This window comes from Streptomyces sp. AC550_RSS872 (genome assembly GCF_019049285.1).
Taxonomy (GTDB): domain Bacteria; phylum Actinomycetota; class Actinomycetes; order Streptomycetales; family Streptomycetaceae; genus Streptomyces.
The window spans coordinates 1-115343 of record NZ_JAGMUL010000062.1; the positions used below are offsets into that span (position 1 = coordinate 1).

The 115343-nt window shown below is 71.1% G+C and carries 84 protein-coding genes, 3 pseudogenes and 1 riboswitch (1 of these 88 running past the window's edge); of the genes and pseudogenes, 62 read left to right on the forward strand and 25 right to left on the reverse strand.

Features of this window, described 5'->3' with window-relative positions:
- The 3 genes and pseudogenes from KUM44_RS25140 to KUM44_RS25150 form a co-directional block, all read left to right on the forward strand.
- A pseudogene (locus tag KUM44_RS25140) lies at positions 1–797 on the forward strand (ABC transporter ATP-binding protein); the annotation flags it as partial.
- A gap of 163 nt (positions 798–960) precedes the next feature.
- Positions 961–1848, forward strand: a complete 888-nt coding sequence (locus KUM44_RS25145; protein ID WP_217211352.1) for a FadR/GntR family transcriptional regulator — start codon at positions 961–963, stop codon at positions 1846–1848.
- A 427-nt stretch (positions 1849–2275) separates the two neighbouring features.
- The gene (locus KUM44_RS25150) at positions 2276–3811 is read left to right on the forward strand and encodes an RNA polymerase sigma factor (RefSeq protein WP_217211353.1); all 1536 of its coding nucleotides are present in this window, start codon (positions 2276–2278) and stop codon (positions 3809–3811) included.
- A 41-nt stretch (positions 3812–3852) separates the two neighbouring features.
- Here the strand turns inward: KUM44_RS25150 and KUM44_RS25155 are convergent, their stop codons facing one another.
- Positions 3853–4053: a hypothetical protein gene (locus KUM44_RS25155; RefSeq protein ID WP_217211354.1), complete on the reverse strand. Its 201-nt coding sequence runs from the start codon at positions 4051–4053 to the stop codon at positions 3853–3855.
- On the opposite strand from KUM44_RS25155, the pseudogene KUM44_RS45665 reads away from it, so the two are divergent.
- The 4 genes and pseudogenes from KUM44_RS45665 to KUM44_RS25175 all read left to right on the forward strand — a co-directional run.
- Positions 4048–4333: pseudogene (locus KUM44_RS45665) on the forward strand (SDR family oxidoreductase); the annotation flags it as partial. The gene KUM44_RS25155 and the pseudogene KUM44_RS45665 sit on opposite strands and share 6 nt — an antisense overlap.
- A 148-nt stretch (positions 4334–4481) precedes the next feature.
- Positions 4482–4844 carry a hypothetical protein gene (locus KUM44_RS25165; RefSeq protein WP_217211355.1) on the forward strand — a complete coding sequence of 121 codons (363 nt, stop codon included), beginning with the start codon at positions 4482–4484 and terminating at the stop codon, positions 4842–4844.
- On the forward strand, positions 4841–5038 hold the full coding sequence (locus KUM44_RS25170) for a hypothetical protein (RefSeq protein ID WP_217211356.1): 198 nt from the start codon (positions 4841–4843) through the stop codon (positions 5036–5038). The genes KUM44_RS25165 and KUM44_RS25170 overlap by 4 nt, the downstream gene beginning before the upstream one ends.
- Positions 5039–5200: 162 nt before the next feature.
- Positions 5201–6067, forward strand: a complete 867-nt coding sequence (locus KUM44_RS25175; RefSeq protein WP_217211357.1) for a serine protease — start codon at positions 5201–5203, stop codon at positions 6065–6067.
- Between the two features lie 102 nt (positions 6068–6169).
- Here the strand turns inward: KUM44_RS25175 and KUM44_RS25180 are convergent, their stop codons facing one another.
- The gene (locus KUM44_RS25180; protein WP_217211359.1) at positions 6170–6400 is read right to left on the reverse strand and encodes a hypothetical protein; all 231 of its coding nucleotides are present in this window, start codon (positions 6398–6400) and stop codon (positions 6170–6172) included.
- Between the two features lie 445 nt (positions 6401–6845).
- Between KUM44_RS25180 and KUM44_RS25185 the strand changes: the two genes are divergently transcribed.
- The 3 genes from KUM44_RS25185 to KUM44_RS25195 all read left to right on the forward strand — a co-directional run bounded on the left by KUM44_RS25185 (position 6846) and on the right by KUM44_RS25195 (position 11204).
- Positions 6846–8969, forward strand: a complete 2124-nt coding sequence (locus tag KUM44_RS25185) for a type IIA DNA topoisomerase subunit B (protein WP_217211361.1) — start codon at positions 6846–6848, stop codon at positions 8967–8969.
- Between the two features lie 223 nt (positions 8970–9192).
- Complete coding sequence (locus tag KUM44_RS25190; RefSeq protein ID WP_217211363.1) at positions 9193–9615, forward strand: DUF485 domain-containing protein; 423 nt, start codon at positions 9193–9195, stop codon at positions 9613–9615.
- The gene (locus tag KUM44_RS25195; RefSeq protein WP_217211366.1) at positions 9612–11204 is read left to right on the forward strand and encodes a cation acetate symporter; all 1593 of its coding nucleotides are present in this window, start codon (positions 9612–9614) and stop codon (positions 11202–11204) included. Before KUM44_RS25190 ends, KUM44_RS25195 begins: the two co-directional genes overlap by 4 nt.
- A 157-nt stretch (positions 11205–11361) precedes the next feature.
- On the opposite strand, the gene KUM44_RS25200 is transcribed toward KUM44_RS25195, so the two are convergent.
- The 4 genes from KUM44_RS25200 to KUM44_RS25215 all read right to left on the reverse strand — a co-directional run bounded on the left by KUM44_RS25200 (position 11362) and on the right by KUM44_RS25215 (position 16178).
- Positions 11362–12042 (reverse strand): response regulator, encoded by a 681-nt coding sequence (locus tag KUM44_RS25200; protein ID WP_217211367.1) that lies wholly within the window; start codon positions 12040–12042, stop codon positions 11362–11364.
- Positions 12039–13718 (reverse strand): sensor histidine kinase, encoded by a 1680-nt coding sequence (locus tag KUM44_RS25205; protein ID WP_217211369.1) that lies wholly within the window; start codon positions 13716–13718, stop codon positions 12039–12041. The genes KUM44_RS25200 and KUM44_RS25205 overlap by 4 nt, the downstream gene beginning before the upstream one ends.
- A gap of 175 nt (positions 13719–13893) precedes the next feature.
- Positions 13894–14835: a sucrase ferredoxin gene (locus KUM44_RS25210; protein ID WP_217211371.1), complete on the reverse strand. Its 942-nt coding sequence runs from the start codon at positions 14833–14835 to the stop codon at positions 13894–13896.
- A gap of 86 nt (positions 14836–14921) precedes the next feature.
- Positions 14922–16178 (reverse strand): citrate synthase, encoded by a 1257-nt coding sequence (locus KUM44_RS25215; protein ID WP_217211373.1) that lies wholly within the window; start codon positions 16176–16178, stop codon positions 14922–14924.
- A gap of 121 nt (positions 16179–16299) precedes the next feature.
- Between KUM44_RS25215 and KUM44_RS25220 the strand changes: the two genes are divergently transcribed.
- Positions 16300–17466 (forward strand): citrate synthase/methylcitrate synthase, encoded by a 1167-nt coding sequence (locus tag KUM44_RS25220; RefSeq protein ID WP_217211374.1) that lies wholly within the window; start codon positions 16300–16302, stop codon positions 17464–17466.
- Between the two features lie 184 nt (positions 17467–17650).
- Here the strand turns inward: KUM44_RS25220 and KUM44_RS25225 are convergent, their stop codons facing one another.
- Complete coding sequence (locus tag KUM44_RS25225) at positions 17651–17887, reverse strand: hypothetical protein (protein ID WP_107119957.1); 237 nt, start codon at positions 17885–17887, stop codon at positions 17651–17653.
- A 96-nt stretch (positions 17888–17983) separates the two neighbouring features.
- Positions 17984–18535: a DUF6082 family protein gene (locus KUM44_RS25230; RefSeq protein ID WP_217211375.1), complete on the reverse strand. Its 552-nt coding sequence runs from the start codon at positions 18533–18535 to the stop codon at positions 17984–17986.
- Between the two features lie 322 nt (positions 18536–18857).
- On the opposite strand from KUM44_RS25230, the gene KUM44_RS25235 reads away from it, so the two are divergent.
- Positions 18858–19964: a GTP-binding protein gene (locus KUM44_RS25235; protein ID WP_217211376.1), complete on the forward strand. Its 1107-nt coding sequence runs from the start codon at positions 18858–18860 to the stop codon at positions 19962–19964.
- Here the strand turns inward: KUM44_RS25235 and KUM44_RS25240 are convergent.
- Positions 19961–22417: a DNA topoisomerase (ATP-hydrolyzing) subunit A gene (locus KUM44_RS25240; RefSeq protein ID WP_217211377.1), complete on the reverse strand. Its 2457-nt coding sequence runs from the start codon at positions 22415–22417 to the stop codon at positions 19961–19963. The two genes, KUM44_RS25235 and KUM44_RS25240, sit on opposite strands and share 4 nt — an antisense overlap.
- Positions 22418–22965: 548 nt before the next feature.
- Between KUM44_RS25240 and KUM44_RS25245 the strand changes: the two genes are divergently transcribed.
- The 4 genes from KUM44_RS25245 (at position 22966) to KUM44_RS25260 (ending at position 27813) form a co-directional block, all read left to right on the forward strand.
- Entirely contained in the window at positions 22966–24315 is a 1350-nt protein-coding gene (locus KUM44_RS25245; RefSeq protein WP_217211378.1) for a pitrilysin family protein, read from the forward strand.
- The gene (locus tag KUM44_RS25250; RefSeq protein ID WP_217211379.1) at positions 24312–25700 is read left to right on the forward strand and encodes a pitrilysin family protein; all 1389 of its coding nucleotides are present in this window, start codon (positions 24312–24314) and stop codon (positions 25698–25700) included. Before KUM44_RS25245 ends, KUM44_RS25250 begins: the two co-directional genes overlap by 4 nt.
- A 235-nt stretch (positions 25701–25935) precedes the next feature.
- A riboswitch (cyclic di-AMP (ydaO/yuaA leader) is annotated at positions 25936–26100 on the forward strand.
- A 12-nt stretch (positions 26101–26112) separates the two neighbouring features.
- Positions 26113–26898, forward strand: a complete 786-nt coding sequence (locus tag KUM44_RS25255; RefSeq protein WP_217211380.1) for a M23 family metallopeptidase — start codon at positions 26113–26115, stop codon at positions 26896–26898.
- A 219-nt stretch (positions 26899–27117) separates the two neighbouring features.
- The gene (locus KUM44_RS25260; protein WP_217211381.1) at positions 27118–27813 is read left to right on the forward strand and encodes a GntR family transcriptional regulator; all 696 of its coding nucleotides are present in this window, start codon (positions 27118–27120) and stop codon (positions 27811–27813) included.
- A 212-nt stretch (positions 27814–28025) separates the two neighbouring features.
- On the opposite strand, the gene KUM44_RS25265 is transcribed toward KUM44_RS25260, so the two are convergent.
- Positions 28026–28307, reverse strand: a complete 282-nt coding sequence (locus KUM44_RS25265) for an HPr family phosphocarrier protein (RefSeq protein WP_217211382.1) — start codon at positions 28305–28307, stop codon at positions 28026–28028.
- Between the two features lie 178 nt (positions 28308–28485).
- Between KUM44_RS25265 and KUM44_RS25270 the strand changes: the two genes are divergently transcribed.
- The 4 genes from KUM44_RS25270 to KUM44_RS25285 are packed head-to-tail and all read left to right on the forward strand — an operon-like array spanning position 28486 to position 33857.
- Positions 28486–31332: a bifunctional GNAT family N-acetyltransferase/acetate--CoA ligase family protein gene (locus KUM44_RS25270; RefSeq protein WP_217211383.1), complete on the forward strand. Its 2847-nt coding sequence runs from the start codon at positions 28486–28488 to the stop codon at positions 31330–31332.
- Between the two features lie 52 nt (positions 31333–31384).
- The gene (locus KUM44_RS25275) at positions 31385–31972 is read left to right on the forward strand and encodes a DUF5998 family protein (RefSeq protein WP_217211384.1); all 588 of its coding nucleotides are present in this window, start codon (positions 31385–31387) and stop codon (positions 31970–31972) included.
- The gene (locus tag KUM44_RS25280) at positions 31972–33165 is read left to right on the forward strand and encodes an alkaline phosphatase family protein (RefSeq protein ID WP_217211385.1); all 1194 of its coding nucleotides are present in this window, start codon (positions 31972–31974) and stop codon (positions 33163–33165) included. Before KUM44_RS25275 ends, KUM44_RS25280 begins: the two co-directional genes overlap by 1 nt.
- A gap of 44 nt (positions 33166–33209) precedes the next feature.
- Positions 33210–33857 carry a thymidine kinase gene (locus KUM44_RS25285; RefSeq protein ID WP_217211386.1) on the forward strand — a complete coding sequence of 216 codons (648 nt, stop codon included), beginning with the start codon at positions 33210–33212 and terminating at the stop codon, positions 33855–33857.
- Between the two features lie 508 nt (positions 33858–34365).
- Here the strand turns inward: KUM44_RS25285 and KUM44_RS25290 are convergent.
- Complete coding sequence (locus tag KUM44_RS25290; RefSeq protein WP_308402715.1) at positions 34366–37248, reverse strand: BTAD domain-containing putative transcriptional regulator; 2883 nt, start codon at positions 37246–37248, stop codon at positions 34366–34368.
- A gap of 149 nt (positions 37249–37397) precedes the next feature.
- Between KUM44_RS25290 and KUM44_RS25295 the strand changes: the two genes are divergently transcribed.
- From KUM44_RS25295 to KUM44_RS25310, 4 genes and pseudogenes are all read left to right on the forward strand, one after another.
- Complete coding sequence (locus KUM44_RS25295) at positions 37398–40982, forward strand: protein kinase (protein ID WP_308402716.1); 3585 nt, start codon at positions 37398–37400, stop codon at positions 40980–40982.
- Complete coding sequence (locus tag KUM44_RS25300; RefSeq protein ID WP_217211387.1) at positions 40979–42577, forward strand: hypothetical protein; 1599 nt, start codon at positions 40979–40981, stop codon at positions 42575–42577. The genes KUM44_RS25295 and KUM44_RS25300 overlap by 4 nt, the downstream gene beginning before the upstream one ends.
- 41 nt (positions 42578–42618) lie before the next feature.
- Complete coding sequence (locus KUM44_RS25305; protein ID WP_217211388.1) at positions 42619–43983, forward strand: protein kinase; 1365 nt, start codon at positions 42619–42621, stop codon at positions 43981–43983.
- 75 nt (positions 43984–44058) lie between these two features.
- A pseudogene (locus KUM44_RS25310) lies at positions 44059–44316 on the forward strand (thymidine kinase); the annotation flags it as partial.
- 73 nt (positions 44317–44389) lie between these two features.
- Here the strand turns inward: KUM44_RS25310 and KUM44_RS25315 are convergent.
- On the reverse strand, positions 44390–45193 hold the full coding sequence (locus KUM44_RS25315) for a VOC family protein (RefSeq protein WP_217211389.1): 804 nt from the start codon (positions 45191–45193) through the stop codon (positions 44390–44392).
- 285 nt (positions 45194–45478) lie between these two features.
- On the opposite strand from KUM44_RS25315, the gene KUM44_RS25320 reads away from it, so the two are divergent.
- Positions 45479–46339 (forward strand): sulfurtransferase, encoded by an 861-nt coding sequence (locus KUM44_RS25320; protein WP_374202072.1) that lies wholly within the window; start codon positions 45479–45481, stop codon positions 46337–46339.
- A 92-nt stretch (positions 46340–46431) separates the two neighbouring features.
- Here KUM44_RS25320 and sepH read toward each other — a convergent pair whose 3' ends face one another.
- The 3 genes from sepH to KUM44_RS25335 all read right to left on the reverse strand — a co-directional run bounded on the left by sepH (position 46432) and on the right by KUM44_RS25335 (position 50449).
- The gene (sepH, locus tag KUM44_RS25325; RefSeq protein ID WP_217211391.1) at positions 46432–47469 is read right to left on the reverse strand and encodes a septation protein SepH; all 1038 of its coding nucleotides are present in this window, start codon (positions 47467–47469) and stop codon (positions 46432–46434) included.
- 462 nt (positions 47470–47931) lie between these two features.
- Positions 47932–49251: a D-arabinono-1,4-lactone oxidase gene (locus tag KUM44_RS25330; protein WP_217211392.1), complete on the reverse strand. Its 1320-nt coding sequence runs from the start codon at positions 49249–49251 to the stop codon at positions 47932–47934.
- Entirely contained in the window at positions 49211–50449 is a 1239-nt protein-coding gene (locus KUM44_RS25335) for an MFS transporter (RefSeq protein WP_217211393.1), read from the reverse strand. Before KUM44_RS25335 ends, KUM44_RS25330 begins: the two co-directional genes overlap by 41 nt.
- A 191-nt stretch (positions 50450–50640) precedes the next feature.
- On the opposite strand from KUM44_RS25335, the gene KUM44_RS25340 reads away from it, so the two are divergent.
- Together KUM44_RS25340 and KUM44_RS25345 are read left to right on the forward strand one after the other, a co-directional pair.
- Positions 50641–51768 (forward strand): ferrochelatase, encoded by a 1128-nt coding sequence (locus KUM44_RS25340; RefSeq protein ID WP_217211395.1) that lies wholly within the window; start codon positions 50641–50643, stop codon positions 51766–51768.
- An 8-nt stretch (positions 51769–51776) separates the two neighbouring features.
- Positions 51777–52610, forward strand: coding sequence for an inositol monophosphatase family protein (locus KUM44_RS25345; RefSeq protein WP_217211397.1), 834 nt, complete (start codon positions 51777–51779; stop codon positions 52608–52610).
- A gap of 107 nt (positions 52611–52717) precedes the next feature.
- Here the strand turns inward: KUM44_RS25345 and KUM44_RS25350 are convergent, their stop codons facing one another.
- Positions 52718–52891 carry a hypothetical protein gene (locus KUM44_RS25350; protein WP_217211399.1) on the reverse strand — a complete coding sequence of 58 codons (174 nt, stop codon included), beginning with the start codon at positions 52889–52891 and terminating at the stop codon, positions 52718–52720.
- A 416-nt stretch (positions 52892–53307) separates the two neighbouring features.
- Between KUM44_RS25350 and KUM44_RS25355 the strand changes: the two genes are divergently transcribed.
- The 4 genes from KUM44_RS25355 (at position 53308) to KUM44_RS25370 (ending at position 56842) form a co-directional block, all read left to right on the forward strand.
- The gene (locus KUM44_RS25355) at positions 53308–53961 is read left to right on the forward strand and encodes a response regulator transcription factor (protein WP_007385219.1); all 654 of its coding nucleotides are present in this window, start codon (positions 53308–53310) and stop codon (positions 53959–53961) included.
- Between the two features lie 6 nt (positions 53962–53967).
- A complete protein-coding gene (locus tag KUM44_RS25360) occupies positions 53968–55200 on the forward strand; it encodes a HAMP domain-containing sensor histidine kinase (protein WP_217211401.1) in 1233 nt (410 codons plus the stop codon).
- Positions 55201–55605: 405 nt separating this feature from the next.
- A complete protein-coding gene (locus tag KUM44_RS25365) occupies positions 55606–55902 on the forward strand; it encodes a DUF4193 domain-containing protein (RefSeq protein WP_005481602.1) in 297 nt (98 codons plus the stop codon).
- A 13-nt stretch (positions 55903–55915) separates the two neighbouring features.
- A complete protein-coding gene (locus KUM44_RS25370; protein ID WP_217211403.1) occupies positions 55916–56842 on the forward strand; it encodes an EcsC family protein in 927 nt (308 codons plus the stop codon).
- Positions 56843–56859: 17 nt separating this feature from the next.
- On the opposite strand, the gene KUM44_RS25375 is transcribed toward KUM44_RS25370, so the two are convergent.
- Positions 56860–57321, reverse strand: a complete 462-nt coding sequence (locus KUM44_RS25375) for a DUF3093 domain-containing protein (protein ID WP_217211406.1) — start codon at positions 57319–57321, stop codon at positions 56860–56862.
- 110 nt (positions 57322–57431) lie between these two features.
- Between KUM44_RS25375 and KUM44_RS25380 the strand changes: the two genes are divergently transcribed.
- The 8 genes from KUM44_RS25380 (at position 57432) to KUM44_RS25415 (ending at position 65235) form a co-directional block, all read left to right on the forward strand.
- On the forward strand, positions 57432–58016 hold the full coding sequence (locus tag KUM44_RS25380; RefSeq protein ID WP_217211407.1) for a PaaI family thioesterase: 585 nt from the start codon (positions 57432–57434) through the stop codon (positions 58014–58016).
- Positions 58013–58564, forward strand: a complete 552-nt coding sequence (gene dut / locus KUM44_RS25385) for a dUTP diphosphatase (RefSeq protein WP_217211409.1) — start codon at positions 58013–58015, stop codon at positions 58562–58564. Before KUM44_RS25380 ends, dut begins: the two co-directional genes overlap by 4 nt.
- 1 nt (position 58565) lies before the next feature.
- Positions 58566–59327, forward strand: a complete 762-nt coding sequence (locus KUM44_RS25390; protein ID WP_048580241.1) for a DUF3710 domain-containing protein — start codon at positions 58566–58568, stop codon at positions 59325–59327.
- Positions 59328–59486: 159 nt separating this feature from the next.
- Entirely contained in the window at positions 59487–60659 is a 1173-nt protein-coding gene (locus tag KUM44_RS25395) for an alginate lyase family protein (RefSeq protein WP_217211411.1), read from the forward strand.
- A 135-nt stretch (positions 60660–60794) separates the two neighbouring features.
- Positions 60795–63368 carry a sensor histidine kinase KdpD gene (locus KUM44_RS25400; RefSeq protein WP_217211413.1) on the forward strand — a complete coding sequence of 858 codons (2574 nt, stop codon included), beginning with the start codon at positions 60795–60797 and terminating at the stop codon, positions 63366–63368.
- On the forward strand, positions 63365–64081 hold the full coding sequence (locus KUM44_RS25405) for a response regulator (RefSeq protein WP_254390075.1): 717 nt from the start codon (positions 63365–63367) through the stop codon (positions 64079–64081). Before KUM44_RS25400 ends, KUM44_RS25405 begins: the two co-directional genes overlap by 4 nt.
- 20 nt (positions 64082–64101) lie before the next feature.
- Entirely contained in the window at positions 64102–64500 is a 399-nt protein-coding gene (locus KUM44_RS25410; protein ID WP_217211415.1) for an OB-fold nucleic acid binding domain-containing protein, read from the forward strand.
- A gap of 3 nt (positions 64501–64503) precedes the next feature.
- Entirely contained in the window at positions 64504–65235 is a 732-nt protein-coding gene (locus KUM44_RS25415; protein ID WP_217211417.1) for a DUF3159 domain-containing protein, read from the forward strand.
- A gap of 198 nt (positions 65236–65433) precedes the next feature.
- Here the strand turns inward: KUM44_RS25415 and KUM44_RS25420 are convergent, their stop codons facing one another.
- Both KUM44_RS25420 and KUM44_RS25425 read right to left on the reverse strand, forming a co-directional pair.
- Positions 65434–66111, reverse strand: a complete 678-nt coding sequence (locus KUM44_RS25420) for a TrkA family potassium uptake protein (RefSeq protein ID WP_062719493.1) — start codon at positions 66109–66111, stop codon at positions 65434–65436.
- On the reverse strand, positions 66111–66782 hold the full coding sequence (locus tag KUM44_RS25425) for a TrkA family potassium uptake protein (RefSeq protein ID WP_217211419.1): 672 nt from the start codon (positions 66780–66782) through the stop codon (positions 66111–66113). The genes KUM44_RS25420 and KUM44_RS25425 overlap by 1 nt, the downstream gene beginning before the upstream one ends.
- Positions 66783–67336: 554 nt before the next feature.
- Between KUM44_RS25425 and KUM44_RS25430 the strand changes: the two genes are divergently transcribed.
- The 8 genes from KUM44_RS25430 to KUM44_RS25470 all read left to right on the forward strand — a co-directional run bounded on the left by KUM44_RS25430 (position 67337) and on the right by KUM44_RS25470 (position 77276).
- A complete protein-coding gene (locus KUM44_RS25430; protein WP_217211421.1) occupies positions 67337–69394 on the forward strand; it encodes an APC family permease in 2058 nt (685 codons plus the stop codon).
- A gap of 120 nt (positions 69395–69514) precedes the next feature.
- On the forward strand, positions 69515–70843 hold the full coding sequence (locus tag KUM44_RS25435) for a class I SAM-dependent RNA methyltransferase (RefSeq protein WP_217211423.1): 1329 nt from the start codon (positions 69515–69517) through the stop codon (positions 70841–70843).
- A 492-nt stretch (positions 70844–71335) separates the two neighbouring features.
- On the forward strand, positions 71336–71923 hold the full coding sequence (locus tag KUM44_RS47630; RefSeq protein WP_374202073.1) for a hypothetical protein: 588 nt from the start codon (positions 71336–71338) through the stop codon (positions 71921–71923).
- Positions 71924–72011: 88 nt separating this feature from the next.
- Entirely contained in the window at positions 72012–72278 is a 267-nt protein-coding gene (locus KUM44_RS47635) for a transposase (protein ID WP_217211425.1), read from the forward strand.
- Entirely contained in the window at positions 72275–72583 is a 309-nt protein-coding gene (locus tag KUM44_RS25455) for a hypothetical protein (RefSeq protein ID WP_217211427.1), read from the forward strand. Before KUM44_RS47635 ends, KUM44_RS25455 begins: the two co-directional genes overlap by 4 nt.
- A 355-nt stretch (positions 72584–72938) precedes the next feature.
- Positions 72939–74318: a D-alanyl-D-alanine carboxypeptidase/D-alanyl-D-alanine-endopeptidase gene (gene dacB, locus KUM44_RS25460; RefSeq protein ID WP_217211429.1), complete on the forward strand. Its 1380-nt coding sequence runs from the start codon at positions 72939–72941 to the stop codon at positions 74316–74318.
- Positions 74319–74561: 243 nt separating this feature from the next.
- Positions 74562–76343: a protein-arginine deiminase domain-containing protein gene (locus KUM44_RS25465; protein ID WP_217211431.1), complete on the forward strand. Its 1782-nt coding sequence runs from the start codon at positions 74562–74564 to the stop codon at positions 76341–76343.
- A 54-nt stretch (positions 76344–76397) separates the two neighbouring features.
- Positions 76398–77276, forward strand: coding sequence for an ester cyclase (locus KUM44_RS25470; RefSeq protein WP_254390077.1), 879 nt, complete (start codon positions 76398–76400; stop codon positions 77274–77276).
- A 271-nt stretch (positions 77277–77547) separates the two neighbouring features.
- Here KUM44_RS25470 and KUM44_RS25475 read toward each other — a convergent pair whose 3' ends face one another.
- The 3 genes from KUM44_RS25475 to KUM44_RS25485 all read right to left on the reverse strand — a co-directional run bounded on the left by KUM44_RS25475 (position 77548) and on the right by KUM44_RS25485 (position 91001).
- On the reverse strand, positions 77548–88374 hold the full coding sequence (locus KUM44_RS25475) for a non-ribosomal peptide synthetase/type I polyketide synthase (RefSeq protein WP_217211434.1): 10827 nt from the start codon (positions 88372–88374) through the stop codon (positions 77548–77550).
- Positions 88334–89620, reverse strand: coding sequence for an MFS transporter (locus tag KUM44_RS25480; protein WP_308402717.1), 1287 nt, complete (start codon positions 89618–89620; stop codon positions 88334–88336). Before KUM44_RS25480 ends, KUM44_RS25475 begins: the two co-directional genes overlap by 41 nt.
- 100 nt (positions 89621–89720) lie before the next feature.
- Positions 89721–91001, reverse strand: coding sequence for a valine--pyruvate transaminase (locus KUM44_RS25485; protein WP_217211435.1), 1281 nt, complete (start codon positions 90999–91001; stop codon positions 89721–89723).
- A 939-nt stretch (positions 91002–91940) separates the two neighbouring features.
- Between KUM44_RS25485 and KUM44_RS25490 the strand changes: the two genes are divergently transcribed.
- The 9 genes from KUM44_RS25490 to KUM44_RS25525 all read left to right on the forward strand — a co-directional run bounded on the left by KUM44_RS25490 (position 91941) and on the right by KUM44_RS25525 (position 103285).
- Positions 91941–92195, forward strand: coding sequence for a hypothetical protein (locus KUM44_RS25490; protein WP_217211436.1), 255 nt, complete (start codon positions 91941–91943; stop codon positions 92193–92195).
- A gap of 1 nt (position 92196) precedes the next feature.
- Positions 92197–92331, forward strand: coding sequence for a hypothetical protein (locus KUM44_RS46855; protein WP_302186042.1), 135 nt, complete (start codon positions 92197–92199; stop codon positions 92329–92331).
- 7 nt (positions 92332–92338) lie between these two features.
- Complete coding sequence (locus KUM44_RS25495; RefSeq protein WP_217211437.1) at positions 92339–93796, forward strand: amino acid adenylation domain-containing protein; 1458 nt, start codon at positions 92339–92341, stop codon at positions 93794–93796.
- Positions 93797–93965: 169 nt separating this feature from the next.
- A complete protein-coding gene (locus tag KUM44_RS25500) occupies positions 93966–95294 on the forward strand; it encodes a condensation domain-containing protein (RefSeq protein ID WP_308402720.1) in 1329 nt (442 codons plus the stop codon).
- Positions 95287–96531, forward strand: a complete 1245-nt coding sequence (locus KUM44_RS25505) for a cytochrome P450 (protein ID WP_217211439.1) — start codon at positions 95287–95289, stop codon at positions 96529–96531. The genes KUM44_RS25500 and KUM44_RS25505 overlap by 8 nt, the downstream gene beginning before the upstream one ends.
- On the forward strand, positions 96521–99637 hold the full coding sequence (locus KUM44_RS25510; RefSeq protein WP_217211441.1) for a non-ribosomal peptide synthetase: 3117 nt from the start codon (positions 96521–96523) through the stop codon (positions 99635–99637). The genes KUM44_RS25505 and KUM44_RS25510 overlap by 11 nt, the downstream gene beginning before the upstream one ends.
- Before the next feature lie 32 nt (positions 99638–99669).
- Positions 99670–101436 carry a non-ribosomal peptide synthetase gene (locus KUM44_RS25515; RefSeq protein ID WP_217211443.1) on the forward strand — a complete coding sequence of 589 codons (1767 nt, stop codon included), beginning with the start codon at positions 99670–99672 and terminating at the stop codon, positions 101434–101436.
- A gap of 5 nt (positions 101437–101441) precedes the next feature.
- Entirely contained in the window at positions 101442–102218 is a 777-nt protein-coding gene (locus KUM44_RS25520) for a hypothetical protein (protein ID WP_217211445.1), read from the forward strand.
- The gene (locus KUM44_RS25525; protein ID WP_217211447.1) at positions 102200–103285 is read left to right on the forward strand and encodes a phosphopantetheine-binding protein; all 1086 of its coding nucleotides are present in this window, start codon (positions 102200–102202) and stop codon (positions 103283–103285) included. The genes KUM44_RS25520 and KUM44_RS25525 overlap by 19 nt, the downstream gene beginning before the upstream one ends.
- On the opposite strand, the gene KUM44_RS25530 is transcribed toward KUM44_RS25525, so the two are convergent.
- Positions 103246–104046, reverse strand: coding sequence for a thioesterase II family protein (locus KUM44_RS25530; RefSeq protein ID WP_217211449.1), 801 nt, complete (start codon positions 104044–104046; stop codon positions 103246–103248). The two genes, KUM44_RS25525 and KUM44_RS25530, sit on opposite strands and share 40 nt — an antisense overlap.
- Before the next feature lie 459 nt (positions 104047–104505).
- Here KUM44_RS25530 and KUM44_RS25535 point away from each other — a divergent pair, with 459 nt between their 5' ends.
- From KUM44_RS25535 to KUM44_RS25560, 6 genes are all read left to right on the forward strand, one after another.
- Complete coding sequence (locus KUM44_RS25535) at positions 104506–108588, forward strand: type I polyketide synthase (protein WP_217211452.1); 4083 nt, start codon at positions 104506–104508, stop codon at positions 108586–108588.
- Positions 108585–109934, forward strand: coding sequence for a beta-ketoacyl reductase (locus KUM44_RS25540; protein ID WP_217211454.1), 1350 nt, complete (start codon positions 108585–108587; stop codon positions 109932–109934). The genes KUM44_RS25535 and KUM44_RS25540 overlap by 4 nt, the downstream gene beginning before the upstream one ends.
- A 52-nt stretch (positions 109935–109986) precedes the next feature.
- A complete protein-coding gene (locus KUM44_RS25545) occupies positions 109987–110838 on the forward strand; it encodes a 3-hydroxyacyl-CoA dehydrogenase family protein (protein ID WP_217211455.1) in 852 nt (283 codons plus the stop codon).
- A 29-nt stretch (positions 110839–110867) separates the two neighbouring features.
- Complete coding sequence (locus KUM44_RS25550; RefSeq protein WP_217211456.1) at positions 110868–111116, forward strand: acyl carrier protein; 249 nt, start codon at positions 110868–110870, stop codon at positions 111114–111116.
- 85 nt (positions 111117–111201) lie between these two features.
- Complete coding sequence (locus tag KUM44_RS25555) at positions 111202–113109, forward strand: CocE/NonD family hydrolase (protein ID WP_217211458.1); 1908 nt, start codon at positions 111202–111204, stop codon at positions 113107–113109.
- Complete coding sequence (locus KUM44_RS25560; protein WP_217211460.1) at positions 113106–114359, forward strand: hypothetical protein; 1254 nt, start codon at positions 113106–113108, stop codon at positions 114357–114359. Before KUM44_RS25555 ends, KUM44_RS25560 begins: the two co-directional genes overlap by 4 nt.
- Positions 114360–114451: 92 nt before the next feature.
- Here KUM44_RS25560 and KUM44_RS25565 read toward each other — a convergent pair whose 3' ends face one another.
- Together KUM44_RS25565 and KUM44_RS25570 are read right to left on the reverse strand one after the other, a co-directional pair.
- Entirely contained in the window at positions 114452–115045 is a 594-nt protein-coding gene (locus KUM44_RS25565) for a hypothetical protein (RefSeq protein ID WP_217211461.1), read from the reverse strand.
- Positions 115042–115343, reverse strand: partial view of an aldo/keto reductase gene (locus KUM44_RS25570; RefSeq protein ID WP_254390078.1) — the end only. 670 nt of this gene lie beyond the right edge of the window; 302 of the gene's 972 nt are visible here — the last part of the coding sequence; its start codon lies off the right edge, out of view; it ends in the stop codon at positions 115042–115044. The genes KUM44_RS25565 and KUM44_RS25570 overlap by 4 nt, the downstream gene beginning before the upstream one ends.

Here is a 115343-nt window from a genome sequence, read left to right on the forward strand (position 1 = left end):
TCCCGCCCCCTATCTCCGTCCGCCCCGCCCCCAGCCCCCTCCGCCCCCTCCGCTACGAGCTCCGTCGCGCCGTCGGTGTCGGCACGAGCTTCGCCACCGGTGCCGCCGTGCTCGTGCTGTCCGCCCTCACCGCGGTACTGCTGGCACGCGTCGGGCACACGCCGCAGCACCGGCTGATGGCGGCGTGGCCGCAGCAGCTGCCGCTGCCGCCCGCGGCGATCGGTGCCGGGCTGCTCGGTGCGGTCGCGTTCGGCGACGAGTTCCGCCACCCCGCCCTGGCCGCGGATCGCGGCACCGTCCCTCGACGGCTGGGGCTGCTGGCCGCGAAACTCCTCGTCGCCTCCGCCACCGCGCTGGTGCTGGCCGTCCTCACCGTGGGCTGCGACACCGAAGTGCTCTATCTCGTCTACGGACCGGAGCTCGCGGAAGTTCCCGCCGACTGGCTTGCGATGAGCGCGAGTTGGATCGGGCTCGTGGTCGGCTGTGCCTGGGCCGGCGTGCTCGCCGCGGGGCTGTTCCGGTCCACCGCGGCCGGGCTCGCGGCGGTGGTCGCCGTACCCGTCGTCGTCGTACCACTCGTACAGAAGGCCTTCGAAGGACCGTCTGTGCGAACGGCGGCCGGGTTTCCGCTGCGGCTGCGGGAGCTGTTGCTGTCGCAGTGGCCGTTCGGGGGCGAGCGCTATCTGGAGGCCGCCGCGCGCGTGGTAGCCCAACCCGTCGGCGGCGCCCTGACGTTGTCGCTCACCGCCCTGCTCTGCGCCTTTGTCCTCACGACCCTGCGGAGCCGGGTCAGATGACGGCCGTCCCTGCCGCTCCCGGTCCCGTCGTGCGCACAACTCCCCGGGGAAAGCCCATTTCTTTCCGATAAGGCGTCAATTGCGACGGGGTGAGCGATCACCCTTTCGTGTGCTTTTCACCAAAGACCTCAAGGGAGTTGAGGAGGGCGCCGACAAAGGATCCGTGAGTACCCTTGCGCACACCATGATGACCGCCGCCCGCGCCGCCGACTCCGGTCTCGCCGGCCCGGGCGATCTCGACCGCTACCCCTACGCCGAGGCCACCGTCGCCGACCGCGTCGGAGCCCCTGCCTGGGACGGCGGGGAGCCGGAACTGGGCCGTGTGGGCCGCCGCGCCGCGGGCAGCCGCGGACGCGGGCTGCACGGCCAACTCGTCCAGCAGCTGGGCCAGATGATCGTCTCGGGCGACCTGGGCGCCGACCGCCCGCTCGTCCCCGAGGAGATCGGCCAGCGCTTCGAGGTCTCCCGCACCGTCGTCCGCGAGTCGCTCCGTGTCCTGGAGGCCAAGGGCCTGGTCAGCGCCCGTCCGAACGTCGGCACGCGCGTGCGTCCCGTCAGCGACTGGAACCTCCTCGACCCGGACATCATCGAGTGGCGGGCCTTCGGCCCGCAGCGCGATGACCAGCGCCGGGAGCTGAGTGAGCTGCGCTGGACGATCGAGCCGCTGGCCGCCCGCCTCGCCGCCGGGCACGGGCGCGACGACGTCCAGCAGCGGCTCGGCGACATGGTCGAGATCATGAGCCACGCGATGGGCCAGGGCGACGTTCTCACGTTCTCCCGCGCCGACGCCGAGTTCCACTCGCTGCTCATCCAGGTCGCCGGCAACCGCATGCTGGAGCACCTGTCGGGGATCGTCTCGGCCGCCCTCCAGGTCTCCGGCGGCCCTGTGACCGGCTGTGACCGGCCGAACGACACGTCGCTGGCGCAGCACAGCAGGATCGTCGACGCCCTCGCCGCCGGCGACGGCGCGGCCGCCGAGGCTGCCATGCGTCAACTGCTCACCGTCCATCCTGAGGTCGAGCGCGTGGTGCCCGCCCCCCGCGAGCACTGACCGCGCCTCCGGGGGCGTGGCCGGGACTGCCTCCCCCTCCTGTGGCATCTCCCGGTCTGAGCGCCCTCTCCCGTCGGACCCGCAGGATCCAGCACGGATCCTGCGGGTCCGACGGTGCGACGAGGCGGTGGAAAAGGCCGTACAGTGCTTGGTCCAAGCCGCGGGCGACCTGTTCTGTCCGCGTCTGCCTGCTTTTGATCGGTTACGGGATGTGACTCGGGCCACGCAGATTGGGCGTAACGCTCGGGGAAACAGCGCGATGACCTAAGAGGTGACAGCCGAGGAGGGAATACGGACGCCGCTCAAGGCGCTGTGCATCTTCCCGGCCCCCGCCCGCACCGTCGGCCCGATCCCCCGGCCGGTGGTCGGCTCCTGTCCGCCGTGGACGGGGCCGGAAGCCGTTTTTCAACGTTCCGAGAGGTTGTTCGTGTCGGCCAGCACATCCCGTACGCTCCCGCCGGAGATCGCCGAGTCCGTCTCTGTCATGGCTCTGATTGAGCGGGGAAAGGCTGAGGGGCAGATCGCCGGCGACGATGTGCGTCGGGCCTTCGAAGCTGACCAGATTCCGGCCACTCAGTGGAAGAACGTACTGCGCAGCCTCAACCAGATCCTCGAGGAAGAGGGTGTGACGCTGATGGTCAGTGCCGCGGAGCCCAAGCGCACACGAAAGAGCGTCGCAGCGAAGAGTCCGGCCAAGCGCACCGCCACCAAGACGGTCGCGGCGAAGACGGTGACCACCAAGAAGGCCACCGCCACCGCCACGCCCGCGGCGCCCGTCGCCGACTCCGCCGTCGAGGACGACGCCCCCGCCAAGAAGGCCGCTGCCAAGAAGACGACGACCGCCAAGAAGGCGGCCGCGAAGAAGACCGTCGCCAAGAAGACGGCGGCCAAGAAGACCACCGCCAAGAAGGACGACGCCGAGATCCTCGAGGACGAGGTGATCGAGGACGCTCCCAAGGGCGGCGAGGAGCCCGAGGGCACCGAGAACGCCGGCTTCGTGCTCTCCGACGAGGACGAGGACGACGCCCCCGCGCAGCAGGTCGCGGCGGCCGGCGCCACCGCCGACCCGGTCAAGGACTACCTCAAGCAGATCGGCAAGGTCCCGCTGCTCAACGCCGAGCAGGAGGTCGAGCTCGCCAAGCGCATCGAGGCCGGCCTGTTCGCCGAGGACAAGCTGGCCAACGCCGACAAGCTCGCCCCCAAGCTCAAGCGCGAGCTGGAGATCATCGCCGAGGACGGCCGCCGCGCCAAGAACCACCTGCTGGAGGCCAACCTCCGTCTGGTGGTCTCCCTGGCCAAGCGCTACACCGGCCGCGGCATGCTCTTCCTGGACCTCATCCAGGAGGGCAACCTCGGTCTGATCCGCGCGGTCGAGAAGTTCGACTACACCAAGGGCTACAAGTTCTCCACGTACGCCACCTGGTGGATCCGTCAGGCGATCACCCGCGCGATGGCCGACCAGGCCCGCACCATCCGTATCCCGGTGCACATGGTCGAGGTCATCAACAAGCTCGCGCGCGTCCAGCGCCAGATGCTCCAGGACCTGGGCCGCGAGCCCACCCCGGAGGAGCTGGCCAAGGAACTCGACATGACCCCCGAGAAGGTCATCGAGGTCCAGAAGTACGGCCGCGAGCCCATCTCGCTGCACACCCCGCTGGGCGAGGACGGCGACAGCGAGTTCGGTGACCTCATCGAGGACTCCGAGGCCGTCGTCCCGGCCGACGCGGTCAGCTTCACGCTTTTGCAGGAGCAGCTGCACTCGGTCCTCGACACCCTGTCCGAGCGCGAGGCGGGCGTCGTCTCGATGCGCTTCGGTCTCACCGACGGTCAGCCGAAGACCCTCGACGAGATCGGCAAGGTGTACGGCGTGACGCGCGAGCGCATCCGCCAGATCGAGTCCAAGACCATGTCGAAGCTGCGTCACCCGTCGCGGTCCCAGGTGCTGCGCGACTACCTGGACTGAGCCAGATCCAATCCGGCGCCCCTGACCTGCTGCTTTGCAGGTCAGGGGCGCTTTGGTGTGTCGGTGCTCCGGGATACCGGACGCATGGGCCGGCCGGGACTCGTCTCCAGGTACGGGGAGACGAAGACGATCTCCGGTTCGTGTCCGGTGTCGAAGCCCGTGGACTGGGTCAGCGCGAAGTGGAACCCCTTGACCTCGGGGGCCCGTCGGCACGGATCCACCTGCGCAAATAGGACGCGCACGGCAGGTCCAGCCTGGTGCGGCGCATCGCGCAACGCCTGCCCGAATCGCCCCCGGTGATCGAGCTGGACGTCACCGGCACCGCCCGGCTCGCCACGCTCGCCGACCGGGTGGGGGAGCACGTGGACGGCCTGGAACGGGGCCTTGCACTCGATCGGGTACGCCCTACTGTCCGCCCTCGGCGGCAACTTCCTGTCGACGCCGTGGGAGGACGTAGCGACCGCGGTCCACGTCTCGGCGTACTCGCTCAAGTCCCTCACCACGGCGGTGCTTCCGCTCATGGGCTGCTCACCCCGGAAGCAGCATCCTGAACCGGGTCGGCAGGGCTGGCCGAAAAAACCGGATATCGGACGGGAACCGCCCAGGACAATGACGTTCGAACTTTCGCACAAGGGGGCTTGTCATTCTCTATCTGATTCTCGCTTGTGACGTGCTGTTCTGGGTCTTCCTCGTCGGCGGCCTGGCGGCGCGCTACGCCGCCGGCTGGCGGCTCCTGGGCGGTGCACTGCTGCTCTGCGTCCCGCTGATCGACGTCGTGTTCCTGACCGCCACCGTCCTCAGCGTCCGGGACGGCGCGGAGCCGACTGTCTGGCACGGCCTGTCAGCGGCCTACCTCGGCATCACCGTGGTGTACGGCCACCGCACCGTGCGCTGGGCCGACGCGAAGTTCGCGCACCGCTTCGGCGGCGATGCCCCTGCGCCGCCCCCCAATCTCTACGGCCGCGCGGCCGTGGTGGACGCGTGGAAGTCCTGGTTCAGGTTCCTGCCGCCTACGCGATCAGCGTCGGCATGATCTTCGGCCTGGTGGTGCTGGTCGGTGGCCTGGACGAGGGTGCCCCGCTGCTGGTCTGGCTCAACCCGCTCACCAAGGTCCTCGTGTACAGCCTGATCTGGCCGGTGGTGACCACCCTCTGGCCCGGCAAGGCGCCGGATCCGGTGCCGGACAAGGCCGGCGGGGCCGCTGAGCCGGCCTCGCACCGGCGGTGACGTGCCCCTGAGCGCACTGCCTCGACCAGGTCGCACGCATTCGACACCCAGGGCCCGGTCTCCCGAGTGGGGACCGGGCCTTCGCGCTGTCGCGCGGGTGCGGGGTGCGGCGGGCTGAATCACTCTGGGTGTCCCATGACCACTCCAGAGTGAGGAGCGTGCATGCGTCGTCCTTCTATCCGGGCCCTGGCCCGGCCGCTGGTCCTGGCGGCAGCGGCAACTGCCATACCGTTGGCGTCGGCCGCCCCGGCGGCGGCCGACAGCGTCGTCGTCGGCGGGTTCCCGGTCGATGTGTCCGACAGTCCGTGGACCGTGGCGCTGGCCAGCCGTGACCGGTTCGGGGGTACGCGGGCCGGTCAGTTCTGCGTCGGTGTGGCGATCAGCCGGTCCACGGTGCTCACCGCCGCTCACTGCCTGAGCAAGGAGGTCCTCGGGGCGGCACCGCAACAGGTGCGCGACCTCAGTGTCATCACGGGCCGTACGGATCTGCTGTCCGGCCGGGGCCAGGAGATCCGGGTCCGCGGCAGCTGGGTAAACCCGGCCTATGACGGCGTGACCAACGCGGGGGACTTCGCTGTGCTCTCCCTCGCACAGCAACTTCCCGCGAGCGCGGTCATCGGGATGGCGCGTGCCGGCGATCCCGCCTATCTGCCCGGGACTCCCGCCCTGGTCTATGGCTGGGGGGACGTCACGGGGGCCGGCGACTACCCACGCAGCCTGCGGGCGGCACGCGTGCACGTACTGCCCGACGCCCTGTGCAGGCAGGCGTATCCGGGCAGTGGTGAAGGCAGGTACATGCCGGCCAGCATGGTCTGTGCCGGGGAACAGGAGGGAGGCCGGGACGCCTGTCAGGGGGACAGCGGAGGTCCCCTGGTCGCTCGGGGGCGACTGATCGGGCTCGTGTCCTGGGGCACCGGCTGCGGTCGCGCGGGCAATCCCGGCGTCTACACGCGGGTGTCCGAGGTCCTGCGGACCATGGGGTGGCGGGCCGCGGTGCGCGGCACCGTGCCGACGGCTGACGGAGGCTGAAGGCCGCGCGGGATATGAGCGCGGGCGGCCGCCCCTGCTCTCAGGGGCGGCCGCCCGTCGACCGGCCTGTGCCGGAAGCTGGCTCGTCGTTAATGCGAGGTGTCAGCGCTCTTCTTCGGACGCCGAAACGGGAACGGACGTCAGCCGCTCCGTCTCGTCCTGTATCTCAGCGGCGATCTTCTTGAGTTCCGGCTCGAACTTGCGACCGTGGTGGGCGCAGAAGAGCAGCTCTCCGCCGCTGAGCAGGACGACGCGCACGTACGCCTGGGCGCCGCAACGGTCGCAGCGGTCAGCGGCCGTCAGCGGGCTCGCGGGGGTCAGAACAGTAGTCACGTCGCCTCTTCTCTAGCTCGACGAGCTGTCGTACCAGGGTCAACATCCAACCAGCCCCAAAACGTTCCCGCTCGTGGCTTCACCCAGAGAGAAATTTTTTCGGGGGCGGCCGGCTGCTGCCGGCTTGGCGGCGAATGTGCCGTATTGCGTCGGTGTCTTGCTTACGGTTTCGCGCTGTCGGTCAAGGTCGGTCCTTCCGGCTGGCTTGCCGGTTTGTTCATGAGGACGTGCCCGGAGCCTAAATGGTTCATGCCTGGAAGGGAACGTGATATGTACTTCACCCCATCGAGGGATCGAACATGTATGCGATCCTGGACTACTCTGTGTTTCGCACGAGGGTGGCGTTACAACGGCTCTACCAGGCCTCGGTACCCTCTTGACGGCGACCGAAGCCGCGCCCCTACCCAACAGGGCGCCACCTGAAATTCAGCGAGGAGCGAACCGCGTGACCGCCGAGACGTCCGTGCCGTCCACAGCGCTGCTGGCAGGAGCAGACCGGGACGGTTCCAACTACACCGCGCGGCACCTGCTCGTCCTCGAGGGGCTCGAGGCCGTACGCAAGCGCCCGGGCATGTACATCGGGTCCACCGACAGCCGCGGTCTGATGCACTGCCTGTGGGAGATCATCGACAACTCCGTCGACGAGGCTCTCGGCGGGTACTGCGACCACATCGAGGTGATCCTCCACGACGACGGGTCCGTGGAGGTCCGGGACAACGGCCGGGGCATCCCGGTCGACGTCGAGCCCAAGACCGGTCTGTCCGGCGTCGAGGTCGTCATGACCAAGCTGCACGCCGGCGGCAAGTTCGGCGGCGGTTCGTACGCCGCCTCCGGCGGTCTGCACGGCGTGGGCGCCTCCGTGGTGAACGCCCTGTCCGCGCGGCTGGACGTCGAGGTGGACCGCGGCGGCCACACCCACGCCATCAGCTTCCGGCGGGGCGTGCCCGGAGCCTTCGCCGCCGACGGTGCGAACGCCAAGTTCGAGGCCAAGAGCGGCCTGCGCAAGGGGAAGAAGATCCCCAAGACCCGCAACGGCACGCGCGTGCGGTACTGGGCCGACCGCCAGATCTTCCTCAAGGACGCCAAGCTCTCCCTGGAGAACCTCCACCAGCGCGCCCGCCAGACCGCGTTCCTGGTGCCCGGCCTGACCATCGTCGTCCGCGACGAGTTCGGCCTCGGCGAGGGCGGCAGCAAGGGTGAGGAGTCCTTCCGCTTCGACGGCGGCATCAGCGAGTTCTGCGAGTACCTGGCCACCGACAAGCCGGTCTGCGACGTCCTCCGCTTCGGCGGCCAGGGCACCTTCAAGGAGACCGTCCCGGTCCTGGACGAGCACGGTCAGATGACGCCCACCCAGGTCACCCGTGAACTCGACGTCGATGTCGCGATGCGATGGGGCACGGGGTACGACACGACTCTGAAGTCGTTCGTGAACATCATCGCCACCCCCAAGGGCGGCACCCATGTCGCGGGTTTCGAGACGGCCGTGACCAGCACGATGAACGAGGTGCTGCGCGCCAAGAAGCTGCTGCGCGTCGCCGAGGACGACATCGTCAAGGACGACGCCCTGGAGGGTCTCACCGCGGTCGTCACGGTCCGCCTCGCCGAGCCGCAGTTCGAGGGCCAGACCAAGGAGGTCCTGGGCACCTCGGCGGCCCGTCGCATCGTGAACACCGTGATCTCCCGGGAACTCAAGGCGTTCCTGACGTCCACGAAGAGGGACGCCGCGGCCCAGGCCAGGGTCGTCATGGAGAAGGCCGTCGCGGCCGCCCGTACGCGCATCGCGGCCCGCCAGCACAAGGACGCCCAGCGCCGCAAGACGGCCCTGGAGTCCTCGTCGCTGCCCGCCAAGCTGGCCGACTGCCGCAGCGACGACGTCGACCGCAGCGAGCTGTTCATCGTCGAGGGAGACTCCGCGCTCGGCACCGCCAAGCTCGCCCGGAACTCCGAGTTCCAGGCGCTGCTGCCGATCCGCGGCAAGATCCTCAACGTCCAGAAGTCGTCCGTGACCGACATGCTCAAGAACGCCGAGTGCGGCGCGATCATCCAGGTCATAGGAGCGGGCTCCGGCCGGACCTTCGACATCGACGCGGCGCGCTACGGCAAGATCATCATGATGACCGACGCCGATGTGGACGGCTCCCACATCCGTACGCTGCTGCTGACGCTGTTCCAGCGCTACATGAGGCCGATGATCGAGGCCGGCCGGGTGTTCGCCGCGGTCCCGCCGCTGCACCGTATCGAGCTGATCCAGCCCAAGAAGGGGCAGGACAAGTACATCTACACGTACTCGGACCGTGAACTGCGCGACAAGCTCATGGAGTTCCAGAGCAAGGGTGTCCGCTACAAGGACTCCATCCAGCGCTACAAGGGCCTCGGCGAGATGGACGCCGACCAGCTGGCCGAGACGACGATGGACCCGCGGCACCGGACCCTGCGCCGGATCAGCCTCACCGACCTGGAGGCCGCCGAGCGGGTCTTCGACCTGCTGATGGGGAACGACGTGGCGCCGCGCAAGGAGTTCATCTCCAGCTCGGCGGCGACGTTGGATCGGTCGCGAATCGACGCGTAGCCGCTGCCCTGGGCTTGGGCCGTGTCTTTTCGGCCTCGGCCTCGGCCTCGCCTTCGCGCCTGTTCTGGGTACCCACCCGCACCGCCCGTACGGCCTTCGTCGTCGGGTGCGGGTGGCCCCTGTGGGGAGCATTCGCCGTTGGCGGCTGGGGAGCGTCACCTGATGGGGTGAAGCCCTGAGAGAAGTCCGGTCGGGGATCTTTCCGTTCTGTCCATGCTTGGGCATGTACTCAGACGATCCCTGGTACGACGCCCTCGCCTCCGGATGGGGGGAGGCCGACGTCACCGACGCTCCCGACGCCGCTCCGCCCCGCGCGGGTGACGTGTACCTCGAGGTGCAGCGCAGTGCGGCCTTTCAGGAGGTGCGCAGCCGGTACCGGAGGTTCGTGGTGCCGGCGGTCGTGGGGTTCCTTTCCTGGTACTTGGCGTACATCGTGGCCGCCACGACCGCGCCGGGGCTGATGGCCCGGCCCGTGGCGGGTGCCGTGAACGTGGCGATGGTTGCGGGGCTCGGCCAGTTCCTCACCACCTTCCTGCTCACCTGGGCATACACCCGCCACGCGCGCCTGCGCCGGGACCGGACCGCGCTCGAACTCAGGTGGAGCACCCAGGAGTTGACGCGCGTCACCAGAGGCGGTGCCTCGTGACGGACGACCATCAGACGTCGGCGCTGCTTCTGTTCAGCGTGTTCGTCGCGGTCACGCTGGCGATCACGACGTGGGTGAGCCGCGACCGGCAAGGCTCGGCGGAGGAGTTCTACGCGGGCGGTCGACTCTTCACACCCATGGAGAATGGTTTTGCCATCGCGGGCGACTACATGTCGGCCGCCTCCTTCCTCGGCATCTCCGGCCTCATCGCCCTCTTCGGCTACGACGGGATGCTGTACTCGGTGGGCTTCCTGGTCGCCTGGCTGGTGGTGCTGTTCCTCGTCGCCGAACTGGTACGCAACTGCGGGCGGTTCACGCTCGCCGACGTCGTCGCCGCACGGATGCGAGAGCGCCCCGTGCGGATCGCGCTGGGAACTTCCTCGGTCACCGTGTCCGTTCTGTATCTGGTGGCGCAGATGGTGGGCGCGGGCACCCTGGTCGCGCTGCTGCTCGGGGGCAGGAGCGAGGCGGCGCGGGCCTGGACCGTCATCGGCGTCGGCGTGCTCATGGTGATCTATGTGTCGTGGGGAGGGATACGGGCCACCACCTGGATCCAGATCGTCAAGTCGGTCCTGCTGCTCGGCGGCACCGTCGCGTTGACGGTGCTCGTCCTGGTGCGCTTCCACGGCGACTTCGACCGGCTGCTGCTCACGGCGGCCGAGCGCAGCGGTCACGGTGAGGCGTTCCTCGCGCCCGGGCTGAAGTACGGCGCCGACTGGACGTCCCGGTTCGATTTCATCAGCCTGGGGCTCGCGCTGGTCCTGGGCACCGCCGGGCTGCCGCACATCCTGTCCCGCTTCTACACCGTCCCCACCGCCCGCGCGGCACGGCGCTCGGTGGTCTGGGCGATCGGACTCATCGGCGGGTTCTACCTGATGACAATCGTGCTGGGGTTCGGCGCCGCCGCGATCGTCGGACCCGAGGCCGTACGTGGGTCGAACGCGGCCGGGAACACGGCCGTTCCGCTGCTCGCCCTCGACCTGGGCGGTGGCGCGGACTCCACCGGAGGAACGGTTCTCTTCGCCGTGGTGGCCGCCGTCGCCTTCGCCACGATCCTCGCCGTGGTCGCCGGAATCACGCTCTCCTCCTCGGCCTCAGTGGCCCACGATCTGTATGCCTCGCTACGGCGCCGACGCGCCCGGCCCCGCAGGGAGGTGGCCGTGGCGCGCGTCGCCGCGGTCGGCATCGGCGTCGTCGCGATCGCCCTCGGACTGCTGGCCCGCGACCTCAACGTCGCCTTCCTCGTGGGACTCGCCTTCGCCGTCGCCGCGTCCGCAAATCTGCCGGTGCTGCTCTACTCGCTGTTCTGGCGCGACTTCACCACGCGGGGCGCCGTATGGGCCGTGTACGGAGGCCTTGTTCCGGCCGTGGTGCTGGTGCTGCTGTCGCCGGTGGTGTCGGGCAGCCCCGAATCACTCGCCCCCGGCGTCGACTTCCAGTGCTTCCCCCTCCAGAACCCGGGCCTCGTCTCCATCCCACTGGGCTTCGTCGCGGGCTGGCTCGGCACCGTCACCTCGGCCGAGATCCCGGACGCGGCCAAGCACGCGGAGACCGAGGTGCGGTCGCTGACAGGTGCGGGGGCGGTCTAGGGCGGCACAAGAGCGCCTTCGGTGTCGTACGACCGCTCCGGACGCCGTATGGCCGAGGCCACTGTGCGCTGTCGGGCCGTCGGCTGATAGTTCGGTGCCCTGCGTCCGTATCAAAGGGAGGGCACGGTTCCCTTCCCCCGCCCCCACGGACCGTGCCTCAGGCGCGGGTCGCCCACACGTAACGGTGTTCCGGGCGGCCCGCGTCCCCGTACTTGAGGGTGAGCCGGGCCCGTCCCGTGCGTTCCAGGAGCTTGAGATAGCGCTGGGCGGTCTGGCGGCTGACCCCCGTGCGCTCGGCGATCTCCTGGGCAGACAGCGGCCCTTCGGCGTTCATCAGGGAGCGGCGCACGAGTTCCGCGGTGGTGGGGGAGTGGCCCTTGGGCAGATCGGGCTCCGAGGACGCGGACAGCGCGCCGAAGATCCGGTCCACCTCGGCCTGCTCCGCCTCGCCGCCGCTGTCCAGGGTGCGGCGCAGCTCCGCGTACGCCTCCAGCTTGGCCCGCAGCCCCGCGAAGGCGAACGGCTTGACCAGGTACTGGAGCGCGCCATGCCGCATCGCCGCCTGCACCGTCGACACGTCCCGGGCCGCCGTCACCATGATCACGTCGGTCTGGTGGCCGCGCCGGCGCATCTCCTGGACGACCGACAGACCCGTCTCGTCGGGCAGGTAGTGGTCCATCAGGACCAGATCCACGCGGGGCAGCGCCTCCACCTGGCGCAGTGCCTCGGCCGCGTTGTGGGCCTCGCCGGCCACATGGAAGCCCGGCACCTTCTCGACGTAGGCGCAGTTGACGCGCGCGACTCGCGTGTCGTCGTCCACGACCAGGACCTCGATCATCGCGACTCCTCCTCGGCGGCGGCGGTCCGCGCATCTGACGGCACGGTGAGGGCGGGTTCCAGGCCCGGCTCGGCCAGTGCCTCGGGCAGGACGACCGTGAACTCGGCGCCTCCGCCGGCCGCCTCGCCCACCGCCGCGCTCCCACCCTGCCGTTCGGCGAGCCTGCGCACCAGGGAGAGCCCTATGCCACGCTCACGGTGCGCCGGCGGCTTCTTGGTGGACCAGCCCTCGGTGAAGATCAACTCGCGCTGCTCCGCGGGGATTCCCGGGCCGGTGTCGCGCACCCTGAGGATCGCGGTGCGCCCCTCGGCACGCAGTTCGACCTCCACGCGCGCGTGCGCGGTGCCCGCGACGGCGTCGAGGGCGTTGTCCACCAGGTTGCCGACGATGGTGACGAGGCCCCTGGGGTCGATCAGCCGGTCCGGGAGCCCGGTGCGGTCCGCGAGGCGCAGCGCGACGCCGCGCTCGGCGGCCACCGTCGCCTTGCCGACCAGCAGGGCGGCGAGCAGCGGGTCCTGGATCTTCTCGGCGACCTGTTCCGCGGTGTCCCGGTGATCGCCGACCACCTCGCCGACGAACTCCACGGCGTCGTCGTACATCTCCAGCTCCAGCAGCCCGAGCAGTGTGTGCATGCGGTTGGCGTGCTCGTGGTCCTGGGCGCGCAGGGCGTCGATCAGGCCCCGCGTCGAGTCGAGTTCCCGGCCGAGCTGCTCCAGCTCGGTGCGGTCGCGCAGGGTGGCCACGGCGCCGCCGTCGTCGGTGGGCATGCGGTTGGCGACCAGGACACGCTGACCGCGGACGGTGAGCAGGTCGGTGCCGGTGACCCGGCCGGCCAGCACGTCGGTGGTACGGCCCTCGCCGAGCGCCTCGTCGAGGGACCGGCCGACGGCCTCGTCACCAATGCCGAGGAGCCGGGCCGCCTCGTCGTTGAGGAGGCGGACACGGCCCGTGCGGTCCAGGGCGACGACGCCCTCCCGGATGCCGTGCAGCATCGCCTCGCGCTCCGCGAGCAGCGCCGAGATATCGGAGAAGGCCAGGTCACGGGTCTGTCGCTGGACCCGGCGCGAGATCAGCCAGGCGGCCAGCGCGCCGACCGCCAGGGCGCCGCCCGCGTACGCGAACAGCTCGGGGATCGTGTGCAGCAGCCTGGCCCGCACGCTGTCGTAGGCGATGCCGACCGAGACCGCGCCGATGATCTTCCCGTCACTGTCGCGCAGCGGCACCTTGCCACGCGCGCTGCGGCCGAGGGTGCCGTTGTCGATCTGCATGACCTCATGGCCGGAGAGGGCCTGGCCCGGGTCGGTGGAGACCGTCCGGCCGACCTCGCCCGGGGTGGGATGGGACCAGCGGACCCCGCGCCGGTCCATCACCACGATGTACTCGGCCTTGGTGGCCTCACGGATACGTTCCGCCTTCCGCTGGACCGGCCCGCCGACCGTCGCCGGAGTGCGCGCGAGATCCTCGGCGATCTGCGGCTGGGCCGCGGTGGTCTGCGCGATCGACAGTGCGCGGCGCATCGCCTGGTCGTCCAGCTGGTCGCTGAGCGGAGCGAGGAACAGCCCGGTCGCGAGCACCGCGACTCCCGCGGCGATGGCCACCTGCATCAGCAGCACCTGCGCGAACATCCGCCGGGGCAGACCGAGGCGCAGGCGACGTGCGGGGGGAGTGGGGCTCATACCCATGACGGTACGTGGACCGGCGGGATGTCCCGTAGAGGGGTGTGGCGTGGATCTCTTGATCAATGTCGAGGGAGATGATCAATGTCCGGATCAATGCCGGACAGCCGGTCCATGCAACCGTCTATGCAACCGTCCAGGCGACCGGTCCCTGTGACGGATCCGGTGCATCTGATCAACTTGCGAGTGCCGTCGTCATCGTGAGCTCTCGCACCGTCACCACGTCCATCCGCGCGGGCGAGCCGAGCACCGACCCACAGCTCTCGGGGCGCGGCGGCAGGGAGACGCCCTGTGCCACGCCGACCCGCCAGTGGCGTCCGTCGCAGTGGGCGACCGTCACTTCCCAGCGAGGGGCAGCGCCGTCCGTCCGTACGACAGTCAGCGCCTCCGCGGCGTCCTCGCCGGTGGCCCTGCGTACGGCCAGCTCGGCCGCCTGGGCGGGCCGCTCCCAGGCCGAGTTCCCACGGCATCCCTCGACGACGATCCGGCCCTCCTGGACGCCGTGCAGGACCGCCTTGACCGCGTGGGCCTGCGCCCGGCCGTACGCGTAGCCGTACGGCAGCACGAGCAGCGTCGGTGAGAACCGGTGGCCACCCAGATGGGTGACCTCCCAGACGCCCTCCACGCCGGAGGCGGCGAGCTCGGCCGCGAGGGGGCGGCCGAGGAGTGCGCAGCAGCGGTCCCGCTTGCCGTTGGTGCAGACGAGCGCGAGGGGACCGCCTGTGTGGCGGCGCCCCTGGAGTGCCGAGTCGAAGGTGTGGTGGTCACCCCTGCCGAGGGCGGCGAAATCCAGCTCCAGCAGCTGCTCGGGGTCGCTGATCGTGGCCGCGTGCAGCCATACGTTCCCGGGCACGGTGTGGGCCGCGTAGACCTGCCGCTCGGCGGCGGTGCCGCAGTCGGCGTGCCGGCCGGGGCGGCGGATCAGCGCGACGCGTACGCCGGTGCCCTTCGTGGCCGCCTCCAGGGCTCGGCCCAGCACCGGGTCCAGGTGGCTCTGCGTGAGTGCCTTGGCACCCCACGGGCCGGGCTGCTCCACCAGCAGCCAGGTCGTCGCGGTCGCCGCGGTCCCCGCGATGGGCTCGTCGAGGTCCTGCGAGACGGTTGAGCACGTACTCACAGAGGTGAGCCTAACCTGACTTGGGTGGCGGTGGCTGGTCGAGGGGTCTGGTCCGGGGATGGCCGAGGCCCTGTCCTGCGCCTGTCCTACTCAGGTAGCGGCTGAGGCGGCTTCGGACCCGTGTAGTGCCCGCTCGGCCGCATCCGCAGCGGTCGCTCGCCGTACTCCTCGAGGGCATGGGCGATCCAGCCCGCCGTGCGGGCCACGGCGAAGATCGTCTCGCCCGCTGTGTAGGACATGCCGGAGGACGCCGTGAACACGCCCAGGGCCAGGTCGACGTTCGCGTGCAGCGGGGTGTGGCGGGCCGCCGTGGCCGCGATGTCGCGGGCCGCGGCGAGGGCGGGTGCCGAGTGGGGGATCTCCTCCAGGAGGCCGAACAGGACACGCGCGCGTGGGTCCTCGCCGGGGTAGAGCCGGTGACCGAGCCCCGGAATGCTTCGGCCGGCCCGCAGCTCCTCGGCGATGACGGGGCCCGCGTCGCCCCGGTCGAGCACCTCCATGATCAGCTTGTGGGCGAGGCCGCTCGCCGCCCCGTGCAGGGGGCCCTCGATCACGCCCAGTCCGGCGGAGACGGCGGCGTAGGCATGGGCACGGGCGGACGCGGCGACCCGTACGGCGAGGGTCGAGGCGGCCAGGTCGTGATCGACGAGGAGGGCCAGGGCGGTGTCCAGAACGCGCAGCGTGGCCTTGTCGGCGGGCCGTCCGCTCAGTTGTCGCCACAGGCGCTGAGCGATGGAGCCCTCGTCGCCACGGGTGTACGGCGCGGGCCTGAGGGAGGCGACGAGGGTCGGGATGAGGACGCGCGCGGTGCCGAGCACGGCCTCCTCGGACAGGTCGAAGCGCAGCGGGTCAGCTGTCGCGGCGGCGATCGTCGCTACCCGCAACCGGTCGGTGGGGCCGACGTGTTCGGACAGGGCGTCGACGGCGCGACGCGCGGCGGTGACGGAGACCTCGGGGGCGGTGAAGGTGACTCCGGGGCGCAACTCACCCGTCCACAGCCACTCGGCGACCTCTTCGTAGGAGTGCCGGGCGGCCAGCTCGGTCGCGTCCACGCCCCGGAAGTAGTAGCGGTCCGTGTCGATCGACGTGAGCCGGGTCCGGACGGACAGCTCTCCTGCCGGCCCTGAACCGGGGGCGCTCTCCCGCCTGTTGCGCCGGGCGAGCGTCTCCACCTCCTCGGCGTCGAAGGTGCTGCCCCGGCCGCCGGGCGCGCGGCGGCTGCTGAGGTGTCCGCGGCTCACGTACGCGTACACGGTCTCGGGCTTCACACCGAGCAGTTCGGCGGCTTCCTGGGTGGTCAGCCGCCGCCCTGCTGGGCCGGGGCCGGGCTCTTGATCGCGCATGGGGTCACCGTATCCAGGAAATCGGACATTGATTTCGAGCGTTGATTTATATGTTGATTGCATCAATATTGACAGGCGATCAGTCAAGCATGGACAGTCGAATCAAGTCCAGGGAGGAATCATGTCCGTCAATAGGTCAACAACCGCGCTCGTCGAGGTGCCACGTGGGCTGGCGGGTGTCGTCGTCACCGACACCGAGGTGGGCGACGTCCGAGGGCTCGAGGGCTTCTACCACTACCGTCAGTACTCTGCCGTGGAACTCGCGCAGACCCGCCCCTTCGAGGACGTCTGGCATCTCCTGGTCCACGGTGAACTGCCGGACGCGGAGCGCTCCGCCGCCTTCGCCGCCGAGACCGCCGCGCTGCGGCGGCTGCCGGACCGGGTGTGGGCCGCGCTCCCCGCCATCGCGGCGGCGAGCGGAGGGTCCGGACCGTTGGCCGGTCTGCGCACCGCACTGTCCCTGCTCGGCGCGGCCCAGGGCTTCCGGCCGGTGTACGACATCGGCGCCGACGCGCGCCGCCGGGACACCCTCGTCGCGGCCGGGGCCGTACCGACTCTGCTCACCGCGCTGCACCGGCTGGGCGCGGGACTCGATCCCGTCGAGCCGCGCGAGGACCTGTCGTACGCGGCCAACTATCTGTACATGTTGACGGGAGCGGAGCCGGAGCCCCGGCGGACCCGGGCCGTCGAGCAATACTTGATCTCAACCATTGACCATGGATTCAATGCCTCAACCTTCACGGCCAGGGTCATCACCTCCACGGGAGCGGACATCGCGGCCTGTCTTGTCGGTGCCGTGGGCGCGCTGTCGGGGCCTTTGCACGGAGGCGCACCCAGCCGGGCGCTGGACACCCTGGACGAGATCGGCACCCCCGACCGCATCGACTCCTGGATCCGTGAACGCGTCCTCGCCGGCGACCGCATCATGGGCTTCGGCCACCCGGTCTACCGCACCGAGGACCCCCGGTCCCGGATGCTCCGCGAGATCGCCCAGGGCTTCGGCGGCCCGCGCGTCGAGTTCGCCGTGGAGGTCGAACGCCGCGTCGAGGCGATCCTCGCCGAACTGAAACCCGGCCGCGCGCTGCACACGAACGTCGAGTTCTACGCGGGTGTGGTCATGGAACTGTGCGGTCTGCCACGCGAGATGTTCACACCGACGTTCGCCGCGGCGCGGGTCGTCGGATGGAGCGCCAACATCCTGGAGCAGGCACAGGACTCGAAGATCATCAGGCCGGTGGCGCGGTATGTCGGGCCCGGGGCGCCGGTGAGGGTGCCGACGGCTGCCTGACACCGGCCCTGGCATACGTGTGGCCTGGTGCCGTTCTGGCGCCAGGCCTCATCGGGTGGGGATCGAGCAGTGACGGGGTGCCGGCTGCTCGCCGGGTCGGTTGCCCGGCTCGCTCAACGGTTGCGCGCGGCCGGGGATCGTCGACGGTACGAGTCTGGGGTGGACGCGTGCTCGTGCGGTGGTCTCAGGCGTCGGGGATGTCTGCCTTGGCGCGGATGAGAGTCTCCCGGCTGACGATGACGATGCGCTCGTAGTCGGCGCGGGCGGCATCGGCGGGCAGTTCCGGGTCAAGCGCCTCGGTGGCCTCGGTGCCGATGACGGCGAAGTTGCCGTCGCTGAGTTCGAACACGTCCGGGCAGGTAGCTCCTGAGTTACTGCCACGGGCGCTTGGAGGCACACCGATGCGGCGCACGATCTTCAAAGGTACGGGTCCTTACGAGGGCTGGGCATTGTAGACGGGAGAACGTTACTGGTGTTTCTGTTTCCGCCGTGGCTGGATGGCGAAAATGTCACCCAGTCAGTCGGTGGGCGGATCGCCGACGACCCACCACTCGTCCGTGTCGGCTTCGTCGAGGTCCCTGACGAGACCGTCAACCATGTGCCCCAGCTGGGCTTCTTCGGATGTCTCGTTCAGGGAGGCGCGCATGTGCTGTGACGCTTCCCAGTATTCACGGAAGACCGGGCTCTGGAAGAACTCCCGCAGATGCCGGTACAGCTCCTCCCGGTCCAGGATTCCCGCCCGGTAGAGGTGGAACAGATGGACGTACCAGGCGTTGGCGTAGAAGAACTGGCGGCGCCTCTCCGCCGGGATGCTCTTGTCGTAGGTGTCGATCACCGCGGCGAGGGAGGGATCGTCGATCGCCCTGGCCAGCAGCTCCCACTGCATGCGCTGCTGATGTGCCAGGGCCTTGCGGCGGATCGCCAGCTCCTCGAGTTCCAGTCGCCTCTCGTGCAGTCGTGCCTCCTCCAGCCGTCGTTGACGCGCTGCCATCGCTGCGCCCGCGGCGGCGGCGAGGAGGGCCAGTGCGGCGGTGGCCAGCCTCCCCGCAGAGTATTTCCGTGTGGTCATGTCAATTACCCCCGATCAGGCGGCCGTCCGCCGGTCGTCGGGGTGCGGGTCGACTGGAGGGGACCGGCGAGCGGTGGGCGGCGCTTGCCGTCTCCCAGAGTGCCGAGCGGCTCTGATCGGCGGGGAGGCGGAGAGGAGGCGCACGGAGGGAAGCGAGGGTCGCACACTCCGGCGCCATGCCCAACGTCTGCCCGGCAAGTGCTGCTAACAATCGTTCACTTCGCGGTGATTATTCCGGCTCGTATCCTGGGTCGGCATTCAACCTTCGTATGTGCGCCGGCCCGCGAGCCGGTGCACCCGTCGGCGTGAGAGAGGTCGCACGTTGAGTCAGCCGAGCCCCGGTCCGCAGCAGATCCCGGTCGTCGTTCTAGCCGGATTTCTCGGTTCCGGCAAGACGACGCTGCTCAACCACCTCCTCCACCGCAGCCAAGGCACCCGCATCGGCGCCATCGTCAACGACTTCGGAGCCATCGAGATCGACGCCATGGCGGTCGCCGGAGCGCTCGGCGACTCCACCCTCTCCCTCGGGAACGGCTGCCTGTGCTGTGCCGTGGACGCCAGTGAGCTGGACGTCTACCTGGAGCGGCTGGCCCGTCCGTCCACCGGCATCGACGTCATCGTCATCGAGGCCAGCGGGCTCGCCGAGCCCCAGGAGCTCATGCGCATGGTGCTCGCCAGTGAACATCCCGGCATCGTGTACGGCGGGCTGGTCGAGGTCGTCGACGCCGCCGAGTTCGACGACACCCGCGCCAAGCATCCCGAGATCGACCGGCACCTCGCCCTCGCGGACCTCGTCGTGGTCAACAAGCTCGACCGGGCTCCGGACGGGGAGCACGTGCTCGACCTGGTCCGCGGGCTCACCGACCGCGCCGCCGTCGTCCCCGCCACCTACGGCCGTATCGACCCCGAGTTCCTCTTCGACTGCCGGCCCAGCGAGGAGCGCATCGGGCAACTGTCCTTCGACGACCTGCACGACCACACCGGCGACTCCGGTGACGACACGGACGGCGGTGACCACCACGGGCACCTTCACACCGGCTACGACAGCCTGTCCTTCGTCTCCGAAGTCCCCCTCGATCCACGGCGCTTGATGGGCTTCCTGGACAGCAGGCCGGAGGGGCTGTATCGGATCAAGGGGTATGTCGACTTCGGCCCGCACGACACCGCCAACCGCTACGTCGTCCATGCCGTCGGCCGCTTCCTGCGCTTCTACCCGGAGCGCTGGAGCGCCGCCGACGCGCGCCTCACCCAGCTGGTCCTCATCGGCTCCGGCATCGACACCTCCGCGCTCGGCAAGGAGCTGGAGGCCTGCAAGAGCGACGCCCCACACGCCGACGAACATGGCATGTGGGGCGTGCTGCGGTACGTACGGGAGGCGGAGGAAGAGGCCTCCGCCTCCCCGGAGGACGGCGTCTCCCAGGAGATCTAGAACGGACCGGCCACCACCGACACCGTCTTCCCCAGTGACACGCCCGAGCCGTCGCGGCGCGGGTCGATGTCCGGGAGGTCGGCCGGGGTGCCGTTCTTCTGCGCGGCCCGTGCCGGGACGGCGCCCGCCCAGGCCAGGGACAGACAGTCCTCGCCCTTCAGGAACCGCTGGCAGCGCACACCGCCGGTCGCGCGCCCCTTGCGGGGGTACTGGTCGAACGGGGTCATCTTGGCCGTCGTCTGGACCGAGTCGTCCAGCGTGCCGCGCGAGCCCGCCACCGTGAACACCACCGCGTCGGCCGCAGGGTCCACCGCCGTGAAGGAGATCACCTTCGCGCCCTCCGTCAGCTTGATGCCCGCCATACCGCCGGCCGCGCGGCCCTGCGGGCGGACCTGCGAGGCCTGGTAGCGCAGCAGCTGCGCGTCGTCCGTGATGAAGACCAGGTCCTCCTCACCGGTGCGCAGCTCGACCGCGCCGACGATGCGGTCGCCCTCCTTCAGAGTGATGACCTCCAACTCGTCCTTGTTGGACGGGTAGTCGGGCACCACGCGCTTGACGACACCCTGCTCGGTACCGATCGCCAGGCCCGGGGACGACTCCTCGAGCGTGGTCAGACAGACCAGGGTCTCGTCGCCCTCCAGAGAGACGAACTCCGACAGCGGCGCCCCGCCCGAGAGGTTCGGTCTCGTCGCCGTCTCCGGCAGCTGCGGCAGATCGATGACGTTGATCCGCAGCAGCCGGCCCGTGGACGTCACCGCGCCCACCTCACCGCGGGCCGTGGCCGACACCGCCGAGACGATCACGTCGTGCTTGGAGCGCTTGGCCTCGCCGTCCTCCGCGAACGGGTCGCCGTTCGCCGTACGGGCCAGCAGCCCCGTCGAGGACAGCAGCACCCGGCACGGGTCGTCCGCCACCTGGAGCGACGCCGTGGGGAGCGGCGCACCGGCCGACTCCAGCAGGACCGTACGGCGCTCGGTGCCGAACTTCTTGGCGACCGAGGCCAGTTCGGCGGAGACCAGCTTGCGCAGCTCCGCGTCCGAGTCCAGGATCCGCGTCAGCTCGGCGATCTCCTCGTTGAGCCGGTCCTTCTCCGCCTCCAGCTCGATGCGGTCGTACTTGGTGAGCCGGCGCAGCGGCGTGTCGAGGATGTACTGCGTCTGGACCTCGCTCAGCGAGAAGCGCTCCATCAGGCGCTCCTTCGCCTGCGCGGAGTTCTCGCTGGAGCGGATCAGCCGGATGACCTCGTCGATGTCCACCAGCGCCGTGAGCAGGCCCTCGACCAGGTGCAGCCGGTCGCGACGCTTGGTGCGGCGGAACTCGCTGCGCCGCCGCACGACCTCGAAGCGGTGGTCGAGGTAGACCTCCAGGAGCTCCTTGAGGCCCAGGGTGAGGGGCTGTCCGTCGACCAGCGCGACATTGTTGATGCCGAAGGACTCCTCCATCGGCGTCAGCTTGTACAGCTGCTCCAGGACGGCCTCCGGCACGAAGCCGTTCTTGATCTCGATGACCAGACGCAGGCCGTGCTCGCGGTCGGTGAGGTCCTTGACGTCGGCGATGCCCTGGAGCTTCTTCGAGCCGACCAGGTCCTTGATCTTGGCGATCACCTTCTCCGGACCGACCGCGAAGGGCAGTTCGGTGATGACGATGCCCTTGCGGCGGGCGGTCACCGTCTCCACGGACACGGTCGCGCGGATCTTGAAGGTGCCGCGGCCCGTCTCGTAGGCGTCCCGGATGCCGGAGAGGCCGACGATCCTGCCGCCCGTGGGCAGGTCGGGGCCCGGGACGTGCTTCATCAGCGCGTCCAGATCCGCGTTCGGGTAGCGGATCAGATGGCGGGCGGCCGCGATGACCTCGGAGAGGTTGTGCGGCGGCATGTTGGTGGCCATGCCGACCGCGATGCCGGAGGCGCCGTTGACCAGGAGGTTCGGGAAGGCGGCGGGCAGGGCCACCGGCTCCTGCTCCTGGCCGTCGTAGTTGGGCGTGAAGTCGACCGTGTCCTCGTCGATCGACTCGGTCATCAGGCTCGTCGCCTGCGCCTGCCGGCACTCGGTGTACCGCATGGCGGCCGGCGGGTCGTCGTTGCCCAGCGAGCCGAAGTTGCCGTGGCCGTCGACCAGCGGGACGCGCATCGAGAAGGGCTGGGCCATGCGCACCAGCGCGTCGTAGATCGACGCGTCGCCGTGCGGGTGCAACTTACCCATGACCTCACCGACGACGCGGGCGCACTTCACATAGCCGCGGTCGGGGCGCAGGCCCATCTCGTTCATCTGATAGACGATGCGGCGGTGCACCGGCTTGAGGCCGTCGCGGGCGTCCGGCAGGGCGCGGGAGTAGATGACCGAGTACGCGTACTCGAGGAAGGAGCCCTGCATCTCGTCGACGACGTCGATGTCGAGGATCTTCTCCTCGTACGAGTCGTCGGGCGGCGGGTTCTTCGTGCTGCGGCGGGCCATCGCTGCCGGCTCCTCTGGTTCTGGTCGCTCGAGCGTTTGCGGTATCTGACGCGGACCATTGTGGACCGCGGCACTGACAACCACCGACCAGGACCCGATGTTGGGCTCCGGCCCGGCGTCGGAGAAGTGTCGCCGACGCCAGGCCTCCCCCGCGACACAGGGGGCGGACAGCGTGCGAACCGTCCTCGCCGGGGCCGCGCTTGCGAGCGCGGGGACCGAAGGCAAGCGCGCGCCGCGAGACCGTTCACTCGGCGGAGTGATCGCCGGGCGCAGTGCCAGGTCGCGGGGAGGACGAGCCGGTATCGGCGCCGCGAGCGCGGCCGGAGCGTGCGTGGCCCGCCTCGCTCGGGCAGGGGCGTGGGACGCGACGGCGAGCCGCCCCCGACCGCCGTCGCGCACGGTGTACCCGGCCCGCCTTCACCGCCGTCCGGGCATGGCGTTCTGACCGGGAACTTCGCCGACCCTTCGGACGCTGCATACAGTGGCAGGAACTCATGCCGAACTGTTCGGCACAACGCAGTGCACGCGACCGGAAGGACACCTTGCCCATGGGTCACACGGCCACACCGGAGGCACAATCCGGCGGCCTCACCGCGACGGAGCACCGCCTGGCCAACGGCCTGCGCGTGGTGCTCTCCGAGGACCACCTCACGCCGGTCGCCGCGGTCTGTCTCTGGTACGACGTCGGCTCCCGCCACGAGGTCAAGGGCCGTACCGGACTCGCCCACCTCTTCGAGCACCTGATGTTCCAGGGGTCGAACAGTGTGAAGGGCACGGGTCACTTCGAGCTCGTCCAGGGCGCGGGCGGCTCGCCGAACGGCACCACCAGCTTCGAGCGCACCAACTACTTCGAGACCATGCCCGCCCACCAGCTGGAGCTCGCGCTGTGGCTGGAGGCCGACCGCATGGGCAGCCTCCTGGTGGCGCTCGACGAGGAGGGCCTGGAGAACCAGCGCGACGTCGTCAAGAACGAACGCCGCCAGCGCTACGACAACGTCCCCTACGGCACGGCGTTCGAGAAGCTGACCGCCCTGTCGTACCCCGACGGCCACCCCTACCACCACACGCCGATCGGCTCGATGGCTGACCTGGACGCGGCCAGCCTGGAGGACGCCCGCGCGTTCTTCCGCACCTACTACGCGCCCAACAACGCCGTCCTGTCGATCGTCGGCGACATCGACCCGGAACAGACACTCGCCTGGGTGGAGAAGTACTTCGGCTCCATCCCCGGCCACGACGGCAAGCCCGAGCCGCGCGACGGCTCGCTGCCCGACACCATCGGCGAGCAGCTGCGCGAGGTCGTCGAGGAGAACGTCCCCGCGCGCGCGATGATGGCCGCCTACCGGCTCCCGACGGACGGCACGCGCGAGTGCGACGCCGCCGACCTGGCGCTGACCGTCCTCGGCGGCGGCGAGTCCTCCCGCCTCTACAACCGGCTCGTCCGACGCGACCGTACGGCCGTGGCGGCCGGGTTCGGGCTGCTCCGCCTGGCCGGCGCGCCCTCGCTGGGCTGGCTGGACGTGAAGACCTCCGGCGACGTCGAGGTGCCCGTCATCGAGGCGGCCGTCGACGAGGAGCTCGCCCGCTTCGCGGCGGACGGCCCCACCGCCGAGGAGATGGAGCGGGCGCAGGCCCAGCTGGAGCGCGAGTGGCTGGACCGGCTCGGCACCGTCGCGGGCCGCGCCGACGAACTGTGCCGGTACGCCGTCCTGTTCGGCGACCCGCAGCTCGCCTTCACCGCCGTCCAGCGCGTCCTCGCCGTCACCGCCGAGGAGGTCCAGGCGGTCGCCAAGGCCCGCCTGCGTCCCGACAACCGCGCGGTGCTCGTGTACGAGCCGGTCGCCGACGAGGCCGAGGAAGCCCCCGCCACCGACGAGAACGAGGAGTCGGCGCAGTGACCGAGCTCGCCAGCATGGACTTCCACCCGCAGCCCCAGGCCGGCGAGGCCCGGCCCTGGGCGTTCCCGGCGCCCGAGCGCGGCGAGCTGGACAACGGCCTGACGGTCCTGCGCTGCCACCGCCCCGGCCAGCAGGTCATCGCCGTCGAGGTGCTCCTGGACACGCCCCTGGACGCCGAGCCGAAGGGCCTGGACGGCATCGCCACGATCATGGCGCGCGCCCTCTCCGAGGGCACCGACAAGCACACCGCCGAGGAGTTCGCGGCCGAGCTGGAGCGCTGCGGCGCCACGCTCGACGCGTACGCCGACCACCCCGGCATCCGGGTCAGCCTCGAGGTGCCCGTCTCCCGTCTGCCGAAGGCGCTGGGGCTGCTCGCCGACGCGCTCAGGGCGCCCGCGTTCGACGACGCCGAGGTCGAGCGCCTGGTGCGCAACCGGCTCGACGAGATCCCGCACGAGCTGGCCAACCCCTCGCGCCGCGCCGCCAAGGAGCTCTCCAAGGAGCTGTTCCCGGCGACCTCGCGCATGTCGCGCCCCCGTCAGGGCACCGAGGACACGGTCGCGGGCATCGACTCGGCGGGCGTACGCGCCTTCTACGAGCGGCACGTGCGCCCCGCCACCTCCACCGTCGTGGTCGTCGGCGACCTCACCGGCGTCGACCTCGACGCCCTGCTGGGCGACACCCTGGGCGCCTGGACCGGTTCCCCGGCCCAGCCCCGCCCCGTCCCGCCGGTCACCGCGGACGACACCGGGCGCGTCGTCATCGTGGACCGCCCGGGCGCCGTGCAGACGCAGCTGCTGATCGGCCGTATCGGCCCCGACCGGCACGACCGCGTGTGGCCCGCGCAGGTGCTCGGCACGTACTGCCTCGGCGGCACCCTCACCTCCCGCCTGGACAAGGTCCTGCGCGAGGAGAAGGGCTACACCTACGGCGTGCGGGCCTTCGGCCAGGTCCTGCGCTCCGCCCCGGACGGCACGGGCGCGGCGATGCTCGCCATCAGCGGCTCCGTCGACACCCCGAACACCGGTCCGGCGCTGGACGACCTCTGGAAGGTGCTGCGCGGGGTCGCCGGAGAGGGGCTCACCGACGCCGAGCGGGACTTCGCCGTGCAGAACCTCGTCGGGGTGGCCCCGCTGAAGTACGAGACGGCCGCCTCCGTGGCGAACACGCTGGCCGACCAGGTCGAGCAGCACCTGCCCGACGACTACCAGGCGAAGCTGTACCAGCAGCTGGCCTCGACCGGCACCGTCGAGGCCACCGCCGCGGCCGTGAGCGCCTTCCCGGTGGACCGGCTGGTGACGATCCTGGTCGGCGACGCGGCCGCGATCCGTGAGCCCGTCGAGGCCCTCGGCATCGGCGAAGTCACCGTCGTGGCAGCCGAGTAGGGACCGAGCAGAGGTCCGATTGGAGACGACACCGCGTCGGTGACGGCACGCGTGCGTGAGGGGCCCTGGTGACTTCCAAGTCACCAGGGCCCCTTTATGCCCGAATTGGGGGAGAGGTTGCCTGTCTGGCCTGTGGGATGCGCTACAAAAGCCGCGATCCGTTTGGGGATTGAAAGTCGTGCCGCTTAGCGTCTTCCGGGCTGTCCGTCAGGCAGTGCGCCGCGCCCGCGGCACCGGACAGTCATCGCCGAGTCCCCGCATGGCGCGAGCCAGGGGAGCCGGGGACCCACCTGTAGTCCCTGGGGTGAATCGGACGCCCGCGCAGCCGCGAGGGGGTCCGTAGGAGACCTTCCTGCTCCGAACCCGTCAGCTAACCCGGTAGGCGAGAGGGAAGGAAAGGATCAGCCACTACATGGCGTTCACCTGCGCCACCGGGAAGAACCGCGCCTCGGGCAAGCACCGTCGCCCCGGCCGGTTCGAGCGCACCACCGCCCGCGCGGCGGGCGTCGCCGCCCTCACCGCCACCGGCGTCATGGGCACCCTGGCCGCCCCGGCGCTCGCCGCCGAACCCGCTGTCGAGCAGACCGGCCTCATCCCCGTCATCACCGTCGACGACACGCTCGCCGACCAGATCGACGCCCAGGCCGCCGCCCAGAAGCAGGCCGCCGAGGAGGCCGCGGCCCGGAAGAAGGCCGCCGAGGAGGCCGCGCGCAAGAAGGCGGCCGAGAAGGCCAAGCAGGAGCGCGAGGCCAAGGAGCGTGCCGCCCGCGAGGCCGAGCGCAAGCGCCTGCTGTCCTACGTCGCCCCGATATCGGGCTCGTACGTCTCCACGGGCTACAAGGCCGGCGGAGCCGTCTGGTCCTCCGGCAGCCACACGGGCGTCGACTTCCACGCCGCCAGCGGTACCTCCGTCCACGCGGTCGGCTCCGGCACCGTCGTGGAGGCCGGCTGGGGCGGGTCGTACGGCAACAACATCGTGATCAAGATGAACGACGGTACGTACACCCAGTACGGCCACCTGTCGTCCATAGGCGTCTCGGTCGGCCAGACCGTCACGCCGGGCCAGCAGATCGGCCTGTCCGGCGCCACCGGCAACGTCACCGGAGCGCACCTGCACTTCGAGGCCCGTACGACCGCCGAGTACGGCTCCGACATCGACCCCGTCGCCTACCTCCGCTCGCACGGCGTGAACGTCTGACGCCTCCCGCGCCCCACCCGAAGCTCCGCTTCCCCGTAGGTCGGCTTCCCCGAAGCCCCGGCTCCCGAGCCGGGGCTTTCGGCGTTTCCCGGAAGATCGGATGACCAAAAAATATCCATGGATTCCGGCCCGCCGTCGGAAATTCCGGCCGCTTGCAATAGAGTCACTGAACACACGTCATTCGTCGACGTTTCACGGGGATTAAGGCGGAGGTCGGTCATGCGTATTCCGGCGCACTCGGTATGCACCGCGATCCGGGACGACATCGTCGCCGGCGTCTACGAGCGCGGCGGCCGGCTCACCGAGGAACTGCTCGCACGCCGCTACGGCGTCTCCCGCGTCCCCGTGCGGGAGGCCCTGCGCACCCTGGAGGCGGAGGGCTTCGTGGTGACCCGGCGGCACGCGGGCGCGTGCGTCGCCGAACCGACCGAGCAGGAGGCCGCCGACCTGCTGGAGATGCGCACGCTGCTGGAGCCGCTCGGCGCCGCCCGGGCCGCCCAGCGACGCACCGAGGCCCATCTGAAGGTGCTGCGCGGCCTGGTCAGGCTGGGCCAGGAGCGGGCCAGGAGGGGCAGCAGCGAGGATCTGCGCTCGCTGGGCGGCTGGTTCCACGAGACGCTGGCCCAGGCCTCCGGCAGCCCTGCGCTGGCCTCGATGCTGACCCAACTGCGCCACAAGATCGCCTGGATGTACGCCGTGGACGCGCCGGTCAACCCGGTGGAGTCATGGACCGAGCACGGTGCGATCGTGGACGCGGTGGCGCGCGGCGACGGTGAGCGCGCCCGAGGCGTCACGGCCCTGCACGCCGAGCGCGCGATCTCCGCGCACCGGCTGCGGTTCGGCTCCGGCGGTGATCGCGCCGAGCGCGTGAGGAATTCGCAACATCCCGTAAACATGCCGAGCCTGCGGCATTAACACGGGCGCCGTATACAAAGAGGGGATATTCGGGGGCAGGGAATTTCTGCTGCCCTTTTCAGGCGTGCCGTCAATTCTCACGGCCGCCCGTCCCCGAAAATTCCACCGTCGGCCCGAAACAGTGACGCCGTGCCCGCCGAAACAGCGAAGCCGCGCCCGCCGGGAAGACGGACGCGGCTTCACCGCTTGCTACGGAGTCCCGCTCAGGTCCTTCAGACCGTCTCGGGCAGCTCCTCGAGGCCCTCGGAGACCAGCTTCGCCAGACGGTCGAGGGCGACGTCCGCACCCTCGGCGTCGGAGGCGAGGACGATCTCCTCGCCGCCCTGGGCGCCCAGGCCCAGAACGGCCAGCATGGAGGCCGCGTTGACGGGGTTGCCGCCGGCCTTGGCGATCGTCACCGGGATACCTGCGGCCGTGGCGGCCCGGACGAAGATGGAAGCGGGGCGGGCGTGAAGGCCCTCGGCCCAGCCGACGTTGACGCGGCGCTCAGCCATGTGATGCTGCCCTTCGGTGTTCAGGGTTGTCTAGACCAGTTTCCCACACCCGTGAAGCCTGCCGGGAGAGACAGAACGTCCCTCCCGAGGTGACCGTCGGGTCGCGGCCTCGACCCGACATACGTCCTCCACAGACTGCCTCGCGCCGTTGTCGTACGCGAGCCGTACTCTGGGCCCCATGCAGAGCGCCTCGGACCGGCACGAGTACCCCGCCCACTGGGAAGCCGACGTGGTGCTGCGCGACGGCGGCACCGCACGCATCCGCCCCATCACCGTTGATGACGCCGAGCGTCTGGTCAGCTTCTACGAGCAGGTGTCGGACGAGTCGAAGTACTACCGCTTCTTCGCGCCCTACCCGCGACTGTCCGCGAAGGACGTCCACCGCTTCACGCACCACGACTTTGTGGACCGGGTGGGACTCGCGGCCACGGTGGGCGGCGAGTTCATCGCCACCGTACGCTACGACCGGATCGGCGCCCACGGAATGCCTGCGTCGGCACCGGCCGACGAGGCCGAGGTCGCCTTCCTCGTCCAGGACGCCCACCAGGGCCGCGGTGTCGCCTCCGCGCTGCTCGAACACATCGGCGCCGTCGCCCGCGAGCGCGGCATCCGCCGCTTCGCCGCCGAGGTGCTCCCGGCCAACACCAAGATGATCAAGGTGTTCACGGACGCCGGGTACACCCAGAAGCGCAGCTTCGAGGACGGCGTCGTACGCCTGGAGTTCGACCTGGAACCGACGGACCGCTCGCTCGCCGTGCAGTACGCGCGCGAGCAGCGCGCCGAGGCCCGGTCCGTGCGCCGCCTGCTGGTGCCCGGCTCGGTCGCCGTCATCGGCGTCGGCCGCGCCCCTGGCGGCGTGGGGCGCAGTGTCCTCGGCAACATCAGGGACGCCGGGTTCGCGGGACGGCTGTACGCGGTGAACAGGGCGTTCCCGGAGGACCTCAAGGAAGTCGACGGGGTCGCCGCGCACCGCTCGATGCGGGACATCGACGAGCAGGTCGATCTCGCGGTGGTCGCCGTACCCGCCGAGTACGTCCCCGATGTGGTCACCGAGTGCGGCGAGCACGGCGTACAGGGTCTGGTCGTGCTCTCCGCCGGCTACGCCGAGAGCGGGCCCGACGGGCGGGAGCGGCAGCGCGAACTCGTCCGGCACGCGCGCGCGTACGGCATGCGCATCATCGGGCCGAACGCCTTCGGGATCATCAACACCTCCGCCGACGTCCGGCTGAACGCCTCTCTGGCGCCCGAAATGCCCCGTCCGGGCCGGATCGGACTGTTCGCCCAGTCCGGCGCGATCGGGATCGCCCTGCTGTCACGGCTGCATCGACGGGGCGGCGGCGTGACCGGAGTCACAGGCGTGTCGACCCTGGTCTCGTCCGGCAACCGGGCCGACGTGTCCGGCAACGACGTTCTCCAGTACTGGTACGACGACCCGGACACCGACGTCGTCCTGATGTACCTGGAGTCCATCGGCAACCCCCGCAAGTTCACCCGCCTCGCCCGGCGTACGGCGGCGGCGAAGCCGCTGGTCGTGGTCCAGGGCGCGCGGCACGGCGGTGCGGCGCCCCAGGGGCACGCCGTACGGGCCACGCGGCTGCCGCACACCACGGTGTCCGCGCTGCTGCGGCAGGCCGGCGTGATCCGGGTGGACACGATCACCGAGCTCGTGGACGCGGGGCTGCTGCTCGCACGCCAGCCGCTGCCGACCGGCCCGCGCGTGGCGATCCTCGGCAACTCCGAGTCGCTGGGGCTGCTGACCTACGACGCCTGTCTCTCCGAAGGGCTGCGGCCGTTGCCGCCGCTGGACCTGACGACCGGGGCCTCGGCGGCCGACTTCCACGAGGCGCTGTCGCACGCGTTGGCCGACGAGACGTGCGACGCGGTCGCCGTCACCGCCATCCCGGCGATCGGGGGCGCCTCGACCGGCGACGCCGAGCTGGCGGAGGCGCTGCGCTCGGCGGCCGAGCGGGTACCGGGCAAGCCGGTCCTGGTGGTGCACGTGGAGCTCGGCGGGCTCGCGGAGGCCCTGTCGGCCGCGGCGAGCACCGCACCGCAGGCGGCCACCAAGGCGCCCGGCATCGCGAACCGAGCCCACCCGTTCCGCCCCCTGGACTTCCCGGCAGACCCCCCGCCCGCCCCGTCCGGCGCCGCGGACAACGCCCCTCGGCTCATCCCCGCCTACCCCGCTGCCGAGCGAGCCGTCCGCGCCCTCGCCGAAGCCGTCAAGTACTCCCAGTGGCGGCGCGACGCGGCCGACCCCGGCCGGGTGCCCGAGTACGACGACATCGACGAGAAGGGCGCCGCCAGGCTGATCGGCGGACTCCTCGCGCGTGGGCAGGGACTCACGCTCGGCACGGACGAGACCGCCGACCTGCTCGGCAAGTACGGAATCCAGGTGCACCGCGCCCTGCACGCCCCCACGCCCGACGCCGCCGCCGACGCCGCCCACACCCTCGGCTACCCCGTCGCCCTCAAGGCCACGGCACCCCATCTGCGGCACCGCGCCGACCTCGGCGGCGTACGGCTCGATCTCGCGGACGAGGAACAACTGCGGCGGGCGTACGCCGAGTTGACCGACCTGTTCGGCAAGCCGGAGGAGCTGAGGCCGGTCGTGCAGGGCATGGCACCGCGCGGCGTCGACACCGTCGTACGGGCCGTGATCGACCCGGCGGCCGGTGCCGTGCTGTCCTTCGGGCTCGCCGGAGCCGCCTCACAGCTGCTCGGCGACATGGCGCACCGGCTCATCCCGGTCACCGACCGCGAGGCGACGTCGATCATCCGCTCGATCCGGACGGCTCCGCTGCTGTTCGGCTGGCGCGGCTCCAAGCCCGTGGACACCCCTGCCCTGGAGGAGCTGCTGCTGCGGGTGTCGCGGCTGGTCGACGACCACCCCGAGGTCGTCGCGGTCACCCTGGAGCCGGTCGTCGTCGCCACCCACGGTCTGAGCGTGCTCGGCGCCTCCGTACGCCTCGCCCCGCCGCCCGCCCGCGACGACCTCGGACCGAGGACGCTGCCCACGTACTGAGACCGCCCTGAGCGGTGCCTCGCAGTCAGTGCGCCCCCGTAGGATGGGCGTCATGGCCAAGACCAGTACGACGACCCAGGGGCTGCGCGCGGCGATCGAGCGCAGCGGCTACTACCCGGCCCTCGTGGCCGAGGCGGTGGAGGCCGCCGTGGGCGGCGAGCCCATCCGGTCGTACCTGGTCCACCAGGAGACGACGTTCGACCAGAACGAGGTGCGGCGGCACGTGACCGTCCTCGTCCTCACCGGCAACCGTTTCATCGTCAGCCACACCGACGAGCAGGCCGCGGACAACACCTCCCCGACCCCGTACGCCACCACCTCCACCGAGTCGGTGAAGATCGGCCGGATCTCGTCGGTCGTCCTCAGCCGTGTCGTCGCCAACCCGGAGAAGTACAAGCCGGGCACGCTGCCCCGCGAGGTCGTACTGACCATCGGGTGGGGCGCCGTCTCCCGCATCGACCTGGAGCCGGCCGCCTGCGGCGACCCCAACTGCGAGGCCGACCACGGCTACACCGGCAGCTCGACGGCCGACGACCTCAGCCTGCGGGTCAGCGAGGCCGGCGACGGCCCCGAGACCGTCCGGCAGGCCCTTGCCTTCGCCCAGTCGCTCTCCGAGGCGACCGCGGACCTCGCTCGCTGATGGCGCAGACCACCGCCTGGGACCCCCACCCGGAACCCCTCGCCGTCCACTCCGCGCCCGTCCCCGAGTACGGCAGCGGCTCGCTCGCCGACCTCCTGCCCACGCTGGCCGCGGGCATGGCCGTACCCGGGATGACCGCCACGATCCCCGAGCTGACCGCCGCCGACCGCACCTGCGTGTTCCTGATCGACGGCCTCGGCTGGGAGCAGCTCAAGGCGCACCCCGAGGACGCGCCGTTCATGACCTCGCTCCTGGGCAGCTCGCGCGGCGGCACCGGACGCCCGATCACCGCCGGCTACCCGGCGACCACCGCGACCTCCCTCGCCTCCGTGGGCACCGGCCTGCCGCCCGGCGCGCACGGCCTGCCCGGATACACCGTGCGCAACCCCGAGACCGGCGAGCTGATGAACCAGCTGCGCTGGAACCCGTGGACGTCACCGCGCGTCTGGCAGCCGTACCCCACGGTCTTCCAGCTGGCACAGCAGGCGGGTGTGCACGCCGCTCAGGTGTCCTCGCCCACCTTCCAGAACACCCCCCTCACCAAGGTCGCGCTGAGTGGCGGAACGTTCCTCGGGCGGCTGACCGGCGAGGACCGTATGGACCTCGCCGCGGAGCAACTGGCCGCGGACGATCGCTCCTTGGTCTACACGTACTACGCCGAACTCGACGGCGCAGGCCACCGCTACGGCGTCGACTCCGACACCTGGCGCGGCCAGCTGATGTACGTCGACCGGCTCGTCCAGCGCCTCGCCGAGCAGCTGCCGCCGCGCAGCGCGCTCTACGTCACCGCCGACCACGGCATGATCGACGTGGCCTTCGACGAGGAGCACCGCATCGACTTCGACGAGGACTGGGAGCTGCGCGCGGGCGTCGCCCTGCTGGGCGGCGAGGGCCGGGCCCGGCACGTCTACGCCGTGCCCGGTGCCGCGAACGACGTGCTGACCTGCTGGCGCGAGGTGCTCGGCGAGCAGTTCTGGGTGGCATCCCGGGACGAGGCGATCGAGGCGGGCTGGTTCGGGCCGCGGATCGACGAGCGGGTGTACGACCGGATCGGCGACGTGATCGCGGCCGCGCGGGACGACGTCCTGATCATCGCGTCCGAACGGGAGCCGAAGGAGTCGGTGATGGTCGGCAACCACGGCTCGATGACCCCCGCCGAGCAGCTGGTCCCCCTGCTCGAAGTACGCTCCTGACGACTCCCTCCGTTCTCTCGCTGCCGAAAGGTGCTCAACTCAACATGCCCGAGCTGGTGTTCTTCTCCGGAACCATGGACTGCGGGAAGTCGACGCTGGCTCTCCAGATCGAGCACAACCGTTCGGCCCGTGGCCTCGCGGGCATGATCTTCACCCGTGACGACCGCGCGGGCGAGGGGAAGTTGTCCTCGCGGCTGGGCCTGGTCACGGATGCGGTGGAGGTCGAGGACGGACAGGACCTGTACGCGTATCTCGTCGACCACCTCTCGCAGGGCGGCCGCGCGGACTACGTCATCGCCGACGAGGCGCAGTTCCTCGTGCCGGAGCAGATCGACCAACTCGCCCGCGTGGTCGACGACCTGGGCATCGACGTGTACGCCTTCGGCATCACGACGGACTTCCGCTCCAAGCTGTTCCCCGGCTCCCAGCGCCTGGTGGAACTGGCCGACCGGGTCGAGGTCCTCCAGGTCGAGGCGCTGTGCTGGTGCGGCGCCCGCGCCACCCACAACGCCCGCACGATAGGCGGCGAGATGGTCGTCGAGGGCGCCCAGGTGGTCGTCGGCGACGTCAACCAGGCGGACGCCGTCGGCTACGAGGTCCTGTGCCGCCGCCACCACCGTCGCCGTATGACGGCGGCCAGCGCACGGGCGGCGGCGCTGTCCCCGGACGTCCTGCCGGTCGCCTCCGTCTGAGCGTCACCGCCCGAACACCGTCACTCACCTCGCGGCCGGTGTGTCGGCCATGTCGCTGCTCGGGCCCCGACGGAGACCGTAGTCCACAGGCGCCCGCCTTGCGTCCCGCCACCGCCGGGTGGTTCAGCCGGGCCGCGGCGCGCGCCTCGCGCGGGATCCGCTCGACGCGGGACGGGCCGGCCCACACCGCGCCCATTGCGCCCGCCACGAGCTTCTCGCCCAGCCGGCACCGTTCGCCGATCAACCGTCCCTCGGACGCGGCTTGCGCTTCGCCCCCGACGCCACGCACGGATCATGCCCGAGTGAGCCGCCGCCCGTCGGGCAAGCCGATCAGCACCCGAACACCCCCGGGCCCGGGGCACGGTTCCGGCGCGCCCTCCGGGCGGTCGGCCCACTGCCACCAGGCATGGCGGTCGGTGCAGCGCCAGAGAGTCCGGCACGCGCGTCGGGAGTCGCCCTCGCGCAGGGTGAGGACCGTGCCGCCGGACGGGGTGGGTGCGGAGGATGTCTATCGGGGGGTGGGGCGCAAGCCCTGAGCCTTGCGGGCTTCGTACACGTCGAGGACGCGCTGGAACTGCCGGTGCGCCTCGTGGACCGAACCCCTCGCCAGGTGGGCGCGGGCCAAGCGGGTGCGGATGTCCATTTCCAGCCAGTCGTAGGCAGGTTCGGTGACACGGGACAGCGACTCGTGCAGTTCCAGAGCCAGTCGGTGGAAGGCGAGGGCTGCTCGCGGGTCTCCCTCGCCCTGTTCCACCGTGCCCAGCCGGGTCAGGCTGCGCGCGCAGAAGAAGACGTCCCCGCACTGCTCGCTGAGGTGGACCGCCTGACGCAGGAGGTGCCTCGCCTCGCCGTGGCGGCCGAGGCTGAGGTGGGCGTCGGCGGCGAGGCTCAGTACCCGGCCGAGCACATGCTGTCGGCCGCCCGTCTCGGCATGGGTGCACGCGGCGGCGAAGCAGGCCAGCGCCTCCTCGTCCCGTCCGGCGATCTGGTGAGCGCGCCCCTGGATGAGGCGAGCCATCGCGGAGGCCCAGTCGTCGCCCAGGCGTCGGGACAGGAACACCCCTTCGGTGACATGGGAGATCGCCTGGTCGGCCTCGCCCACACTCAGGGCTACGGATCCCAGCCCGGTGAGAGCCCGGGCCTCGTCGATCGGGCGGCCGTGGTGCCGGCTCAGGCGCAGTCCCTCGGTGAACAGGGCGCGCGCCTCGTGGTATCGGCGCTGGTAGACGCTGGTGTAGGCCAGGCAGCCCCGCAGCCCGGTGGTCATGTGTTCGTCGTCGGCCTCGTCGACGCGCGCGAGCGCGGTCTCCAGGGCTGTCTGGGACTCGTGGTACCGGCCCTGCCGTACGAAGTAGTCGCACAGCGCGTGGGCGATCCAGCAGGCGTAGTCGATCTCTCCGAAGTCCACGGCGTACGCGACCACGTCCGGCAGCTCACCCCCCGCCGCGTCCAGCCACGTCTCCGCCTCCCGCCAGCCGCCGAAGCTCCCCGCCGTCGGCCGCGGCCCCGTCGGGAACGCCACCGCCCCCCAGTCGCTGGCCATCCTGCCCGCGTCCAGGAACAGCCGCAGCGCCGCCCTCCGCGCGGCCACAGCCTCCGCCGGCTCGGCCTCCGCCACCTGCCGCGCGTGCACCCGCACCAGGTCGTGCAGCCGGTACCGCCCCGGCCGCGGCTCGTGCAGCAGACTGGTGTCCACCAGGCTCTCCAGGAGACGCTCGGTGTCACGCACCGGACGCCCCAGCATCGCCGCCGGTGTCAGCACGTCGAACTCGACCGTCGGCGCGAGCCCCAGCACCCGGAACGCCCGCTGCTGCTCGGAGGTCAGTTGGTCGTACGACAGCCGGAAGGCGGCCTCCACGCTGCGGTCCCCGACGCGCAGTTCGCCCAGCCGCCCCTCGTCGTCCGCCAGCCGGCCCACCAGGTACTCCACCGTCCAGGCCCGCCGGTTCTGTAGCCGGGACCCGGCGATGCGCAGGGCCAGCGGCAGCCCGTCGCACAACCCCGCCAGCCGTCGCGCGGCCTCCGGCTCCCGGCTCGCGCGCTCCTCGCCGATGAGGTTCGTGAGCAGCGACACGGCGTCCTCGCTCGCCAGCGGTTCCAGGGTGACCCGTACGTCAGCGTCCAGCGCGGCCAGCCGACGCCGACTCGCGACGAGGATCCTGCTGCCCGGCCCCGCGGGCAGCAGTGGCCGTATCTGATCGGCGCCCAGGGCATCGTCCAGCACCAGCAGCAGCCGTAGCGAACTGGTCGCCGCCCGCCAGGCGGCGGTGAGTTCGTCGAGGTCGCTCGGCAACTCGCCCTTGGCCGCGCCGAGCGAGCGCAGCAGCCGTTGCAACACCCGTGCCGGGGAATGGCGTTGCTGAGTGCTGTGGGCGCGCAGGTCCATGAAGAGGCAGCCATCGGGGTGGTCGGCGCTGAGCACACGGGCCGCGCGGACGACGAGCGCGCTCTTGCCGACCCCGGCCGGACCGTCCACCGTCACGATCGACACGGAGCCGGAGCCGGGCGCGGCGGGCGCGATCAGCTGGGCCAGCTCGACCTCACGTCCTATCAACTGCCCTATGTCACCTGGAAGTTCATTGACGACGCCGCCGACTCGAAACCGGGCCGGGGCCGCCCCGAGGAGGGAGCCGTCGTCCTGCTTCAGCACCGCCTTGTGCACCCGGCGCAACTCCTCGCCGGGGGTGACGCCGAGCTCGTCGCGCAGCCGGATCCGCATGTCCTCGTAGGTGTTCAGTGCCTCCGCCTGGCGTCCGCAGCCGTACAGGGCCCGGATCCGCAGGGCCATCAGCGACTCGTCGTACAGGTCGGGCCCGGACGCGTCGGCCAGGTCGTCCAGCGCCTCCCGGTACCGGCCCAGGAGAACGAGGCACTCCAGCCGTTCGCGTCTGAGTGCCCGCCGTCGCTCGGTGAGCCGGTCCCGCTCCGCGCGCGCGAAGGGTCCCTCCAGACCGGCGAGTGGCTCACCCCGGAACAGTCCGAGTGCTTCGGCCAACTGCCCGGTGGCCAGGGCCAGTTGTCCGGACTCCTTGCTGCGCAGCGCCACCTCGCCGCGCTCGGCCAGGTCGGTCGTGTCGAGGCGGACGTCGTCGAGGGCGAAGCGGTACCAGCCCTTGCCGCTGCGGATCACCGACTCGGTGTGCGGGGTGCCTTCCGGATCGAGCGCCCTGCGCAGGGAGTTGACGTGTGTGGGCAGCACTTTGGAGGCGGGCGGCTCGTCTCCCCAGACCCCGTCGAGCAGTTGCTCGTGGCTGACCGTGGCCCCCCGCCTCAGCAGCAGCGCGGCCAGCACGGCCTGCCGCTTCAGCGGTCCCAGATCCAGACGGGCTTCGTCCCGCCAGGCCTGTAACGGTCCGAGCACCTCGATCCGCAGCTGAGAAGTCCTGCCCACCTCGAGCCTCCGCTCCGTGCTTCATCGGAAATTCATCAGCATTGCAGCACCTCTGGCCAGGCTGACGAGCGTGACATCGCACAACCCGCACAACCCGCACAAGTGAAGGTGACCGAAGTGACCGAAGTTCCGAGGGCAGGCCGCCTGACGTGTACGCGATAACACCCGATCCGCCGTCCCGCGTCTCCTCGTCCTGGCGGGTCGGCACGATCATCGATGGCCGTTACCGGGTGGAGCAAGTGCACCATCAGGGCGGCATGGGCCTGGTGTACCGGGTGCGGCACCTGCTGTGGGAAACCGACCTGGCGGTGAAGCGGCCCCGGCCGGAGTGGTTCAGGAACTCCGCGCACAAACAGAGGTTCACCGCCGAGGCGGAGACCTGGGTGTCGCTGGGACTGCATCCGCACGTGTGCACCTGCCACTACGTGCGCACGCTCGACGCTGTCCCCTGCGTGTTCGCCGAGTACGTGCCGGGAGGCAGCCTCGCGGACTGGATCACGGACGGCAGGCTGTACGAGGGCGGACCCTCGGCGGCACTGGCTCGCGTCCTGGACCTGGCGATCCAGACGGCCTGGGGTCTGGCACACGCGCACGGCCGGAACCTCGTGCACCAGGACGTCAAGCCGGGCAACGTACTCGTGACGGAGGACGGTACGGCCAAGGTCACGGACTTCGGGCTGGCCCGCGCCCGTGCCGCCACGGCCACGGCCGCGCCGGAGGATGCCGCCGCCGTACCGGACCCGTCGCTTCCGCCCGGCGTCACGGTCCTGGTCCCCAACGGCGGGATGACCCCGGCGTACGCGTCACCGGAGCAGGCGGACGGCCGGCCGCTCGGCCGGCGCAGCGACATCTACAGCTTCGCGGTGTCGGTCTTCGAGATGTTCACCGGCGGCGTGAGCTGGCATGCGGGGCGCGGGGTAAGGAAGGCCCTCGACGCGTACCTCGAAGCCGGCGGGACGGGCGAGCCGCATCTGCCGGTCGTCCCCGCCGACCTCGCCGGCCTCCTCGCCCACTGCCTCGCCAGGGACCCGGCCGACCGCCCACGCTCGATGGCCGAGGTCGCGGCCCGTCTCAAGGACATGTACGGCGAGGTGACCGGCCAGGCCTACCCGCACCCGGAGCCGGTCGAAGCAGACCTGCGCGCCGACGAGTTGAACAACCGCGGAGTCTCCCTGCTCGACCTGGACCGGACGCCCGAGGCGGAGAAGGCGTTCACGCAGGCCCTCGCGGCAGACCCGCGGCACCTGGGAGCGACGTACAACAGCGGACTGCTGCGGTGGCGGCGCGGCGACCTCACCGACGAGGACGTGATCAGCCGGATCGAGGCGGTACGTTCCGACGCCGAGGACCCTTGGCAGGCACGGCAGTTGCTGGCCCAGGTGGCGGTGGAGCGGGGCGATCTGGCGTCGGCCCGCGAACTCCTGGAGGAGGTGGCCCAGGACCGGTCCAGGGAGCCGGAGGTCCGGTCGGCGCTGCGTGCCATCCGCTCGGGGCGGGTCACCAGCACCCGGGAGGTACCGCGGCACAAGGAACACACGGACATGAACCGCTACCTGATGCCTGTCCGGCTCACCCCCGACGGGCGCCTCGCTCTGACCGGTGGCTATGGCCGGATCGGACTGTGGGACCTGGCCGACGGCCGGTACCTGCTGGCTCTCGACGGCCACGACGGAGACCGTCCCCGCGCGCACACGCACACCCTCGACCTCACGCCGGACGGCCGTTTCGCCGTCTCCGCCAGCGACAGGGGTGAGGAGAAACGCGTACGGTTCTGGGACCTGACCTCCGGACGGTGCCTGCGCACCCTCACCGCGTCGGCCCACGAGATCCGCCTGACCCCCGACGGACGCCTCGCCCTGTGGGGATGGTCCCGCGACTCCATCCAGGTCTGGGACACCCACAGCGGGCAACTCCGGGAGCCGCTCGCCGGGCACACGGCCGGCGTGGAGCGCGTGGAGGTGAGCGCGGACGGTCGGCGGGTGCTGTCCAGCGGCTGGGACCGGCAGGGACAGTCGGTCAGGCTGTGGCACCTCGCCGACGGCAGGTGCGAACAGGTCCTGACAGGTCACCAGGCGCCGGTGTTCGCCCTGGCCTTCCACCCTGACGGGCGTACGGCGGTCATCGCCTACCGGGACGACACGATCGGCCTGTGGGATCTGCGGGACGGCCGGTGCCGCCGGGTCCTGAGAGGCAGGCGGGCCAACCTCATGTCGTTCAGCGCCGACGGCCGCTTCCTGCTCGCGGGCGACGACACCAGCGGCACGGTGAGCTACTGGGACCTGGAGAGCGGCCAGTGTCTGCGCACCTACCAGGACCTGCGGATCAACGCCCTCCTGCTCGACGCCACCCGGCCGGGGACCGGACACGCCGTCTGCGCCGAGAGCCGCGAGGGCGTACGGACCTGGCCGCTGGACCTGCCGGGCGGCCACCCCGCCCCGCCGCAGCTGAGCCGCCCCCTCCCGCTCGCGGAACTGCGTGAGTTGGAGAACCGCGCGGGCGCGAAGGTCGCCGAGGCGGAGCAGGCCATGGCCGCGGGCCGCTACGCCACGGCCCACGACCTGCTCCGCCAGGCCCGCGAGGTCGCCGGCCACGAACGCGCTCCGCGCGTGATGTCCGCCTGGTGGGAGCTGGGCCGGCACGCGGTGCGGGCAGGGCTGCGCACGGCCTGGCCCGCCCGGACCCTGGACGCGTCCGACGAGCAGGTGTACGCGGTCGACCTGACCGACGACGCGCGGCTGGCGGTGTCCGCCGGCGCCGACTGGACCGTACGGCTCTGGGACCTGCGCAACGGCACCTGCCTGCGCGAACTGGCGGGCCACCAGAGTCCGGTCAGGTCGGTCTGCCTGAGCCCGGACGGCCGCCGGGTCCTGTCCGGCGGCCAGGACGGCACCGTACGGCTGTGGGACGTCGGCACCGGGACGTGCCGGCGCATCCTGCGGACGAACAGGTTTCCGCCCGCGCCGCCGGTACCGGTGCGGTTCGCCGCGGACGGTCGACAGGCCGTCGTCGGCGGCGGTGACGGTGCGATCAGGCTCTGGGATGTGGAGACCGGCGACCTCACGGGGACGCTGACCGGACACGAGGGGCCGGTCAACTGCCTCTGGGCCGGCGTGGACGGCCGCCTTCTCGCCTCGGGCGGGTCCGACGGGACCGTACGGCTGTGGGATCTGGAGCAGAGCCGGTGCGTCCATGTCCTGGAGGGGCACAAGAGCGCCGTGACGGCCCTGTGTGTCGCCGCCGACGGCACCTTCGTCCTGTCCTCCGCGAGCGGATACGACCGGACCGTCCGCGTGTGGGACGTCGCCACCGGGGCCGAGGTGCGGTCCTTCGACGAGGGTTCGGCCTCCGGCGGGCTGCGGATCACCGCGGACGGACGCTACGCGATGTCCGCCGGCGCGAACGTGGGGGTCTGGGAGGTCGCCAGCGGCCGCTGTGTGCGCACGCTCGACGGGCTCGACAGGGCGCCGGCCTGCCTCGCGGCGACCCCCGACGGGCGGGCGGTGCTCTCGGCGGACGGCGACGGCGACCTCCGCTCGTGGGCGCTCGACTGGGAGTGGCACACCCGGGAACCGGCCGACTGGGACGACGCCGCGCTGCCGCACCTGGAGGTGTTCCGGCGCCGGTTCGGTGCCCGGTGGACACCCGACGACTTCGACGACCTGCTGCGGCGGCTCCAGGACGCGGGCTACGGCTGGCTGCGGCCCGAGGGAGTGCGGGCACGGCTCACACCATGACGACCACGAGCGACACGGACACGAGCAACACGAACACCAGCAACACGAACACCAGCAACACGGACACCAGCAACCACTGGCAGCAAGGACACGAAGGAGTATTCATGGAGGAGTTCCTGAAGGATTTCCGGGTGGACATCGGGCGGCCCGACGTGTGGGCCAAGGGCAAGGACCCGGACGCACCGCTGCCTGCCGGACTCGGAGTCCGGGCGCAGGCCGAGGAGCTGGCGCTCCGCGTCGCCGCGGCGCTCATCCGCGTCGGCCCGCCCGACTGGGAGTACCTGAAAGCCGAGTTCGCGCTCACGGTCGGGGCCGAGTTCGTGAAGGTCTCCGTGTTCGACCACACCTGGACGACGATCGAAGCGCCGCGCTCCGTCCTCGGGCTCGTGCGCAAGCAGCGCGAGATCTCGGCCGAGCTCGGCGCGGGCCCCTGGTGGCGGCTGACGCTGAACCTCGACGACACCGGTGATCTCTCCGTCGCCTACGACTACGGCAGCGCGCCCTTCCCCGACGGCCAGTTGTTCGAGCCCGAGGAGTACCGGATGGATCTCGAGGCGTACCCACGAGGCGACCTGCCGGTGTGGCTGGCGGCCCACGTCTCCCACGACGCCCGGCAGGAGCGCACCCCTCAACAGGCGGCCGCACAGGCTCGCGCCGACCGCAGGAACAAGGTGTGGCCGACCCTCAGCGAGAACGACTTCCCGTACTTCCCGCAGATGTGGGCGCGCTGGGCGGTGATCTCGGCGGCGTTCGTCGCCGCCCGGTCCGACTGGGGGCCGAGGGTCCTGCCCGGCATGGGCTGGTTCGAGAGCTCCCGCCGCGGCGGCTCCACGCTCTACCGGCTGCCCGGTGGGCGGGCGGTGCTGTCGGGCGGAGTCTGGGACGACCCCAGGCTGGACGCCGCCTACAACGACGGCGACGACCTGCCGGACCTCTACGCGGGCGCGCCCGACTGGGTCGCGAACCAGGTGCTCAACCCGCGCGCCGCCACCGGTCTGCTGTCGTTCTGCTACTGGTGGGACGCCGGACGCTGGTACCGGGGGGACTCACCGCCGGCGGAAGCGGTGAGCACCGCTGTGCCGGGGCTGTGGACGGCCGACACCACCGCGGGCATCGTCGCGGGACTGGTCACCGGCTCACGAACGCCGGACGCGGAGCGGCGGGCGTCGGCGGCGGAGCTGGTGTCCGCCGCGGAGGAGGGACATGTGACCCGCGAAACGCTGGTGAGCGTCTTCGGCGACGACGGCCGCCACGACATCGACGGCGCCCTCCACCAGCTCTCACTCGCCGGCCAGGTGGTCAGGGTGCCGGCGCAGATGCACGAGGAGGACGCCATCGCCCGGGTGCGGGAGTACATCCTGGCTGTCTTCGGGAACAACCCGGGCTATGCGGTCTCGGACCTGGTGGCCGACAGGTTCAGCATCGGATGGATGGTCTATGTGCCGGTGCCGAGAGGCCAGATGGCCATTGGCCGGGCGATCTTCTACATCGCCGATGACGGCTTCCTGGTGCACTCCTCCTCCTCCGTCGCACCTTCGACGTTCGTCGCCGAATTCGAGAAGCAGTTCCAGGAACGCCAGCAGGCGCAGTACTGACGCGCCGCCCACGGACACCACTGCGCAGGAGCCGTCACCTCATGTCCCGACCGCCCACTGTCACCCTCACCCTCGTCAGCGGCCGCCTCGACCGCGGCGCCTACGTCTTCGATGAGCGCGGCACCTCCGTGGTCGGCCGCTCCGGGGACTGTTCACCGCAGCTGCCCAATGACGAACACCACCGCACCGTCTCCCGCCACCACTGCCTGCTGGACGTCAACCCGCCCGCCGTTCGCATCCGCGACCTCGGCAGTCTCAACGGCACGTACCTCAACGGCCGCAAGATCGGCCAGCGGGCGAAGGACGAGACCCCCGAGGAAGCCGCCGCCCAGACCTACCCCGAACACGACCTCACCGATGGTGACCGGATCAGGATCGGCGACACGGTCTTCCGCGTGGACATCCACGCCGAGGACACCGTCACCCGGGCCCGATGCGCCAGGTGCGGCCGCGACGTCGGCGACGAGGCGGGCTTCCTGCCGGGGGACTACCTCTGTGCCGCCTGCCAGGCCAGACCGGGCGCGATCCTCAGGATGCTTCTCGACCTGGCGCACCCCGGGCACGGCGAACTCGACGTCATCGCCGGATACACCCTCCTCCAGGAACTCGGCCGGGGCGGCATGGGTGTCGTCCATCTGGCCCGCCACGAGTCCTCCGGGAAGGAGGTGGCTCTGAAGGTGATGCTGCCGAGGGTGGCGACGCGTCCCGAGGCGCGGGAGCGCTTCCTGCGCGAAGCAGCGCTCACCAAGGCGCTGCGGCATCAGAACATCGCCGCGCTGGAGGGCGCCGGATACTGCGACGGCGTCTTCTTCTTCACCACCGAGTACTGCACCGGCGGCGGCCTGGACGCCCTCCTGCGGCGCGGCGGGGGGCGGCTGCCCGTGGACGAGGCCGTCGACCTCGCCGTTCAGGCGCTGCGGGGGCTGGAGGCCGCGCACGGCCAGGGCGTGGTCCACCGTGACCTCAGCCCTTCCAACATCCTGCTGCACCAAGCCCGAGACGGCTCCCTGACGGCGAAGATCAGCGACTTCGGTCTCGCCAAGGCCTTCGACCGGGCCGGGCTCAGCGGTCTCACCCGTACCGGGGACGCCATGGGCAAGCCCAGGTTCATGCCGGCCCGGCAGGTGACCAACTTCAAGGACGCCAAGCCCGGAGTGGATGTGTGGGCCCTCGCCGCCTGCCTGTACAACATGCTGACCGGGGTCTTCCCCCGGGACTTCCCGCACGGCGAGGACCCCTGGCGGATCGTCCTGGAATCCCCCGCGGTGCCGGTGCGCGAGCGTGAGCCGGAGGTGCCGCAGGCCCTCGCCGACGTGATCGACCGAGCGCTTCGGGAGGAACCGGAGTTCGGCTTCCACAGCGCGGCCGACCTGCGGCAGGCACTCCTTGACGCGACCAACGGCTGACGGGCGGTGGGTACCGGATCCGTTCCGCGGGCAGTTCGCGGTTCGTGGAAGGTGGCGTCGCGATCGGGGCCGGGTGGCCTCGCGGGCATGATCTTCACCCGTGACGACCGTGCGGGCGAGGGGAAGTTGTCCTCGCGGCTGGTCACGGATGCGGTGGAGGTCGAGGACGGACAGGACCTGTACGCGTATCTCGTCGACCACCTCTCGCAGGGCGGCCGCGCGGACTACGCCATCGCCGACGAGGCACAGTTCCTCGTGCCGGAGCAGCTCGACCAACTCGCCCGCGTGGTCGACGACCTGGGCATCGACGTGTACGCCTTCGGCATCACGACGTCCCCGGACGTCCTGCCGGTGCAGCCGGTCCGAGCCACGGCCGACACCGTGCCGACCCGCCCCCGGGCCCTGGTCAGCGTGGGTTCTGGATCAGCGAGAACCGGGCCCCCTCCGGGTCCGCCACCGTCGCCACACGGCCGTGGTCGCTGTCGTGGGCCGGTGTGAGGACATGACCGCCGAGGTCGGCGATGCGCGCCACCGTCTCGTCCGTGTCGGCGACTTCGAAGTACGTCATCCAGTGCGGGCCCCGGTCGCGCGGCAGGGCGGTGCCGACGCCGTGGATGCCGGCGACCGGGCGGCCGTCGATGTGCAGGGTGACGTAGTCGAAGTCGGGGGAGACCACCGGCTCCTCGTCATAGGCGAAGACGGTCTCGTAGAACTTGGCGACGTTGACCGACTCGAAGGTCAGCAGCTCGTTCCAGGCCGGGGTGCCGGGTACGCCGGTGACGGCGGTGCCGTGGTGCTCCGCCCCCTGCCAGATGCCGAAGACGGCGCCGGAGGGGTCGGAGCAGATCGCCATCCGGCCGGCCTCGGCGGCGTCCAGCGGGCCCACACCGACCGTCCCGCCGCACAGCCGTACGGTGTCGGCGGTCAGGTCCGCGTCGTTCGAGGCGAGGTAGGGCGTCCAGGCGATGGGGAGGTGGCGGTCGGGCGGCAGCTGGCCGATGCCGGCCACCTCGCGGCCGTTCAGCAGGGCCCGCACATAGGGGCCGAGCTGCTGGGGACCGGGCTGGAACTCCCAGCCGAACAGCGCCCCGTAGAACTCCTGGGTCGCGGCCGGCCCGTGCACCATCAGACTCACCCAGCAGGGCGTGCCGGGCCTGTGCCGAGCGTGCGTCTCGCCGTGCGGGCCGGCCGACCCCCGTGCCTCGGTCATCGTCACTCTCTCCTCGGCCCCTCGCGGTGGCCGCGTCGCTTGCGCTGTCCGGACCCCCGTGCCGATGCTCGCACCACCCGTGTCCACGCGCGCTGCGGGCACGCCGCCGCACGACGGCAGCTGCCCGGAGGGTGCCCGGTGTGCGATTTACGGCCCGTGTCCGTGCGATTGGCGGACGTCCAGCGGCTGTACAGCATGTGCCTGATCCCGTACGCCTCGTGATCGGACCGGTCCGGCCGAGCAGAGTAGCCGGACCTCGACGCTGCGGCCACCCCGTGCGCAAGGATGGTGACCATGAACGTCATCATCTCCGCATTCGAACTCGCGAGCGAGCTGACGGGCGAGAACCCGCCGGTGCTCCTCGACGTCCGCTGGCAGCTGAGCCTGGCCAAGTCGGCAGGTGAGCCGCCGTTCGACGGCCGCGTCGAGTACGAGGCCGGGCACATCCCCGGCGCGGTCTACGTGGACCTGGACCGGGAACTGGCCTCCGCACCCGGTGCGCACGGGCGCCACCCGCTGCCGGACCTGGCCGAATTCGGTGCGGCGATGCGCCGGTCGGGCGTGTCGTCCGGGACACCGGTGGTCGTGTACGACGGCGGACAGGGCTGGGCCGCGGCCCGGGCCTGGTGGCTGCTGCGCTGGACGGGGCACCCCGACGTGCGGGTCCTCGACGGCGGGCTGCCCACCTGGGAGGGACCGCTGGAGACGTCCGTACCGGCTCCGGCGGAGGGCGATTTCGAGCCGGCCCCGGCGGCGACGGGGCTCCTCGACGCCGACGGCGCCGCCGCGCTCGCCCGGTCCGGGCTGCTGCTGGACGCGCGGGCGGGGGAGCGGTACCGCGGCGAGGTCGAGCCGATCGACCGGGTCGGCGGCCACATCCCGGGCGCCGTCTCCGCGCCGACGAACGAGAACGTGGGCCCCGACGGCCGCTTCCTGCCCGCCGGGGAACTCGCGGACCGCTTCAAGTCCCTGGGAGCGTCCGAAGGTACGGAGATCGGCGTGTACTGCGGCTCGGGCGTGTCCGCCGCCCACCAGGTGCTCGCACTGGCCGCCGCGGGGATCCCCGCGGCGCTGTACGTCGGTTCGTGGTCGGAGTGGTCGTCGGACCCGTCCCGGCCGGTGGCCGTGGGGCCGGACCCGCAGTAGGGCGGCACAGCACGAGGGCCGCGTCGCAACCGACGCGGCCCTCGCCTCGTACGGCCGCGTCCGCTGCCGTACGACCGACTGCTCCTGCCTGTCTACTCCTGCTTCTTCCTGCGCGTCCCGAACACGATCTCGTCCCAGCTCGGGACGGCGGCCCGGCGGCCCGGGCGGACGCCGTCCGCTTCGGCCTGGCGGTCCGTGGCGCCGATCAGGCGATCACGGTGGCTGCCGACGGAGCGGGGCATGAGGACGTCCGCGTAGGCGGAACCGGCGGAGGCGGCCGGGGCGGGAGGTTCCTCCGCGACCGGCTCGGCCGGCGGCTCCTCCGCTTCGGGTTCCGACGGGCGTTCGGGCACCACCAGGTCACCGCGGAAGCTGGGCACCGCCTCCAGCAGGCTGGTCAGCGAGTCCCGTTCCTCCGTGGTCTCCTCGGCGGGTTCGGAGGCCTGGGCCGGCAGGCTCGGCCGTGCGGTGTCGAGAGCACGGTCCATCCCACGCTCGCGCGGAAGCCGGGCGATACGTGGCACGAACGGGAAGCTGGGCTCCGGCGCGGCGAGGTCCTCGGACTCGCCGATCAGCGAGCGAGCCTCCTCGTCGACGGCCTGCACGAGCCGCCGGGGCGGGTCGTACGTCCAGCTCGCCGAGTGCGGTTCGCCCGCCACCATGTAGACCAGCAGCACTTCCCAGGTACCGTCGTCGCGGCGCCACGAGTCCCACTGCACGCTGTCCTTGTCGGCGCCGCGCAGCAGCAACCGCTCCTGGACGGCCTCGCCGAGCTGCGGACCGGCGGCGTTCTCGCCGGGCCGGCGGACGGGAGTCTTACGGGCCCTCTCGGCCATGAACGCGCGCTCTGCGAGCACGGGGCCCTCGAAGCGCCGGACGCGGTCGACGGGGATGCCGGCGAGTTGGGCGACCTCTTCCGCGGTCGCACCAGCGCGTATACGCGCCTGGATGTCGCGGGGGCGGAGATGGCTCTCCACCTCGATCTCGATCTGGCCGAGGCGGGGACGGTCGCCGCGCACGGCGGCGCGCAGGCGTTCGTCGATCGGAAGGGTGTACTCCGTCGCGTCGGCAGCCTTCAGCACCAGCCGTGTGCCGTCATTGGAGACGGCCACGACACGCAGTTCGGGCATGGGGACCTCCCGGGTGGTGCCTGCCGACGTCACGTGCGTCGCTGCTTCCGCTAGTCGAGTGTGGCCTGCCCGGGTGCAGCCTGCCACAACCTTGCCGAGTTGCCCGGCGTGTCGGGCACGGGCCCTGGATCGCCGTTATGGCACGGTTACCTATTCGCAACGCTAAGTGACGAACTCCGTCACCCTGTGCAACTAGCCCCCTCCCGGCGGTCCTTGAAGGCCACGGACACCCAGGCGGGAGACCGGACCCAGGGCTCGCAACAGTACTCCATTTGGGCCACGTGCGTGGATTGGCACGCCGCCCGACTTCTGGCAAGAAGTATGACTCGGCCGTCGGTTGAGCGGTTTTCGGATCTTGGACGTGGCGTACTTCACCCAATCCGCAGAAACGGAACCAATGGGTTCCGCCATGCGCCGCGTGGGCCACGGGTCGGCCGGATCTGGCCGGCCGCATCCGGCCGGCTACGCCCCCAACACCCGCCGCAGGTAGTCGTTCTGGAACCGACGGTCTGGATCCAGCCTGTCCCGCAGTTCCGTGAACTCGCCGAAGCGCGGGTACACCTGCGCGAAGTACTCGGCGTCCCGCGTGTGCACCTTGCCCCAGTGCGGCCGTCCCTCGTGCGCGGTGAAGATCCGCTCAGCGGCGGTGAAGTACCGCTGGAACGGGGTGCCCTTGACCATGTGGACGGCGATGTACGCGCTGTCGCGGCCCGAGGCGGTGGAGAGCGTGATGTCGTCGGCCGGGGCGGTGCGTACCTCGACGGGGAAGCTGACCCTGAGGCCGGAGCGGTCGATCATGGCCTTCAGTTCGCGCAGCGTCTCGACGACGGCCTCGCGCGCGACGGCGTACTCCATCTCCACGAAACGCACGCGGCGCGGCGATGTGAAGACCTTGTAGGGGATGTCGGTGTACGTCCGAGCGGACAGCGCCTTGCTGGAGACCTGGGCGATGGCGGGGATGGTGGCGGGCACCGCCCGGCCGACCCACTGGGCGACCTGGAAGACTCCGTTGGAGAGGAACTCGTCCTCGATCCAGCCCTGGAGCTGCGACACCGGCTTCTCCGGGCCCGCGCTGCGGTTGTTGCGCTTGGTGTTGGTGTTGCCGGTGTGCGGGAACCAGTAGAACTCGAAGTGCTCGTTCCCCGCCCACAGTTCGTCGAAGTCCGCCAGGACCCGGTCGAACGGCATCGGCTCCTCGCGCGCGGAGAGCAGGAAGAGGGGCTCCACGGCGAAGGTGATCGCGGTGACGATGCCCAGGGCGCCGAGGCCGATCCGGGCCGCCGCGAACACTTCCGGGTTCTCCTTCTCGGAGCACGTCAGCACCGAGCCGTCGGCTGTGACCAGCTCCAGCGCCTTGATCTGGGCGGCGATCGACGCCGAGTCGCGGCCCGTACCGTGCGTGCCGGTGCTGGTGGCGCCGGAGACCGTCTGCTCCATGATGTCGCCCATGTTCGTGAGCGACAGACCCTCACGCGCGAGGGCCATGTTGAGCCGCTTGAGCGGGGTGCCGGCCTCGACCGTGACCGTCATGGCGTCCCGGTCCACCTTGCGTATGCCGGTCAAGAGTTGAGGACGGATCAACACACCGTCGGTCGCGGCAATGGACGTGAACGAGTGCCCGCTGCCGACCGCCTTCGCGGGCAGACCGTCCTCGGCGGCCCGGCGTATCGCCGCTGCCAGCTCCTCGACGGAGGCCGGAGTGACCTCGCGCGCGGGGCGGGCGGCGATGTTGCCGCCCCAGTTACGCCACGTGCCGTTCCTGCCGCTCGCTGTGCTGCTCAACGGTGCCTCCCCGACGCGGAGCCGGCCTGCTGAGCCGGCGGTACCCCAGGAAACCGACCGCGACCGCGACGGCCCCGGACACCGCCGGAACCCCGTACCCGGCGTCCGCACCGGCGGCGTCGATCACCCAGCCGGCCGCGGAGGAGCCGAGCGCGACCCCGACCGCGAGCCCGGTGCTCACCCAGGTCATGCCCTCGGTCAGTTGCGCGCGTGGTACGTGCTCTTCGATCAGGGACATGGTGGTGATCATCGTGGGAGCGACCGCCATGCCCGAGACGAACAGCGCCACGGCCAGAAACGGCAAGTTTCCGACCAGTAGGAGGGGGATCATACTCACGGCCATCGCGCATATGCCCAGCAGCCAACGAGGTTCGGGCGCCCCCTTGAAGCGCAACAGCCCGAAGACGAGGCCCGCCCCGCAGGAGCCCGCCGCGTACAGCGCGAGGACCACGCTCGCGGCGCCCTTGTGACCCTGCTCGTCCGCGAAGGCCACCGTGACCACGTCGACGGACCCGAAGATCGCTCCGGTCGCCACGAAGGTCGCCACCAGGACCTGAAGCGCCGGGGCCTTCAGAGCCGAGCTGCCGCCCTGCTTCTCACGCGGGTGAGGCGCCGGCTCGGTGGCCCGCTGGGCGGTCAGCCAGAAGACACCGACCGCCAGGAAGCACCCGGCGAGCAACGGCCCGGCCTCCGGGAACCACGCCGTGGACAGGCCGATGGAGATGATCGGCCCGAAGATGAAGCACACCTCGTCGATCACGGACTCGAAGGAGTACGCGGTGTGCAGCTGCGGCGTCTCCCGGTACAGCGCGGCCCAGCGGGCGCGGGTCATCGCCCCGACGCTGGGCACGCACCCGATGCCGACGCAGGCCACGAACAGCACCCAGTCCGGCCACCCGTAGTGCGCGGCGAACAGCAGCAGGCTCCCCGCCACGAGCGAGATCAGCGTCGCCGGACGCAGCACCCGTCGCTGCCCGTACTGGTCGACCAGCCGTGAGACCTGCGGCCCCGCCACCGCGGCGGCCAGCGCGATGGTGGCCGACAGCGCGCCGGCGAGGCCGTACCGGCCGGTCAGCTGGGAGATCATCGTGACCACGCCGATGCCCATCATCGACAGCGGCATCCGGCCGAGGAAGCCCGCGGCGGAGAAGCCCTTGGTGCCAGGGGCGGCGAACAGGGCGCGGTAGGGGCTCGGCACGGGGGTCTCCGGTCAGGCGGAAGCAGCGGGGCTGCGGGCGGCGGGGGTACGAGGGTCACTCGTAAGGCGTGTGGATGGCCGATACAGCTTACGAGTGAGGTGACCCCAATGCACCAGGCCGGACGTAACGGGAACCCGGGTGGTCACCCCACCGTTCCCCGGCTGTCAGTACCGGATGACAGGATCGACCCATGCCAGACGCGCGCGATGCCCACCCCTACGACGCCCTGCTCCTGCTCTCCTTCGGGGGCCCCGAGGGCCCGGACGACGTGATCCCCTTCCTGGAGAACGTCACCCACGGGCGGGGCATCCCCAAGGAACGCCTGAAGGAAGTCGGCGAGCACTACTTCCTGTTCGGCGGCGTCAGCCCCATCAACGACCAGAACCGCGCCCTGCTGGACGCCCTCCGCAAGGACTTCGCCGAGCACGGCCTGGATCTGCCGGTCTACTGGGGCAACCGCAACTGGGCGCCCTACCTGACGGACACCCTGCGCGAGATGGTCGCCGACGGCCGCCGCCGCATCCTCGTCCTCGCCACCAGCGCCTACGCCTCCTACTCGGGCTGCCGCCAGTACCGCGAGAACCTCGCCGACTCGCTCGCCGCCCTGGAGGCCGAGGGCCTGGAGCTGCCGAGGGTCGACAAGCTGCGGCACTATTTCAACCACCCCGGTTTCCTGGAGCCGATGACCGACGGCGTCCTCGCGTCCCTCGCCGACCTCCCTGAGGACATCCGGGACGGCGCCCACATCGCGTTCTCGACCCACTCGATCCCGAACGCGTCCGCGGACACCTCCGGCCCCGTGGAGGACCACGGCGAGGGCGGCGCGTACGTCGAGCAGCACCTGGACGTCGCCCAGCTGATCGCCGACGCCGTCCGCGAGCGCACCGGTGTCGACCACCCCTGGCAGCTCGTCTACCAGTCCCGCTCCGGCGCCCCGCACATCCCGTGGCTCGAGCCCGACATCTGCGACCACTTGGAGGAGCGCCACTCGGCCGGCGTTCCGGCGGTGGTGATCTCGCCCATCGGCTTCGTCTCCGACCACATGGAGGTCCTCTACGACCTCGACACCGAGGCCAAGGCCAAGGCCGAGGAGCTGGGTCTGCCGATGCGCCGCTCGGCCACCGTCGGCGACGACCCGCGGTTCGCCGCCGCGATCCGCGACCTCGTCCTGGAACGCGCCGCCGTGGAGCGCGCGGAGGAGGTCACGCCCTGCGCCCTCGGCGAGCTCGGCGCGAGCCACAACATCTGCCCGGTGGGCTGCTGCCCCGCCCGCGCGCCCAAGCCCGCCGCGGCGGGCGCCGACAGCCCCTACGCGTGAGGAGCCCCGTGACCGACGTGAGCGACGCACCCGACCCTCTGCACTCGGAACTGCTCGGACTGGCCCAGGAGGCCGCCCTCCGCGCGGGCGAGCTGCTGCGCGACGGCCGTCCGGCCGACCTCGCCGTCGCGGCGACCAAGTCGAGCCCGATCGACGTGGTCACCGAGATGGACATCGCGGCGGAGAAGCTGATCACGACTCTGATCGCAGAGCACCGCCCGGACGACGGGTTCCTCGGCGAGGAAGGCGCCTCCACCGAGGGCACCAGCGGCGTCCGCTGGGTGATCGACCCCCTGGACGGCACGGTCAACTACCTCTACGGACTGCCGACCTGGTCCGTGTCCATCGCCGCCGAGCAGGACGGCGAGACCGTCGTCGGTGTCGTGGCCGCCCCGATGCGCGGCGAGACGTACCACGCGGTGCGCGGTGGCGGCGCCTGGGCCAGGGGAGCGTGGGAGGGCGAGCGCAGGCTCAGCTGCCGCCCCACGGCCCCCCTGGAGCAGGCCCTGGTCTCGACCGGCTTCAACTACGTCACCGAGGTCCGCACCCATCAGGCCGACGTCGCCCAGCGGCTGATCCGCCTCCTGCGCGACATCCGACGCGGCGGCTCGGCCGCGATCGACCTCTGCGACCTGGCGGCGGGCCGCCTGGACGGCTACTACGAGCGGGGGCTCAACGCGTGGGACGTGGCCGCGGGGGACCTGATCGCACGGGAGGCGGGTGCGCTGACGGGCGGACGGCCCGGGGAGCGGCCGTCACGGGATCTGACGGTGGCTGCTACGCCGGGGGTTTTCGAGCCGTTGCAGGGGTTGCTGGAGGAGTTCGGGGCATGGCACGACTGAGAGGGACGGGGCGAGGGCTCACGGCCCGTTCGCGGACGTCGGCCGGGTGAACCAACAGGCCCCCGGCGCTGGATTCGCCGGGGGCCTGCTGTTGGTCTGCGAGCTGGTCAGACGCTAGACGCGCCGACTTCCACACCGTGCTCGGCGGCGAGGCGCCGCAGGTCGTCGAGCTCGCCCTGCTCCACCTCGACGAGGAAGTCGTCGCCCTCGTCACGAGCGCGCGTCAGGTCGGTCTCGGTCGCCCTTATGCGCTGCAGAAGTCCTGCGGTGAATGCGTCCATGCTGCGCCCCCTCGTCCTGGTCGTGGGTCGATGGCACGGGGGTGTGCCGTTCGGAAGGGACGATCACGTCTCCAGTGGATGCCCAGCGCTGCCCAGGCCGGGCGGCGACGGTGCCGGACACCCACACCCGCTCTGCGGAAAGCGGATCGCCGTGTACCGCTTGGTGCTGCGGCACAAGCAGAGCGTGATCGCGGGGTGTACAAGCCGTCCTCCCCCCGCTCTCTTCCGCGGAAACCTCAACCGGAAGAGAAAATCTCGCATTCCCGGGCTTCATACCTGTCCCTCATGGGCCGCTCACCCGTCTTACCGCCGACTTATGACCGAAAAGGGCAGGATGGAGGCCGAGACACCCGACGAACACCTGCCCGCGAGCGAGGACCAGCGCTACGCGGGTGGACACAGGAAGGACAAGCGACGTGCGCGTACTCGTCGTCGAGGACGAGCAACTGCTCGCCGATGCGGTGGCCACCGGACTGCGCCGGGAGGCCATGGCCGTCGACGTCGTGTACGACGGTGCGGCCGCCCTGGAGCGCATCGGCGTCAACGACTACGACGTGGTCGTCCTCGACCGCGACCTCCCGCTGGTGCACGGCGACGACGTGTGCCGCAAGATCGTCGAGCTGGGCATGCCCACGCGCGTGCTGATGCTCACGGCTTCCGGCGACGTCAGCGACCGGGTCGAAGGGCTGGAGATCGGCGCCGACGACTATCTCCCCAAGCCCTTCGCCTTCAGCGAGCTGACGGCACGCGTGCGTGCCCTCGGCCGCCGTACGAGCGTTCCGCTGCCGCCCGTCCTGGAGCGCGCCGGCATCAAGCTCGACCCCAACCGCCGCGAGGTCTTCCGCGACGGCAAGGAGGTGCAGCTCGCGCCGAAGGAGTTCGCGGTCCTGGAGGTGCTGATGCGCAGCGAGGGCGCGGTCGTCTCCGCCGAGCAACTGCTGGAGAAGGCCTGGGACGAGAACACCGACCCGTTCACGAACGTGGTGCGGGTGACCGTCATGACGCTGCGCCGCAAGCTCGGGGAACCGCCGGTGATCGTCACCGTGCCCGGTTCCGGCTACCGGATCTGATACCCCATGGCCGCGACACCCGCGCCTCCGCAGGCGCCCCCGAAACCCACCTGGGACCCCCGCAAGGGGGAGCCCGCCTTTCCGTGGCTGCGTCCCACCATCCGGATACGGCTCACGCTGCTGTACGGCGGCATGTTCCTGATCGCCGGGATCCTGCTGCTGTCGATCATCTACTTGCTGGCGGCCCAGGCGCTGCACGTGGGCAGCGACCTGCCCTTCAGGATCGCGGAGGGCAAGGTCACCAGCAATGTCTGCGACCTGCCGTCGAGTGCCACCCCCGAGGTGTTCAACGACGCGATGAACTCCTGCGTCAACGAGCAGCGTCGGCACGCCCTTGACGACCTCCTCAGCCGCTCCCTCCTGGCCCTCCTCGGCCTCGCCATCATCGCCTTCGCCTTCGGCTACGCCATGGCCGGCCGTGTGCTGTCGCCGCTGGGCCGGATCACCCGGACCGCGCGTGCGGTGGCGGGCTCGGATCTGTCCCGTCGTATCGAACTGGACGGTCCGGACGACGAGCTCAAGGAGCTGGCCGACACCTTCGACGAGATGCTGGAGCGGTTGCAACGGGCCTTCACGGCGCAGCAGCGTTTCGTGGGCAACGCCTCGCACGAGCTGCGCACCCCGCTCGCGATCAACCGCACGCTCCTGGAGGTGCATCTGTCGGACCCGGGCGCGCCGGTGGAGCTCCAGCAGCTCGGCAAGACGCTGCTGGCCACCAACGAGCGCAGCGAGCAGCTGGTCGAGGGCCTGCTGCTGCTCGCCCGCAGCGACAACCAGATCGTCGAGCGCAAACCCGTGGACCTCGCGGAGGTGGCCGAGCAGGCCGTCGACCAGGTGCACGCGGAGGCCCATGCCAAGGGCGTGCTGATCCGCGGCGAGCAGAAGCCCGCGGTCGTCCAGGGCAACGGCGTGCTGCTGGAGCGGATCGCGCTGAACCTGGTGCAGAACGCCGTCCGGTACAACATCCCGGAGGGCGGCTGGGTCGAGGTCACCACCGACGTCCAGCACGGGCAGGCGGTCCTGATCGTCGCCAACACCGGGCCGGTGGTGCCGGCGTATGAGATCGACAATCTGTTTGAGCCGTTCCGGCGCTTGCGTACGGAACGCACGGGCAGCGACAAGGGCGTGGGCCTGGGGCTGTCCATCGTGCGGTCGGTGGCGCGGGCGCACGGCGGGCACATCTCGGCTCAACCACGAGAGGGCGGCGGTCTCGTGATGCGCTTCGCCCTGCCGATCTGAGATCATGTGCGCCGATACCCGGCAGGTACACGGGGATGTTCGCTTTGCGCGGAATTTTCTGGGCACTCGGCGAACACTCTCGTGTGTGATCGATCACAAGGGCGGTTTTCCGGCCATCTACTCTCCGTGATCATGAGACCTGTCGGAAAGCCGGGAAAATCCGGGTTTTCGAGGGTCTTGATCACGGGAAGTACACGGTGAGACGCCTTTGAACTGCGGCATTAGGACCGTGTACGGTCCCGTTCGCCATCCAAGCCGATCACTCTTGAGGAGTTCGGTTGGGTGTCGATTGAGTAACAGACCTTGATGTGAGGCAAAATCTCCGCCTCGGGTCGGGCACAAGTCCGGCCTCTCACGCGTTACGTGCGCTGGAGACACCGCAGACACCCAGAGGGGGAGAGCGACATGGCAACGGATTACGACACCCCACGCAAGACCGACGACGACGTCGACTCGGACAGCCTTGAAGAGCTGAAGGCCAGGCGGAACGACAAGTCGACGTCCGCTGTGGACGTCGACGAGTTCGAGGCCGCCGAAGGCCTGGAGCTGCCCGGCGCGGACCTCTCGAACGAGGAGTTGGCCGTCCGGGTGCTGCCGAAGCAGCAGGACGAGTTCACCTGCATGAGCTGCTTCCTGGTGCACCACCGCAGCCAGCTGGCCCGCGAGAAGAACGGTCAGCCGATCTGCCGCGACTGCGACTGAGGTCGGGTCGGGCATGACTGGCTCGACCCCTCCTTGGAAGCGCCGCTCCCGACCGTCGGGAGCGGACGAAGGGCCGTCCGACGGCCTGTACGGCGCGCGTGACGACGAGCGGGGCTCATCCGGTCCGGGAGCCTCGCTCGAACCGATGTCCGGGGCAGACCTTCCGGCGCCCGCGGCCGTTCCCGCGCCCGTCGCCCGACGGAGGACCGCGGTGATCCGGGAGAAGGCCCGGGAAGGTGTCCGTAAGGGCGGCAGCCGCGCCAGAGCGGGCCTCGGGTACCTGGCGGACCGGATCATCGAGAACGCCCCGCGGATCCCCGTACGCGACCTCGCGACCCTTCGCCGGCAGTTCCCCGGCCTCGGGCCCGAGCAACTCGCCGACAAGCTCGTGGCGGGCGCGGCGAACGCGAGCTCGACGGTCGGCGCGGGAGTCGGTGCGGCGGCGATGCTGCCCGTGCCACCCGCGATGCCGACGGAGCTGGCCGCCGAGATCACCGGTGTCGCGGCGATCGAGCTGAAGCTGATCGCCGAACTGCACGAGGTGTACGGCGTACGCCCGCCCGGAAACCTCAAGCAGCGCAGCACCGCGTATCTGACCTCGTGGTCCGAGGAGCGCGGCATCGACCCGATGAAGCCGGCGACGATAAACGCCGCTCTCGGTGGGCAGATGAAGCGTGAGTTGCGTCAGCAGATCATGAAGCGCACCGTCCGCAACCTGCCGAACCTGATGCCCTTCATGGTGGGGGCCGCCGTGGGCGCGGTCATGAACCGCCGTGACACCAAGAGACTCGCGGCACGCGTGCGTGCGGACCTGCGCAAGGTCCGGGTGCCCTGGGACGAACTGCCCCAACTGCCGCCCCTGGAACGCCCTGCGCAACCGCTGGAGATGGGTGACATCGTGCGGGACCTCGGGCGCGGGACGCTCGGTCCGGACCGGTGAAGCCCCGCTCGGGTGTGCTAGGCCGAGGCCTTGGCCGCCTCGATCGCCTGCGCCAGCCGCTCCGGCTCACGGGTCGAAAGGTAGAGGTACGGAGTCGGGTCCTCGGGGTCGGTGACCTCCACGCGCAGGGCCGTGGGGATGTAGGCGCGCAGGAGGAGGAAGGCGCGGGTGTCGGCCTTGTGGGTGCGCCAGGCGCGGGCCTCCTCGGGGTCCAGGACATGCGCCTCGCCCAGGGCCCGCACCGGGATCTTCGCCTCGCCGGCGATCAGTGAACCGCCTACCACGCGAATGCGCAGCGAGCCGTACGAGCTGGCCACGACGGCCGCAGCGGCGGTGCCGCCGACCAGGCCGCCGAGCATGGGCAGCGTGCCGAACGGCAGAAGGATCAGGGCCAGGGAGACCCCGACCAGGAACGAGACCAGCCACCAGGAGCGCGGGGCGGTGAGCCGTTCTTCGTACGGGGCGGCGGAGAGCTGCATGGAGCCAAGCTTGGCACGGTGTCCTACTGCGACCAGCGTCAGGGGTCGGCGCGAAGCGCCGTCAGGGAGGGCTGCGGCGGGAGACGGGCGGGCGGGTAAGGTCTGCGGCTGTGAGTGGTACTTCAGCAGCGCTCAAGCCGCCGGCCGACGCCGTGAAACCGGCCCGTCACCCCGATGCTCCCGCACCCGGTGAGCTCCTCGGCGCGCACTACGGCGAGTGTTTCGGCTGCGGCGGCGAGCAGGCCCACGGGCTGCATCTGGAGGCGCGAGCCGGGGACGGCGTCAGCATCACGGCCGAGTTCACCGTGCAGCCCGCCCATCAGGGCGCGCCCGGCCTGGCGCACGGCGGGGTGCTCGCGACCGCCCTCGACGAGACCCTCGGCTCGCTGAACTGGCTGCTGCGCACGATCGCCGTGACCGGGCGGCTGGAGACCGACTTCGTGCGGCCGGTGCCCGTGGGCACGGTGCTGTATCTGGAGGCCGAGGTGACGGCGGTGGCGGGCCGCAAGATCTACTCCACCGCCACCGGGCGGATCGGCGGCTCCGACGGGCCCGTCGCCGTCCGTGCCGACGCCCTCTTCATCGAGGTGAAGGTCGACCACTTCATCGACAACGGCCGCCCGGAGGAGATCAGGGCCGCCATGAACGACCCGGACCAGGTCCGGCGTGCCCGTGCCTTCGAGGTGAACCCGTGAGCCGTGCCCCCCTGAACGTGCTGATCCGGCGCCTCGACCCGGACGTACCGCTGCCGGAGTACGCGCACCCCGGTGACGCGGGAGCCGATCTGCGCACCACCGAGTCACGCGAACTGAAGCCGGGGGAGCGGGCCGTACTGCCCACCGGGGTGTCTGTCGCCCTCCCGGAGGGGTACGCGGCGTTCGTGCACCCCCGGTCCGGTCTCGCCGCCCGCCTAGGTGTCGCCCTCGTGAATGCCCCGGGGACGGTTGATGCCGGGTACCGTGGGGAGATCAAGGTGATCGTGGTGAATCTCGACCCGCATGAGACCGTGCGGTTCGAGCGCTTCGACCGGATTGCCCAACTGGTCGTCCAGCAGGTCGAGAGGGTCCGCTTCCAGGAGGTCGCGGAGCTTCCCGATTCGGCACGGGCCGCAGGGGGCTTCGGGTCCACCGGCGGGCATGCCGCGGTGGGCGGCACAAGCGATACAAGCGATGAGGCCGCCGATGGCGGCGCAACGGGTGGGAATCGATACGCTTCGGTCGTATCCGACCGGGAAGGACAGTGACGTGTTCGGACGTCGCAAGAAGAAGGGTGCCGCCGAGGACGCGGCCGGCGAGCCCGAGCAGGTCGTCGACAGTGTCGACACTGAGGCGGACGACGACGGTGAGCGCGAGCGCGTGAGGCTGGAGCCGGAGCCGCGGCCCGACGGGCCCTGGGACAGCTCCGAGGTCCGTGAGCCCGGCGAGGGCAGGGTCGACCTGGGCGGCCTGTTGGTGCCGGGCGTCGACGGCATGGAACTGCGCGTGGAGGTCGCGGGCGACGCGATCGTCGCGGCGACCGTCGTGCTGCGCGACAGCGCCATCCAGCTCCAGGCCTTCGCCGCGCCCAAGCGCGAGGGCATCTGGGGCGAGGTACGCGAGGAGATCGGCTCCGGCATCACCCAGCAGGGTGGCATCATCGACGAGGTCGAGGGTCCGCTCGGCTGGGAGCTGCGGGCCCAGGTGCCGGTTCAGCTGCCGGACGGCACCGGTGGTTTCCAGGTCGTGCGGTTCGTCGGTGTGGACGGTCCCCGCTGGTTCCTGCGCGGTGTGATCTCGGGCCAGGGCGCGGTGCAGCCGCAGGCAGCCGGTCTGCTCGAGCAGATCTTCCGGGACACGGTCGTGGTTCGCGGCGAGGGCCCGATGGCTCCCCGTGACCCGATCGTCCTGAAGCTGCCGAACGACGCCCAGATGGTCCCCGAGGGCGTCCAGCAGGAGGAGGCGGGTTCGCGCTTCTCCGGCGGCATGGGCCAGCTCCAGCGCGGCCCGGAGATCACCGAGGTTCGCTGAGGGTCGTAGAAACATCAGGGCCGTACCCCTCAGGGGTGCGGCCCTTTCTCGTGCGTGAACTCTTGACGGCGCATTGGTCTGTACCTACCGTCTGCGGCCAACGCGTCTGTTCATAAAGGCGCTTCGCGTTCATATACGAGAACGGAAGGCCCCCCACGCATGCGCAGAACCGCACTCTTCGCGGCCGCGGCCGCCCTCGTCGCCGGTGTCCTCGCCTGGCCCACCGGAGCCGGCGCCGCTCCCGCCGCCTTCGTCCACCCCGGAGTCACCGTCTCCCAGGGGCAGTTGGACTTCACCCGCTCCAAGGTCAACGCCGGCGCCCAGCCCTGGAAGGGCGCCTTCGACCGGATGATGGTGAGCAAGTACGCCGATCTGAACCGCACCCCCAAGCCCCGCGCGGTCGTCGAGTGCGGCTCGTACTCGAACCCCAACCACGGCTGCACCGACGAGCGCGAGGACGCGACGGCCGCCTACACCCAGGCCCTCGCCTGGTACATCACCCGCGACGAGCGGCACGCGCGGAAGGCCATCGAGCTGATGGACGCCTGGTCCGCGGTGATCAGGGACCACACCAACAGCAACGCGCCCCTCCAGACGGGCTGGGCCGGCTCCTCCTGGCCCAGGGCGGCCGAGATCATCAAGTACACGTACACCGGGAACTGGGCGAACTCCGGCCGGTTCGCGACCATGCTCCGCTCCGTCTATCTGCCCGAGATCGTCAACGGCTCGAACTCCAACGGCAACTGGGAGCTGTCGATGATGGAGGCCGCCGTCGGCATCTCGGTCTTCCTCGAGGACAAGGCGTCGTACGACAAGGCCATGGCGAAGTTCCGCACCCGCACCGCCGCCTACGTCTACCTGTCCTCCGACGGCGAGCTGCCGAAGACCGTGCCGAGCCAGAACCTCGACACCCGCGAGAAGATCGTCAACTACTGGCAGGGGCAGTCCACCTTCGTCACCGGCCTCACCCAGGAGACCTGCCGCGACCTCACCCACACCGGCTACGGCATCTCCGCCATCTCCCACGTCGCGGAGACCAGCCGGATCCAGGGGCAGGACCTGTACGGCACCGACGTCGGTGAGCGGCTGCGGCACGCGCTCGGGTTCCAGGCCAGGTACGAGCTCGGTACGGCCGTGCCCAGCTGGCTGTGCCGCGGCTCGCTGAAGCTCGGGCTCGGTCCGGTCACCGAGGTCGGGCACAACGCCCTGGCCAACCGTCTCGGCCACGCCATGACCAACACCGAGACCCTGACCGTGCGCAACCGTCCTGCCGGCAGCAACAACCTCTTCGTCGCCTGGGAGACCCTCACCCACGGCGACAACCCCGGCTGAGATCCACGGGGGCGGCGGGAGCGTCAGAGTTGCGTCAAAGACGCTCCCGCCACCGCACCCGGCCCCATTTGTCGCGATTATTGGCCGTAAGGTCGACGCTGCGTAGGCAGCAGTGGCCGGAACACAATGAGGACCATGGGACGCGGCAAGCTTCGGATCTACCTCGGTGCGGCACCGGGCGTCGGCAAGACGTACGCGATGCTGTCCGAGGCGCACCGCCGCATCGAGCGGGGCACCGACTGCGTGGTCGCCTTCGTGGAGCACCACGAGCGGCCGCGCACCGAGGTGATGCTGCACGGGCTCGACCAGGTCCCGCGCAGGTGGCTGGAGTACCGGGGGAGCGCCTTCACCGAGATGGACGTGGACGCCGTCCTGGCCAGGCGTCCCCAGGTGGCGCTCGTCGACGAACTCGCCCACACCAACATCCCCGGCTCCCGCAACGCCAAGCGCTGGCAGGACGTGGAGGAGCTGCTGGCGGCGGGTATCGACGTGATATCGACCGTCAACATCCAGCATCTGGAGTCCCTCGGTGACGTCGTCGAGTCCATCACCGGCGTACGGCAGCAGGAGACCGTGCCGGACGAGGTGGTGCGCCGGGCCGACCAGATCGAGCTGGTCGACATGTCGCCCCAGGCGCTGCGGCGGCGCATGGCGCACGGCAACATCTACCGGCCCGACAAGGTCGACGCGGCCCTGTCGAACTACTTCCGGCCCGGCAACCTGACCGCGCTGCGTGAGCTGGCGCTGCTGTGGGTGGCGGACCGGGTCGACGAGTATCTGAAGCAGTACCGCAGCGAGCACCGCGTGTCGAAGATCTGGGGTTCGCGGGAGCGGATCGTGGTCGGGCTGACCGGCGGTCCCGAGGGGCGGACCCTGATCCGCCGGGCTGCCCGGCTCGCGGAGAAGGGCGCCGGCGGGGAGGTAATGGCCGTCTACATCGCCCGCAGCGACGGACTGACCTCCGCCTCGCCGAAGGAGCTCGCCGTCCAGCGCACCCTCGTCGAGGACCTGGGCGGAACGTTCCACCATGTCGTCGGCGACGACATCCCGGCCGCCCTGCTCGACTTCGCGCGCGGTGTGAACGCCACCCAGATCGTCCTCGGCTCCTCGCGCCGCCGAAGCTGGCAGTACGTCTTCGGACCGGGCGTGGGCGTGACCGTCGCCCGGGACTCGGGTCCCGACCTCGACGTGCACATCGTCACGCACGAGGAGGCCGCCAAGGGGCGTGGACTGCCCGTGGCCAGGGGAGCCCGTCTCGGCCGGCCCCGGATCCTCTGGGGCTGGTTCACCGGCGTCGCCGGCCCGGTGCTGCTCACCCTGCTGCTGACCCACATCGACGCCGACCTCGGTCTCGCGAACGACATGCTGCTGTTCCTGACCCTGACGGTGGCCGCGGCCCTGCTCGGCGGGCTCTACCCCGCCCTGTCCTCCGCGGCGGTCGGCTCACTGCTGCTCAACTGGTACTTCACCCCGCCCCTGCACCGCATCTCGATCGCCGACCCGAAGAACCTGCTCGCCCTGGTGATCTTCGTCCTGGTGGCGGTCGCGGTCGCCTCCGTGGTCGACCTCGCCGCCCGCCGAACCCACCAGGCGGCACGGCTGCGCGCCGAGTCGGAGATCCTGTCGTTCCTCGCGGGCAACGTCCTGCGCGGCGAGACCGGCCTGGAGGAGCTGCTGGAACGGGTCCGCGAGACCTTCGGCATGGAGTCGGCGGCCCTGCTGGAGCGCGAGAGCGACGTCGACCCATGGACGCGCGCGGGCGAGGCGGGCCGCGGACGGGCGCCGCAGCGGCCGGAGGACGCGGACGTCGACGTACCGGTCGGCGACCACATGGCGCTCGCGCTGACCGGCCGTGTGCTGCCCGCCGAGGACCGCCGGGTGCTCGCCGCCTTCGCCGCCCAGGCCGCCGTGGTCCTGGACCGGCGCCGGCTCCAGGAGGAGGCCGACCAGGCCAAGGAGCTGGCCGAGGGCAACCGCATCCGTACGGCGCTGCTGGCCGCCGTCAGCCACGACCTCCGTACGCCGCTCGCGGGCATCAAGGCGGCGGTCTCCTCGCTGCGGTCCGACGACGTGGCCTGGTCGGAGGAGGACGAGGCCGAGCTGCTGGCGGGCATCGAGGAGGGCGCCGACCGGCTGGACCACCTGGTCGGGAACCTCTTGGACATGTCCCGGCTCCAGACCGGTACGGTCACGCCGCTGATCAGGGAGATCGACCTCGACGAGGTGGTGCCGATGGCGCTGGGCGGGGTGCCGGACGGAAGCGCCGAGCTGGACATCCCGGAGACGCTGCCCATGGTCGCCGTGGACCCCGGGCTGCTGGAGCGGTCGGTGGCCAACCTGGTCGAGAACGCCGTCAAGTACAGCCCGGACGACAGCAGGGTCCTGGTGGCCGCCAGCGCCCTCGCGGACCGCGTCGAGGTCCGGGTGGTCGACCGCGGGCCGGGCGTCCCGGACGACGCCAAGGAACGTATCTTCGCGCCCTTCCAGCGCTACGGCGACGCCCCGCGCGGCGCGGGAGTCGGTCTCGGACTCGCGGTCGCCCGCGGGTTCGCCGAGGCGATGGGCGGCACACTGAACGCCGAGGACACCCCCGGGGGCGGTCTCACCATGGTGCTCACCGTGCGGGCGGCGGGATCGCGCGCGGAGCTTGTCGAAGAGGGGGGCGTGCCAGTGGAGCACCCCGTGGAACCAGAAAGGCAGACCACATGATGAGCCCGACCACGGGGACTCCCCAGACCCCCACCAGGGTTCTGGTGATCGACGACGAGCCGCAGATCGTGCGCGCCCTCGTGATCAACCTCAAGGCCCGCAGGTACGAGGTCGACGCGGCCCACGACGGGGCCACCGCCCTCGAACTCGCCACTACCCGCCACCCCGACGTGGTCGTCCTCGACCTCGGACTGCCCGACATGGACGGCGTCGAGGTCATCCGGGGCCTGCGGGGCTGGACCCGGGTGCCGATCCTGGTGCTGTCCGCCCGGCACTCCTCCGACGAGAAGGTCGAGGCGCTGGACGCGGGCGCGGACGACTACGTCACCAAGCCCTTCGGCATGGACGAACTGCTCGCCCGGCTGCGGGCCGCCGTACGCCGCGCCGAACCCACCGGGGGCGGCGAGGACGACGTGATGGTGGAGACCGAGGAGTTCACCGTCGACCTGGCCGCCAAGAAGGTCAACCGGGGCGGGAAGGACGTACGGCTGACCCCCACGGAATGGCATCTGCTGGAGGTGCTCGTCCGCAATACGGGACGTCTCGTCAGTCAGCGGCAACTGCTTCAGGAGGTGTGGGGACCGTCATACGGGACGGAGACGAACTATCTGCGGGTCTACATGGCCCAGCTGCGCAGGAAACTGGAGGCCGACCCGTCGCATCCCCGGCACTTCGTCACCGAGCCTGGGATGGGCTATCGGTTCGAGAAGTGATGCCCGGTAGGCTTCAGGACATGAGTGCTGTTCCTCGTTCCGAAAAGTCGGTGGGCCGGTTCCGGCGCATGCTCGACCGGCTCTCCTCGTCGCAGGAGGACCTGGAGTCCGAGGAGCTGCGTGAGGACGCCGAGACGGCCGGCTGTATCAAGATCGGTGACTGCCGTGACCGACAGATAGTGACCGTTACTGGTACCTTGCGCACGGTCACCCTGCGGCCTCGCGCGGGCGTTCCGGCCCTGGAGGCCGAGCTGTTCGACGGCTCCGCCGCGCTGGACGTGGTGTGGCTCGGCAGGCGCTCCATAGTCGGGATAGAGCCGGGGCGCCGGCTGATCGCATCGGGCCGGGTCTCCATGAGCCGGGGCCGCCGCGTGCTGTTCAACCCGAAATACGAACTGAGACCCCTCGGACGGGAGTAGCCGGTGACGTCGCTCGACAAGCCGACTGAAGACACCACCGACACCACCGCGAACGCCGAGCACGACGCCCGGGCGGTAACCGAGGCCGCCCTGTTCGAGGCCTTCGGCGGCATGCGCGGCATGATCGAGACGGTGCTGCCGGGTCTGCTCTTCGTCACCATCTACACGATCAACAAGGACCTGCACCTCTCGGCCATCGCCGCGCTCGCGGTGTCCCTGGTGCTAGTGGTCGTACGCCTGGTGATGCGGGACACCGTCAAGCACGCGTTCAGCGGCGTCTTCGGCGTCGCCTTCGGTGTCGTGTTCGCGATGATGACGGGCAACGCGAAGGACTTCTATCTGCCCGGCATGCTCTACACGCTGGGGCTGGGGCTCGCGTACATCATCACGACGCTGTGCGGGGTGCCGCTGATCGGGTTGATCCTCGGGCCGGTGTTCAAGGAGAACCTCTCCTGGCGTACACGCAATCCCGGGCGCAAGAAGGCGTACGCGAAGGCCAGTTACGCGTGGGGCGCGATCCTGCTCGCCAAGTGCGCGATCCTCTTCCCGCTGTACTGGTGGGCGGACACGACCCAGCTGGGCTGGGTGCTCGTCGCGCTGAAGATCCCGCCGTTCCTGCTGGCCGTGTGGCTGACGTGGGTGTTCCTCGCGAAGGCGCCCGCGCCGATCGACGTGTTCGCGGAGATGGAGGCCGAGGAGAAGGCGCGGGAGGCTGCCGCTCGGTCCGGCGAATAGGTACCCGGCGTTGCTGTGACCGTCCCTGGGGGCCGCCGCCCCCAGACCCCCGCTTCGGCCTGAACGGCCTCGTCCTCGAACGCCGGACGGGCTGGATGTGCCGACCGGCGCTGAAATGTGAAGGGCGCCCCTGAGACCGAAATGTGAAGGGCGCCCTGAGATCCTCGGGGCGCCCTTCGTCGTAGTCCCTCGAAGGACTCAGCTCGCCGTGTCCTCCCGGCGTACCGACAGCAGGTCCTCCAGCTGCTCCTCGCGGGCCTGCGCGGCCACGAAGAGGAGTTCGTCGCCGGCCTCCAGGGAGTCCTCGCGGGACGGGGTGAGGACGCGGGTGCCGCGGATGATGGTGACCAGGGAGGTGTCCTGGGGCCACTCGACATCGCCGACCTGGGTGCCGGCCAGGGCCGACTCCTCCGGCAGGGTCAGCTCCACGAGGTTCGCGTCGCCGTGGCTGAAGCGGAGCAGACGGACCAGGTCGCCGACGCTCACCGCCTCCTCGACCAGGGCCGACATCAGACGCGGGGTGGAGACGGCCACGTCCACGCCCCAGGACTCGTTGAACAGCCACTCGTTCTTGGGGTTGTTCACCCGGGCGACGACGCGCGGGACGCCGTACTCCGTCTTGGCCAGGAGCGACACGACCAGGTTGACCTTGTCGTCGCCCGTCGCGGCGATCACCACGTTGCAGCGCTGAAGTGCCGCCTCGTCCAGGGACGTGATCTCGCAGGCGTCGGCCAGCAACCACTCCGCCTGCGGGACCCGCTCGACCGAGATGGCGGTCGGCGCCTTGTCGATGAGCAGGACCTCGTGGCCGTTCTCCAGCAGTTCGCCCGCGATGGAGCGACCCACCGCGCCGGCACCGGCAATGGCGACCCTCATCAGTGACCGCCCTCCTCTTCGGGACCCTTGGCGAACGCCGCCTCGACCTTGTCGACCTCGTCGGTGCGCATCATGACGTGCACCAGGTCGCCCTCCTGCAACACCGTCTGCGAGGTGGGCAGGATCGCCTCGCCGAGCCGGGTCAGGAACGCCACGCGGACGCCCGTCTCCTCCTGGAGCCTGCTGATCTTGTGGCCCACCCAGGCCGTGGACGTGTGCACCTCGGCGAGCTGGACGCCGCCGGTGGGATCCCGCCACAGCGGCTCGGCGCCCGAGGGCAGCAGACGGCGCAGCATCTGGTCGGCCGTCCAGCGGACCGTGGCCACCGTGGGGATGCCGAGGCGCTGGTAGACCTCGGCGCGGCGGGGGTCGTAGATCCGGGCCGCGACGTTCTCCACGCCGAACATCTCGCGGGCCACGCGCGCGGAGATGATGTTCGAGTTGTCCCCGCTGGAGACGGCGGCGAAGGCGCCGGCCTCCTCGATGCCCGCCTCGCGCAGGGTGTCCTGGTCGAAGCCGACGCCGGTGACCCGGCGGCCTCCGAAGCCGGGGCCCAGGCGGCGGAACGCGGTGGGGTCCTGGTCGATCACGGCGACCGTGTGCCCCTGTTGCTCCAGGGTCTGGGCAAGAGCGGAACCCACCCTTCCGCAACCCATGATGACGATGTGCACGGTCTTACCCCGCACTCCTCGTTAGGCGTCTGACTTGCGTGAACGTGGTGCTCATATCCTTCTCTCGGTTCGCCGGGCAACAGGCGCGGGCCGGTCGCGGACCGCTGGGCAACATCATGCCGGGGAATGCCGGGGATGATCCCTCGCGGTACGGATCGTGGACTGCGCCACGGACCGCGGGTCAGGTCGGCTCGGGTGTGCCTCGGTCCACCGTAACGTCCGCCTCTGACACACCGACCGGCGAGTCTGGTGTCCCGTACGCCCGCCTCAGCGGCGGTTGAAGCTGCGGACGCTGGCGAGTGCCAGAACACCGAGTCCGGCGAGTGAGACGAGGGCTCCGACGAGCTGAGCGGCCGTCTGCGACATGAGGTCTCCCGGATGTGATGAGCGTACTGACGCAGGTGGGCGGATCCGCAGGTACGCAGGTCATGGAGGCATGGGGGCGCCGCGGGGCCCGCGCCCGGCGCGTGCGGGGCACGGAATTCACCCCGGCGCCGCGCGCGATTTCACCCGGATGTGCTCCGGCCCAGGAGAGGGGCCTACGATTCTCTGTTGTGTCCAAACTGACCGACGTGCCCAAACGGATTCTGATCGGGCGCGCGCTGCGCAGCGACCGGCTGGCGGAAACCCTCCTGCCGAAGCGCATCGCACTGCCCGTCTTTGCCTCCGACCCGCTGTCCTCCGTGGCATACGCGCCCGGAGAAGTACTGCTGGTCCTCTCCATCGCGGGCGTGTCGGCGTACCACTTCAGCCCCTGGATCGCGGTCGCGGTCGTCGTGCTGATGTTCACCGTGGTCGCCTCCTACCGGCAGAACGTGCACGCCTACCCCAGCGGTGGCGGCGACTACGAGGTGGCGACCACCAACCTCGGCCCCAAGGCCGGCCTCACGGTCGCGAGCGCCCTGCTCGTCGACTACGTGCTCACCGTCGCCGTCTCCATCTCCTCCGGCATCGAGAACCTCGGCTCCGCGATCCCGTTCGTGGTCGAGCACAAGGTCGAGTGCGCGGTCGCGGTGATCCTGTTGCTGACGGTGATGAACCTGCGCGGCGTCCGGGAGTCCGGCGGCCTCTTCGCCATCCCGACGTACGTCTTCGTCGTGGGCGTCTTCATCATGATCGCCTGGGGCGCGTTCCGCGGGCTGATCCTGGACGACACCATGCGGGCGCCCACGGCGTCGTACGAGATCAAAGCGGAACACGAGGGCCTCGCGGGCTTCGCGCTCGTCTTCCTCCTGCTGCGCGCCTTCTCCTCCGGCTGTGCCGCGCTCACCGGTGTCGAGGCGATCTCCAACGGTGTCCCGGCCTTCCGTAAGCCCAAGTCGAAGAACGCCGCGACCACGCTGGCGATGATGGGCCTGCTGGCCGTCACCATGTTCTGCGGCATCATCGCGCTCGCCATGGTGACCAAGGTGCGGATGGCCGAGAACCCGGCCGTCGACCTGATCAAGGACGGCGTCGCGGTCGGCTCCGGCTATGTCCAGAACCCGGTGATCACACAGGTCGCCGAGGCCGTCTTCGGCAAGGGGAGCTTCTTCTTCATCGTGCTCGCCGCGGCCACCGCCCTGGTGCTGTTCCTGGCGGCCAACACCGCCTACAACGGCTTCCCTGTGCTCGGCTCGATCCTCGCCCAGGACCGCTATCTGCCCCGTCAGCTGCACACCCGCGGCGACCGGCTCGCCTTCTCCAACGGCATCGTGCTCCTGGCGGGCGCGGCCATTCTCCTGGTGTGGATGTACGGCGCCGACTCCACCCGCCTGATCCAGCTGTACATCGTCGGCGTGTTCGTGTCCTTCACGCTCAGCCAGACCGGCATGGTCCGCCACTGGAACCGCCTCCTGGCGACGGAGACGGACCAGGCCAAGCGCCGCCACATGATCCGCTCCCGCGCGATCAACACCTTCGGCGCCTTCTTCACCGGCCTGGTCCTCATCGTCGTGCTCGTCACCAAGTTCACGCACGGCGCCTGGGTGGCCCTGCTCGGCATGGTGATCTTCTACGGCACGATGACGGCGATCCGCCGCCACTACGACCATGTCTCCGAGGAACTCGCCGCCCCCGAGGGCCCGAGCGACGACAGCGTACGGCCGTCCCGCGTCCACTCGGTCGTCCTTGTCTCCAAGATCCACCGCCCCGCCCTGCGCGCCCTGGCCTACGCCAAGCTGCTGCGCTCGGACACCCTGGAGGCGCTCAGCGTCAACGTCGACCCGGCGGAGACCAAGGCGCTGCGCGAGGAGTGGGAGCGGCGCGGGATCGACGTACCGCTGAAGGTGCTCGACTCGCCGTACCGCGAGATCACGCGGCCGATCATCGAGTACGTGAAGGGGCTGCGCAAGGAGTCCCCGCGCGACGCGGTGTCGGTGATCATCCCCGAGTACGTCGTCGGCCACTGGTACGAGCATCTGCTGCACAACCAGAGCGCGCTGCGGCTGAAGGGCCGGCTGCTGTTCACGCCGGGCATCATGGTGACGTCCGTGCCCTACCAGCTCCAGTCGTCCGAGGTCGCCAAGGCCAGGGCCCGCAAGCGGCAGGACTGGAACGCGCCGGGCTCGGTGCGGCGGGGCCCTGCAACGGAGCGGGCGAAGGAGCCCGTCGAGCCGGACGCCCAGCGCTGACGCGGGCGGGGCGTGCGGCCGCGAGCCCGTAGACTGGTGGGCTGTTGTCCGCCTCGGGCCCTCGACCGGACCGCCGGTCGGCCCGTGCCGTCGCCCCTCTCGATCTGGAGTCACCCCACCATGCAGGCAGAACCGAAGAAGTCGCTGGTGGGGGAGGAGTACGAGGTCGAGATCGGCCCCGTCGCCCATGGCGGCCACTGCATCGCTCGTACGGCAGAGGGCCAGGTGCTGTTCGTCCGCCACACGCTGCCCGGCGAGCGGGTCGTGGCCCGGGTGACCGAGGGCGAGGAGGGCGACCGCTTCCTGCGCGCCGACGCGGTCGAGGTGCTGGACGCCTCCAAGGACCGCATCGAGGCCCCCTGTCCCTTCGCCGGCCCCGGTCGCTGCGGCGGGTGCGACTGGCAGCACGCCAAGCCCGGGGCGCAGCGCCGGCTGAAGGGCGAGGTCATCGCCGAGCAGCTGCGGCGGCTCGCGGGACTGACGCCGGAGGACGTCGGCTGGGACGGCACGGTGATGCCGGCCGAGGGCGACAAGCTGCCTGCCGGACAGGTGCCGCAGTGGCGCACGCGCGTGCAGTACGCCGTCGACGCCGACGGCCACGCCGGACTGCGCCGGCACCGCTCGCACGAGGTCGAGCCGATCGACCACTGCATGATCGCCGCCGAGGGGGTCAGCGAGCTGGGCATCGAGAAGCGGGACTGGACGGGGATGGCGTCGGTCGAGGCGATCGCGGCGACGGGTTCGCAGGACCGCCAGGTGATCCTCACGCCGCGGCCGGGTGCACGACTGCCGATCGTGGAGCTCGACCGCCCGGTGTCGGTGATGCGGGTCGGCGAGAAGGACGGCGGTACGCACCGCGTCCACGGCCGCCCCTTCGTCCGTGAACGCGCCGACGGACGTACGCACCGGGTCGGCAGCGGCGGCTTCTGGCAGGTCCACCCGAAGGCCGCGGACACCCTGGTGACGGCCGTCATGCAGGGCCTGCTGCCCCGCAAGGGCGAGATGGCCCTCGACCTCTACAGCGGCGTGGGCCTCTTCGCAGGCGCCCTCGCCGACCGCCTCGGCGACAAGGGCGCGGTCCTCGGCATCGAGTCCGGCAAGCGCGCGGTGGAGGACGCCCGGCACAACCTCGCCGACTTCGACCGCGTCCGCATCGAGCAGGGCAAGGTCGAGTCGGTCCTGCCGCGGACGGGGATCACCGAGGTGGACCTCATCGTGCTGGACCCGCCGAGGGCCGGGGCGGGGCGGGGCACGGTGGCGCATCTCGCGTCGTTGGGGGCCCGGCGGATCGCTTATGTGGCGTGCGATCCGGCGGCGTTGGCTCGGGACCTGGGGTATTTCCGGGAGGGGGGGTATCGGGTGCGGATGTTGCGGGCGTTCGATCTGTTTCCGATGACGCATCATGTGGAGTGCGTGGCGATCCTTGAGCCTACCGAGAAAGGTCACTGACCTGCGGTTTTGCCTGGTGTGCATGATGTGCGCTGTGGGCGTTACGGGCGATATCTTGACGCACGAGCGACGCACGTGACGCACGTCTGACGCACGTCTGACGCACGTCTGACGTACGTTTGGCGCACTTTCTGATGAGGCATCAGGCGTATGAAAGCCGCCCGTGTCCACCAGGTGAACCTGGGGGACACGGGCGGCTTTCATACGCCGGCGAGAGCTGCGGCGCGTACCGCTGGGGCGGTCGCGGTGTCCGTTGAGCCGGAAGTCGTGGGTTCCGTACGGCGTGGTGTTCCGCACCTGAGTTGCAATGGTCCTGCGGTTCTTCATCTACGACAACGCCGAGGCCAGGTCCGCGGTCGCCGCAGCGATGGACCAGGTCGGCGAACAGCGGTCCCGCATGCTTGCTGAACAGGACGACGAGCGAGAGGCGACCTGGCGCGAACGCGCCCTGAACGCTGAGGAAGCCCTCTGCTCCTTGGCCAGGTATGCGACTTGGAAGCCGAGCGGACCGAGGACGCCATCCAGCGGATCACTACGGAGAACACCACCCTCAAACAAAGAGTCCGCCAACTCACCGCCGACAACCGCACCCTCGACGAGCGACTTAAGGCTGCCCGATCCAACCTCCGCTTCCAGGTCCGGAGCATCGCCGACCGCGAAGCCCAAATCACCGACCCGTTGCACAAGAGCAACCGCCGCCCGCCCCGAGCTGCCCTCGCACCCCTACAGATGCCCTCTGCATGGGTGCACCACAATGTCGGCGTGGAATCAGGCCTGGGAACCGCTCTCATCGCCTTCATCGCGACACTCGCGGGTGCGGTCGTCTCTCTCATCGGCGTCATCTGGCAGCAGAAGCAGAACGAGAAGGCCGCCGAAACGAACCGCCGGACCGCTTTGCGCGAGGCCGGCCTCGAGCGCATCGCGGAAGAGCTCTTCCCCAGGGCCCACATAGTGCGTCTGGAGGACGGGACCGAGGTGAAGCTCGGGGTGCTCCTCTCGAACACCAAGACCCGGCGCGCCAAGCTCACCGCCGACAAGCTCGCCGCCCTGGCGGAACTCGGGCTGGAGTGGGCTGCATAGGCAGCGGCTCGGGCCCTCGGCCGGAGCCTGACGGGAGCTCAGTCATGGGCTGTGGGCGTTCCACACCAAGCCCGCGCCGGCCCGCGCGATGCTGGAGCAGGCCCTCGCCGCGAAGGTGCCGTTTCGCTGGGTGACCGGCGACGAGGTCTACGGCCGGGACCCCATCCTGCGCGGCTGGCTGGCCGAGCAGCGCCTGAGCTATGTCCTGGCCATCGCCTGCAAGCACCGATGCGGGCCGCGCGCGCAAACGCCCGTACCGTCTCGGCGATCCTGCCGGCGCATGCCTGGGAGGTCCGCTCCGCCGGTGACGGTGCCCACGGCCTGCGCGAATACGCCTGGGCCCTGGTCCCGTTGACCGGGCGCGACGGCTTCGACGACGCACTGCTGATCCGGCGGTCCCTCGCTGACGGCGAACGCGCCTACTACCTGGTGCACGCGCCCGCGAACACTCCGCTGGCAGACATCGTCCGTGCTGCCGGGGCCCGTTGGGCGATCGAGGAGTGCTTTCAGGCGGCCAAGAACGAGGCCGGCCTCGACCACTACCAAGTCCGCCATCACTCGGCCCGGTACCGGCACATCACCCTCGCCATGGCGGCTGCCGCCCACCTGGCCGCGGTCCGGGCCATCGCTCATGAAAAGGGGGACGCGGGCACGATCTGATCCGGCTGAGCCTGAACGAGATCCGCCGCCTGCTGAGCAGATTCGCCCACGCCGTCCGACACGAGGCCGAGCACGTCCTGCACTGGTCACACTGGCGTCGCCGCCATCAACACCGCACCCGCCTCAGCCACTACCGCCGCCGAGGAAGGGGAACAGCCGGTTACGCCCTCTGCAATTCGAGTCGACCGGCGTGCGTGAACTTGTGATCTCTGTCTCTTACTTATGAGTCACCTTTCGCGAATCGTGCCGCTCATGTGACCACTTGTGCTGCGCTGATCATTTCGCGCCACATGGTCAACCCGTGCCCCACTACGTCAGCCGTTCTTCCACCGGCGCGCATCACGGAAAGCCCTCCATGAACGACAGAACCGAAATAGTGCCCCCGTCCGCCTTCACCCCGGGCGGTCGCCACCGGCACCGCAAGCCGAAGCAGCTCGGCACGAGCGCCCGCCGAGCCCTGGTGCTCGCCATGGCCCTGCCCGTCGCATCGGCGGCGCTCGCCGGTCCCTCGGCCTTCGCCGCCGACGGGAACACCACCGCGACGACCCCCGACACGGCCCCGGACACAAACGAAGGCCTCGACCCCGCCGACCAGGCGATCGCCGCGAACCTCAACACCCGTGTCCTCGACGCGCGCCTGGGCGGCAACGTCAGCGGCGTGGTGCTGGACGCCGAGTCGGACGGCACCGTCTGGGACCACAACGGCGCCACCGCGCTGATGCCGGCGTCCAACACCAAGCTCGCCACCGCGACCGCCGCCCTGACCGTGCTCGGCCCGAACCACCGGTTCAAGACGAAGGTCGTCTACGGCGATGGCACCCTCACCCTCGTCGGCGGCGGGGACCGGACCCTGACCAGCGCCGACCTCGCCGACATGGCCAAGGACGCGGTGGCCGGACTGAAGGCCGCGGGCCTCACCAATGTGAAGGTCGCCGTGGACGACAGCCTCTTCCCCGAACCGACCCTGGCCACCGGCTGGAACGACGGCTACTACCCCGACTCCGTCGCCCCGGTCCGCGCCCTCGTCGTCGACGGACACGGAGTGAATGACACCTCGATCGACGCCGGACAGGTCTTCGCCAAGCAGCTCGCCGCCGACGGCATCACCGTGGACGGCGACGTCACCCGCCGGACGGCGGACATCACCGACGTACCGGTGTCCCGCCACAAGTCCGCCAAGCTGTCGGACATCGTCCACCACATGATCAAGGTCAGCGACAACAACATCGCCGAGACCTTGCTGCGGATGACCGCGCTGCGCGCCGGGCAGCCCGCCACGTTCGAGGGCGGCACAGCGGTCGTACGCGATGTGCTGAGCCGGAAGTACGGCGTGTCGCTGGAGAACTTCGAGATACACGACGGCAGCGGCCTCTCCCGCGCCAACCGCATCCCGGCCCAGACCCTGGCGGAGATCCTCGATCTGCTGACGGAGGAGCGCTACGAGTACCGTCTGAGCTCGATCCGCGACGGCCTCCCGGTCGCGGGCGAGGCCGGCAGCACGCTCGGCCCGGAGTGGGGCCGCTTCGACGACGCGAACTCGAAGTGTGCCGTCGGCAAGGTGCACGCGAAGACCGGCACCCTCACCGGCGCCATCGCACTGAGCGGCCTGACCCAGGGCAAGGACGGCCGGTGGAAGGTCTTCTCCTTCGTGGAGAACGGCTCCACGGCCAACAGCAACGCCATCAAGGACGCGATGGACGGCCTCGCCGCGACCGTGAACGGCTGCTGGGCATAACAGCGGCTGGATCCGACGCGAACGTGCGCCCCGGGAGCGGATGTCCCGGGGCGCACGTCTGTGTGAACGCCGTTTGCACCGTGCCGGCTTCGCCGTGCCGTCGGGCTCGACCGCGTACTGCAACTTTCGGATGACTGGAGCCCGGCCTGTCGGCGGGGGTGGCGCCGCTGCTCGGCGGAGTGAATGCCTCATGGGGCCGCGTTGGGATGGCGGTATCGGTCACCACCCATCAGGAGTACGTGGATGAACACAGCAAGGGCCAGGACCGCGACAGCGTTGGCGATCGCCCTGGCGGTCGTCTCCGGCACCGTGTCGGCGGCCACGGCTGCCGGTACGGGGGCCGTACGGGCGGACATCCGTGCCGATGTGAACCGCGACGGCACAGTCGATGTCACCGGGGACTCCGATATCGCGGGCAAGACGACGTGGAGCAGCGGGCGGGGCGCGATCTTCCTGCCGAACCTCGGTGACAAGCAGCAGCGTTGCAAGACGAGGACTGCGGACGGCCGCTGGCTGACCAATGCCCGGCTCCAGGCCTGCAACGACGCCCAGGGCAATGTCGTACGAGCGCCGGAGTACCTGGCGCCGCTGCGCACCGCCCCGGCCGGCAACGTCTCGGACACGGCCACCGGCAGCCTCCGACTGGTCGGTGCGGGCAAGTCCAAGGTCCGCCCGTTCCTCAAGCGCGGCGACGCCTGGACCTACGTCACCGACACCACCCGCCTCACCGCCGCCGAACTGCGTGCCGGGCTCCAACTCGGCCTGGACGGGCGGGACGTCATACGGGAGGACTGGGACGGCCGGATCACCGTCCGCCTCACCGTCACCGACGGCGACCGCACCTCCACGGACGAGGTGATGCTGCGCGCCGCCCCGGTCCTGACGCACCATCACCTCCAGCGCACCGAGCGGGCGCTGGTCGTGGACGGAAACCGCAACGACCCCAACCAGCGGAAGTTCGCGCGAGAGTTCGCCAAAGAGGTGCGGAAGGCCGGTATCGCCAAGCCGACGTACGAGTTCAAGGACGGCTCGGACATCTGGGCGCAGGACTTCATCGAGCCCGGTTACGTCAGCATGCCCGGCCCGGGCGGCAAGCCGCGCGTCCTGCGGATGATGATCCGCTCGGCGCAGATGGACCGCGACGCGGGCAAGCAGGTCTTCGAGATGCGCGGGCCCGGTGTCGGCGCCGTACAGATCAACAAGGGCAGGTTCAACGACCAGGCCGACCAGATCAACTCCACGGGCAACCTGGAGACGATCCCGCCGTACGCCCGCAACGACAAGTCCTACCCGGCGGGCCGGATCATCACCGGCCGGCACGGCTCCCGGCTGCCCGCGCACACGGGCTTCCTCAAGGCCCAGCAGGCGCAGGACCCGCTGATGCTCGACACCGGATGGCTCGGCGTCGGCCACGTGGACGAGTTCGTGCAGTTCCTGCCCGCCGACACCCCGCGCGGCTGGAAGATCGGCATCGCCGACCCGGAGGGCGCGCTCGCCCTGCTGCGCAAGGCGCAACGCGACGGGCACGGCCACGCGAAGGTGTTCTCCATCCCCCGCTCCTACGCCCAGGGCCGTATCCCCACGATCGACCAGGCCCTGTCCGACCGGCAGTTCCTCAAGGACAACGCCTACGCGGCCCGCAAGATCAAGGAGAACCTGGAGCTGCTGAAGCGCGAGACCGGCGTCACGGACGCCGAGATCGTGAAGATCCCGGCGATGTTCGAGAGTGGTGGCTTCGGTGGCGTCCCCGGAGCGCAGGACCGTCCGGTCATCGCCTACTACCCCGGTGCCGTCAACGGCGTTGTGCTGACCCCCACCACGTATGCCGCCCCCAAGCAGTGGGGCCCGGTCGTGAACGGCAAGGACATCCTCGCGGAGGCGGTGACCAAGGCGTACGCCAAGGTCGGCATGCGGGTGCGCTACCTGGACGACTGGCGTACCCACCACGTTTCCGCCGGTGAGGTGCACTGCGGTACCAACACGATCCGCGCGGCCGGAACGGCCTGGTGGAGCTCCCCCAAGTAGGACCGGACCGACCGTACACAGGAGACTCAAATGAGATACCGGAAGACTCTGCCCTTGATTGGGCTTGTTGCCGTGGCCTGCCTCGCGACCGCCTGCAACAGCACGTCCAACACCGACACCGCCCCGGCCGCCCCGTCGACGACGTCTGCCGCGGCTCGCTCGTCGTCAGCCTCCGAGGAAGCGAACAAGGCGCTCGTTCTGCGCCTGTACTCGGAGGCGTTCAACAAGGACAAGACCGACGTGGTGAAGGAGCTCGTCGCCACCGACTACGTGCAGCACGACAAATCGGTCCCCGGCGGAGCCGACGGGCAGGCCAAGGCGTTCAAGGACGTCAAGGCGAAGATTCCCGGTGCGGTGGCGACCGTCAAGCACGTGGCCGCCGACGGTGACCTGGTGGCCGTGCACTGGCACGCGTCGGCCACCCCGAAGAACGAGGCGACCGGCCAGGCCAAGGCCGACCTGTTCCGGGTCGACAACGGCAAGCTGGTCGAGCACTGGGGCATCACGCAGACCGTGCCGGCGAAGACGGCCAGCGGGAACTCGCTGTTCAGCGACGTGTACCGGTACCCGAACGGGGAACCGACCCTGTCGGAGGAGCAGGAGGAGAAGAACCGGAAGTTCGCGGTCGACGCGTACCGCAAGCTCTCCGACGGTGACGCGAGCGTGATCGACGAGCGTTGGGATCCTCGGTACTACCAGCACAACCCGGCGGCCGCGAGCGGAACGGCTGTGCTGAAGCGGTTCTTCGAGCAGAACACGCAGGACGCCCCCTCGCCCAGCGGTACCGGGGGCGGCGGGACCCGGTTCGGCAACACCCTCGCCGACGGGGACCTGGTGTGGGTCTTCAGCTCCGACTACGTCGTTGTGGACCTCTTCCGCGTGGTCGACGGAAAGATCATCGAGCACTGGGACGTCGTCGCCGACGGGCAGTAGCCGGGCCAGCCGGAGGGACTGGGCACGCCTCGTAGGATCGGACTGGACCCAAGTAGCCGGACTCGCCAGCCACATCGCCGGACCGTACGACCCGGACGACGTGTTCACCGGCCTGATCCGTGAACAGGTCGACCGTGCGCGCCAGCAGCAGAAGGCGCGGAAGAACGTCTCCGAGTAGGCCCCGGTCCAGCGCTACGACGACGCTCCGCCCGCCGCGCCCCAGCCTCCGAGGAAGTCGGACAGGGCGCGGCGCACTTCTCTCCCGGGAGTGTCAGGTGGTGCGCAGAGGGAGGTGGGGGGTTCGCGTGATGTGGTCCAGGAGCCGGGTGAAGGTGTCCGCCCACGATGTGATGGTGGGTTCGTCGAAGAGGTCCGTGGAGTACTCGAAGGTGACGGTGATCGTGTCGGCGCCGGGAACCAGGACCGCGTACAGCTCGTTGCGGGCCACGCCTGACGTCGGGAGGTCGCATACCGAGGCGGAAAGCGAGCGCATGTCCAGGGTGGGCGGCGGTGTGGTGACCACGGTGAACAGCACGGTCGGGAACAGTGAGTCGCCCGTCTCCGGCGAGACCAGCTCCACCACCTCCGTCAGGGGCAGCTCCTGATGGTCGAGCGCGGTGAAGAGCGTCGCACCCAGCTGCTTCACCAGGTCGGCGAACGTGTCGGCCTCGCCCAGCCGTGCGCGCAGCAGGACCGCGTCGCCCAGGAGCCCCACCACTTCGGACCGTTCGCGGTGGGTGCGGTTCGCGCTGGACGCGGCCAGCACCACGTCGGGCAGCCCGCCGCACAGCCCGGCCGCCCAGGTGGCGAACGTCGCGGCCAGCACGACGTACGGCGTCGTCCCCAGGCGGGTGGCGGCCTCCGCGACCTGCCTCGGCGTGTCCCCGGCGATGACCCAGGTGTGCAGGGCGCCTCGGCCGGACAGCTTCGCGGGGGCCAGCCTGTCGTACGGCAGCGGCAGCCGCAGGGGTACGCCGTCGAGTTCCGCGAGCCAGAACCGTTCGAGCTCCGCCCTGCGGTCGCCACTCAGCTCGTGTTCCGCGCGGGCGCAGTCCGTGAACTGTGTGGCGGGCGCCGGAAGCCGACTGTCGGTGCCCTGGTGCCGGGCGTCGTGGAGCTCTTGCAGTTCGCGCCAGATGACGCCCATGGACCAGCCGTCGCACACGGCGTGGTGGAACACGGTCACCAGCACCCAGTGATCCGGACCGAGCCGCGCCAGCCGGAAGCGGAACAGTGGCGCGCGGTCCATCGCGAGGGGGCGCGTCGCCTGGTCCCGGCACCACCGCTCGACGGTCTCGTCGTCGGCGTGCGCCGTCAGGTCGTCCACCGGCAGGTCCACGGGCACCTGGCCCAGCACCTCGACCAGGTACCGCCCGTCGCGTCGTACGGCCCTGCTCCGCAGCGCGTGATGGCGGCCCACCAGATCCTCCAGGGCGCCCGCCAGGATCCGCGGGTCGAGGTCGCCGCGCAGGTCGATGCGGTGTGCGACGTTGTAGACGCCCGGGTCGGAGCGCTCGTGGTGCCGGTGCCACAGCCTGCGCAGCGTGGACGTCATCGGGACCGTGTCCACCAGCCGCTCGGCGGGCGCGGGACGTTCACCGCGACCCGCGATGCCCCGGATCGTGGGGTTCAGGAAGAACTCGGCCATGGACAGGTCGACGTGCAGCCGGTCCGCCATCCGGTTCAGTAGCCTGATCGCGCTCAGGGAGTGGCCGCCGAGCTCGAAGAAGGACCGGGTCACCGGCACCCGGCGCTCGCCGAGCTCCTCGCACCACAGCTCGTGCAGGGCCTTCTCCAGGAGGGTGGCGGGCCGTGCGTCCGCGCCCACGGCCACCTCGTCCGGCTCGGACCCGGGCGCGGGCAGCCGCTCTCGGTCCAGCTTGCCCGAGGTGTTCACCGGCAGCCGCTCCAGGCGCACCCAGCGGCGCGGCACCAGGTGGTCGGGCAGCTCCGCGGAGAGCGCCACGCGCAGCTCGCGCAGGTCCGCGTCCGACGCCGTGGGCACCACGTAGGCGACGAGTTCCTGGTCGCCGTGCTGGTCGCGGCGGGACACGACGGCGGCGTCCCGGACATCCGGCAGGGCGCTCAACGCCCTCTGCGCCTCAGCAGGTTCGACCCGATGGCCCCGAATCTTGACCTGGTCGTCCATGCGGCCGCAGTACTGGAGCGAGCCGTCCGTACGCCAGCGCCCGAGGTCCCCCGTCCGGTACTGCACGGAGCCCGAGCCGTCCGCGAGGAACGCGTCGGCCGTCTCCGCCGGCCGGGCATGGTAGCCGTGAGCGACCGGAGCGCCGCCCACGTGGATCTCACCGACCGCTCCCGGCAGGACCTCCCGCCCGGCGCCGTCCAGCAGGATGATCCGCGCGCCCGGCACCGGCGTGCCGATCGGCGGCCACTCCTCGCCGTCCGGGTCGACCCGGTGCGAGGCGACGATGACGGAGGCCTCCGTCGGTCCGTACTGGTTGTACAGCGCGCATTCGGGGTGCGCGGCGAGGAACCGGCGGAACGCGCCAGTGAGCTGCAACGCCTCCCCGGCCGAGAACAGCTCCCGCAGGGAGGGCAGTTCGGGGCCGGTCTCGACGAGGTACTTGAGCGGGGTGCACGGCATGAACATCCGCTCCACCCCGTGCCGGTGCACCGCCTCCGCCACCGCCGCCGGTTCGTGCCGCACCTCGTCGTCGATCAGCACCAGCGCGGCCCCGGAACACAGCGTCGTGAAGATCTCCTGCACACTCACGTCGAACGCGGGCGACGTCCACTGCAAGGTGCGCAGCGCGGAATGGCTCGCCAGGTGCCCGCGCACGAGGTTGACCGGGCCCCGATGCGGCACGACGACCCCCTTGGGGCGGCCGGTCGAGCCTGAGGTGTAGATGCAGTACGCGGGGTCCTCGGGCCGCGCGCCGTCGGTCGGGGGACCTTCCGGGAGGTCGCCGTCGATCTCCTCCACGAGCCGTACGGGCCGGTGCGGGGCGCCCGCCCGGAGCCCGGGATGCCGCGAGAGGACAGATGAGGAGGTCAGCAGCAGCACGGGCGTGCCGTCCTCGAGGAGCGCGGCGAGCCGAGGGGTGGGCAGGGACGGGTCGAGCGGCAGATACGCGGCGCCGCTCTTGAGCACCCCCAGCACGGCGGCGATCAGTTCCGGGCCGCGTGGCAGCAGCAGCGCCACGCGCTCCCCACGCACGGCGCCTCGGGAGCGCAGGTCGTGGGCGAGCGTGTTCGCGCGCCTGTCCAGTTCCCGGTAGCTGACGTTCGTCGCCCCGCTCACCAGGGCGACGGCGTCAGGTGTCCGCCGCGCCTGCCGCTCGAACAGCCCGTGCAGGGTGTCCTCGACGGCGGGCGACGGCTCGTCCAGGCGCCCCAGCCTCGCGAGGGCCGCGCGGTCGGCGCCGGTCACGGCTGTCAGTTCCCGCAGCGGCGCGCCGGGGGTGCCGAGGGCGCGGCGCACCACCTGCTCCACATAGTGCGTGAAGCGGCGCACGGTGACCTCGTCGAACAGGGCGGTGTCGTACTCGATCATGAACCGCACGCCGTCGCGGTGGTGGGTGAAGTAGACGCTCAGGTCGAACGGGGCCCGCGGGCTCGGCACGTCGACCAGCGTCGCTGCCAGCCGGGGCGGGTCGAACTCCACCTCGCCCTCGTTCTCGTACTCCACCATGACCTGGAACAGCGGGTTGCGCCCCGGGTCCCGGCGCGGGTTGAGCGCGCCCACCAACTCGTCGAAGGGGACGCCGCTGTGCTCGTACGCCTCTGCGCTGCCGGCGCGCACCCGGTGCAGCAGCGCCGGGAAGTCCGGGTCGCCGGCGAGGTCCAGGCGCAGCGGCACGGTGTCGAGGAAAAGGCCGACATGGTGGTCGGCACCGGCGGGCCGGGCGGCGAGCACGGTGCCGAGGACCACGTCGTCCTGGCCGCTCAGCCGGCCGAGCACCGCCGCGACGGCGCCCGTCAGCACCATGAACGGAGTAGCCCGGTGCCTGGCCGCGAACGCCCTCAGCGCGCTGGTGAGTTGGGCGTCCAGTTCGTGGGTGAGGCTCGCCCCCGCTCCCGACCTGACCGGGGGGCGGGGCCGGTCGGTGGGCAGGGCGAGCTCAGGGGCCCCCGCCAGCTCGCGCCGCCAGAAGCCGAGGGACGCGGCGTGGTCCGCCGGGCGGGCCGGGGCCACCGCCGGCAAGGGCGGCGGCTCGGGGGCGCCGTGCTCCGAGGCGCGGTAGTAGGCGGCGAGGTCGCGGACGAGCACCGCAGTGGAGGCCGAGTCGAACACGATGTGGTGGGCCAGCAGGAAGAGCAGATGCCGCTCCTCGGACAGTCGCAGCAGCCGCGCCGTCACGAGCGGCCCCTCGCGCAGGTCGAGGACCCGGCGCCCCTCCGTCGCGAGCGCGGCGCGCAGCGCCTCCTCCTCCGTCGCCCCCGTGTGGTCGTCCACCGGGCACTCCAGCCGTACCCGATCGCGGATCTCCTGGTACGGGACGCCGCCGTCGTCCAGGAACACCGTGCGCAATGCCGGATGGCGGTCCGCGACCCGCTGGAGCGCACGGTGCAGGGCCGACACGTCCAGCGGCCCGTCCAGCCGGACCGCCTTGGGCTCGTGGTACATGCCGGTCCCCGGATGCAGCTGCTCCAGGAACCAGATGCGGCGCTGCGCGGGTGTGAGCGGCACCCGCTCCGGTACGGGCGCCGCCCGCTCCCCGGCCTCGGGCCGCGCGCGGCGGCGGACCCGGTCGAGCACCGGCAGCCCGGCCAGGACCTTCTCCTTCGGCATGCCGAAGTCCACGAAGCAGGCGATCTCGTCCGCTCCGGCGTCCACCAGGCGGCGCACGGTCTCGGCGGCCGTGTCCTCGTCGCCGATCAGGGCACGCGAGGCGCAGTAACGCTCGTAGGCCCGTTCGAGCAGGAACTCCACGTCGTCCCCGGGGGTGTTGTCGAGGTCCGCCGTGAGACCAAGGCTGTTGGTGACCTGGCCGAAGAGGGAGAGCGAGGAACGCAGGTACGACACGAACGGCCGGTATGCCTCCGCCCGCACGCGGTCCCCGTCCTCACCGAGGTACGTGTGCACCAGCACCACGACTCGGCCCGCCGCCGGGTCGAGCCCGTGCTCCGCCCGGGTGCGCCGGTACAGCGCGATGTTCTCCGCCAGTTGCTCGACGGTCTGCGTCATCAGGTTGGTGACCACGCCCAGGCCCTCGGCGGCGGCCCGGCGGTAGCTGTCCGGGTTGCCCACCACCGCGACGTACAAGGGGAGTTCCCGTTGCAGGGGGCGGGGGTGGAGGCGTACCTCGACGGGCTCACCGTCACCGGCGGTCGTCGGCAGCGACTGCCCCGACCAGAGCTGCCGCACGGTCGCCAACTGCTCGTACATCACGTCGCGGTGGCGTCCGAAGTGCTGCGGGGCGAGCGAGAAGTCGGTGGCGTGCCAGCCGCTCGCGACACAGAGGCCCGCCCTGCCGCCGGAGATGTTGTCGACCACCGACCACTCCTCGGCGACCCGCACCGGATGGTGCAGCGGCAGCACGACCGAGCCCGCGTGCAGCCGGATGCGACGGGTGCTCGCCGCGAGCGCCGCGGCGAGCACGGAAGGGTTGGGGAACAGCGCGCCGAAGGAGTTGAAGTGGCGTTCCGGAAGCCACAGGGCGTGGAACCCGTGTTCGTCCGCGTACTTCGAGGCCTCCATGATCAGCGCGTACTTGTCGCGGTCGGCGTCCTGGGGATAGTCGCCGAAGAAGTACAGGCTGAAGTCGCACCCGGGGGCGGGCGTCGGCTGGGGTCGCTGCTCGTGATCCGCCGGTGAGGCCGACGGGGCCGCAGTCGCAGACGGGAGCGGCAAGGGTGCCGGGGGCGGAGCGGGGGTCGTTCCCTGGGGCTGGGGCTGGGGCTGGGGTTGGGACTGGGGCCGGGACGGTGTCGTCAGGGGAGGGAGCGCCGACGCCGGGGGAGTGGTGGGCCGGGCTCCCGTGGACGCGAGGAGGTCGAGTTGCCGGGATATCACGCCGGTCACCTGGTCGACGAGGTGCTCGGTGAGCTGAAGCTGCTGCCCCAGCAGCTCGTGCAGCCCAAAGGACGCCTCGGGTGCCGGGGCGAGGGCTGCCGGTGCCATGGGCGCGGGCGCGGCCACCGTTTCCGGGCGCGGCTGCGGCTGCGGCTGCGGCTCGTGCGCGGCGTGCGGCTCCTGACCCGGCTCAGCACGCGTCTCTCCGGGGCTCCGGGCGGGCCCCGCGCCCAGTTGAGCCAGGCGTTCGGCCAGCGCGCGTGGGGTGTCGGCCGTGGAGAACAGCTCCCGCACCGGAACGCGTGTGCCGTAGCGCTGCTCCAGCTCCGCTGTCATGCCCATCAGGGAGAGCGAGTCCGCGCCCAGCTCGAAGAACGACGTGTCGGGCGCGACGTCCGCCGCCTGGCGGCCGAGCTTGTCGGCGGTCAGCCGGCGTACGTGGTCGAGCAGTTCGTCCGGCACGGTGGACTCCTTCAGAGGGGTGGCCGGTGTTGTGCGCGAGGGCGGGGGCGCCACCCGGTGCCTGCGCAGGGGATGCCCCGGCAGCGGCACCCTGCCCCCGTCGTCGTTCACCGCGTCCCACTCAAGCTCGGCCCCCCTGCGGTACAGCGAGCCCAGCGAGATCAGGAGCCCGTGCACCTGGTCGGCTGCTCCCGGGCCCGAGCCCTGCCCGCCGAGCCAGCGGCTCTCCGGTACGCAGTGGCGGCCGAGGCCGGTGAGGGCCGCCCCGGCACCGATTTCCAGGAAGTCCCGGCACCCCTGCCCCATCGCCGCGGCCATGGCCATATCGAAGCGGACGGGCCGACGCGCCTGGTGGCAGAGGTAGTCGGCGTCCAGGGTCCAGCCCACCGGGCGTACCTGCCCGTCAGCCGCCGTGACCAACGGCGTGCGCAGCGGAACATACGCCACCCGCTCGGCGTGCGAACGGAAATCGCGCAGCGCCGGTTCGACCGCGGCGGAGTGGAACGCCCTGTCGACGGGCAGCGCCCGCCACCGCAGGCCCTCCCCGTCCAGCAGGCGTACGGCCTCCTCCAGGGCGTCCGCCGGGCCGGAGATCACCTGGGAGCGCGGCCCGTTGACCGCCGCCAGCTCGGCACCCGCGGCCCGCGCGATCCGCTCCGCCTCGGCCTGCGCGGCGCGGACGGCGAGCATGCCGCCCGGCGGGCAGGCCGACTGCATCAGCCGCCCGCGCCACGCGGTGAGCCGCAGTCCGTCGTCGAGTGTGAGGGCGCTGCCTGCGAAGAGGGCCGCGTACTCCCCGACACTGTGGCCGAACAGAAGCGCGGGGCGCACGCCGACGGCGCGCCACACCTCGGCGAGCGCTGCCTGATGGGCGAACAGGGCGGCCTGTGCTGTCTCGGTGGGCCAGACGGAGTCGTCGGCGGACTCGTCCAGCAGCAGCGGGAGCAGAGTGCCGCCGAACTCGTCGGCGTACAACTCCTCGCACCGGTCGAGCACCCGCCTGGCGGCCGGGTAGGCGGCGTACAGGCCGCTCGCCATGCCGCGCCGGCCGCTGCCCTGCCCGGCGAAGGCGAAGGCGAGCGGTCCGAGCGGGGCGGGCGGCGCGGCATGGCGCTCGTCCAAGGCGTCGGCCAGCTCCCCGGCGGTCCGGCCGACGGCCGTGGCCCGTGACGCCCGGTGGGGCCGGCCTAGCGCCATCGTGGCCGCCACGTCCGCCGCCGCGAGGTCCGGCCGCTGCCGCAGCCGATCGCGGAGCAAACTGGTGAGCTCGTCCAGCGCCTGCGTGTCGCGGGCCGACACCGGTACGAGTACGGGAAGTCCGGCGGTGTGGGGTCCGGAGCGTACGGGCGGCTCCTCCAGTATCACGTGCGCGTTCGTGCCGCCGACGCCGAGTGCGCTGACCCCGGCCCGGCGCGGCACGCCGTCCCGCGCCGGCCACGGCCGCAGCTCGGTGCCCAGGACGAGCGGGCCGCCCTCCAGGCGCAGGTCGGGGTTGGGCCGGGTCAGGTGCAGTGTGGGCACCAGCATGCGATGGCGCAGCATGAGGACCGTCTTGAGGAGGCCGGCCATCCCGGCGCAGCTGTCGAGGTGCCCGATGCTCGGCTTCACCGAGCCGACCGTGCAGAACCCGGTACGCCGTGTGCCCTCCCCGAGCGCCCTGCCCAGTGCCTCCAGCTCCACCGGATCGCCGAGGCGGGTTCCCGTCCCGTGCGCCTCCACGTACGAGATCGTGTCGGCGGGGACGTCCGCCCTGCGCAGCGCCTGGCGCACGACCTCCACCTGGCCCGCGACGCCGGGCGCGCTGAACCCGACCTTGCCCGCCCCGTCGTTGTTGACGGCGGAGCCCAGGATGACCGCGTGCACGGTGTCGCCGTCGGCCAGCGCACGGTCGAGCCGTTTGAGCAGTACGGCTGCGACACCGTTGCCGCCGACGGTGCCGTCGGCCTCCGCGTCGAAGGCCCGGCAGCGGCCGGTGGGGGACAGGATCGACCCGGGATGGCTGTGGTAGCCGCTCTCCTGCGGCAGGTGCACGGCCGCCGCCCCGGCCAGCGCCAGATGTGCCTCGCCGCTCAGCAGCGCCTGCACGGCGAGGTGGACGGCGACCAGCGAGGTGGAGCAGGCCGTCTGCACGCCGATGGCCGGGCCGGTGAGGCCCAGCCGGTAGGCGACACGGGAGGCGAGGAAGTCGGGCTGGTGCCCGATGGCGGCCTGCATGCCGGTGGCCGGGTCGTCCGAGGCGTCGGGTACACCGGTCGCGGGCGGGTGCTGGTGGTCGTAGAGGTTCATGCCCGTACCGGCGAACACCCCCACCCTCGTGCCCGGTTCGACTGCCGCGTAGCCGCCGTCCTCGAGCGCCTCGTGGCAGCACTCCAGGAACAGCCGGTGCGCGGGATGGGTGAGGCGGGCCTCCTTGGGACTCATCCCGAAGAACTCCGCGTCGAAGGCGTCGACGCCGTCGATGACGCCTCCGACCGGCACCCGGCCGGGGGCGCGCCGCTGCTCCGGGGACAGGCCGGCTGCGGTGAGCCGCTCCTCGTCGAAGACCCGGACGCTGTCCACGCCGTCGCGCAGGTTCGCCCAGAACCGGTCCGCCGAGTCCGCGCCGGGGAAGCGCAGCGACAGGCCGATGACCGCTACGCGCCGCTCGGCCGTGTCATGCCCCGAGCCGGTGGTCACGGGCTGCGACCGGTGCGCAGGGGCGGCGGCCAGATGCGCGGCGAGCGCCGTGGCCGTGGGGTGCTCGAAGAACGCGGTCTGGGCGATCGGCGTCGCGAGCCGCTGCTCCAGGAGCGAGCGCAGGCGGGTGAGGTGCAGGGAGGTCAGTCCCAGCTCGTAGAACGGCACACGCGCGTCCACCGGGTGCCCCAGCACGGCGCTGATCTCCTCGCACACGACCCGGGTCAGGTCGTCGGAGGCGGCATCGTCGGCGTGCGGGGCGGGACCGGTGCGGAAGCCACCGGCGATCAGCCGGTGCCGGAGCTCGGCGCGGCGTACCTTCCCGGCGGGGGTCCTCGGGAAGTCGCCGTGCGGTACGGGCAGAACGTGGGCGGCGGTCAGGCGCAGCCGGGAGAAGAGAGCGGCCTTCACCTCCCGTGTGATCCGCGCGTCCTCGTCGGCGCCGCGGCTCACGAAGAACACGGCGAGCTGCTCCGTACCACTGTCCTCGTCCGGTACGCCGCAGGCCGCGACCTCCCCCTGACGGACCCCGGCGACGGCGGTCGCCGCCTCCTCGACTTCGTGGCAGTACACGTTGTGCCCATTGAGGATGATCAGGTCCTTGCGCCGTCCGGTGATCACGACCTGCCCGCCGTCGAGGAAGGCCAGGTCGCCCGTGTCCAGCCAGTCCCGCCCCGCGGGGAACGCCTCGGCGTCCGCCTCCGGGTTGTTCACGTAGCCGGGGGTGAGCCGGGCGGGCGTGCTCACCTGGAGGCGGCCGATCCTGCCCAAAGGCGCGGGCTCGTCCCGGTCGTCCACGATGCGCAGGGTGACCCCGTGCGCCGGCGAGCCGGCCGCGACGAAGGTGACGCAGTCGTCCTCCGGGGTCCGCGCGTCGGCCCGCACCAGGTCGCCGCCCAGGCTGCTCTTGAGCAGACGGTGCACGGTGCCCGGCCGGTCCAGCCGCCCGTACGTGACGGCCGTGACCGTCTCGGCCATTCCCCACACCGGCACGATGTGCCCCTCCCGCACCCCGGACGCGGCGGTGGCGTCGAGAAAGCGGCGCAGCACCGGCAGCACGATCTGCTCGCCGCCGCACAGCAGCGTCTTGAGGCCGCCCAGTTTCCGTATGCGGTCCGGCCGCTCGGCGAGCGCGTCCGCGACCAGCCCGTACGCGAAGGTCGGCGCCCAGCTGTGCTGCGCACCGTACGTCTCGACGAGGTCGAGCCAGCGCAGCGGTTCGGCCAGGACCCGGTCGGTCGGCGCGTGGACGTTGGTACAGCCCACGAAGACCGCCAGCAGGTGGTACAGCAGGAACGCGCCGCTGTGGTCGACCGGCAGCCAGTTCACCATCGTGTCGTCCGGCCGTACGTCCATGATCCGTCGGGAGCTCGCGGCGAAGTCCGCCAGACCGGCGTGGGTGAGCCGCGCCGCCTTGGGCACACCGGTGCTGCCGGAGGACAGCATCAGCAGCGCGACGTCGGACGCGGCCGGGTCGATGTGGCCGTCCGCGGAGTGCGCGCCCAGGCAGTCCCGCGCGACCGCGACCCGCAGGTGGGGAGCGGCGACGGCCAGGTCCCGCGCCCCGGCCGCGTCGCTGAGCACCAGCGGCCCGTCCAGCACCGTACAGGCGTGCAGCAGGCGTTCGTACGCGGGCGAGCCCGGGACGGCCCGCTCCGCAATCGCCGCGGGCCGGGCGCCGCCCAGCACACAGGCCCAGAAGGCGGGGAAGAACTCCGCCAGCGGCAGCCCGCACAGCAGCACCGTGTCGCCGGCGCGCAGCCCGCGCTCCCGCAGCCCGGCGAGCAGCCGGCGGGCCCGGGACAGCAGCTCGCGGTAGGGCAGGCTGGTCGTGGCACCGTCCGGGGCGACCGCGACGACACCAGCGCCGGAGTCCGCGGCGGCGGCGCGCAGCAGGGCGTCCACGGCGGTGCGTGGGTCGTCCTCGGTGTACTCCGGCTCAGGCCCCCGGCAGAGTGCCGGTCCCTGTACGCGTTCCATGCGTGTCCCCTTCTTCTCCACTCGTGGACGACAGCGACCGGGCACCGGCGGTGGCGAACAGCAGCAGGAGCAGCGCCCCGCATACCGCGGCACCGTGGAACATCCCGACGACCGACAGGGCGGGCAGCGCTTCGAGAGCCGCCGCGGCGAGCACCGTGCCCAGTGCGAAGCCGGCCGTCTCCGCCGTGGCGGACATCCCGAACAGCCGGCTGCGCTGCCGGTCGGGGGAGGCTTGGAGGCGTGAGGTGTAGACGATCTCGGTCCAGCCGTCCGCGAAGCCCGCGCACGCGGCGGCGACCATCAGACCGGCCGCGGGCAGGCCGGTGAACGCCGCCACGAAGGATCCCGACATCGTCAACGTACCGATCGCAAAAGCGCGTTCGGGCCACGCCGATCCCCACTGGGCGCGCTTGAGTACCAGGTGGGCGGCGATGGTGCCCACCGCCCAGGCCACCCAGAAGCGGGTCATGAACAGTGCCGGATCGGCCGGGGCGGCGGCGTGCGCGACCACGGGCAGCGCGACGTTGTGCGAGGAGGACGCGAGGGCGTCGACCCCCCGGAGCATGATCATGCCGAGCAGCAGGCCGGGAAGACCGGCCACGCCGTGCCACGGACGCGGGCGACGGGGAGCGTTCGCGTCCTTCCCTCGGCCGGACTCCTCCCGTACGGGCTCCTCCGCGCCGTCCGTACGCGGCCGCAGGGCGAGCAGTGCCCCCGCCGACACCGCGAAGCTCGCGGCGTTGACGGCGAACGCGCTTGCGTAGCCGCCGAAAGCGATGACGGGCGCAGCCGAGGCGAAGCCCAGCACGGTGGCGACCGACCGCGCCGTGACCAGCAGCCCGTTCGCGCGGGTACGGGACTCCTGGCCGACCATGGCGGGGATCGCGCTGCGCAGGGCGACGGTGAAGTACGTGTTGCCCGCGCCCATGACCACGACGGCGCCGCACAGCAGCCACATCGGCGTGCGGGCCGCACACAGGGCCAGGGCGGTCATGGCGAGTCCCTGGGCGACGTCGGCGAGAACCATCGTCCGCAGGCGGGTCGTCCTGGCCGACAGCGCCGCGGCGGTGAGCGCGGCGACGAAGCCGGAGGACAGGCGCAGTGCCATCACCACGCCGACCCCGAACGCCGTGCCGGTGACCCGGTACGAGAACAGGCTCAGCGCGATCAGGTTCAGGTAGTTGCCGTAGCCGGACACCGCGTACGCGCAGACGAGGGCACGGAAACGCCGGTCCACACCCCCCACCACGTCTCCTTCCCGCGCGTGAACGCGCTCACCGGTCCTCGTTGCCTGGCCATCACGTGCACGCCGGCCGCCTTCGCCGAGACCGGCGGAGGCTGCGGCGTCACAGGGTCGTCACGGACGCCTCGGCGCGCATCTCCCGCAGCACGTCGGCCACTTGGCGGATGCCTTCGGTGAGTACCTTCTCCTCGGCGCTGAGGCTGACGCGGAAGCACCGGGTCGCGTGGCCGGCCAGGGCGGGGGAGGAGAGCGGGTCCACGAAGAAGTGCCGTCCGGGCACGACGAACACCCGCCTCTCCTTCAGCCTGCGGTACAGCTCGATGTCGTCGAACCACGGGTGGTCCACCCACAGCCAGCAGAACATCCCCCCGACACCGGAGTGCATCCGCCAGTCCATGTCCGGCGGCATCGTCTCCGCCAGCAGATCCGCGGCGAGGCGCTTCTTCTCCCGGTAGTAGGGGGCGATCGCCTCCCGGGTGACGTCGTCGAGCCGCCCGTTCCGCATGATGCGGGCCAGGGCGGCCTGGGGGAGCTGCGGGGCGTGCAGGACGGAGTTGGACATGAACGACGCCAGCGCGTCCACGTACCGCGGGGAGCCGATCGCGAACCCGACGCGCTCCCCGGGCAGTCCGGCCTTGGACGCGGAGAAGCAGTTGATCAGGTGGTCGTGCAGCACCGGCTCGGTGCGCACCTCGGCGATCCGGGGGAACGGGGAGCCGTACGCCTGGTCCAGGAGCAGCGGCACGTCGCGCTCCGCCGCCAGCGCGGTCAGAGCGTCCAGGTCCGCCCGGTCCAAGGCGCGTCCGGTGGGGTTGCCGGGGCTGGAGACCAGCATCATGCCGATGTCCGACCGCCGTCTCAGGCCCTCGACGTCCAGCGCGTAGCGGAACCGGTGCTCGCCCTGGCGTTCGATCAGGGGCGGCACTCCGGCAATGCCCCCTGCGTGCATGCACATGCCCTGGTAGCCGGTGTAGTCGGGAACCATGGGCAGGACGATCTTCCGTTCCCCCCGTGCTCCCGGGCCCGCGAAGAGGGCGGCCGCAGCGAAGCACAGCATCTGGCTGCCCGGGCCGACCACGACGTTCTCCGGGCCGAGCCGCCAGCCGTACCTGCGGCGGAAGTAGTCGACGACCGCCTCGATCAGGACCTGGCTGCCGCGTGACGGGCCGTAGCGGCAGCTCGCCCGCCCGAAGTCCTCGGCCAGCGCGTCCGCCAAGGCGGTCCGCCACATGTCGCTCGCCTCCGGGACGGAGGCCGGATTGCCCACGCTGAGGTTGAGCCACTCACCCGCTGACGTGTCCGCCGTACTGGCGGCCACGTCCTCCATGATGCTGCGCAGACCGGAGACACCGGCCATCTTCGCGCCGCTCAGGGACAACTCCATGGGGATCTCCTGGTACTCGTGGGGTGAGTGTCGGTGCGCGGGCGGAGCACGCGGTACATGCGGAAGCACGCGTACCCGGCCAGGGGCGGGCCGTGGAGAGGGAACGGGTGGCGGGGGGCGCGTACCGCCCCGGGGCGACGGGCCCAGCGGTGCCGCGGCCTGCCGGCGGAGGCGACGAGGGGAGGCGATTTCCCCGAAAGTCCGCGTGGCGGGGCCTTTTCGAACGCGCGCACAGGAAGCGCAGCGTGCCGCCCATGCTCTTAGCGTCGGGCGATTCTGTCAACGGCCTTACGGAAGGGGACCGTAGAGCCGGGCCGGGTGAAGGTGCCGTGCGGTGAGGGCAATGCCCGGATCGCGAAGAACTATCCGTTAGTCAACCCGATGCCCCAACAGTCGAATTACTCTGCAAGGAGTCCGGTGCGGCTCCACTCACCGGTCTGACGCCGGCTCAAGACGCGCCCCGACAAGAAAAGATGATCATCCCTTCCATGAATCGGTCCCACGCCATACAGTGAGGAGCGTCCTTCGGGACTCCTCGTGGGAGCCGTGCGTCATCAGTGCATCGCTCGGCTGGGCACGAGGCGGGCAGCGGACCTCTCGTCATTGACCGTCGAAGAGGGTGAATCGCTGCCGTCGTACGCCGCTGGTCGGCGTGAAAGGGGGAAAGGAAATGCAGGGTGCTGCCCACTTAGCCGTACGTCCGACGTGCGATGCCGCTGTGTGAGCGTGACCGCTCGCGTGCGTTCAGCCCGGAGAAGCCGCGGAAGGCCGACCCTCTGACGTCGGATCGCCGCCGCAGGGCGTGGTGGTGAGATTGCGGCACCGCCGTGCGTGAGTCCCGCCAGCGTTCTCGGTATTGCCGTCAGGCGACACGTCCGTGAAACCCCCGTGGTGAGGCAAAAGGCGTCCGTGCCCGGGGAAGTGCCTTCAAGGAGTGGGATGTCCGACGCCTGCGCGAGTTTAGCCGACAGCGTACGTGCGGATGTGGCCGGAAGCTTCGACCTTTCATCGGTGTCACTTGACGATTCATTCGTGGGTCCTCACGTGAACCCGATCACCGTGCCGCGCCCGACGGCCGCACCTGGGGAGCGGTTCTACATCTCCCCGGAGCTGGTCGATCTGTTTCGGGCCGAATCCGTGGCCGGTCTCGTGGAACTCGTCGACGCTTCTGTGAACCGCCGGAAAGGGAAATGAAGTGAAGACAGCGGAGACCCCCTTCGAACCGCAGGACTGCGGTGTGATGTCCGGCGTCAGCTGCGAACCCGAGACGCTCGCGCGCGTCGACGTGGCCCATGGCCGCCTCGACCGTATCCACCTGTGTACGAAATAGCGGACGTATGAAGACGATACGAGACGCCTTCGAGGCCCAGGCCACGCGTACCCCGGACGCGACGGCCGTGCGGGCCGCCCGTACCTACACCTACCGTGAACTCTCGGCGCGGGCCGCTGCCCTCGGTGAGGAGATCCTCGCCCACACCCGGGCCGGGTCACTGGTCGCCCTCGACGCGGCCGGCCCCGCCGGCGGGGCGCTCGGCATCCTCGCCGCCGCCGGCAGCGGGTGCGCGGTTCTCCCGCTGAACCGGGAGAGCCCACCTGCCCACCGCGAGCGGGTCCTCGCGAACGCCAGGCCGTCCCTGGTCCTGCGCGAGACCGCCGAGGGCGCGTTCACCGCCGAGCCCGTCCCCGCCGCCGGGGGGCTCTTCGTCCCTCGCGAGCCGGCCATGGCCGACATCGCCTACGTCATGTACACCTCGGGGTCGACCGGGCTGCCGAAGGGCGTCATGGTCCCGCACACGGCGCTGCTCGACCGGCTGGCGGGGCTCGCCGCCACACCTGGGCTCACGGCGGGCGAGACGATGGTCGCCGCGACGGCCCTGTCCTTCGACATCTCCATGGCGGAGATGCTGCTGCCGCTGATGGTCGGCGCGTCCTTCCTCGTCGTTCCGGACGAGGTGCGCTTCGACCCGTACTCCTTCAAGGACTTCGTCGACGAGCACGCCCCGCAGGTCATTCAGGCCACGCCCAGCTTCTGGCGCATGCTCCTGGCCGCGGAGTGGCAGGGCGCCGAGGGCGCCAGACTCTGGTGCGGCGGAGAGGCGCTCACCCCGGAGCTGGCGCGTCGCCTCCTGCCCCGTGGCGCGCAGCTGTGGAACCTGTACGGCCCGACGGAGGCCACGATCTGGGCCACCGCCGCGCGCGTCGAGTCGCCGGACGTGATCTCTCTGGGAAGACCGCTGGACGGTAGCGGCCTCTACCTGGCCGCCGTGGACGACACCGGTGCGACCCACCTGGACGAGACAGTCACCGAGCCCGGCACGGACGGTGAGATCGTCCTGTACGGGGCCGGGATCGCGCTCGGATACCTGGAGCGGGACGACCTGACCGCCGAGCGCTTCCCCACTCGGGACATCCCCGGCGCCGGAGGACGGCTCTACCGTACGGGCGACCGTGCCAGATACCGGGCGGACGGCTCGTTGGAGTTCCTCGGGCGCGCCGACGACCAGATCAAACTGCGAGGCCACCGCATCGAGCTCGGTGAGATCGAGGCCGTACTGGAGGAGCATCCCGAGATCACCGCCGCGGTCGCCGTCCTGCGCGACGCCGACCGGCCGCAGCACGCGTCGATCACGGCCCACGTCACGGCCCGCGGGCAGGACGTGTCCGGCAAGACCATCCGGGCCTGGCTGCGCGAACGGCTCCCGGCCAGCCACTGCCCGAGCCGGATCGTCGTCCACGAGGCGCTCCCGCGCACCACAGCCGGAAAGGTCGACCGGGTGCTCCTGGCCGGCGAATAGGGCATGCGGCCGGAAGGCCGGGAGACCGCGGCCGACCACGAGCGGCGCCCCTCGACCCCGCCCCGGGGCGGCCTCGCACGGGACGAGAGCCGCGCGCCCCCGCCGACATGGCGGTCAGCGCGTCCTGTCAGGACATCAGCAATCGTATGGAGGCAACGAGTTGAGCCAGGTGAAGACCGCTCCGCTGACCTTCGGTCAGCTGTCGGTGCTGAGGGACCTCGACCTTTCGGGGCCCGACGAGCAGAGCGACGGCAATCTCCCCCTCGTCCTCGACATCCCTTCCGGTACGGGCGTGGACGGTGCCACCGCGGCCTGGGCGCGGCTGGTCGAGCGGCACGAGGCACTGCGGACCGTCTACGACCGCCGGGCCGCGGAGCCCACCCAGACGGTCCGGCCGTTCCAGAGCATCCGGCTCGACACGGTGGAACTGCCCGCCCCCACCCGGGAAGCGGCCTTGAGCGCCGCCGGGGAGTGGGCGCAGGAGGAGATCCGCTTCGACGTGGAGCACTCCTGGCGCGCCGCTGTCGGGGTTCACCAGGGTGTCGCCACCCACCTGGTGTGCGTCGTGCACCACTTGGCCGTCGACAGCGCCGCCTGCACCCTGCTGGAGGACGAGTTCCGCACGCTCGTCTCCGGGGGCACGCTTGCCCCCGACCCGCCGCAGCCCGTCGACCTCGCGCTGGAGCAGCACGGCGACGCACAGCAGCGCCGCCAGACGATCGAGTTCTGGCTCGACGAGTGGCGGGGGTTCGTCGACGAGGACCGGCAGGGCGGCGACACGAGTCGGCGCTACCGGGCGGCGCTGTACTCCGAGCGGGCCCAGGACGCCGCCCGCGCGGTCGCCGAACGCCTCGCGGTGTCCGTCCAGTCCGTGATCCTCGGCGCGGCCGCCCTGGCCCTGTTCGACCGGAAGGGCCGCGACGGGGCCACGTTCGGCCTGCTCGCCGGCAACCGCATGGACAAGCGCTGGCAGGCGCTGCTCAGCAGCATGAACCAGCTCGCCCCGATGACCGTCACCGCCGACCGGGACGCCGCCCCCGCGGTGTTCCTGCGCACGCTCTACATGAACAGCCTGGAACGCCTGCTGTACGGCTCGTACAGCATCGACGAACTACGCGCCCGTCTCGCGGAGGCCGGCTGCGTCAACCCCGACCCCCTGAAGTTCGACTGCTACTTCAACTACCTCGGGGACATCGCCCGGCCCCCGGCCGAAGGATCACCTGCGCATGACGACGTCGAGTGGTTCGCCGACGCCTGGCAGGGCGGGCCGCGTTTCAACCTCAGGGCTGCCACGGGCTCGGGCCTGCACCTGTCCCTGACCGCGAGCGACGACTACCTCGGCGCCGAGGCGACCGGCCGCTTCCTCGCCTCCGTCGAGGCCGCGCTGGTGAGCCTCGCCGACGGTGCGCCGGACACCGTGGGCGCCGTCGACCTGGCGCCGCTGCGGAAGGTGAGCCCGCCGCCGCTCACCCGGGACGGGGACGCCGCCCATGAGTGACACACGGCAGGCGGCCGCGGACACCGCCCTGCGCACGGGCCGGTGCCCCTACCACGTGACCGGTCGCGCGCAGGCCGACCCCTGCATGGACTACCTCCACCTGCGGGACGACGAGCCGGTCCGCTGGGACGAGGACCTCGGCGTATGGCTGGTCACCGGTTTCCGCGAGGTGACCGAGCTGCTGCGCAACCCGTCCCTCTCGGCGGCCTGGCCCGAGCAGGGCAGGACCAGGCTGCACACTCCGGTCGAGGGCCGGAGCGGCGACGGGAGCCGCACCTCCGAACTGGTGCGCAAGTGGTTCATGTTCAACGACGACCCCGCGCACGCCGACGCCCGCAAGATCGTCGCCCCGCTCTTCTCGGCCGAACGCCTGGCGGCGGCACGCACCTTCGTGGAAGGGCTCGTCGACGAACTCCTCGCGCCGGAACGCGACGTCCTCGACGTCATGGACGACCTCGCCGTGCCGCTGTCGAGCCGGGTCATCTGCCACATCCTCGGGCTGCCCGAGGACATCGCGCCCCGCCTCGCCGTGTGGGCGCCCGACATCGCCGCTCTGCTCGTCGCGGACTACCTCCCCGAGGTCGTCACCCGCGGCTACCAGGCGCTGCACGAGGTGACCGCGGCGGTCGACGAGGCGCTGCGGGGAGAGGTGCCCGAGGACTCGGGGCTGTGGCTGCTGCGCGAGGCGCACCGGCGCGGCGAGATCGGACTCCAAGACGTGTGGGCCACAGCGAGCCTGCTCATCTACGCGGGTTTCGAGACGACCTCCACCTTCATCGGCAAAGCCGTACGGGCCACCCTGCACGCCGGCGCCGGGACGGACTTCCTGACGGCCGGGCCGGCCGCCGTGGTGGAGGAACTGCTGCGCTTCGACACCTCCGTCCAGCAGGTCGCCCGCTTCGCGGCGGCGCCCGTCGACGTGGCGGGGAAGCGTATCGCGGCCGGCGACCTCGTACTGATCATGCTGGGGGCGGCCAACCGGGATCCGGACGTCTTCGACGGCCCCGACCACCTCCGGCCCGGCCGGGAGATCAGACGGCACCTCACGTTCGGATTCGGCGCGCACTACTGCCTGGGAGCCGGACTGGCGCGGCTGGAGGCCGAGGTCGCCCTGCGCGGGCTCGGCGAGCGGTGGGACGTGATCGAGGAGGCCGCCGCCCCGGTGACCCGGTCGCACTACGGCCTCACCGTCATGGAACACCTCAAGATCAGAGGGGGTACCCGCAATGGCGCGTGACGCCTCGACCGCCGCGTACGTCCACGGCGAGCTCATCCACGAGGCGGTGGCCCACCAGGCCCGCGCCCAGCCCGGCGCCCTCGCCGTCGTACAGGGCGATCGTCGCCTGACGTACGGGGAACTGGACGCGGCCGGCGACGACTACGCCGCCGAACTGCGTGCCCTGGGCGTCGCCGAGGGACACCGGGTGCCCGTACTGATGAGCCGCTCACCCGAGTACGCGGCCGTCGTCCTCGCCGTCCTCAAGTGCGGGGCCGCCTACGCCGCCCTGGACCCGCACTGGCCCGAGGAGCGGCTGGACGCCATTCTCCGGCGGCTCCAACCGCCGCTCGCGGTCGTGGAGAAGCCCCGGGACCTCCACGTGCCCACCTGGTCCCCGGCCGACCACCCCGTCCACGAGGCGGTACGGCGCCGGCGCCGTGTCCCCGCCGTGGCCTGCGACGGTGGCAGCGAGGCCACCGTCTTCTTCACCTCGGGGAGCACCGGCGTCCCCAAGGGCGTCGTCACTCCGCACCGGGCCACTACCCGGCTGTTCCAGCCCGGAGGCTTCGCCGACTTCGGCCCCGGCCACGTCATGCTCGCGTCGGTCGCGCTCCCCTGGGACGTCGCCAGCCTGGAGCTGTGGGGGCCCCTCACCAGCGGCGGCACGGTGGCCCTGGTGGAGGACGAGTACGTGCTGCCCTCGGGGCTCGCCGCGCTCGTGCGCGACCAGGGCGTCGACACGGCATGGCTCACCACCTCCCTGTTCAACGCCTTCGTCGACGAGGACCCCTCCTGCTTCCTTGGTCTCCGGCACGTGATGACCGGCGGGGAGAGGCTGTCACCGCACCATGTGCGCCGCTTCCTGGACGCCCACCCGACGGTGCGGCTGACCAACGGCTACGGGCCCGTCGAGTCCTGCGTCTTCACCACCACGCACGACGTGTTGCCGCAGGACACGGAACTCCCGCACGGCATCCCCATCGGCAGGCCCGTGCACCACACGACGGTCCACGTGATGCGGGAAGGCCGGGTGTGTCCGCCGGGGGAGACCGGGGAGATCTGCATCGGCGGGGACGGTCTCGCCGTCGAATACCTGGGCATGCCGCAGGACACGGCCGCGCGTTTCGTGGACACGCCCGTCGACGGCGAGACCGTCCGCCTCTACCGGACCGGGGACCTCGGGTTCACCACCCCTGACGGACTGTTCCACTACGTCGGCCGAGCCGACCGCCAGGTCAAGATCCGGGGACGGCGGATCGAGCCGCTGGAGATCGAGAACGTCTGCCTCGCCCTGCCGCACGTCAAGCAGGCGGTCGCGGTGCCCGTGCCGGGCCCGGACGGTGCCTACAACGCCATGCTGCTCTTCTACGTCGCGGAGCCCGGCGCCCCCGAGGCCACCGTTGCACCGGCGGCCGTACGCGCCCACCTCGTCGCCGGGCTGCCGCCCCACAGCGTCCCGGACGACCTGCGGCGCGTCGACGCCATCCCGCTGTCGCCCACCGGCAAGACGGACACCGCGCGGCTGCTGTCGACGACCCTGCGGGCACCCTCCGACCCGCCGGCGGAGACGACCGCTCCCGGCGGGCCCGCACAGCCGCGGAGCCGGTGGACGGCGGTCGTGCTGGAGGAGATCCGCACCCTCCTGGAGACCGACGCGGCGCCCGACGCGCCGTTTGCGGTTCTGGGCGGAACGTCCCTCGACGCCATCCGGCTGTGCGCGCGCCTCTCGGACCGTACAGGCATCTCCGTGCCGGTCTCCGGCTTCCTGCGCAACCCCACGGCCGAGGGCCTCGCGGAGCTCCTGGAAACGCGCTCCTCCCCCTCCCCGGCGGAACCGGCGGGCCGTACCGACAGGGTCCGCCTCGACGGCATCCAGGCTCACTTCGGCCTGCTGCACGAGCTGGACCCGAGCGACTCCGCCGCCCTCTGCCACCTGCTGTGGGAGGTCACCGGTCCGCTGGACACCACCGCCCTGGAACAGGCCCTGGGCGACCTGCACCAGCGCCACGAGGCCCTCAGATCGGCCTACCGGCTGGACCCCGAGCCGGTGGCCCTCACACCCGACACCGCGCATGCCATCCGCGTCGAGACGCTCACCTGCGGCGACCGGACCCAGGACACGCGGGCCCTGGTGGAGGAGGCGCTGAACCGCCCCCTGCCCATCGAGGACGCGCGGGTCTGGCGGTGCGTGTACGCCCCGGGGGGCGACGAGACGGCGCTGGTCGGCCTCACCGTCCACCACATCGCCTTCGACGGCTGGTCGCAGGACCTGCTCATCACCGAGCTGACACACGCCTACAACGCCCGCAGCCGCGGCGCCGAGCCGCACTTCGAGAACCCCGCGCCGACCCTGCGCGAGCTGGCCGACGAGGCAGCCCGGTTCGACGACCCCGACGAGACCGCCGCCCAACTGGCCTGGTGGACCCGGCACCTCGCGGACCTGCCGGAACTCGCCCTGCCCGCGCCCGGAGCGGGGCCGGACCAGCCGTTCGGGAGCCTCGGCTTCACCGTGGACCCGGTGGTCACCGCCCGCCTCCGCGCCGAGGCCGGACACCTCGGAGCGACCCTGTTCCTGCCCCTCGCGGCCGGCTACGCCGCCGCGCTCGCCGACGTGACCGGACAGGACGACTTCGGCATCGGCGTCCCTCTCGTGCGCCGCTCCGGCCCCGCCTCCATGGCGGCCGTGTCCTGCCTGGTGGACGTCGTGTGCCTGCGGCTGCCGGCAGGGGACGGCGCGTCGGCGCTCGCGGACCTGGCGAAGGCGGCACGCCCCGCCGTCGAGGACGCCTTCGCCCGACAGGACGTGGCCTTCGCGGAGGTGGTCCGCACGATCCGGCCGCCCAGGACCGGCCGTAACCCGCTGTACCAGACGATGTTCGCCGTACAGACCGCTGTACCCGAGGAGCTCGCCTTCGCCGGGTGCGCGGCGCGGCGTCTGCCGATGGAACCGCCCGCCGCCATGCACGAGATCGTCTGCGAGATCTGGCCGACGGCCGACGGCGGGCTGCGGGTGGACCTCAGCTTCCAGGCCGACCGCGTCGCGCCGAGCACCGCGCACCGCCTCGCCCGCGTCTACGAGGAACTGCTGGTGTCCGGGAAACCGCCGGCCTCCCAGCGCTTGTGAACAGCCTCCACCCGAAGGGACCCCACCTCCCCATGCAGGACATTCCAGAGGAACGGACGGTCGTGCGCCTGCTGCGGCGCCTCGTCGACGCGGACCCCGAGGCGTCGGCGGTCGAGTGCGGCAAGGACGTGCTGACGTACGGCCGTCTGTGGCACGAGGCCGGCACCGCGGCGGCGCGGCTCCAGGAGACGCCGGGGTTCGAGCCGGGCTGCCTGCTCGGCGTCCTGTACGAGCGGGGCGCGCCGGGCGTGGTCGCCCAGCTGGCAGCCTGGCGCGCCGGTGCCGCCTACCTGCCCCTTGACCCGGCCCTCCCTCAGGGACGCATCGAATCGGTCCTGCACGACGCGCGGCCGTTCGCCGTGCTGGCCCAGCCCGACCTGCGCCACCGGGTGCCGCGTACGGTGCCCGCGCCGCAGGACGCCTTCTCCGGCCCCGCGCGGGAGCCGCGACCCGTCCGGCCGACCCTCGCGTACGTCATCTACACCTCCGGCTCCACCGGGACGCCGAAGGGCGTGGAGGTCGCTCACACCAGCCTGGTGAACCTGCTGGACTGGCACCGCGCCACCTACGGGACGGGGCCCGGAACGCGGGTGGCCGCCTTCGCCGGCCTGGGGTTCGACGCCTCCGTCTGGGAGACCTGGGCGGCGCTCGCGGGCGGCGCGACCCTGGTCCTGCCCGCCGAGCCCCTGGGTGCCGACGTGACGGCCATCGCGGGCTTCCTCCAGGAAAACGCGATCGAGCAGTGCTTCCTCAGCACACCGCTCGCCGAGGAACTGATCGGCGCCGACGCGGCACCGCCCTCCCTGCGGGTCCTGCTCACCGGCGGCGACCGGCTGCGGGTGCGGCCGAGCGCCTCGTTCCCCGCCGCGGTCCACAACCACTACGGCCCCACCGAGGCGACCGTCGTCACGACCGCCAGCAGGGACCTGCGCGGCACGGGTGACCCCGGTCGGCCCCCGGTCATCGGCACCCCCGTCACGGGCGCGCGCGTCCGGCTGGTCGATCGCCGGGGCAACGACGTCACCGGACCCGGCGCGACCGGCGAACTCCTCATCGGCGGGGTGGTCCTGGCCGCCGGATACCGAGGTGACCCCGCCCTCACCGAGGAGAAGTTCGGCACGGCGGCCCCCGCCGTCGACGCCGGGTCCGCCGGGGGGAGCCCCGGCACCGCCGAGCGGTGGTACGCCTCGGGGGACGTCTGCCGCTGGACGGACTCCGGGGACCTGGAGTTCGTCGAACGGCGCGACGCCCAGCTGAGCGTTCGCGGCAACCGTGTCGAACCCGCCGAGATCGAGCACACCATGCTGACGGTGGCGGAGGTCAGCCAGTCCGCCGTCGTGCTGTGCGACGACGGCTCGGGCGGTTCCCTGGCCGCCTTCTACTGCGGTGGGGCCACCGTGGAGACGGTGCAGGAGGCGCTGGCGGCGCGGCTGCCCCAGTACATGGTCCCCTCCCGCGTCCAGCGGCTGGACGCCATGCCGCTGACTCCGAACGGCAAGATCGACCGCAGGTCCCTGCTGGACGTGCCGGCCGAGCCCGCCCAGCGGCCCGAGGCGGCCTTCCCGCCCGGCTCCACCGAGGAGGGCATCGCCGGGATTTGGACCGAGCTGACCGGCATCGTGCCGGGCCCCAGCGACAACTTCTTCGACGTCGGCGGGCATTCGCTGCTCGCGGCACGCATGATCGGCAAGGTGCGCGACCGGTTCGGCGTCAAGGTGGGCCTCCAGGCGGTCTTCGACCATCCGGTCCTGGCGGAGCTGGCGGCCGAGGTCGACGCGGCACCCAAGAACGGAGACTGAAGCCAATGTCCGGCAAGACGAGCCCCCACGACGGCCGGCCGGTCGTCGTCATCGAGTTCGGCAACGAGATCCCGCCGCGGAGCTTCGACCCCGTCCTCCCGCCCGAGCTGCACGCCCACCGCCTCAGGATCGATCCGCTGCGTTACCCCGGACTCGCTCAGACGGTCCCCGACCTGGCGACGCAGGCACGGCACTGGGCGGCCGAGATCGCGACCGTCGCCCCGCCACGGGCCGTGCTCGCCTACTGCTCCGCCGTCGAACTGGCGACGCTGCTGGCCGACGAACTGCCGGGGCCCGGCACACCGCTCGTCGTCCTCGACCCTGTGGTCCCCGGCCCTGGCACGCCCCGGGAACTGCTGCTGGACCTCGCCCTGGACATGGACGACACGCTGGACCCCGCCGAGGTGCCCGACATCACCGGCCTCCCGGCGTCCGACGCCCTGCGGGAGGCGAGTGCCTTCCTCCGCTCCGTTGTCACCCGGACCGCGCCCGACCTGGACGACGACATCGCCGACGAGCTGACGGAGGCGCAGCGGGCCTGGCTCGGCTTCACGTTGTCCGCAGCGGCTGACCGCTGCGCCCCGCCGAAGCTCGGGCACGTCATCCTCAGCGAGGGCTCCGAGTGGCCGGACGCCGACGCACGGTCGGTGCACCGCACCGGACTGACCGTGAAGGACCTGTTCGGGACGCCGGCGGTGACGCCGCTGCTGTCGGAACTCCTCTCGGTCCACGCGGCCGAGAGCGATCAGGGGAAGGAAGCGCCGTGCCGTCGCATTTCGTAGAGCGGGACGCCACCGAGGCCGTCGTCGCCGCCCAGTGGTCCCGGGTGCTGGGCCGGCCGCCCGCCTCCCTGGACGCCGACTTCTTCGGGTCGGGCGGGTCCTCCCTGCTCGCCGCGAAGCTGGTCGCCGCTCTGCGGGGCGCCCTCGGCACCCGGATCCCCCTGAAGACGCTGTTCGAGGCGCCCACGTTCGGCGGTCTCAGCGCCCGCATCCGCAACGACACCCCGGGATCCGGCGGCCGACTGCTCACCCTCAACCCGGCCGGCACCGGCGCCCCCCTCCTGCTGGTGCCGGCGGCGAGCGGCGGCGTCATCGGCCTCCACCGTTTCGGAGGCGAGCCGATCGACCGCCCCGTGCTCGGCCTACAGGCCCGCGGCCTCGACCCGGCCGAGGGCGCACCCTGTGGGACGCTCGCGGAGATCGTCGACGACTTCGTCGGAGTCTTGGAGAAGGCGGACGCGCCGCGCAGCCTGCACCTGGCCGGATACTGCGTGGGAGGCATCATCGCCTACGAACTCGCCGCCGGACTGCGGCGGCGTGGATGGGACGTCCGCTCCGTCGTCCTGCTCAACACCTCGCTGTACTGCCCGCCGCTGACGGTGGCCGAGGCCGCCAGGGAGAAGCTCCTGTCCGTCGCGCACGAGGCGGGTGTCGCGATACCGGAGGGCCAGGAGCCGGACGCCGCCGAGGTGTACCACGCGGTCGGCGCACAGGGGCCGGACCCCATCGAGACCGACTTCGCGGAGTTCCTGGCCGGGCTGCGGGTCTTCGGCTCCGTCGGGTCGGCCGTGTCGGGCTACGTGCCCGAGCCGGGCGACTTCGCCGTGCGACTGTTCTCGACCGACGACCGGGACGACCCGTCGGACGTGGAGCGCACCCTCCACCCGGTGACCGACTGGCCCGACCTCGGGCTCACCGACTACCAGCAGTACCAGGTGCCCGTCGACCATTTCGAGATGATCGTGCACGAGCCGACCCTGAAGGCCGTCGAAAACGCCATGAAGGACATCGACGACGGCCGAAGAGATCAGAGCGAACCGAGTGAGGACTTCCGCCCGGACGTCTGAACGGGCCCGACGAGACGCTTTGTCATTTCTGCGAGAAGGGGCTCCCGCGACGAATGCAGGAAAAAGTGGTCACCGGGCAGGACCACCGCGTCGAGCTCTCCCTCGACCAGCTCGGACCACTGCTGGAGATGGTTCATTCCCACGCCCGGGTCACTCGCTCCACCGAATACCGTCACCGGTGCGCCCGGCGGCTTGCACGGCAGAAAGGAATAGCGTGAGAGCATCGCATAGTCCGCCCTTACAGCGGGCAGTAGCAACCGCATGAAGTCGGAGTTCCGGAGAATCTCCTCCGGTGTTCCGTTCATAAGTCGGAGTTCCTCTATGAGTTCCGCTTCGGGCAGTGTGTGAAGGTCCCGTCGGCCGTCGTGCACGGCGGGCAGGGCACGGCATCCCGAGAGGAACACATGGGCCGGTTCGAGGTTGTGCTCCTCGCGCAGCACGCGGGCCGCCTCCCAGCAGACGATCGCCCCAAGACTGTGTCCGAACAGGGCAAACGGCTCCTTGGAGTACGCCAGCAGCTCCGGGACGACGGCGTCCAGAGTCGCCTTCAGGGTGTCGACCGGGTCCTCGAACAGCCGGTCCTCGCGACCCGGCGGCTGAATGGCGTGGACGTCGACCTCATCCGGCAGCAGCTCGGCCCAACCGCGGAATGTGGAAGCGCCGCCGCCGGCATAAGGGAAGCAGAACAGCCGTATGCTTCCGGGTGGATTCGTCTTCGACAGTCGGTTGATCCAGGGACGGGTGGGCGGATTGCTGTGCATGTGCGGTCTCTTTCTGTTTCCGGAGCTGCTCGTCGGCCAGAACAGCGTGCCACAGAGCCGCCTATGGATCGAGCGTGAGGAGTGGATTCCGGGCGCTTTCATCTCCTCTCGTGCACGTCACCGTTGTATGCCATTGTGGCCCGTGGGATCCTGCGTTAGTCTCCCTGTCAGTCGACATGGGCTGCGAACGCCGAGCGGGGAACCGACGAGCGGTATCGAATTCCTGCTCTCCTGATATTCTCGAGCGCAGCCGTTGGGGGATCGAGTGCGGTACGGGGCGACAAACGCCGATGGAGCCGCGGAGTACCGGTACCGGGGTCGCCCGGACCGCATGTCCCGCTCCATGACGGTGCCGCTGGACACCTGTGCGCCGAACGGCCCACGCAGGGCGCGCGAACCGGGCCGACGAGGACGGGATCACCCACCCCGACAGATGCGTGCAGGACGGAGGGAGCAGTGATGAGCGACACCAACGAGGAGGGGTTCGACGACCCGTCCGTGCCGGAAGGCGTCGCCATCATCGGGATGTCCGGACGCTTCCCGGGTGCCCGCGACCTGGCCGAGTTCTGGGCGAACCTGCGCGACGGCGTCGAGTCCGTCGTGGAGTTCGGGGACGACGAGCTGCTGGCGGCAGGGGTCGACCCCGAGGAGTCCGGGCAACCGCACTACGTGAAGGCGGGCCCCTCCTTCGAGGGCATCGACTTGTTCGACGCGGAGTTCTTCGGCTACACCGCCAGGGAAGCCAAGATCATGGACCCGCAACACCGGCTGTTCCTCGAGACCGCCTGGGAGGCGCTGGAACACGCGGGCCTCGATCCGGCCCGGTACCAGGGCACCGTCGGGGTCTTCGGAGGCGCGAGCAGCAGCGCGTACATCGGGAACCTCGTCAGCAACATGGACAACGGGGAGGGCATCCGCGGGGAGAACATCGGCCTCGGCAACGAACTGGCCTTCCTGACCACGCGGGTCTCGTACAAGCTCGACCTCAAGGGACCGAGCTACCCGGTCCAGACGGCCTGCTCCAGCTCGCTGGTCGCCCTGCACGCCGCCTGCCAGAGCCTCTTGGGCTACGAGTGCGACATGGCGCTGTCCGGCGGGGTCTCCTACAAGGTCCCGGAGAAGACCGGCTACCCCTACCAGGAAGGCGGCTTCCTCTCCCCGGACGGCCACGTCCGGCCCTTCGACGCCACCGCCCGAGGCACGGTCTTCGCCAACGGCGTCGGGGTGGTGGCGCTGAAGCGACTGGCGGACGCCCTCGCCGACGGAGACACCGTCCACGCGGTGATCAGGGGCACGGCGGTCAACAACGACGGTGCCGTCAAGGCGAGTTTCTCCGCGCCGAGCGTCGCGGGACAGGCCGCGGTGATCGCGGAGGCCCTGGCGACGGCCGGGCTGGAACCGGGGGACATCGACTACGTGGAGGCGCACGGCAGCGGCACCCTGATCGGCGACTCGATCGAACTCCAGGCCCTGTCGCGGGCCTTCGCCGGCGCGCCGGGCACCTGGCGGGTCGGCTCGGTGAAATCCAACGTGGGGCACCTGGACGCCGCCGCCGGGATGGCAGGACTGCTGAAGACCGTCCTGGCTCTGCGCCACGGCGAACTACCCGCGTCCCTCAACCACGTGGAGGGGAACAAGGACGCCGACCTCACGGACGGGCCGTTCCAGGTGCAGACGGAGCTCGGCGCGTGGCCGCGGACGACCGGACGGGTGCGCCGCGCCGGGGTGAGCGCGTTCGGCTTCGGCGGCACGAACGCGCACGTGGTGCTGGAGGAGGCCCCGCCCGCCCCCGGGCCCGCCCCGAGCCCCCGCGAGTCCGAGCTCCTGGTGCTGTCGGCGCGCTCCGAACACGCCTTGGACCAGGCGTCGGACAGACTGGCGGCGTTCCTGCGCCGCGAGCGGCCGGCACTGGCCGACGCCGCGTTCACCCTGGCCACAGGTCGGCGCGACTTCCCGTACCGGCGCACCGTGTGCGGGGCCGACGCCGAGGCGGTGGCCGCCGCACTGGAGACCCGCGACCCCGCGTACGTGATGAGCGGGCAGGCCGCTGCGAACTCGCCGCAGTCCGCGTTCCTGTTCAGCGGACAAGGGGCCCAGTACCCGGGCATGGGGCGCGAACTCTACGCGTCCGAGCCGGTCTTCCGGTCGGCCGTGGACACCTGCGCGGAACTCCTGCGACCTCACCTGGACAGGGATGTGCGCGACGTCCTCTTCCCCGAGGACGCGGCCGGCGCCGCGCTCCTGGGCCGGACGCGGTGGGCGCAGCCCGCGCTGTTCGTCGTCGAGTACGCCCTGGTCGCGCTGTGGCGGGCGTGGGGCGTGGAACCCTCTCACCTGCTCGGGCACAGCCTGGGGGAGTGGGTCGCGGCGTGCGTCTCCGGAGTCTTCCGGCTGGAGGACGCGCTGCGGCTGGTGGCCCTGCGCGGCGAGCTGATGCAGGGGTGCGGGGCCGGAGCGATGCTCGGCGTGGTGGCCGAGCGGGACGCGGTGGAGTCCGTACTGCCCGACGGGGCCTGCCTGGCCGCGCACAACGGCCCCCGCGACTGCGTCGTCTCGGGGCCCGTCGACGCGGTCGAGGAGTTCGCCGTGACGGCCGAGGAGCGCGGGTGGGCGACCCGGCCGCTGGAGGTGTCCCATGCGTTCCACTCGGTACTCATGGAACCGGTCGTCGACGCATTCGTCTCGGCAGTGGCGCGGGTGGAGCGCGCGGCGCCCGGCATCCCGTTCGTCTCCAACGTGACCGGTGACTGGATCACGGCGGAGCAGGCCCGGGACCCGGAGTACTGGGGACGCCACATACGGCAGTGCGTGGAGTTCGCCGCCGGTGTGCGCCTGCTGGCACAGAGCGCACCGGTGCTCCTGGAAGTCGGCCCCGGACAGACCCTCGTGAGCCTGGCGCGGCGGACGCTCGCCGACGAGGGCACCGGCGTCACGGTCACGGCGTCGCTGCCGCACCCCCGGGACCCGCGCGGTGCCGGTGAGACGATGCGCCGCACCCTGGGCCAGCAGTGGCTCCTCGGGGTGGCGCCGGACTGGGCCGGCTACTACGGCCAGGACAACCGGCGCCGCGTTCCCCTGCCCACGTATCCTTTCGAGCGCAAACGCTACTGGCTGGAGCCCGCGACCCCCCGGGTGTCCCGTGAACCCGGCCGCCACCCGCTGCTCGACGAGGTGCTGCTCCGGTCCGCCGGACAGACCGTCTTCCAGTGCGAGCTGTCCCTCGACCGCCACTGGGTGCTCGCCGAGCACCGCATGCTCGGTGAGGCGATCGTCCCCGGGACCACCTACCTCGAGATGGGCCGGGCCGCCGCCACAGCGCACCTGGGCCGCCCGGTCACAGAGATCAGGGACGTCGACTTCCTGGTGCCACTGCTCGTGCAGGAGCACAAGCCCCGCACCGTGCACATCACCGTCCGCGAACTCGACGACGATACCGTTGAGTTCTCCGTGGCCGGCCATGACCCGGAGCGCGACGTGTGGACCGTCCACGTCCAGGGCAAGGCCGCTGCCGGTCCCCTCGCCCCACCGCCGCGCCAGGACCCGGACGTCCTGTTCGCGCGGTGCGGTCTGGAGACCGTCGACCTCGGCAGGGCCCAGGCCGAGCACAAGGTGATGGAGTTCGGCCGCCGCTGGACGGACAGCCTGCGCACCATGCACGTCGGCGTCCGGGCCGCACTCGGCATCCTCGACATGCCCGAGCGGTACCGCTCCGAGTGCGAGGACCACGTCCTCCACCCGGCGCTGCTCGACCTCGCGACGGGCTTCAGCGGATTCGCCGTCCACGAGACCCGGGAGGACGTACAGGAGTACCGGGGCAGCCGCGCCTTCTTCCTCCCTGTCGGCTACGACTCCCTCCGCATCCACGCGTCGCTGCCGCCCACCGGGACCAGTCTCATCACCCCGCACCCGGACGCCGGGCCCAGCACCGAGATCCGCAAGGTCGACGTCACCATCCGTGACGCCGAGGGCAACACCGCGGTGGAGATCCTCGGCTTCACGGTCAAGCGTGTCCCCGACCCGCGGCACACGGTGGCCCGCATCCGCCCGCACTCCCGTCACCACACCCTGCGCTGGATCCCCGCGCCGGACGTCACGGAGCAGCGCGAGGCGCCCGCCGCCGTACTCCTCGTGACGGAAGGCGGCGGGCTCTCCCGGGACCTGGGCGTCTCGCTGCGCTCCCGAGGCGTACGGGTGATCACGGCCGAGCTCGCCGAGGAGTGGAAAGCCCCCGGCGACGACCACTACGGGGTGCCCCCCACGTCCGAGGGGTGGGAACGGCTGCTCGACACCCTGGGCGACGCGGTGCCCGGCGAGGCTGTGCTTGTCGCCGCCCCCGCCGCCGGCGCCCAGCGCGGGGTCGCGGAGCTCGACCGTCGGCTGCGCGGCGGGGTCGACAGCCTCTTTCACCTCGTACGGGCCCTGGCGGCACGGGACGTCGTCCCCGGCCGGCTCGCCGTGATCGCCCCCGACGTGGCGCGCGTGACGGGCGACGAGCCGGCCACGGCCCCCGTACACGCGACCCTGTTCGGCCTGGCCAGGTGATCGGCCAGGAGCACGAGGGGACCGAGGTCCTCTGCCTCGACGTCGACGAGGACACCGACGCGGACACCCTGTGCGCCGAACTCCTCGGGCCGTGGTCACCGACCATGATCGCCCTCCGCCGGGGCGGGCGTCATGTCACCGAGCTGGCGCCACTGCACCTGCGGGATCGCTCGCACCAGGAGGGCGAGCGCCCCGACGGCGTCCACCTCATCACCGGCGGCCTCGGCGGCCTCGGACTGGCCGTGGCCCGGCACCTGAGCCGCACCGTGCCCGGCATCCGTCTGGCTCTCGTCAGCCGCGGCGCCCCGGACCCGCGCGACGAGCGAGACGAGACGGCCGCCGAGGACCCGAGACGGCACCGGCAGGTCACCGCCCTGCGGGAGTTGGAGGACCTGGGTGCCCGGGTGCGCTGCTACCGGGCGGACGTGGCCGACGAGGCCGCCATGGCGGACGTCGTCCGCGCCGTCCGCGCCGACCTGGGCCGTATCGCCTGTGTCATCCATGCGGCGGGCGTCGCGGGCGACGGCTTCCTCTTCCGCAAGGACGCCGGGACGTTCCGGGCCACACTCGCCCCCAAGGTGCTCGGCGCGACCGTCCTGGACCTCGTCACCGCGGACGATCCGCCGCAGCTGATGGTCTGCTTCGGATCGACCACCTCCGTCTTCGGCGTCGCCGGCCAGGGCGACTACACCGCGGCCAACACCTACCTCGACCACTTCGCCGACCACCGCACCGCCCTGGGCCGCAGGACGGTCACCGTCGACTGGACCGACTGGCTGGACACCGGCATGGCGTTCGATCACGGCGTCCGGCGGGACCAGGGCTTCTTCCGGTCGATCAGCGTGGAGGACGGGCTCGGCAGCCTGGACGAGATCCTCGCCGCACCCCGCTCCCCCGTGGTGGTCGGCGAGATCAACTACGGGATGCTGGGCTCCGTGGACCCCGACCTTCTGGCGGCCCAACTGCGCAGGGCCCCGCTGGTCCTGGAGGAGTCCGTCCGGCAGCGGGTCGCCGGGGCCGGCGGTGAACCCCGCCGGGCGCCGGCGGAGGACGCGCCCGCCGGGCCCGCACCGGACGAAGGCGTCACGCTCCTCGGCCGGGAGGACGGCGGGTACAGCGAGACGGAGCACCAGGTCGCCCGGATCTGGGCCAGGGAACTCGGTCTGGACCGGCTGAACGTCCATGAGAGCGCCTTCTCGCTGGGCGGGGACTCCCTCGTCGCCCTGCGGATGGCGCAGAGCATCCAGAAGACCATGGCCGTCAGGGTGTCGATGGTCGACCTGTTCCGGTACGTCACCATCGCCGACCTGGCGGCACACCTCGACAGCAAGAAGTCCCACGGCTGAAACGGCGAACCCGTTCGGCCGCCCCCTTCCAATCATCTGAGGCGGTATCAGCATGAACATCCGTACGGTGGGTGTCATCGGCGCGGGCACCATCGGCCGTGGAGTGGCACAGTCGCTGGCCCAGTCCGCGTTCGACGTGCTGCTGATCGACGTGTCCGAGGAGCAACTCGCCTCCGCCACGACACAGATCGAGAGCGACCTGCGGCTTCAGGGCATGTTCCGCGCGGAGCGCCTGAAGGACGACCCGGCCACCATCCTCGGCCGCATCACCACCGGCACCGACCTGTCGGCCCTGAGCGCCGCGGACTTCGTCGTGGAGAACGTCACCGAGAACTGGGACATCAAGCGCGACGTCTACGAGAAGATCGACAAGATCTGCCGTCCGGAGGTCGTCTTCGGCGTCAACACCTCCGCGGTGCCCATCACCCGGGTCGGCTCGGTCACCGAGCGTCCCGAGCGCGTGCTCGGGCTGCACTTCATGAACCCCGTGCCGCTGATGGACACGGTCGAGGTCGTCCAGGGCCACTTCACCTCGGAGCAGACCCTGGACACCGCGCTGGGGCTCCTGCGCGACCTCGGCAAGGAGGGCATCGTCGTCCAGGACGCGCCGGGCTTCGTCACCAACCGCGTACTGATGCTGACGGTCAACGAGGCGATCTTCTGCGTCCAGGACCAGGTCGCCACGGCCGAGCAGGTCGACCGGATGTTCAAGGGCTGCTTCGGCCACAAGATGGGCCCGCTGGAAACCGGCGACCTCATCGGCCTCGACACGATCCTGAACTCCCTCACCGTCATGTACGAGAGCTTCCGCGACAGCAAGTACCGCCCGGCACCGCTGCTCCAGCGGATGGTCGACGCCCGGCTGCTGGGCCGCAAGACCGGACGCGGCTTCTACACCTACTGACAATCCAACCCCACACTGGAGGCAGAACCATGCAGGACGACGTGCGCACCCGGGTCCGGGAGTTCCTCGCGCCGCAGCTCAACGGCCGGAACCTGGCCGACAGCGACGACATCTTCGCGCTGGGATACGTCAACTCGCTCTTCGCCATGCAACTGGCGCTCTTCGTGGAGCAGGAGTTCTCGCTCCAGCTCACCCCCGACGACATGGAGTTCGACAACTTCCGGACGGTGGACGGACTCGTCCGCCTCGTGACGTCGAAGACCGCGACGGCGGCGTGACCCCCCAGAACGCCGCGCGTGACCGTCGCCGACGGTCACGCGCGGCGTCCGTCCGCGTGACCTGCGAGACAGAAAGGCGTACGACATGACGGCGCGGACCGAGGACGCCGTACCCGGCCCCGATGCGTCCGTCGTCCCGCTGCTGCTGCGGCTGCGGGCCTCGAACGTCCGCGTGTGGACGTCCGGCGGCCGGCTGCACCACGAGCCGCCGCCGGGCGGCCTGGAAGAGGAGCTGCGCACACTGCTGGAGGAGCGGTCGGCGGACATCGCGGCCTACCTCGAAGCCGTCGACGGCATCGAGTCCTCCACCCACTACGTCACGATGCGCGACGGCGTCCGGATCGCCGTGGACGTGTTCCGCCCCAAGCGGGACGGCCGGGTGGTCGAGGAGCCGCTGCCGGCCCTCTGGTGCCACGACCGCTACCACCGCTCGGACATGGTGGACGGCCTGATCTGGACCAAGCTCGACAGCCGCCCCTGGCTGCGCCGGATCCTCGACGACGGCTACGTGATTGCCGCCGCGGACGCCCGGGGCACGGGCGCCTCCAGCGGCGTACGGGGGATGGAGTTCGGCCCCGAGGAGAGCCAGGACGCCTACGAGATCACGGAATGGCTCGCCGCGCGGGACTGGTGCGACGGGAACGTCGGCATGTACGGCGAGTCCTACCTGGGCATCACCCAGTTCCTTGCCGCCGGCACCGCCCCGCCCAGCCTGAAGGCGATCTTCCCGCAGGTGGCGCTCTTCGACCTCTACTCGTTCCTCCGTCCCGCAGGCGCGTTCCGGCACGACTTCATCCGGAACTGGGGCGCGATGGTGCGGCGGCTGGACACCGAGACCGGGGCCGCACCCGTACGGGAGGACTCAGCGGCCGTGCGCGCGGCGGCCGAGGAGCACCGGGCCAACACGGACGTCTTCGCAAGGGCCGCTGCCCTGCCCTGCCGGGACAGCCGGGGCGACGGTGACAACGAGCCGCCGTACGCGCGCCAGAGCCCCTCCGCCCGCGTCGAAGCGATCGCCGCCGCGGGCGTGCCCGTGTACCAGCTCACCGGCTGGCACGACACCTGGGTGCGGGACGCGTTCCTGTGGCACGCCAATCTCACCGGGCCGCGCAAGCTTCTGGTGGGCGACTGGTCGCACAACGGCAGGGAGGGCGTGGACCTGGCGGCCGAGCACCTGCGCTGGTTCGACCACTGGCTCAAGGGCGTCGACACCGGCGTCATGGACGAGCCGCCCATCCGCTACCACCGGCGGAACGCGCCCCCCGGCGAGGAGTGGCGCACCAGTCACCGGTGGCCGCCCGCCGGAGTCCGTACGACGAGGATGTACTTCGGCGCCGGCCCGGACGTGCCCGTGACCTCCGTCAACGACGGCACTCTGACGGACCGGGCACCCTCGCGGCTCGGCGGCGTCGACGACCTCGTCGTCGACTACACGGCCACCTCCGGCACGGCGACCCGCTGGACCGACGCCTACGGCGGACCGTTCGGCTACGAGCCGATGAACGGCAACGACCGGACGGCCCTCACCTACACGACGGCCCCGCTGGAACGGGAGTTGGACGTGACCGGGCACCCGGTCGCGGAACTGTGGGTGACGTCGACCCATCCGGACGGCGACTTCTTCGTCTACCTGGAGGACGTCGACGGCGAAGGGGTCTCCCACTACGTCACCGAGGGCGTGATCCGCGCCTCCCACCGGGCGCTGGGCCCCGCTCCGTACGACAACCTCTCGCTGCCGTACCACCCGTGCTCGGAGCGGACCCGGTCACCGCTGCCCGAGGAGCCGGTGGCGCTGGCCTTCGACCTGCACCCGATCAGCCATGTGTTCGCTCCCGGGCACCGGCTCCGGATCGCCGTCACGTGCTGCGACCGGGACAACGCCGAGACCTGCGCGCATCACCCGCCGCCCGTCGTCCAGGTCCACCGGAGAGGCGCCCACGCGTCCTTCGTCGACCTCCCAGTCCTCCCAGCCGCTCAGGAGCAAGAGACATGACCGACACCACCCGACAGGACACCGCACCGACGGACGCCGGGACCGGGGAGTTCCGCACACGCGTCGAGCTGCACACCCCGGTGGCCGGGGAGCTCGCAGCCGAGATCGAGCGCCGCCTCCTCTTCGTGTCGTCGGAGATCACGGGATACGAACTGGACACGGCCGACGGCGAGGTGCGCGGGGTGACCCTGCGCTCGGCCGCCCCGCTCCCCGCGGACGAGCTGGCCGAGAAGGTGAACCGGGTCGTCGACGGCGACGTCCGCCAGCAGCGGACGACCCCGCCGAAGTCGGTGTGGACGTCCCCGCACGAGCGGGTGGTCGAGGAGGGGACGTTCGAACTGCTCGCGCGGGCGGGCGCGGTGACCGAGGCGGGCGAGGGACAGGTCGCCGTCGGTGAGCCGCTGCTGTCGCTGCTCGCGTACTTCGACGCGGCGGTGAAGCAGATCCTGGGGAACGACTTCAGCCCGACGGAGTACCGCTACCCGACGCTGATCAGCACCGGGGCCCTTGCGACGGCCGGCTACTTCGCCTCGTTCCCGCAGCACCTGATGTTCGTGACCCGCCTGCACAACGACATCGACGTGTACCAGGGCTTCCAGAAGTCCTATGCCGAGACGGGCATCGACTCCACCGTCCTCGACGCCTGCCGCAACGTGGACTACTGCCTGCCGCCGACCATGTGCTACCACACGTTCCACCAGTACCGGGGACGGACGCTGGACACGGACGGGGTGCACGTCGTCACGGCCAAGGGCAAGTCCTTCCGATTCGAGGCGGCGTATGCCACGACGATGGAACGGCTGTGGGACTTCACCATCCGCGAGATCGTCTTCATGGGACCGCGCGAAGACGTCCTCGCCTCGCGCGAGCTGTTCATGCGGAAGATCTTCGCGTTCATGGAGGAGCTCGGCCTGAGCGGCTTCTGCGAGGTGGGCAACGACCCGTTCTTCGGCGGCGGCGACACCACCGCGCGGATCTGGTCGCAGCGGCTGCTGGAGCTCAAGTACGAGCTGCGCCTCACCGTCGCACCCGGGCGGACCATCGCGGTGGGCTCCTTCAACTTCCACGACGACCTGTTCGGGCGCGGTTTCGGCATCGACTACGGCACGGAGGGCGCGGCGCGCAGCGCCTGCGTGGGGTTCGGGCTCGAGCGGCTCGTCTACGCCTTCCTGTGCCAGTACGGCCTCGACTCCGCCGGCTGGCCCGCCCCTGTACGCGTGGGAGTCCGGGCCGTGGGTGGGGCGGTCTGACTCGACGCCCCCGCCGACAGCGGGACGACCGCGTCGCGAGGCCCCGCAGGGCCGCGACGCGGTCGTCAGCGGCGGCTCGGTCCGCCCGCGGCTCAGTCCACCGCGAAACGCAGCGTCAGCCGGGGGCAGGAAGCGTCCGGCTGCTCCTCGGAGGGCGGTCCCCACGCGGCGAGCGCCGACGACAGCTTTCCGCCGATGGATTCCAGATAACAGATCATGTTCACCGGATATCTGGTGTTGTCGAACATGTACCGGTCCATCGGTGTGGGGTGTTCGCTGATGGTGAGCGCCCGTTCGGCGGGCGGCCCTATGCGGTGCCAGTCCGGATGCATATGCACGGATCCCAGTATGTCGAGCCGCTGGTGCTCCGCCCGGCGTTGTATCCGTAGGAGATCCTTGGAACTGCACCAGAAACCCCGGCAGGGATTCCGGTAGGCCGGTCCGAAGCGCGTGGTGATGACGCCCGAGAATTCCGCCATGGCGGTTGGGTCGCTCGCCCGCGCATTCGTGGCGAACTCGACCTCGGCGACATGGGCCACGCCGTCCTCGACGGTCCCGAGTAATACGGCGAAACAGGACGGCGGCTCTTCCGGAGTGCATTCCTCGTACTCGGTGCGCGCGGCGCTCGTGAAGGATTTGAGGAAGTCGAATCCGATCAGAACGGTGTGCGGATACGCGAAGGTCATGGTTTCGTCGTGTCTCCAGTCGGTGCTGTTCGGTCCGGGTGGTCCGGCGGGAAGGCCCGGGAGACCACGTCCAGCTCGCGCAGTTCGTCGGCGGACAGCCGCAGGGTCGCCCCGGGAAGGAGCTCGGCGAGCTGCCCGGTCGTCCTGCTGCTCGCGATCGGCGCGGCCACGGACGGCTGCGCGGCGAGCCATGCCAGCGCCACCGCACCGGGGGTGACGGAGCGGCCGGCCGCGACGCGGTCCAGGGCGTCCAGCAAGGCGTGCGCCTGGGGCCTGCCGGTGTACTGCCGTGCCGCGG

Coding starts and splice junctions, on each gene's coding strand:
- KUM44_RS25320 (WP_374202072.1), top strand. CDS start 45,479: ATGGTGACCATGAACGTCATCATCTCCGCATTCGAACTCGCGAGCGAG.
- KUM44_RS25420 (WP_062719493.1), bottom strand. CDS start 66,111: ATGAGGGTCGCCATTGCCGGTGCCGGCGCGGTGGGTCGCTCCATCGCG.
- KUM44_RS25510 (WP_217211441.1), top strand. CDS start 96,521: ATGGCGCGTGACGCCTCGACCGCCGCGTACGTCCACGGCGAGCTCATC.
- KUM44_RS25260 (WP_217211381.1), top strand. CDS start 27,118: ATGCGTATTCCGGCGCACTCGGTATGCACCGCGATCCGGGACGACATC.
- KUM44_RS25555 (WP_217211458.1), top strand. CDS start 111,202: ATGACGGCGCGGACCGAGGACGCCGTACCCGGCCCCGATGCGTCCGTC.
- KUM44_RS25370 (WP_217211403.1), top strand. CDS start 55,916: ATGACTGGCTCGACCCCTCCTTGGAAGCGCCGCTCCCGACCGTCGGGA.
- KUM44_RS25530 (WP_217211449.1), bottom strand. CDS start 104,046: ATGCACAGCAATCCGCCCACCCGTCCCTGGATCAACCGACTGTCGAAG.
- KUM44_RS25410 (WP_217211415.1), top strand. CDS start 64,102: ATGAGTGCTGTTCCTCGTTCCGAAAAGTCGGTGGGCCGGTTCCGGCGC.
- KUM44_RS25400 (WP_217211413.1), top strand. CDS start 60,795: ATGGGACGCGGCAAGCTTCGGATCTACCTCGGTGCGGCACCGGGCGTC.
- KUM44_RS25565 (WP_217211461.1), bottom strand. CDS start 115,045: ATGACCTTCGCGTATCCGCACACCGTTCTGATCGGATTCGACTTCCTC.
- KUM44_RS25515 (WP_217211443.1), top strand. CDS start 99,670: ATGCAGGACATTCCAGAGGAACGGACGGTCGTGCGCCTGCTGCGGCGC.
- KUM44_RS25505 (WP_217211439.1), top strand. CDS start 95,287: ATGAGTGACACACGGCAGGCGGCCGCGGACACCGCCCTGCGCACGGGC.
- KUM44_RS25200 (WP_217211367.1), bottom strand. CDS start 12,042: ATGATCGAGGTCCTGGTCGTGGACGACGACACGCGAGTCGCGCGCGTC.
- KUM44_RS25255 (WP_217211380.1), top strand. CDS start 26,113: ATGGCGTTCACCTGCGCCACCGGGAAGAACCGCGCCTCGGGCAAGCAC.
- dacB (WP_217211429.1), top strand. CDS start 72,939: ATGAACGACAGAACCGAAATAGTGCCCCCGTCCGCCTTCACCCCGGGC.
- KUM44_RS25485 (WP_217211435.1), bottom strand. CDS start 91,001: ATGGAGTTGTCCCTGAGCGGCGCGAAGATGGCCGGTGTCTCCGGTCTG.
- KUM44_RS25265 (WP_217211382.1), bottom strand. CDS start 28,307: ATGGCTGAGCGCCGCGTCAACGTCGGCTGGGCCGAGGGCCTTCACGCC.
- KUM44_RS25315 (WP_217211389.1), bottom strand. CDS start 45,193: ATGACCGAGGCACGGGGGTCGGCCGGCCCGCACGGCGAGACGCACGCT.
- KUM44_RS25495 (WP_217211437.1), top strand. CDS start 92,339: ATGAAGACGATACGAGACGCCTTCGAGGCCCAGGCCACGCGTACCCCG.
- KUM44_RS25435 (WP_217211423.1), top strand. CDS start 69,515: ATGCAGGCAGAACCGAAGAAGTCGCTGGTGGGGGAGGAGTACGAGGTC.
- KUM44_RS25350 (WP_217211399.1), bottom strand. CDS start 52,891: ATGGACGCATTCACCGCAGGACTTCTGCAGCGCATAAGGGCGACCGAG.
- KUM44_RS25375 (WP_217211406.1), bottom strand. CDS start 57,321: ATGCAGCTCTCCGCCGCCCCGTACGAAGAACGGCTCACCGCCCCGCGC.
- KUM44_RS25190 (WP_217211363.1), top strand. CDS start 9,193: ATGTACTCAGACGATCCCTGGTACGACGCCCTCGCCTCCGGATGGGGG.
- KUM44_RS25465 (WP_217211431.1), top strand. CDS start 74,562: ATGAACACAGCAAGGGCCAGGACCGCGACAGCGTTGGCGATCGCCCTG.
- KUM44_RS25550 (WP_217211456.1), top strand. CDS start 110,868: ATGCAGGACGACGTGCGCACCCGGGTCCGGGAGTTCCTCGCGCCGCAG.
- KUM44_RS25215 (WP_217211373.1), bottom strand. CDS start 16,178: ATGCGCGATCAAGAGCCCGGCCCCGGCCCAGCAGGGCGGCGGCTGACC.
- KUM44_RS25280 (WP_217211385.1), top strand. CDS start 31,972: ATGGCGCAGACCACCGCCTGGGACCCCCACCCGGAACCCCTCGCCGTC.
- KUM44_RS25545 (WP_217211455.1), top strand. CDS start 109,987: ATGAACATCCGTACGGTGGGTGTCATCGGCGCGGGCACCATCGGCCGT.
- KUM44_RS25205 (WP_217211369.1), bottom strand. CDS start 13,718: ATGAGCCCCACTCCCCCCGCACGTCGCCTGCGCCTCGGTCTGCCCCGG.
- KUM44_RS25285 (WP_217211386.1), top strand. CDS start 33,210: ATGCCCGAGCTGGTGTTCTTCTCCGGAACCATGGACTGCGGGAAGTCG.
- KUM44_RS25220 (WP_217211374.1), top strand. CDS start 16,300: ATGTCCGTCAATAGGTCAACAACCGCGCTCGTCGAGGTGCCACGTGGG.
- KUM44_RS25245 (WP_217211378.1), top strand. CDS start 22,966: ATGGGTCACACGGCCACACCGGAGGCACAATCCGGCGGCCTCACCGCG.
- KUM44_RS25395 (WP_217211411.1), top strand. CDS start 59,487: ATGCGCAGAACCGCACTCTTCGCGGCCGCGGCCGCCCTCGTCGCCGGT.
- KUM44_RS25300 (WP_217211387.1), top strand. CDS start 40,979: ATGACGACCACGAGCGACACGGACACGAGCAACACGAACACCAGCAAC.
- sepH (WP_217211391.1), bottom strand. CDS start 47,469: ATGCCCGAACTGCGTGTCGTGGCCGTCTCCAATGACGGCACACGGCTG.
- KUM44_RS25560 (WP_217211460.1), top strand. CDS start 113,106: ATGACCGACACCACCCGACAGGACACCGCACCGACGGACGCCGGGACC.
- KUM44_RS25520 (WP_217211445.1), top strand. CDS start 101,442: ATGTCCGGCAAGACGAGCCCCCACGACGGCCGGCCGGTCGTCGTCATC.
- KUM44_RS25405 (WP_254390075.1), top strand. CDS start 63,365: ATGATGAGCCCGACCACGGGGACTCCCCAGACCCCCACCAGGGTTCTG.
- KUM44_RS25170 (WP_217211356.1), top strand. CDS start 4,841: ATGATCTTCGGCCTGGTGGTGCTGGTCGGTGGCCTGGACGAGGGTGCC.
- KUM44_RS25535 (WP_217211452.1), top strand. CDS start 104,506: ATGAGCGACACCAACGAGGAGGGGTTCGACGACCCGTCCGTGCCGGAA.
- KUM44_RS47635 (WP_217211425.1), top strand. CDS start 72,012: ATGCTGGAGCAGGCCCTCGCCGCGAAGGTGCCGTTTCGCTGGGTGACC.
- KUM44_RS25240 (WP_217211377.1), bottom strand. CDS start 22,417: ATGGCCCGCCGCAGCACGAAGAACCCGCCGCCCGACGACTCGTACGAG.
- KUM44_RS25490 (WP_217211436.1), top strand. CDS start 91,941: ATGTCCGACGCCTGCGCGAGTTTAGCCGACAGCGTACGTGCGGATGTG.
- KUM44_RS25475 (WP_217211434.1), bottom strand. CDS start 88,374: ATGGAACGCGTACAGGGACCGGCACTCTGCCGGGGGCCTGAGCCGGAG.
- KUM44_RS25360 (WP_217211401.1), top strand. CDS start 53,968: ATGGCCGCGACACCCGCGCCTCCGCAGGCGCCCCCGAAACCCACCTGG.
- KUM44_RS25230 (WP_217211375.1), bottom strand. CDS start 18,535: ATGACCACACGGAAATACTCTGCGGGGAGGCTGGCCACCGCCGCACTG.
- KUM44_RS25340 (WP_217211395.1), top strand. CDS start 50,641: ATGCCAGACGCGCGCGATGCCCACCCCTACGACGCCCTGCTCCTGCTC.
- KUM44_RS25275 (WP_217211384.1), top strand. CDS start 31,385: ATGGCCAAGACCAGTACGACGACCCAGGGGCTGCGCGCGGCGATCGAG.
- KUM44_RS25365 (WP_005481602.1), top strand. CDS start 55,606: ATGGCAACGGATTACGACACCCCACGCAAGACCGACGACGACGTCGAC.
- KUM44_RS25305 (WP_217211388.1), top strand. CDS start 42,619: ATGTCCCGACCGCCCACTGTCACCCTCACCCTCGTCAGCGGCCGCCTC.
- KUM44_RS25270 (WP_217211383.1), top strand. CDS start 28,486: ATGCAGAGCGCCTCGGACCGGCACGAGTACCCCGCCCACTGGGAAGCC.
- KUM44_RS25175 (WP_217211357.1), top strand. CDS start 5,201: ATGCGTCGTCCTTCTATCCGGGCCCTGGCCCGGCCGCTGGTCCTGGCG.